The organism is Pseudoalteromonas phenolica, from assembly GCF_001444405.1.
Classification (GTDB): Bacteria; Pseudomonadota; Gammaproteobacteria; order Enterobacterales; family Alteromonadaceae; genus Pseudoalteromonas; species Pseudoalteromonas phenolica.
Genome location: NZ_CP013187.1, coordinates 115,344 through 230,686, shown reverse-complemented (window position 1 = coordinate 230,686; position 115,343 = coordinate 115,344). Strand labels below are relative to the sequence as shown.

General features: G+C 42.7%; 100 protein-coding genes, 5 tRNA genes and 2 rRNA genes (2 of these 107 cut by a window edge). 53 read left to right on the top strand and 54 right to left on the bottom strand.

Features of this window, described 5'->3' with window-relative positions; translation table 11 throughout:
- From PP2015_RS01065 to deoC, 17 genes are all read right to left on the bottom strand, one after another.
- Positions 1 to 1,125 (bottom strand): 23S ribosomal RNA (locus PP2015_RS01065); it reaches 1,756 nt to the left of the window's first position.
- A gap of 257 nt (positions 1,126 to 1,382) precedes the next feature.
- Positions 1,383 to 2,915 (bottom strand): 16S ribosomal RNA (locus PP2015_RS01060).
- The 16S and 23S rRNA genes sit together here, the layout of an rRNA operon.
- A gap of 1,087 nt (positions 2,916 to 4,002) precedes the next feature.
- A complete protein-coding gene (gene tuf, locus PP2015_RS01055) occupies positions 4,003 to 5,187 on the bottom strand; it encodes an elongation factor Tu (RefSeq protein ID WP_058028464.1) in 1,185 nt (394 codons plus the stop codon).
- A 62-nt stretch (positions 5,188 to 5,249) separates the two neighbouring features.
- A complete protein-coding gene (gene fusA / locus PP2015_RS01050) occupies positions 5,250 to 7,364 on the bottom strand; it encodes an elongation factor G (RefSeq protein WP_058028515.1) in 2,115 nt (704 codons plus the stop codon).
- Between the two features lie 27 nt (positions 7,365 to 7,391).
- A complete protein-coding gene (rpsG, locus tag PP2015_RS01045; RefSeq protein ID WP_058028514.1) occupies positions 7,392 to 7,862 on the bottom strand; it encodes a 30S ribosomal protein S7 in 471 nt (156 codons plus the stop codon).
- A gap of 102 nt (positions 7,863 to 7,964) precedes the next feature.
- Complete coding sequence (rpsL, locus tag PP2015_RS01040) at positions 7,965 to 8,339, bottom strand: 30S ribosomal protein S12 (protein WP_010387308.1); 375 nt, start codon at positions 8,337 to 8,339, stop codon at positions 7,965 to 7,967.
- A 189-nt stretch (positions 8,340 to 8,528) separates the two neighbouring features.
- The gene (rpoC, locus tag PP2015_RS01035) at positions 8,529 to 12,710 is read right to left on the bottom strand and encodes a DNA-directed RNA polymerase subunit beta' (protein ID WP_058028513.1); all 4,182 of its coding nucleotides are present in this window, start codon (positions 12,708 to 12,710) and stop codon (positions 8,529 to 8,531) included.
- Between the two features lie 96 nt (positions 12,711 to 12,806).
- Positions 12,807 to 16,832 carry a DNA-directed RNA polymerase subunit beta gene (gene rpoB / locus PP2015_RS01030; RefSeq protein WP_058028512.1) on the bottom strand — a complete coding sequence of 1,342 codons (4,026 nt, stop codon included), beginning with the start codon at positions 16,830 to 16,832 and terminating at the stop codon, positions 12,807 to 12,809.
- A 263-nt stretch (positions 16,833 to 17,095) separates the two neighbouring features.
- Complete coding sequence (gene rplL / locus PP2015_RS01025) at positions 17,096 to 17,458, bottom strand: 50S ribosomal protein L7/L12 (protein WP_058028511.1); 363 nt, start codon at positions 17,456 to 17,458, stop codon at positions 17,096 to 17,098.
- A gap of 77 nt (positions 17,459 to 17,535) precedes the next feature.
- Complete coding sequence (gene rplJ / locus PP2015_RS01020) at positions 17,536 to 18,030, bottom strand: 50S ribosomal protein L10 (RefSeq protein ID WP_058028510.1); 495 nt, start codon at positions 18,028 to 18,030, stop codon at positions 17,536 to 17,538.
- Between the two features lie 332 nt (positions 18,031 to 18,362).
- Positions 18,363 to 19,067, bottom strand: a complete 705-nt coding sequence (rplA, locus tag PP2015_RS01015; RefSeq protein ID WP_058028509.1) for a 50S ribosomal protein L1 — start codon at positions 19,065 to 19,067, stop codon at positions 18,363 to 18,365.
- A gap of 6 nt (positions 19,068 to 19,073) precedes the next feature.
- On the bottom strand, positions 19,074 to 19,502 hold the full coding sequence (gene rplK / locus PP2015_RS01010; RefSeq protein ID WP_010387320.1) for a 50S ribosomal protein L11: 429 nt from the start codon (positions 19,500 to 19,502) through the stop codon (positions 19,074 to 19,076).
- Positions 19,503 to 19,664: 162 nt separating this feature from the next.
- The gene (gene nusG, locus PP2015_RS01005; protein WP_058028508.1) at positions 19,665 to 20,222 is read right to left on the bottom strand and encodes a transcription termination/antitermination protein NusG; all 558 of its coding nucleotides are present in this window, start codon (positions 20,220 to 20,222) and stop codon (positions 19,665 to 19,667) included.
- Between the two features lie 4 nt (positions 20,223 to 20,226).
- Positions 20,227 to 20,604: a preprotein translocase subunit SecE gene (secE, locus tag PP2015_RS01000; protein WP_058028507.1), complete on the bottom strand. Its 378-nt coding sequence runs from the start codon at positions 20,602 to 20,604 to the stop codon at positions 20,227 to 20,229.
- 132 nt (positions 20,605 to 20,736) lie between these two features.
- Positions 20,737 to 20,813, bottom strand: a tRNA-Trp gene (locus PP2015_RS00995).
- A gap of 142 nt (positions 20,814 to 20,955) precedes the next feature.
- Positions 20,956 to 21,456 (bottom strand): hypothetical protein, encoded by a 501-nt coding sequence (locus PP2015_RS00990; RefSeq protein WP_058028506.1) that lies wholly within the window; start codon positions 21,454 to 21,456, stop codon positions 20,956 to 20,958.
- Positions 21,449 to 22,192 (bottom strand): deoxyribose-phosphate aldolase, encoded by a 744-nt coding sequence (gene deoC / locus PP2015_RS00985; protein WP_058028505.1) that lies wholly within the window; start codon positions 22,190 to 22,192, stop codon positions 21,449 to 21,451. The genes PP2015_RS00990 and deoC overlap by 8 nt, the downstream gene beginning before the upstream one ends.
- Before the next feature lie 338 nt (positions 22,193 to 22,530).
- Here deoC and cysG point away from each other — a divergent pair, with 338 nt between their 5' ends.
- The 6 genes from cysG to cysQ are packed head-to-tail and all read left to right on the top strand — an operon-like array spanning position 22,531 to position 29,446.
- Complete coding sequence (gene cysG / locus PP2015_RS00980; protein WP_058031503.1) at positions 22,531 to 23,952, top strand: siroheme synthase CysG; 1,422 nt, start codon at positions 22,531 to 22,533, stop codon at positions 23,950 to 23,952.
- A 37-nt stretch (positions 23,953 to 23,989) separates the two neighbouring features.
- On the top strand, positions 23,990 to 24,889 hold the full coding sequence (gene cysD / locus PP2015_RS00975; RefSeq protein ID WP_058028504.1) for a sulfate adenylyltransferase subunit CysD: 900 nt from the start codon (positions 23,990 to 23,992) through the stop codon (positions 24,887 to 24,889).
- Positions 24,889 to 26,304: a sulfate adenylyltransferase subunit CysN gene (cysN, locus tag PP2015_RS00970; protein ID WP_058028503.1), complete on the top strand. Its 1,416-nt coding sequence runs from the start codon at positions 24,889 to 24,891 to the stop codon at positions 26,302 to 26,304. Before cysD ends, cysN begins: the two co-directional genes overlap by 1 nt.
- A 34-nt stretch (positions 26,305 to 26,338) precedes the next feature.
- Positions 26,339 to 28,063 (top strand): SLC13 family permease, encoded by a 1,725-nt coding sequence (locus tag PP2015_RS00965; protein WP_058028502.1) that lies wholly within the window; start codon positions 26,339 to 26,341, stop codon positions 28,061 to 28,063.
- A 12-nt stretch (positions 28,064 to 28,075) separates the two neighbouring features.
- Positions 28,076 to 28,672, top strand: coding sequence for an adenylyl-sulfate kinase (gene cysC / locus PP2015_RS00960; protein ID WP_058028501.1), 597 nt, complete (start codon positions 28,076 to 28,078; stop codon positions 28,670 to 28,672).
- A 3-nt stretch (positions 28,673 to 28,675) separates the two neighbouring features.
- A complete protein-coding gene (cysQ, locus tag PP2015_RS00955) occupies positions 28,676 to 29,446 on the top strand; it encodes a 3'(2'),5'-bisphosphate nucleotidase CysQ (RefSeq protein ID WP_058028500.1) in 771 nt (256 codons plus the stop codon).
- 131 nt (positions 29,447 to 29,577) lie between these two features.
- Here the strand turns inward: cysQ and PP2015_RS00950 are convergent, their stop codons facing one another.
- Together PP2015_RS00950 and PP2015_RS00945 are read right to left on the bottom strand one after the other, a co-directional pair.
- Positions 29,578 to 30,912, bottom strand: coding sequence for a tetratricopeptide repeat protein (locus PP2015_RS00950; RefSeq protein WP_058028499.1), 1,335 nt, complete (start codon positions 30,910 to 30,912; stop codon positions 29,578 to 29,580).
- An 85-nt stretch (positions 30,913 to 30,997) separates the two neighbouring features.
- Positions 30,998 to 33,727, bottom strand: a complete 2,730-nt coding sequence (locus tag PP2015_RS00945; protein ID WP_227009212.1) for a putative bifunctional diguanylate cyclase/phosphodiesterase — start codon at positions 33,725 to 33,727, stop codon at positions 30,998 to 31,000.
- A 143-nt stretch (positions 33,728 to 33,870) separates the two neighbouring features.
- On the opposite strand from PP2015_RS00945, the gene PP2015_RS00940 reads away from it, so the two are divergent.
- Positions 33,871 to 34,752: an extracellular solute-binding protein gene (locus tag PP2015_RS00940; protein ID WP_237113196.1), complete on the top strand. Its 882-nt coding sequence runs from the start codon at positions 33,871 to 33,873 to the stop codon at positions 34,750 to 34,752.
- Here PP2015_RS00940 and PP2015_RS00935 read toward each other — a convergent pair.
- Both PP2015_RS00935 and PP2015_RS00930 read right to left on the bottom strand, forming a co-directional pair.
- Positions 34,749 to 35,435, bottom strand: coding sequence for a hypothetical protein (locus PP2015_RS00935; RefSeq protein ID WP_128724858.1), 687 nt, complete (start codon positions 35,433 to 35,435; stop codon positions 34,749 to 34,751). The two genes, PP2015_RS00940 and PP2015_RS00935, sit on opposite strands and share 4 nt — an antisense overlap.
- A gap of 96 nt (positions 35,436 to 35,531) precedes the next feature.
- Positions 35,532 to 35,807: a hypothetical protein gene (locus tag PP2015_RS00930; RefSeq protein WP_058028495.1), complete on the bottom strand. Its 276-nt coding sequence runs from the start codon at positions 35,805 to 35,807 to the stop codon at positions 35,532 to 35,534.
- Between the two features lie 170 nt (positions 35,808 to 35,977).
- On the opposite strand from PP2015_RS00930, the gene PP2015_RS00925 reads away from it, so the two are divergent.
- The 5 genes from PP2015_RS00925 to PP2015_RS00905 all read left to right on the top strand — a co-directional run bounded on the left by PP2015_RS00925 (position 35,978) and on the right by PP2015_RS00905 (position 39,186).
- A complete protein-coding gene (locus tag PP2015_RS00925; protein WP_058028494.1) occupies positions 35,978 to 36,343 on the top strand; it encodes an RNA-binding S4 domain-containing protein in 366 nt (121 codons plus the stop codon).
- A gap of 25 nt (positions 36,344 to 36,368) precedes the next feature.
- A complete protein-coding gene (locus PP2015_RS00920; protein ID WP_058028493.1) occupies positions 36,369 to 36,824 on the top strand; it encodes a PaaI family thioesterase in 456 nt (151 codons plus the stop codon).
- 153 nt (positions 36,825 to 36,977) lie between these two features.
- Positions 36,978 to 37,196: a hypothetical protein gene (locus tag PP2015_RS00915; RefSeq protein ID WP_058028492.1), complete on the top strand. Its 219-nt coding sequence runs from the start codon at positions 36,978 to 36,980 to the stop codon at positions 37,194 to 37,196.
- Between the two features lie 63 nt (positions 37,197 to 37,259).
- On the top strand, positions 37,260 to 38,357 hold the full coding sequence (locus PP2015_RS00910; protein WP_058028491.1) for an NAD(P)/FAD-dependent oxidoreductase: 1,098 nt from the start codon (positions 37,260 to 37,262) through the stop codon (positions 38,355 to 38,357).
- Positions 38,358 to 38,469: 112 nt separating this feature from the next.
- A complete protein-coding gene (locus tag PP2015_RS00905) occupies positions 38,470 to 39,186 on the top strand; it encodes a helix-turn-helix domain-containing protein (protein WP_058028490.1) in 717 nt (238 codons plus the stop codon).
- Positions 39,187 to 39,481: 295 nt separating this feature from the next.
- Here the strand turns inward: PP2015_RS00905 and PP2015_RS00900 are convergent, their stop codons facing one another.
- Positions 39,482 to 39,883 carry a hypothetical protein gene (locus PP2015_RS00900; protein ID WP_058028489.1) on the bottom strand — a complete coding sequence of 134 codons (402 nt, stop codon included), beginning with the start codon at positions 39,881 to 39,883 and terminating at the stop codon, positions 39,482 to 39,484.
- A gap of 190 nt (positions 39,884 to 40,073) precedes the next feature.
- Between PP2015_RS00900 and PP2015_RS00895 the strand changes: the two genes are divergently transcribed.
- Positions 40,074 to 40,547, top strand: coding sequence for a peroxiredoxin (locus PP2015_RS00895; protein WP_058028488.1), 474 nt, complete (start codon positions 40,074 to 40,076; stop codon positions 40,545 to 40,547).
- Positions 40,548 to 40,656: 109 nt separating this feature from the next.
- On the opposite strand, the gene PP2015_RS00890 is transcribed toward PP2015_RS00895, so the two are convergent.
- Entirely contained in the window at positions 40,657 to 41,445 is a 789-nt protein-coding gene (locus tag PP2015_RS00890; RefSeq protein ID WP_058028487.1) for an amidohydrolase, read from the bottom strand.
- Positions 41,433 to 42,527 (bottom strand): methionine aminotransferase, encoded by a 1,095-nt coding sequence (locus PP2015_RS00885; RefSeq protein ID WP_058031502.1) that lies wholly within the window; start codon positions 42,525 to 42,527, stop codon positions 41,433 to 41,435. The genes PP2015_RS00890 and PP2015_RS00885 overlap by 13 nt, the downstream gene beginning before the upstream one ends.
- 145 nt (positions 42,528 to 42,672) lie before the next feature.
- Between PP2015_RS00885 and PP2015_RS00880 the strand changes: the two genes are divergently transcribed.
- The 4 genes from PP2015_RS00880 to PP2015_RS00865 all read left to right on the top strand — a co-directional run bounded on the left by PP2015_RS00880 (position 42,673) and on the right by PP2015_RS00865 (position 46,829).
- Positions 42,673 to 43,287 carry a methylthioribulose 1-phosphate dehydratase gene (locus PP2015_RS00880; RefSeq protein WP_058028486.1) on the top strand — a complete coding sequence of 205 codons (615 nt, stop codon included), beginning with the start codon at positions 42,673 to 42,675 and terminating at the stop codon, positions 43,285 to 43,287.
- Positions 43,284 to 43,970, top strand: a complete 687-nt coding sequence (mtnC, locus tag PP2015_RS00875; RefSeq protein WP_058028485.1) for an acireductone synthase — start codon at positions 43,284 to 43,286, stop codon at positions 43,968 to 43,970. Before PP2015_RS00880 ends, mtnC begins: the two co-directional genes overlap by 4 nt.
- Positions 43,967 to 44,509 carry a 1,2-dihydroxy-3-keto-5-methylthiopentene dioxygenase gene (locus PP2015_RS00870; RefSeq protein ID WP_058028484.1) on the top strand — a complete coding sequence of 181 codons (543 nt, stop codon included), beginning with the start codon at positions 43,967 to 43,969 and terminating at the stop codon, positions 44,507 to 44,509. The genes mtnC and PP2015_RS00870 overlap by 4 nt, the downstream gene beginning before the upstream one ends.
- Before the next feature lie 151 nt (positions 44,510 to 44,660).
- Positions 44,661 to 46,829 carry a winged helix-turn-helix domain-containing protein gene (locus PP2015_RS00865; RefSeq protein ID WP_058028483.1) on the top strand — a complete coding sequence of 723 codons (2,169 nt, stop codon included), beginning with the start codon at positions 44,661 to 44,663 and terminating at the stop codon, positions 46,827 to 46,829.
- Between the two features lie 6 nt (positions 46,830 to 46,835).
- On the opposite strand, the gene PP2015_RS00860 is transcribed toward PP2015_RS00865, so the two are convergent.
- Positions 46,836 to 47,036, bottom strand: a complete 201-nt coding sequence (locus PP2015_RS00860) for a hypothetical protein (RefSeq protein ID WP_058028482.1) — start codon at positions 47,034 to 47,036, stop codon at positions 46,836 to 46,838.
- Between the two features lie 301 nt (positions 47,037 to 47,337).
- Positions 47,338 to 48,360: an S-methyl-5-thioribose-1-phosphate isomerase gene (mtnA, locus tag PP2015_RS00855; protein ID WP_058028481.1), complete on the bottom strand. Its 1,023-nt coding sequence runs from the start codon at positions 48,358 to 48,360 to the stop codon at positions 47,338 to 47,340.
- A gap of 119 nt (positions 48,361 to 48,479) precedes the next feature.
- Here mtnA and mtnK point away from each other — a divergent pair, with 119 nt between their 5' ends.
- Positions 48,480 to 49,682, top strand: coding sequence for an S-methyl-5-thioribose kinase (gene mtnK / locus PP2015_RS00850; RefSeq protein ID WP_058028480.1), 1,203 nt, complete (start codon positions 48,480 to 48,482; stop codon positions 49,680 to 49,682).
- Between the two features lie 101 nt (positions 49,683 to 49,783).
- On the opposite strand, the gene hemE is transcribed toward mtnK, so the two are convergent.
- Positions 49,784 to 50,848, bottom strand: coding sequence for a uroporphyrinogen decarboxylase (gene hemE / locus PP2015_RS00845; protein ID WP_058028479.1), 1,065 nt, complete (start codon positions 50,846 to 50,848; stop codon positions 49,784 to 49,786).
- A gap of 460 nt (positions 50,849 to 51,308) precedes the next feature.
- Between hemE and PP2015_RS00840 the strand changes: the two genes are divergently transcribed.
- Positions 51,309 to 51,779 (top strand): Rsd/AlgQ family anti-sigma factor, encoded by a 471-nt coding sequence (locus tag PP2015_RS00840; RefSeq protein ID WP_058028478.1) that lies wholly within the window; start codon positions 51,309 to 51,311, stop codon positions 51,777 to 51,779.
- Positions 51,780 to 51,874: 95 nt separating this feature from the next.
- Here PP2015_RS00840 and fkpA read toward each other — a convergent pair whose 3' ends face one another.
- A complete protein-coding gene (gene fkpA, locus PP2015_RS00835; protein ID WP_058028477.1) occupies positions 51,875 to 52,633 on the bottom strand; it encodes an FKBP-type peptidyl-prolyl cis-trans isomerase in 759 nt (252 codons plus the stop codon).
- A 238-nt stretch (positions 52,634 to 52,871) separates the two neighbouring features.
- On the opposite strand from fkpA, the gene PP2015_RS00830 reads away from it, so the two are divergent.
- Together PP2015_RS00830 and PP2015_RS00825 are read left to right on the top strand one after the other, a co-directional pair.
- Entirely contained in the window at positions 52,872 to 53,861 is a 990-nt protein-coding gene (locus PP2015_RS00830) for a WD40 repeat domain-containing protein (RefSeq protein WP_058028476.1), read from the top strand.
- On the top strand, positions 53,858 to 54,070 hold the full coding sequence (locus tag PP2015_RS00825; RefSeq protein ID WP_058028475.1) for a SlyX family protein: 213 nt from the start codon (positions 53,858 to 53,860) through the stop codon (positions 54,068 to 54,070). Before PP2015_RS00830 ends, PP2015_RS00825 begins: the two co-directional genes overlap by 4 nt.
- A 39-nt stretch (positions 54,071 to 54,109) precedes the next feature.
- On the opposite strand, the gene PP2015_RS00820 is transcribed toward PP2015_RS00825, so the two are convergent.
- Positions 54,110 to 54,310, bottom strand: a complete 201-nt coding sequence (locus PP2015_RS00820) for a YheV family putative zinc ribbon protein (protein ID WP_058028474.1) — start codon at positions 54,308 to 54,310, stop codon at positions 54,110 to 54,112.
- 175 nt (positions 54,311 to 54,485) lie between these two features.
- On the opposite strand from PP2015_RS00820, the gene PP2015_RS00815 reads away from it, so the two are divergent.
- The 5 genes from PP2015_RS00815 (at position 54,486) to PP2015_RS00800 (ending at position 58,665) form a co-directional block, all read left to right on the top strand.
- Positions 54,486 to 56,402, top strand: coding sequence for an ATP-binding cassette domain-containing protein (locus tag PP2015_RS00815; protein ID WP_058028473.1), 1,917 nt, complete (start codon positions 54,486 to 54,488; stop codon positions 56,400 to 56,402).
- Positions 56,402 to 56,848 carry a TIGR02444 family protein gene (locus tag PP2015_RS00810; RefSeq protein ID WP_058028472.1) on the top strand — a complete coding sequence of 149 codons (447 nt, stop codon included), beginning with the start codon at positions 56,402 to 56,404 and terminating at the stop codon, positions 56,846 to 56,848. The genes PP2015_RS00815 and PP2015_RS00810 overlap by 1 nt, the downstream gene beginning before the upstream one ends.
- 134 nt (positions 56,849 to 56,982) lie before the next feature.
- A complete protein-coding gene (locus PP2015_RS21555; RefSeq protein ID WP_083496476.1) occupies positions 56,983 to 57,123 on the top strand; it encodes a DUF3149 domain-containing protein in 141 nt (46 codons plus the stop codon).
- A 300-nt stretch (positions 57,124 to 57,423) separates the two neighbouring features.
- Positions 57,424 to 58,401 (top strand): hydrolase, encoded by a 978-nt coding sequence (locus tag PP2015_RS00805; protein WP_058028471.1) that lies wholly within the window; start codon positions 57,424 to 57,426, stop codon positions 58,399 to 58,401.
- The gene (locus tag PP2015_RS00800; RefSeq protein WP_058028470.1) at positions 58,402 to 58,665 is read left to right on the top strand and encodes a YheU family protein; all 264 of its coding nucleotides are present in this window, start codon (positions 58,402 to 58,404) and stop codon (positions 58,663 to 58,665) included.
- Between the two features lie 36 nt (positions 58,666 to 58,701).
- Here PP2015_RS00800 and PP2015_RS00795 read toward each other — a convergent pair whose 3' ends face one another.
- From PP2015_RS00795 to PP2015_RS00785, 3 genes are all read right to left on the bottom strand, one after another.
- Complete coding sequence (locus tag PP2015_RS00795) at positions 58,702 to 59,433, bottom strand: LytR/AlgR family response regulator transcription factor (RefSeq protein ID WP_058028469.1); 732 nt, start codon at positions 59,431 to 59,433, stop codon at positions 58,702 to 58,704.
- Positions 59,423 to 60,487 (bottom strand): sensor histidine kinase, encoded by a 1,065-nt coding sequence (locus tag PP2015_RS00790; protein WP_058028468.1) that lies wholly within the window; start codon positions 60,485 to 60,487, stop codon positions 59,423 to 59,425. The genes PP2015_RS00795 and PP2015_RS00790 overlap by 11 nt, the downstream gene beginning before the upstream one ends.
- Positions 60,488 to 60,548: 61 nt before the next feature.
- Positions 60,549 to 61,199, bottom strand: coding sequence for a hypothetical protein (locus tag PP2015_RS00785; protein WP_058028467.1), 651 nt, complete (start codon positions 61,197 to 61,199; stop codon positions 60,549 to 60,551).
- Between the two features lie 185 nt (positions 61,200 to 61,384).
- On the opposite strand from PP2015_RS00785, the gene PP2015_RS00780 reads away from it, so the two are divergent.
- Positions 61,385 to 62,593, top strand: a complete 1,209-nt coding sequence (locus PP2015_RS00780) for a dipeptidase (protein ID WP_058028466.1) — start codon at positions 61,385 to 61,387, stop codon at positions 62,591 to 62,593.
- An 87-nt stretch (positions 62,594 to 62,680) separates the two neighbouring features.
- On the opposite strand, the gene PP2015_RS00775 is transcribed toward PP2015_RS00780, so the two are convergent.
- The 10 genes from PP2015_RS00775 to murB form a co-directional block, all read right to left on the bottom strand.
- Positions 62,681 to 63,211 (bottom strand): hypothetical protein, encoded by a 531-nt coding sequence (locus tag PP2015_RS00775; protein WP_157599064.1) that lies wholly within the window; start codon positions 63,209 to 63,211, stop codon positions 62,681 to 62,683.
- Between the two features lie 73 nt (positions 63,212 to 63,284).
- The gene (locus PP2015_RS21840) at positions 63,285 to 63,449 is read right to left on the bottom strand and encodes a hypothetical protein (protein ID WP_157599063.1); all 165 of its coding nucleotides are present in this window, start codon (positions 63,447 to 63,449) and stop codon (positions 63,285 to 63,287) included.
- Positions 63,450 to 64,069: 620 nt separating this feature from the next.
- Complete coding sequence (gene tuf / locus PP2015_RS00770; RefSeq protein WP_058028464.1) at positions 64,070 to 65,254, bottom strand: elongation factor Tu; 1,185 nt, start codon at positions 65,252 to 65,254, stop codon at positions 64,070 to 64,072.
- 138 nt (positions 65,255 to 65,392) lie between these two features.
- Positions 65,393 to 65,468 (bottom strand) — tRNA-Thr (locus PP2015_RS00765).
- A gap of 12 nt (positions 65,469 to 65,480) precedes the next feature.
- Positions 65,481 to 65,555, bottom strand: a tRNA-Gly gene (locus PP2015_RS00760).
- A gap of 45 nt (positions 65,556 to 65,600) precedes the next feature.
- Positions 65,601 to 65,685, bottom strand: a tRNA-Tyr gene (locus tag PP2015_RS00755).
- A 47-nt stretch (positions 65,686 to 65,732) separates the two neighbouring features.
- Positions 65,733 to 65,808 (bottom strand) — tRNA-Thr (locus PP2015_RS00750).
- A gap of 121 nt (positions 65,809 to 65,929) precedes the next feature.
- Positions 65,930 to 66,634, bottom strand: a complete 705-nt coding sequence (locus PP2015_RS00745) for a type III pantothenate kinase (RefSeq protein WP_058028463.1) — start codon at positions 66,632 to 66,634, stop codon at positions 65,930 to 65,932.
- Entirely contained in the window at positions 66,631 to 67,632 is a 1,002-nt protein-coding gene (gene birA / locus PP2015_RS00740; RefSeq protein WP_058028462.1) for a bifunctional biotin--[acetyl-CoA-carboxylase] ligase/biotin operon repressor BirA, read from the bottom strand. Before birA ends, PP2015_RS00745 begins: the two co-directional genes overlap by 4 nt.
- Complete coding sequence (gene murB / locus PP2015_RS00735) at positions 67,629 to 68,639, bottom strand: UDP-N-acetylmuramate dehydrogenase (protein WP_058028461.1); 1,011 nt, start codon at positions 68,637 to 68,639, stop codon at positions 67,629 to 67,631. Before murB ends, birA begins: the two co-directional genes overlap by 4 nt.
- 130 nt (positions 68,640 to 68,769) lie before the next feature.
- Between murB and PP2015_RS00730 the strand changes: the two genes are divergently transcribed.
- Complete coding sequence (locus PP2015_RS00730) at positions 68,770 to 70,614, top strand: M1 family metallopeptidase (RefSeq protein WP_058028460.1); 1,845 nt, start codon at positions 68,770 to 68,772, stop codon at positions 70,612 to 70,614.
- Between the two features lie 89 nt (positions 70,615 to 70,703).
- On the opposite strand, the gene PP2015_RS00725 is transcribed toward PP2015_RS00730, so the two are convergent.
- Complete coding sequence (locus tag PP2015_RS00725) at positions 70,704 to 71,315, bottom strand: DUF2057 domain-containing protein (protein WP_058028459.1); 612 nt, start codon at positions 71,313 to 71,315, stop codon at positions 70,704 to 70,706.
- A gap of 127 nt (positions 71,316 to 71,442) precedes the next feature.
- Here PP2015_RS00725 and PP2015_RS00720 point away from each other — a divergent pair, with 127 nt between their 5' ends.
- The 5 genes from PP2015_RS00720 (at position 71,443) to PP2015_RS00700 (ending at position 81,941) form a co-directional block, all read left to right on the top strand.
- Positions 71,443 to 71,814: a histidine triad nucleotide-binding protein gene (locus PP2015_RS00720; RefSeq protein WP_058028458.1), complete on the top strand. Its 372-nt coding sequence runs from the start codon at positions 71,443 to 71,445 to the stop codon at positions 71,812 to 71,814.
- Positions 71,815 to 72,040: 226 nt separating this feature from the next.
- Positions 72,041 to 72,697 carry a helix-turn-helix transcriptional regulator gene (locus PP2015_RS00715; protein ID WP_058028457.1) on the top strand — a complete coding sequence of 219 codons (657 nt, stop codon included), beginning with the start codon at positions 72,041 to 72,043 and terminating at the stop codon, positions 72,695 to 72,697.
- 98 nt (positions 72,698 to 72,795) lie between these two features.
- On the top strand, positions 72,796 to 74,955 hold the full coding sequence (locus tag PP2015_RS00710; RefSeq protein WP_058028456.1) for an ATP-binding protein: 2,160 nt from the start codon (positions 72,796 to 72,798) through the stop codon (positions 74,953 to 74,955).
- 96 nt (positions 74,956 to 75,051) lie between these two features.
- Positions 75,052 to 78,405 carry an amidohydrolase family protein gene (locus PP2015_RS00705; RefSeq protein WP_058028455.1) on the top strand — a complete coding sequence of 1,118 codons (3,354 nt, stop codon included), beginning with the start codon at positions 75,052 to 75,054 and terminating at the stop codon, positions 78,403 to 78,405.
- Between the two features lie 245 nt (positions 78,406 to 78,650).
- The gene (locus PP2015_RS00700; RefSeq protein WP_058028454.1) at positions 78,651 to 81,941 is read left to right on the top strand and encodes a methyl-accepting chemotaxis protein; all 3,291 of its coding nucleotides are present in this window, start codon (positions 78,651 to 78,653) and stop codon (positions 81,939 to 81,941) included.
- Between the two features lie 56 nt (positions 81,942 to 81,997).
- On the opposite strand, the gene PP2015_RS00695 is transcribed toward PP2015_RS00700, so the two are convergent.
- Positions 81,998 to 82,600, bottom strand: coding sequence for a hypothetical protein (locus tag PP2015_RS00695; RefSeq protein WP_058028453.1), 603 nt, complete (start codon positions 82,598 to 82,600; stop codon positions 81,998 to 82,000).
- 323 nt (positions 82,601 to 82,923) lie between these two features.
- On the opposite strand from PP2015_RS00695, the gene PP2015_RS00690 reads away from it, so the two are divergent.
- The 11 genes from PP2015_RS00690 to PP2015_RS00640 all read left to right on the top strand — a co-directional run bounded on the left by PP2015_RS00690 (position 82,924) and on the right by PP2015_RS00640 (position 93,910).
- Positions 82,924 to 84,327 carry a sensor histidine kinase gene (locus tag PP2015_RS00690; protein WP_128724456.1) on the top strand — a complete coding sequence of 468 codons (1,404 nt, stop codon included), beginning with the start codon at positions 82,924 to 82,926 and terminating at the stop codon, positions 84,325 to 84,327.
- Entirely contained in the window at positions 84,320 to 85,675 is a 1,356-nt protein-coding gene (locus PP2015_RS00685; protein WP_058028451.1) for a sigma-54-dependent transcriptional regulator, read from the top strand. The genes PP2015_RS00690 and PP2015_RS00685 overlap by 8 nt, the downstream gene beginning before the upstream one ends.
- Positions 85,676 to 85,734: 59 nt before the next feature.
- Positions 85,735 to 86,754: a metal-dependent hydrolase gene (locus PP2015_RS00680; RefSeq protein ID WP_058028450.1), complete on the top strand. Its 1,020-nt coding sequence runs from the start codon at positions 85,735 to 85,737 to the stop codon at positions 86,752 to 86,754.
- A gap of 108 nt (positions 86,755 to 86,862) precedes the next feature.
- A complete protein-coding gene (locus PP2015_RS00675; protein ID WP_058028449.1) occupies positions 86,863 to 87,357 on the top strand; it encodes a hypothetical protein in 495 nt (164 codons plus the stop codon).
- A 2-nt stretch (positions 87,358 to 87,359) separates the two neighbouring features.
- Entirely contained in the window at positions 87,360 to 87,581 is a 222-nt protein-coding gene (locus tag PP2015_RS00670; protein ID WP_058028448.1) for a helix-turn-helix domain-containing protein, read from the top strand.
- A complete protein-coding gene (locus PP2015_RS00665) occupies positions 87,571 to 88,110 on the top strand; it encodes a hypothetical protein (protein ID WP_058028447.1) in 540 nt (179 codons plus the stop codon). Before PP2015_RS00670 ends, PP2015_RS00665 begins: the two co-directional genes overlap by 11 nt.
- Before the next feature lie 141 nt (positions 88,111 to 88,251).
- The gene (glf, locus tag PP2015_RS00660) at positions 88,252 to 89,370 is read left to right on the top strand and encodes a UDP-galactopyranose mutase (protein WP_058028446.1); all 1,119 of its coding nucleotides are present in this window, start codon (positions 88,252 to 88,254) and stop codon (positions 89,368 to 89,370) included.
- A gap of 4 nt (positions 89,371 to 89,374) precedes the next feature.
- On the top strand, positions 89,375 to 90,397 hold the full coding sequence (locus tag PP2015_RS00655; protein WP_058028445.1) for a glycosyltransferase: 1,023 nt from the start codon (positions 89,375 to 89,377) through the stop codon (positions 90,395 to 90,397).
- 244 nt (positions 90,398 to 90,641) lie between these two features.
- Complete coding sequence (ahpC, locus tag PP2015_RS00650) at positions 90,642 to 91,211, top strand: alkyl hydroperoxide reductase subunit C (RefSeq protein ID WP_058028444.1); 570 nt, start codon at positions 90,642 to 90,644, stop codon at positions 91,209 to 91,211.
- Positions 91,212 to 91,470: 259 nt separating this feature from the next.
- Entirely contained in the window at positions 91,471 to 93,048 is a 1,578-nt protein-coding gene (ahpF, locus tag PP2015_RS00645) for an alkyl hydroperoxide reductase subunit F (RefSeq protein WP_058028443.1), read from the top strand.
- A 208-nt stretch (positions 93,049 to 93,256) separates the two neighbouring features.
- Positions 93,257 to 93,910, top strand: a complete 654-nt coding sequence (locus PP2015_RS00640; protein ID WP_058028442.1) for an XRE family transcriptional regulator — start codon at positions 93,257 to 93,259, stop codon at positions 93,908 to 93,910.
- A 57-nt stretch (positions 93,911 to 93,967) separates the two neighbouring features.
- Here PP2015_RS00640 and PP2015_RS00635 read toward each other — a convergent pair whose 3' ends face one another.
- The 3 genes from PP2015_RS00635 to PP2015_RS00625 are packed head-to-tail and all read right to left on the bottom strand — an operon-like array spanning position 93,968 to position 97,223.
- Entirely contained in the window at positions 93,968 to 95,278 is a 1,311-nt protein-coding gene (locus PP2015_RS00635) for a sigma-54-dependent transcriptional regulator (RefSeq protein WP_058028441.1), read from the bottom strand.
- Between the two features lie 3 nt (positions 95,279 to 95,281).
- The gene (locus PP2015_RS00630; RefSeq protein ID WP_058028440.1) at positions 95,282 to 95,791 is read right to left on the bottom strand and encodes a hypothetical protein; all 510 of its coding nucleotides are present in this window, start codon (positions 95,789 to 95,791) and stop codon (positions 95,282 to 95,284) included.
- A 1-nt stretch (position 95,792) separates the two neighbouring features.
- Complete coding sequence (locus tag PP2015_RS00625) at positions 95,793 to 97,223, bottom strand: sensor histidine kinase (protein ID WP_058028439.1); 1,431 nt, start codon at positions 97,221 to 97,223, stop codon at positions 95,793 to 95,795.
- A gap of 265 nt (positions 97,224 to 97,488) precedes the next feature.
- Here PP2015_RS00625 and PP2015_RS00620 point away from each other — a divergent pair, with 265 nt between their 5' ends.
- The 5 genes from PP2015_RS00620 (at position 97,489) to PP2015_RS00600 (ending at position 100,142) form a co-directional block, all read left to right on the top strand.
- Entirely contained in the window at positions 97,489 to 97,719 is a 231-nt protein-coding gene (locus PP2015_RS00620) for an EF-hand domain-containing protein (RefSeq protein ID WP_058028438.1), read from the top strand.
- A gap of 53 nt (positions 97,720 to 97,772) precedes the next feature.
- Positions 97,773 to 97,994, top strand: coding sequence for an EF-hand domain-containing protein (locus PP2015_RS00615; protein ID WP_058028437.1), 222 nt, complete (start codon positions 97,773 to 97,775; stop codon positions 97,992 to 97,994).
- A gap of 20 nt (positions 97,995 to 98,014) precedes the next feature.
- On the top strand, positions 98,015 to 98,239 hold the full coding sequence (locus PP2015_RS00610) for an EF-hand domain-containing protein (protein ID WP_058028436.1): 225 nt from the start codon (positions 98,015 to 98,017) through the stop codon (positions 98,237 to 98,239).
- A gap of 278 nt (positions 98,240 to 98,517) precedes the next feature.
- Positions 98,518 to 99,837, top strand: coding sequence for a trypsin-like serine protease (locus PP2015_RS00605; protein ID WP_227009213.1), 1,320 nt, complete (start codon positions 98,518 to 98,520; stop codon positions 99,835 to 99,837).
- Between the two features lie 74 nt (positions 99,838 to 99,911).
- Positions 99,912 to 100,142: a hypothetical protein gene (locus PP2015_RS00600; protein WP_058028434.1), complete on the top strand. Its 231-nt coding sequence runs from the start codon at positions 99,912 to 99,914 to the stop codon at positions 100,140 to 100,142.
- Positions 100,143 to 100,192: 50 nt separating this feature from the next.
- Here PP2015_RS00600 and PP2015_RS00595 read toward each other — a convergent pair whose 3' ends face one another.
- A complete protein-coding gene (locus PP2015_RS00595; RefSeq protein WP_058028433.1) occupies positions 100,193 to 102,277 on the bottom strand; it encodes a winged helix-turn-helix domain-containing protein in 2,085 nt (694 codons plus the stop codon).
- A 329-nt stretch (positions 102,278 to 102,606) separates the two neighbouring features.
- Here PP2015_RS00595 and PP2015_RS00590 point away from each other — a divergent pair, with 329 nt between their 5' ends.
- From PP2015_RS00590 to PP2015_RS00580, 3 genes are all read left to right on the top strand, one after another.
- Positions 102,607 to 105,633: a TonB-dependent receptor plug domain-containing protein gene (locus PP2015_RS00590; RefSeq protein WP_058028432.1), complete on the top strand. Its 3,027-nt coding sequence runs from the start codon at positions 102,607 to 102,609 to the stop codon at positions 105,631 to 105,633.
- 108 nt (positions 105,634 to 105,741) lie between these two features.
- Complete coding sequence (locus PP2015_RS00585) at positions 105,742 to 106,830, top strand: metallophosphoesterase (RefSeq protein ID WP_058028431.1); 1,089 nt, start codon at positions 105,742 to 105,744, stop codon at positions 106,828 to 106,830.
- 220 nt (positions 106,831 to 107,050) lie between these two features.
- Positions 107,051 to 107,245: a hypothetical protein gene (locus tag PP2015_RS00580; RefSeq protein WP_058028430.1), complete on the top strand. Its 195-nt coding sequence runs from the start codon at positions 107,051 to 107,053 to the stop codon at positions 107,243 to 107,245.
- A 166-nt stretch (positions 107,246 to 107,411) separates the two neighbouring features.
- Here the strand turns inward: PP2015_RS00580 and PP2015_RS00575 are convergent, their stop codons facing one another.
- The 6 genes from PP2015_RS00575 to PP2015_RS00545 form a co-directional block, all read right to left on the bottom strand.
- Positions 107,412 to 108,047: a class I SAM-dependent methyltransferase gene (locus PP2015_RS00575; RefSeq protein WP_058028429.1), complete on the bottom strand. Its 636-nt coding sequence runs from the start codon at positions 108,045 to 108,047 to the stop codon at positions 107,412 to 107,414.
- Between the two features lie 175 nt (positions 108,048 to 108,222).
- On the bottom strand, positions 108,223 to 108,753 hold the full coding sequence (locus tag PP2015_RS00570) for a DUF4124 domain-containing protein (RefSeq protein ID WP_058028428.1): 531 nt from the start codon (positions 108,751 to 108,753) through the stop codon (positions 108,223 to 108,225).
- A 377-nt stretch (positions 108,754 to 109,130) separates the two neighbouring features.
- Positions 109,131 to 109,871, bottom strand: coding sequence for a phosphoadenylyl-sulfate reductase (locus PP2015_RS00565; protein ID WP_058028427.1), 741 nt, complete (start codon positions 109,869 to 109,871; stop codon positions 109,131 to 109,133).
- Between the two features lie 45 nt (positions 109,872 to 109,916).
- Positions 109,917 to 111,635, bottom strand: coding sequence for an assimilatory sulfite reductase (NADPH) hemoprotein subunit (gene cysI / locus PP2015_RS00560; RefSeq protein ID WP_058028426.1), 1,719 nt, complete (start codon positions 111,633 to 111,635; stop codon positions 109,917 to 109,919).
- 54 nt (positions 111,636 to 111,689) lie between these two features.
- Complete coding sequence (locus tag PP2015_RS00555) at positions 111,690 to 113,504, bottom strand: assimilatory sulfite reductase (NADPH) flavoprotein subunit (protein WP_058028425.1); 1,815 nt, start codon at positions 113,502 to 113,504, stop codon at positions 111,690 to 111,692.
- Between the two features lie 531 nt (positions 113,505 to 114,035).
- Complete coding sequence (locus PP2015_RS00545) at positions 114,036 to 114,416, bottom strand: hypothetical protein (RefSeq protein ID WP_058028423.1); 381 nt, start codon at positions 114,414 to 114,416, stop codon at positions 114,036 to 114,038.
- Positions 114,417 to 114,661: 245 nt separating this feature from the next.
- On the opposite strand from PP2015_RS00545, the gene PP2015_RS00540 reads away from it, so the two are divergent.
- Positions 114,662 to 115,343, top strand: the 5' portion of a protein-coding gene (locus tag PP2015_RS00540) for a hypothetical protein (protein WP_058028422.1). Its footprint extends 26 nt past the window's final position; only the first 682 of its 708 coding nucleotides appear in the window; it begins with the start codon at positions 114,662 to 114,664; the stop codon falls past the right edge of the window.

Below are 115,343 nucleotides of genomic sequence, written 5' to 3'. Positions count from 1 at the left end.
TAGCCCCGTTACATCTTCCGCGCAGGCCGACTCGACTAGTGAGCTATTACGCTTTCTTTAAAGGATGGCTGCTTCTAAGCCAACCTCCTAGCTGTTTTAGCCTTCCCACATCGTTTCCCACTTAACATACACTTTGGGACCTTAGCTGACGGTCTGGGTTGTTTCCCTCTCCACGATGGACGTTAGCACCCACCGTGTGTCTCCCGGATAGTACTTTACGGTATTCGGAGTTTGCAAAGGGTTGGTAAGTCGGGATGACCCCCTAGCCTTAACAGTGCTCTACCCCCGTAAGTATTCGTCCGAGGCTCTACCTAAATAGATTTCGGGGAGAACCAGCTATCTCCCGGTTTGATTAGCCTTTCACTCCAAGCCACAGGTCATCCCCTAACTTTTCAACGTTAGTGGGTTCGGTCCTCCAGTTGATGTTACTCAACCTTCAACCTGCCCATGGCTAGATCACCGGGTTTCGGGTCTATACCTTGCAACTCAACGCCCAGTTAAGACTCGCTTTCGCTACGGCTACCCTAAACGGTTAACCTCGCTACAAAATATAAGTCGCTGACCCATTATACAAAAGGTACGCAGTCACCCTCGAAGGGCTCCTACTGCTTGTACGTACACGGTTTCAGGTTCTATTTCACTCCCCTCACAGGGGTTCTTTTCGCCTTTCCCTCACGGTACTGGTTCACTATCGGTCAGTTGGGAGTATTTAGCCTTAGATGATGGTCCACCTATATTCAGTCAAAGTTTCACGTGCTCCGACCTACTCGATTTCACTTTAGATAAGTTTTTGTGTACGGGACTGTCACCCTGTATCGTCAAACTTTCCAGAATGTTCCACTAACTACACTAAAGCTTAAGGGCTAGTCCGATTTCGCTCGCCGCTACTTTCGGAATCTCGGTTGATTTCTTTTCCTACGGGTACTTAGATGTTTCAGTTCTCCGCGTTCGCCTCGTTAACCTATGTATTCAGTTAACGATACCTGCAAGCAGGTGGGTTTCCCCATTCGGAAATCCTAGTCTCAAGCGCCTCTTACTGGCTTGACTAGGCTTATCGCAAGTTAGTACGTCCTTCATCGCCTCCAACTGCCAAGGCATCCACCGTGTACGCTTAGTCACTTAACCATACAACCCAAAATGGTTTGTATCGTCAAAGACAGTTTTAACTTCGCCAGAAGTTAATATTGAATACTAAAGTAGACGCTAATAAACAAATGAATGTTTATCGGCATTGTTTTACTTTTGAAAACTCTTTTTAGAATTTCTTCTAAAAGAATTAATTATCAGCTTTTCCAAATTTTTAAAGAGCAATATTAATTAGCAACTTGTGCTAACTAACAATCATCTGTGTGGACACTTCGAACAAATCTGTTCTAAATCGTTAAGGAGGTGATCCAGCCCCAGGTTCCCCTAGGGCTACCTTGTTACGACTTCACCCCAGTCATGAATCACTCCGTGGTAAGCGCCCTCCCTAAGGTTAAGCTACCTACTTCTGGAGCAACCCACTCCCATGGTGTGACGGGCGGTGTGTACAAGGCCCGGGAACGTATTCACCGCGGCATTCTGATCCGCGATTACTAGCGATTCCGACTTCATGGAGTCGAGTTGCAGACTCCAATCCGGACTACGACGCACTTTAAGTGATTCGCTAACTCTCGCGAGCTTGCAGCACTCTGTATGCGCCATTGTAGCACGTGTGTAGCCCTACACGTAAGGGCCATGATGACTTGACGTCGTCCCCACCTTCCTCCGGTTTATCACCGGCAGTCTCCTTAGAGTTCCCGACCGAATCGCTGGCAACTAAGGATAGGGGTTGCGCTCGTTGCGGGACTTAACCCAACATCTCACAACACGAGCTGACGACAGCCATGCAGCACCTGTATCAGAGTTCCCGAAGGCACCAAACTATCTCTAGTAAGTTCTCTGTATGTCAAGTGTAGGTAAGGTTCTTCGCGTTGCATCGAATTAAACCACATGCTCCACCGCTTGTGCGGGCCCCCGTCAATTCATTTGAGTTTTAACCTTGCGGCCGTACTCCCCAGGCGGTCTACTTAATGCGTTAGCTTTGGAAAAGTTGTCCGAAGACCCCAGCTCCTAGTAGACATCGTTTACGGCGTGGACTACCGGGGTATCTAATCCCGTTTGCTCCCCACGCTTTCGTACATGAGCGTCAGTATTGACCCAGGTGGCTGCCTTCGCCATCGGTATTCCTTCAGATCTCTACGCATTTCACCGCTACACCTGAAATTCTACCACCCTCTATCATACTCTAGTTTGCCAGTTCGAAATGCAGTTCCCAGGTTGAGCCCGGGGCTTTCACATCTCGCTTAACAAACCGCCTGCGTACGCTTTACGCCCAGTAATTCCGATTAACGCTCGCACCCTCCGTATTACCGCGGCTGCTGGCACGGAGTTAGCCGGTGCTTCTTCTGTAAGTAACGTCACAGCTAGCAGGTATTAACTACTAACCTTTCCTCCTTACTGAAAGTGCTTTACAACCCTAAGGCCTTCTTCACACACGCGGCATGGCTGCATCAAGCTTGCGCCCATTGTGCAATATTCCCCACTGCTGCCTCCCGTAGGAGTCTGGACCGTGTCTCAGTTCCAGTGTGGCTGATCATCCTCTCAAACCAGCTAGGGATCGTCGCCTTGGTGAGCCATTACCTCACCAACTAGCTAATCCCACTTGGGCTAATCTAAGGGCGAGAGCCGAAGCCCCCTTTGGTCCGTAGACGTTATGCGGTATTAGCAGTCGTTTCCAACTGTTGTCCCCCACCCTAAGGCATATTCCCAAGCATTACTCACCCGTCCGCCGCTCGTCATCTTCTAGCAAGCTAGAAATGTTACCGCTCGACTTGCATGTGTTAGGCCTGCCGCCAGCGTTCAATCTGAGCCATGATCAAACTCTTCAATTAAAAGTTTTTTGAATCCGAAGATTCGTGCTCAATGAATTCTGTATAAATTGACTATATAGTCACTCATAAGAAATTGAGACTCTAATTTTTTTTGCTCCTGAATCAAGAGCTGTTAGAACTCAATCTGTACGAGTGCCCACACAGATGATTGCTTCATATTTTTAAAGAACAGTGTAACTCGATGAGTTACCGCAGACTCGCTGCGAAGTGGAGCGCCATGATAACGACTTCACTTTTTATGTCAACACTTAATTTTAAAAAGCTTTTAAAATTAAGTTTTATTTGACTCGACATCGTTTTGATTTGCTTTTCAGCGTCTCGCCCCGTGTCAGTGGGGTCGCATTATAGGGAGAGCAGAAAATTACGCAACCCCTTTTTTAAAGAAAAATGCAAAAAACTGACTGTTCGCGTGTATTTTAAACGAAACGTCTGTTTTTGATACTTTAACGCTGTTTTATTGCACTATTTTAAGCAATAAATCAGATTTATAGCCATATTAGGATTTAATACCTATTAAAAAAGAATTCTTACAACTCTATTTTGTTCATTCATGCTTATCTACTTTATGTTTGGGAACATTATTAAAGTGTCTAATTGCCACAAGTTTATATAAGGATTTCCGACTATTAATTTAGTGGTTGAAGTTTATGAATATGTCGATAGCAGTTCTTTATTCCTTTTACGCAAGTACGGTGTAAAAGGGTACCGACTGCGAACAAAGTGAGGGCGGTCTTTTTGCGAAAGAGTGGTGCAAAAGTTTAATGACAAAGTGCGCAGCACTCACATTCCTTTTGCGCAAGGGCGATGACTGACCGACAAAAATATCGGGAATATTTTTGAACAGCTATGCTGGCTCGAAGAGCGAAAGGCAGGGAGCGCCTGAAGTCACAGAAGCTTCACAGCAGGAAAAGGTGAGCGCATGGATGCGCGATGGAACCCAGCTTCATGGATGAATTACAACTGAGAACTAGCCTGAAGCAAGTTTCACAACTACTTAAACCTCTAAGGTTTCTAATCCCTGAAAACAAAAAACCCGAGCCTAAGCTCGGGTTTTTTTAATGCTTTGTGGCATTAACTAAAGTCGATATTACTCAACGATAGTTGCTACAACACCAGCACCTACTGTACGGCCACCTTCACGGATCGCGAAACGTAGACCTTCGTCCATCGCGATTGGAACGATTAGCTCAACAGTCATCTTGATGTTGTCACCTGGCATTACCATTTCTACGCCTTCTGGTAACTCAACGTTACCTGTTACGTCAGTTGTACGGAAGTAGAACTGTGGACGGTAGCCTTTGAAGAATGGAGTATGACGGCCACCTTCGTCTTTAGATAGTACGTATACTTCTGAAGTGAACTTAGTGTGTGGGTTGATTGAACCAGGCTTACATAGAACCTGACCACGCTCAACTTCGTCACGCTTAGTACCACGTAGAAGTGCACCAATGTTCTCACCAGCACGACCTTCGTCTAGAAGCTTACGGAACATTTCAACACCCGTACAAGTTGTCTTCGTAGTTTCTTTAATACCTACGATTTCAACTTCGTCGTTCACGTTGATGATACCAGCTTCAACACGGCCTGTTACAACAGTACCACGACCCTGGATTGAGAATACGTCTTCGATAGGCATGATGAATGGCTTATCGATGTCACGCTCTGGCTCTGGGATGTAAGAATCTAGTGCTTCTGCAAGCTCAACGATCTTGTCTTCCCACTCTTTCTCGCCTTCTAGTGCTTTAAGCGCTGAACCCTGGATTAGAGGTAGGTCGTCACCTGGGAAGTCGTACTCTGAAAGAAGTTCACGAACTTCCATCTCTACTAGCTCTAGTAGCTCTTCGTCGTCAACCATGTCACATTTGTTCATGAATACAACGATGTAAGGTACACCAACCTGACGTGAAAGTAGGATGTGCTCACGTGTCTGAGGCATAGGACCGTCAGTAGCTGCAACTACTAGGATCGCGCCGTCCATCTGTGCAGCACCAGTGATCATGTTTTTAACATAGTCAGCGTGTCCTGGACAGTCTACGTGTGCGTAGTGGCGAGTTGGTGTGTCATACTCAACGTGTGAAGTTGAGATTGTGATACCACGCTCACGCTCTTCTGGAGCGTTATCGATTGATGCGAAGTCTTTTGCGTCACCACCGTATACTTTTGCAAGTACGTTAGTGATTGCTGCAGTTAGAGTTGTTTTACCGTGGTCAACGTGGCCGATTGTACCTACGTTTACGTGCGGTTTCGAACGTTCAAACTTTTCTTTTGCCATCTTAAAAATTTCCTATAAAAGAAATTAAAGTCCGATCCAGTATGAATCGGACCGAACTAAAATTATCTTACAGCGCGAGCTGCAATTATTGCCTCTGTAACGTTTTTGGCTGCTTCAGCATACTTGGAGAATTCCATAGAGTATGATGCGCGACCCTGCGTTGCAGAGCGAAGATCAGTTGCATAACCGAACATTTCAGAAAGTGGTACTTGAGCATTAACTTGCTTCAAGCCGCCAAACGCTTCTTCCATACCTTCGATCATACCACGACGACGGTTTAAGTCGCCTACTACATCACCCATGTTCTCTTCAGGGGTGATTACTTCAACTTTCATAACCGGTTCTAGGATAACTGGATCTGCTTCCAGCGCACCATCACGGAAACCGATTGAACCTGCGATCTTAAAGGCCATTTCGTTAGAGTCAACATCGTGGAAAGAACCATCGAATAACGTTGCTTTAACACCTAGTAGCGGATAACCAGCCAAAACACCTTGGCGCATCTGCTCTTGAATACCTTTATCAACCGCTGGAATATATTCTTTAGGAACAGCGCCACCTACGATTTCGTTCACGAATTCGTAAGTAGGAGATTCGTCGTCCGTAATTTCCATTGGTTCAAGTTTAAGCCAAACATGACCGTATTGACCACGACCACCTGATTGACGTACAAATTTACCTTCAGCTTCCACTGAAGCACGAATTGTTTCGCGGTATGCAACTTGAGGTTTACCCACGTTACACACAACACCAAATTCGCGTTTCATACGGTCAACAATGATATCAAGGTGAAGCTCACCCATACCAGAGATGATGGTTTGGCCAGACTCTTCATCTGTTTCAACACGGAAAGATGGATCTTCTGCAGCTAGTTTACCTAGTGCAATACCCATTTTATCTTGGTCAGCTACAGTTTTCGGTTCAACCGCTACAGAAATTACCGGCTCAGGAAACTCCATGCGCTCTAAGGTAATTACTGAGTCACTCGAACAAAGCGTGTCACCCGTAGTCACATCTTTCAAACCGATTGCTGCTGCAATGTCACCCGCGCGAACTTCTTTAATTTCTTCGCGAGAGTTAGCATGCATTTGTACAATACGACCTAAACGCTCTTTTTTCGATTTAACAGGATTATAAGCTGCATCACCCTGTTTCACTGTACCTGAATAAACTCTAAAGAAAGTCAATGTACCAACAAACGGGTCAGTTGCAATTTTAAATGCTAATGCAGAAAAAGGTGCATTGTCGTCAGCTGGTCGAGTTCCTTCGGTTTCGTCTTCGAGGATACCTTGGATCTCTTTTACTTCTGTAGGCGAAGGCATGTATTCAACAACCGAGTCAAGCACTGCTTGAACACCTTTGTTCTTGAATGCACTTCCGCAAGTCATTGGCACGATTTCATTGGCCAGCGTGCGTTGACGTAGCGCAGCTTTAATCTCAGCTTCGCTTAAGTCACCTTCTTCAAGATATTTGTCCATTAGCTCTTCAGACGCTTCAGCAGCAGATTCAAGCATTTCTGCTCGCCATTCTTCTGCTAGGTCTTGAAGTTCTGCTGGGATCTCTTCATAAGTGAAAGTCGTCCCCTGGTCCGATTCGTTCCAGTTGATTGCTTTCATTTTGATTAGATCGATAACACCTTTAAATTCGTCTTCAGCACCAATTGGTAACTGAATTGGCACAGGTGTCGCACCTAAACGGTTCTTCACCTGATCCACAACTGCTAGGAAGTCTGCGCCTGTACGGTCCATTTTGTTTACGAAGATCATACGAGGAACTTCGTATTTATTAGCCTGACGCCAGACTGTTTCCGTTTGTGGTTGTACACCTGATGAAGCACATAAAACCACGACAGCACCATCAAGTACACGTAATGAACGCTCTACTTCGATAGTGAAATCTACGTGTCCTGGTGTATCGATGATGTTAATACGATGCTCATCAAACTGAGCATCCATCCCTTTCCAGAAACACGTTGTGGCAGCAGAAGTAATGGTAATACCACGCTCCTGCTCCTGCTCCATCCAGTCCATAGTTGCAGCACCATCATGAACTTCACCGATCTTATGAGAAAGACCCGTGTAGAACAGAACTCGTTCTGTTGTGGTGGTTTTGCCTGCATCTACGTGAGCACAAATACCGATGTTACGGTAACGCTCAATAGGAGTTGTACGTGCCATAATATCCTCTTAAAAGGTGTTAGCAGACTACCAACGGTAGTGAGCGAATGCTTTGTTCGCTTCAGCCATACGGTGAACGTCTTCACGTTTCTTAACCGCAGTGCCTTTGTTGTCAGCTGCATCAAGCATCTCTTGAGCTAGACGAAGGCCCATTGACTTTTCGCCACGCTTACGAGAAGCATCAACTAACCAACGCATACCTAATGCGTTACGACGTACTGGACGTACTTCAACTGGAACTTGGTATGTAGAACCACCAACACGGCGAGATTTAACCTCAACCGCTGGACGTACATTTTCAAGTGCAGCTTCAAAGATTTCTAGGTGCGACTTGCCTGATTTCTCAGCAGCCACGTCTAACGCACCGTAAACGATTTTTTCAGCAGTAGATTTCTTGCCGTCTAACATTACTACGTTAACGAATTTAGCAAGAAGTTCTGATCCGAACTTAGGATCTGGAAGAATTTTACGTTGACCTATAACGCGTCTTCTAGGCATTTTATTTCTCCGGTATCTTCAGGTTCGCTTTACTTCAGCGACTCCCAAAACAAAATATAAAAATTAAAAATTTAAGTGCTTGGCCTTACTAACGGAGAACCATTAGCCCTTAGGGCGTTTAGCACCGTACTTAGAACGACCTTGTTTACGGTCATTTACGCCTGCACAGTCAAGTGCACCACGAACAGTGTGGAAACGTACACCCGGTAAGTCTTTAACACGACCACCACGGATTAAGATAACACTGTGTTCTTGAAGGTTGTGACCTTCACCACCGATGTATGAAGTTACTTCGAAACCGTTAGTTAAACGTACACGCGCTACTTTACGTAATGCAGAGTTTGGTTTCTTAGGTGTTGTTGTATATACACGAGTACATACACCACGTTTCTGTGGACAAGCTTTAAGAGCAGCAGAGTTGCTCTTTGTAACCTTGCTACGACGTGGCTTACGCACTAGCTGGTTAATAGTTGCCATTAAATAGCTCCTGATTAATTACTACTGAAAAATGAAAAAATCCGCCCTATTTAAACATTCTTTTATTCGAACGAATAAATGGGTGGCGGAATTTTAATGAGCAAAGATTGAGCTGTCAACCAAAAAATAACGGGCAAGCCTGATTTCTCAGACTTGCCCGTATTATCTTTCGCTATTTAGTGGGAAGAATTACTCTTCACCACCTAATAGATCAGCATTCAGTGCATCAGTTAATGCTTGAGTTGCCTCTTCAGCACTTACTGTTTGCTCTTCAACTGGAAGCTCAGCTTGCTTACGACGATTCATACGATCTTGGTGATACGCAAAACCTGTACCGGCTGGGATCAGACGGCCCACGATTACGTTCTCTTTCAAGCCTCGTAGTTCATCGCTCTTACCATTTACTGCTGCTTCCGTAAGAACACGAGTTGTTTCTTGGAATGATGCTGCAGAAATGAAAGATTCTGTTGCAAGAGACGCTTTAGTAATACCCATCAGCTGAATTTCATACTTAGCTGGGATCTTACCTTGCTTCTCTAAGTCACGGTTTGCAATGCTAACGCGTGCCACTTCAACTTGTTCACCTGCTAAGAACTCAGTATCACCACCATCTAGGATGATGCACTTACGTAGCATTTGGCGAATGATCGTTTCGATGTGCTTATCGTTAATCTTTACACCCTGTAAGCGGTAAACTTCTTGTACTTCGTTAACGATGTAGTTAGATACATCAGTTACACCACGAAGACGAAGGATATCGTGCGGAGACTCTGGACCATCGGCGATAACTTCACCTTTAGAAACCATTTCACCTTCGAACACGTTAAGCTGACGCCATTTCGGGATCATCTCTTCGTATGCATCACCCTCTTCTGGTGTGATAACAAGACGTTTCTTGCCTTTTGTCTCTTTACCGAAGCTCACAACACCTGTGATTTCTGCAAGGATTGCAGGATCTTTTGGCTTACGCGCTTCGAATAAGTCAGCAACTCGAGGTAGACCACCCGTGATATCACGAGTCTTCGAACCTTCTTGCGGAATACGCGCTAGAACCTGACCAGGTGCCGCTGTTGCGCCATCTGTGATTTCAATCGTTGTGAATGAAGGTAGACGGATCTCTTGAAGACCACGTTCTTCGTTCTCAATAATTAGCTTAGGTTCTTTCGCATTAACCTTAGATAGGTCTTTAACAACAACACGTGTTAAACCTGTAAGGTCATCAGTCTGTGCTTCTGTGTTGCTATCATCAATGTCAGAGAACGACACTTTTGATTCATGCTCAAGAATGATTGGGTGACTGTGCGGATCCCATGTTGCAACGATATCGTTACCTTTAACTTCTGCACCATCTTGTACAGAAAGTACAGCACCGTAAGGTACCTTATAGCGCTCTTTCTCACGACCGTGATCATCAATGATTGTGATCTCAGTTGAACGTGAAGTGATAACAATCTTACCGTCAGTGTTTAATACATATTTTGCATTATGTAACTTCAGGCTACCGTTATTCTTAACTTGTACGCTGTTTTCTGCTGACGCTCTTGATGCAGCACCACCGATGTGGAATGTACGCATCGTAAGCTGTGTACCCGGCTCACCGATTGACTGAGCGGCGATAACACCTACTGATTCACCTGCGTTGATGATATGACCACGTGCTAGGTCACGACCATAACATTTAGCACATACACCGTAATCGTTATCACATGTGATAACTGAACGTACACGTACTTCGTCCACTGAGTGCTCTTCTAGAAGGTCACACAGTTTTTCGTCAAGCATGATGTTACGCTCAACAAGTACTTCTTCAGTACCTGGCTTTAAGATGTCTTCAGCAACAACACGACCTAATACACGCTCGCGAAGTGGCTCAACAACGTCACCACCTTCGATTAGCGGCTTCATTGTTAGACCGTCTAACGTGCCACAATCGTCGTTTGTGATAACTAAGTCTTGTGCAACGTCTACTAGACGACGAGTTAGGTAACCCGAGTTCGCTGTCTTAAGTGCCGTATCGGCTAGACCTTTACGCGCACCGTGCGTCGAGATGAAGTACTGTAGTACGTTCAGACCTTCACGGAAGTTCGCCGTGATTGGTGTTTCGATGATTGAACCATCTGGACGTGCCATTAGACCACGCATACCCGCTAACTGACGGATCTGAGCAGCACTACCACGTGCGCCTGAGTCGGCCATCATGAATACCGAGTTGAAAGAAGGTTGCTCTTCTTCTTCACCCTGTGCATTCACAACTGTATCTTTTGATAAGTTCGCCATCATTTCACGTGAAAGGTTTTCGTTAACACGTGACCAGATATCGATTACTTTGTTGTACTTTTCACCCGCAGTTACAAGACCTGATTGGAACTGTTGGTTAATTTCAGATACTTCCGCTTCAGCCGCTTCAATGATGCCTGCTTTCGTCGGTGGGATTACCATATCGTTAATACCGATAGATACACCTGACTTCATCGCGTAGTGGAAACCTGTGTACATCACTTGGTCAGCAAACACAACTGTGTCTTTAAGACCTAGGCGACGGTAACACTCATTTAGAAGTGCAGAAATTTGCTTCTTACCTAATGCACGGTTGATAAGCTCAAATGGTAAGCCTTCAGGTGTGCTTAGAGAAAGGATTGCACGACCAACAGTTGTGTCTATAACAGAAGTCTGTTGTGAACGCTCACCAGTCTCTTCGTCGATAACAGTTTCTGTAATACGAACTTTAACGCGAGCATGAAGTTCAGCAACACCTGTACGGTATGCTTTTTCAGCTTCTTTCGCATCTTTAAATACAATGCCTTCACCTTTGGCATTGATGCGATCACGCGTCATGTAGTAAAGACCTAATACAACGTCCTGTGATGGAACGATAATAGGCTCACCGTTCGCTGGTGATAAAATGTTGTTCGTTGACATCATTAGGGCACGTGCTTCTAGCTGTGCTTCTAATGTTAACGGTACGTGTACCGCCATTTGGTCACCATCGAAGTCAGCGTTATACGCCGCACACACTAGTGGGTGTAGGTGGATTGCTTTACCTTCGATTAGTACTGGTTCAAACGCTTGAATACCAAGACGGTGAAGTGTTGGTGCACGGTTAAGTAGAACTGGGTGCTCACGGATCACTTCGTCTAGTACGTCCCATACCTCTGGTACTTCACGCTCAACCATCTTCTTCGCAGCTTTGATGGTTGTTGCCATGCCACGGCGCTCTAGCTTACCGTAGATGAATGGCTTGAATAGCTCAAGTGCCATCTTCTTAGGAAGACCACACTGGTGAAGTTTAAGCGTAGGACCAACTGTGATTACAGAACGGCCTGAGTAGTCAACACGCTTACCTAGAAGGTTTTGACGGAAACGACCTTGCTTACCTTTGATCATGTCTGCAAGCGACTTAAGTGGACGCTTGTTAGAACCTGTGATCGCACGACCGCGACGACCATTATCAAGTAGCGCATCAACCGCTTCTTGTAACATACGCTTTTCGTTACGTACGATGATGTCTGGTGCAGCTAAGTCAAGAAGACGCTTAAGACGGTTGTTACGGTTAATAACACGACGATAAAGGTCGTTCAGATCAGACGTTGCAAAACGACCGCCATCTAGTGGTACTAGAGGACGAAGATCTGGTGGAAGAACCGGAAGCACGCTCATAATCATCCACTCAGGGTTGTTACCTGATTGGTGGAAAGATTCCATCAGCTTAAGACGCTTAGTGATCTTCTTACGCTTGGTTTCAGAGTTGATTGTTGGTAACTCTTCACGCATTTCTGCGATAAGCTGACCTAGGTCTAGTTCTTTAAGTAGATCAAGTACAGCTTCTGCACCCATCTTAGCTTCGAACTCATCACCGTGCTCTTCAAGTGCATCTAGGTACTCTTCTTCGCCTAATAGCTGACCGCGCTCTAGCGTAGTCATACCTGGCTCAGTTACTACGAATGATTCGAAGTAAAGTACGCGCTCGATGTCACGAAGTGTCATATCTAGCATTAGGCCGATACGAGACGGTAATGACTTAAGGAACCAAATGTGTGCAACTGGGCTAGCTAGCTCAATGTGACCCATACGGTCACGACGTACTTTAGTTAAAGTAACTTCTACGCCACACTTTTCACAAATAACACCACGGTGCTTTAAGCGCTTATATTTACCACATAAACACTCATAATCTTTTACTGGGCCGAAAATACGGGCACAGAATAAGCCGTCACGCTCAGGCTTGAACGTACGATAGTTAATTGTCTCAGGCTTTTTAACTTCACCGTAAGACCAAGAACGTACCATGTCTGGTGAAGCAAGACCGATGCGGATCGCATCAAATTCTTCGGTCTTATTTTGTTGCTTCAAAAACTTAAGTAAGTCTTTCACCTTAGCTCTCCTGTCGGAGTTAATCTCGAGGGCAAGCAATGCTTGCCCCTACATTCTTTCAGTCCGGGGAGCCGCAGCTTAGCTGCGGCTGTCGGATTAATTTTCTTCCAACTCGATGTTGATACCTAGTGAGCGGATTTCTTTCAACAATACGTTGAATGACTCTGGCATACCTGGTTCCATCTTGTGGTTACCATCAACGATGTTCTTATACATCTTAGTACGACCATTTACGTCATCTGACTTAACTGTCAGCATCTCTTGAAGTGTATAGGCAGCACCGTATGCTTCTAATGCCCATACCTCCATCTCACCGAATCTCTGACCACCGAACTGTGCCTTACCACCCAGCGGCTGCTGAGTTACTAGGCTGTAAGAACCAGTAGAACGCGCGTGCATCTTGTCGTCTACTAAGTGGTTTAGTTTCAGCATATACATGTAACCAACGGTTACTTGACGCTCAAACGCATCACCAGTACGACCATCATATAGCGTTACCTGACCGCTACGTGGGTAACCACCTAGCTCAAGAAGGTCTTTAATCTCTGATTCACGAGCACCATCGAATGCTGGAGTCGCGATAGGTAGACCACCTTTCAGGTTGTTCGCAAGACGACGAACTTCATCATCAGAGAAGCTAGCAATATCAACTTTCTGACGGCAATCACCTACTGCGTAAGCTTTTGCAATGAAATCGCGCATTTCGTGAATTTCACGCTGCTCTTTCATCATCTCTTCTAGCGTTTCACCGATACCACGTGCAGCCAGACCCATGTGTGTTTCTAAGATCTGACCGATGTTCATACGAGATGGTACACCCAGCGGGTTAAGTACGATATCTACTGTACGACCTTTATCATCGTATGGCATATCTTCTACTGGTACGATTGTCGAGATAACACCTTTGTTACCGTGACGACCAGCCATCTTATCACCCGGTTGGATACGACGTTTAACAGCTAGGTATACTTTAACAATCTTAAGTACGCCTGGTGCTAAGTCATCACCTTGAGTGATCTTGCGACGTTTGTTTTCAAACTTCTTGTCGTACTCAGCTTTAAGCTCATCGTACTGTGCAGCTAGTTGCTCAAGATCAGCTTGTTGCTGTTCATCAGCAAGGCTCTGAGTTAGTAGCTTGTCAGTGCTTAATTCAGCTACTTTCTCTTCACTTAGACCCGCTTGTACTAGTAATGTACGTACGCGTGTTAAGATACCGCCTTCAAGGATTCTGAACTCTTCGTTAAAGTCTTTCTTCGCTTCACGAAGCTGCATTTCTTCAACTTCTAACGCACGCTTGTCTTTTTCAACGCCGTCACGAGTGAATACTTGTACGTCAATGACAGTACCAGTTACAGAGTTTGGTACGCGTAGTGAGCTGTCTTTAACATCAGATGCTTTTTCACCGAAGATAGCACGTAGTAGCTTTTCTTCAGGAGTAAGTTGCGTTTCGCCTTTAGGTGTTACTTTACCTACAAGGATGTCGCCACCTTTTACTTCTGCACCGATGTAAACAACACCAGACTCATCCAGTTTACCAAGTGCAGACTCACCTACATTTGGAATATCAGCTGTGATCTCTTCAGGACCAAGCTTAGTATCACGTGCGATACACTGAAGTTCTTGGATGTGGATTGTTGTTAGACGATCTTCTTTTACAACGTTCTCAGATAGTAAGATTGAATCCTCGAAGTTATAACCATTCCATGGCATGAATGCCACGCGAAGGTTTTGACCTAGTGCTAAGTCACCTAAGTCAGTCGAAGGACCATCTGCTAATACGTCACCACGTACAACCGGCTCACCAACCATACAGGTAGGTTTCTGGTTGATACACGTGTTTTGGTTAGAACGTGTATATTTAGTTAAGTTGTAAATGTCGATACCCGCTTCACCTGGGATGCGCTCTTCTTCATTTACGTTAACTACGATACGGCTTGCGTCAGCATATTTAACAACACCGCCACGCTTAGCAACGATTGTTACACCAGAATCTTTTGCTAGTGTACGCTCGATACCTGTACCTACTAACGGCTTATCAGCGCGTAGTGTTGGTACTGCTTGACGTTGCATGTTCGATCCCATTAGTGCACGGTTAGCATCATCGTGTTCTAGGAATGGGATTAGTGCTGCTGCAACTGAGATAACCTGTTGAGGTGATACGTCCATATATTGGATGTCATCACGACCCATAAATGTCGATTCACCTTTGTGACGACATGGGATTAACTCATCAATAAATTCATTGCTGTCGTTCAGGTTCGTGTTCGCCTGTGCGATTACGAATTGGCCTTCTTCGATAGCTGATAGGTAATCAACTTCATCGCTTACTACACCATCAACAACTTTACGATATGGTGTTTCTAAGAAACCATAATCGTTAGTACGTGCGTATGTAGAAAGTGAGTTGATTAGACCGATGTTTGGACCTTCAGGTGTTTCGATAGGACAAACACGACCGTAGTGTGTTACGTGTACGTCTCGAACTTCGAAGCCTGCACGTTCACGTGTAAGACCACCCGGACCTAATGCAGAAATACGACGCTTGTGCGTTACTTCTGAAAGCGGGTTGTTTTGGTCCATGAACTGTGACAGCTGTGAAGAACCAAAGAATTCTTTAACTGCTGCTGAAATAGGTTTTGCGTTGATTAGGTCTTGAGGCATTACATTGTCAAGATCACCTAAGCTTAAACGCTCACGAACAGCACGTTCAACACGAACTAAACCAACACGGAATTGGTTTTCAGCCATTTCACCTACAGAACGGATACGACGGTTACCTAGGTGGTCGATATCGTCCACTTCGCCTTTACCGTTACGAATATCGATCAATACTTTCATTACTGAAACGATGTCTTCTTTGCTCAGTGTACCTGGGCCTGTATCTGAATCATAACCTACACGGCTATTGAACTTCATACGACCTACAGTTGATAGGTCATAACGCTCTTCAGTGAAGAATAAATTTTCGAATAAAGCTTCTGCAGCGTCTTTCGTTGGTGGCTCACCAGGGCGCATCATACGGTAGATTTCTACAAGCGCTTCTAAACGGTTTGTAGAAGAATCGATACGTAGTGTATCTGAAATGTATGCACCACTGTCTACATCATTGATGTAAAGTGTGTCGATTTGTGCGTGACCTGCTTTAACAAGCTCAGCCATTAGCTCTAGTGAAAGTTCAGCATTCGCTTCTGCGATGATTTCACCAGTCGACTCATCGATGTAGTTTTTAGCTACTACACGACCAATGATGTACTCGTGTGGTACTTCAAGTTGTGTAATTTCTTTCTTTTCAAGAGTCTTGATATGACGAGCAGTAACACGACGACCGGCTTCAACGATCACGTCACCGTCTTTGTCTTTAATATCAAATGCAGCTGTTTCACCACGGAGACGTGAAGGAACAAGCTCCATTAATACTTTACCGTTAGCAACTTCGAACGTTGTCGTTTCGAAGAACATTGCTAAGATCTCTTCAGATGTAAACTCTAAAGCACGTAGAATAATAGACGCCGGTAACTTACGACGGCGGTCGATACGTACATAAAGGTTATCTTTTACATCAAATTCAAAGTCTAACCATGAACCACGGTAAGGAATAACACGTGCGTTATAAAGTACTTTACCTGAAGAGTGTGACTTACCACGGTCGTTATCAAAGAATACACCAGGTGAACGGTGTAGCTGAGAAACGATAACACGCTCTGTACCATTGATTACAAAAGTACCGGTATCGGTCATGAGCGGGATTTCGCCCATGTAAACTTCTTGCTCTTTAATGTCTTTAACTGTGCCTGGTGCTTCTTTATCCATTAGCACAAGACGTAATTTCACGCGAAGTGGAGCAGAATAAGTCACGCCGCGAATTTGACATTCTTTTACATCGAATACTGGCTCGCCAATACGGTAACTTACGTATTGGAGCTCAGAATTACCCGAGTAGCTTTTAATAGGGAAAACAGAGCGGAATGCAGCTTCCAGTCCATAGTCGCCTACAGCGTCAGGATTCAAGAATTTTTTGAACGATTCTAACTGTGTAGACAGTAAGAAAGGTATATCCAAAACTTGTGGACGTTTACCAAAATCCTTACGGATACGTTTCTTTTCAGAATAAGAGTAAGCCATGGGGTTCCTCAGCTTGCTGATCTTTGACCCAACCTGTTCTTGTAAGAACAGCATTACTGGCATCTAAGCCATGATAACAACATCTCATTGTTGCACTAAATGCCACTGCTATTAGCAAAAACTTAAGTTATTGAAATAAAAGTGAAATTTAGAGTTTTTTGCGTCTAGTAAATATGATCATACTAGAGCGCAAAAGGGCCGGTGATTAAATAATCACCAGCCCTTGCCTGATTGCTCAGGCAGCGAACCTAGCCGTAGCTAGATTACTTGATCTCAACTTCAGCACCAGCTTCTTCAAGATCTTTCTTAAGTGCTTCAGCTTCTTCTTTAGAAACAGCTTCTTTGATTGGCGCAGGAGCAGACTCAACAAGAGCTTTTGCTTCTTTAAGGCCAAGACCAGTTGCACCACGTACAGCTTTGATAGCAGCAACTTTGTTACCGCCAGCAGCAGCTAGGATTACGTCGAACTCAGTCTTTTCTTCAGCAGCTTCAGCTGGACCAGCAGCAACAACAGCAGCAGCTGCAGTTACGCCGAACTTTTCTTCCATTGCTTCAACTAGTTCAACAACTTCCATTACTGACATTTCAGCAATCGCGTCAAGGATTTGGTCTTTAGTTACAGACATTGTAAATTTCCTAATTAATTACGAACCCATGAGGTTCAAAAAAATTTTTAAATGAGAAAGTGAATATAGGCTTAAAATTAAGCAGCTTCTTCTTCTTTCTTAACGCGAACTGCTTCAATTGTTTTACACAATTTGCCAGCAGACGCTTCTTTCATAGCGCTCATTAAGCGTGCAACAGCTTCGTCGTAAGTAGGTAGCTTAGCAAGCATATCTACGTCAACGATATTGCCTTCGAATGCAGCAGACTTAAGCTCGAATAGCTCATTCTTTTTCGCGAAATCTGAGAAGATACGCGCAGCAGCACCAGGGTGCTCTGAAGAGAAAGCGATTAGGCTTGGGCCTACTAGAGACTCGTTAAGACACTCATAATCAGTACCTTCAACAGCACGTTTAGCTAGGGTGTTACGAACAACCTTCATCCAAACGCCTGCTTCACGAGCTTCTTTACGAAGAGCAGTGATAGCATCAACTGTCACACCACGAGAATCTGCAACTACTGCAGATAGAGCACCTTTGGCAACTTCATTAACTTCAGCAACAATTGCTTTCTTGTCTTGAAGGTTTAAAGCCATGGGTGTTACTCCTGGTTAATTAAAAACCTAATGGTTTTCAGTTCTACTCTTACCTCAACAAAATTGCTGAGGTGCTTTTTACGGCGAGAGCCAGAAGATTAGGAAAATCTAGCTGGGATTCACACCGTCTACGTAGGAATTATTAAGGCTTTCACCACCTACGGTCTTGGACGGAAACGCAATTTATCGTTTGATTGTAGACCAACTGGTTAACAATACACGAAATTATGCGCTTCAACCCGAATTCTTTACTTCGTTAGAGAACACATTCTCAACGAAATGGCGCAAAATTATAGTTCAAATTTTACGCCATGTAAATGCTAATTTCTAAATTACGCTACTTGCGTGTTTAGAGTAGCTTGGTCAACAGCAACACCTGCGCCCATAGTTGTTGAGATGCTTACTTTCTTCAAGTAAGTACCTTTCGCTTGAGAAGGCTTAGCCTTCTTAAGTGCAACAAGTAGTGCTTCAAGGTTTTGTTGTAGCTGTTCAGCAGTGAAGTCAACTTTACCGATAGTCGTGTGAACGATACCGTTCTTGTCGTTACGGTAACGAACCTGACCAGCTTTAGCATTTTTAACTGCTTCTGCAACGTTAGGTGTTACAGTACCAGTTTTAGGGTTAGGCATAAGACCACGTGGACCTAGGATTTGACCTAGTTGACCAACAACGCGCATTGCATCTGGAGAAGCAACAACAACGTCAAAGTTCATTTCGCCTTTCTTAACTTGCTCAGCAAGCTCTTCCATACCTACTAAATCAGCACCCGCTTCTTTAGCAGCTTCAGCGTTTGCGCCAGCTGTGAATACAGCAACGCGAACTTCACGGCCAGTACCGTTTGGAAGTACAGTTGCACCACGAACGTTTTGGTCAGATTTACGTGCATCGATACCAAGGTTAACAGCAACGTCAACACTTTCAGTGAATTTAGCAGTAGCTAGTTCTTTAAGAAGAGCAACAGCTTCGTTGATTTCGTACTCTTTAGTTACGTCAACTTTTTCGCGGATTACGCGCATACGCTTAGTTAATTTAGCCATTCTCAATTACCCTTCTACATTCAAGCCCATTGCACGTGCAGAACCTGCAATCGTGCGTACAGCTGCATCCATATCAGCAGCAGTAAGATCAGGACGTTTAGTCTCAACGATCTCTTCTAGTTGAGCACGTGTTACTGTACCAACTTTTTCTGTGTTAGGACGGCCAGAACCAGACTTGATACCAGCTGCTTTCTTAAGAAGGTAAGAAGCAGGTGGAGTTTTCATGTCGAAAGTGAATGAACGGTCGTTGTAAACAGAGATGATTACAGGAACCGGAGCGCCTTTCTCGATAGACTCTGTACGTGCGTTGAACGCTTTACAGAATTCCATGATGTTTACACCGTGTTGACCTAGTGCAGGACCTACTGGAGGACTAGGATTAGCCATACCAGCAGCAACTTGTAGCTTGATTAGAGCTTCAACTTTCTTTGCCATTTTAAATAACCTCGTTAGTTGGGTCTTTGCCTTGTGCGCGCGAGGACGCGTACTCAAGCGGCTTCCCAAATTAAAAAAATCTGTGCTTTTGCTATACCAGATAACAAAAGGCCGCTGATTATAGATTAACCAGCGGCCTTTTTCAATCTCTTCGAAAAGAAATTATTTGTCTTTTTCTACTTGACCAAATTCTAGGTCAACAGGTGTAGAACGACCGAAGATAAGAACAGACACTTTTAAGCGGCTCTTCTCATAATCAACCTCTTCAACTACACCACTGAAGTATGCAAATGGACCATCGTTTACACGTACCACTTCACCCACTTCAAATAGTGTTGCTGGCTTAGGCGCTTCAGCATTTTCTTGAATACGGTTAAGAATACGATCAGCTTCTTTTTTGCTGATTGGTGCTGGACGATCAGACGTACCACCAATGAAGCCCATTACACGTGGCGTGCTGTTTACTAAGTGCCAGCTTGCATCGTTCATGTCCATTTCAACTAGAACATAACCTGGGAAGAACTTACGCTCAGATTTGCGCTTTTGACCAGCACGCATTTCAACTACTTCTTCAGTAGGGACTAGTACTTCACCAAAGCTATCTTCTAAGCCTTCGATCTTAATGTGCTCAATAATTGTTTGAGCAACGCGCTTTTCGAAACCCGAAAACGCTTGAATTACGTACCAGCGTAATTTCTTTTCTTTGTTCTCATCCGACATGGGATCAGATCTCCAATCCAGTTAAAAAGCCAACAATACGGAATAAAATGCCGTCTAAACCCCAAAGGATTAACGCCATTACCACTGTTGCTAGCATTACGATAAAAGTTGTATGCGTTGTTTCTTGACGCGTTGGCCAAACAACCTTGCGTACTTCAATTCTAGACTCTTTTGCAAAAGCAATAAAAGTACGACCTTTTTCAGTAGTTGCCAGTAGACCTAAAGCGGCTGCTACTGCAACAACAACACCTACCGCACGCACTAACACAGATAGGTCAGCGTACATGTAATTACCTACCACTGCACCTAATAGCAATGCAATTGATACTAGCCACTTAACCGTATCCATCGAGTTTGACGGAGTTTCTACATTCGTGCTCATAAAAAATTTACCTTAAATACAGACACAACGACCCTGCATATGGCAGGGTAAATCCATTAATCCAAATCTACAAATAAGCGAGAGGTTCATTGAACGGCCACATTATTTTAGGTTTAGACTAGCTGTATGAATTGGCAGGGGCGGCAGGACTCGAACCCGCAACCATCGGTTTTGGAGACCGCTGTTCTACCAATTGGAACTACGCCCCTGCAAAGTGGATGCCCATTATACTGACGAACAAAGCGAAAACAAGAGTAAAAGATGCGCAAATTTTAATTTTGTCAAATCTTGCGACAATCTCACGCCAACAATGGTTATAAATCAAGCAAAAATACTCGCGCATTTTAACGATTATGCCAACTGTAACAGCTCTCCATGATGAAAATCACACAATAACCAGATCTGCTCAAATGGATGGATATCAGGAAAGCTTAATTGTGCCTGCACGTTTTTAAAATCATTGTAGTGCCAAATCGGGCTGGCGTTACGGATCAACAACCATGTCCGCTCTGACTGATATTTTTTCTTGGCTTTTTGATTCAATAACCGTCCTAATGCCACTTTGAGTTGCTGTTCAGACGGTTCTTGCGACATCACAGCTAACTCCCGTTGCATAGATAACGAGAGTGGTCTACCAAGAACTGCCATGGCCTCGGTTTCACTGGCATACAAATGCGCAACTTCAATGTCGAGTTTTTGACCGCCTTGATAACAGCTGACATCAGGTTTTCGGGGTTCATTATGCCAAATATGGCGCATAGGGGTGCCATACGCCTTTTCGTAACATCTTAAAAATAACTTAGCAGCTTCATGCTCAAGTTCTATTTTTTCTTGCTCGCTATATCTATGCATCTAAAATGTTATGAATATCTTTTAATAAGCCTGATGCGCCGAATCTGAATTGCGATGGCGTCAAACTACTACATTCAAGTTTTTGTTCAGCAAGTCGTAAGTAAGCACTCGCATCATTCACTGTTCTTACTCCTCCAGCAGCTTTAAAGCCCACTTCTCGTCCTGACGCTTTAATTGCATCAAGCATAATTTCAGTTGTTTCTAAAGTGGCATTAACAGGCACTTTGCCGGTACTTGTTTTAATAAAGTCTGCACCCGCTTCTATCGCTAAGGTACTTGCTTTTCGAATAAGCTCAGGCGCTTTTAGCTCACCACTTTCTATGATCACTTTTAAACAAGCCCCATACTGAGCGCATAGCTGCTTGCTTTTTTGCACATACAACTTAGCATTCTTTAGCTCGCCCTGTATCACTTCTCTATATGGGATTACTAAATCAATTTCGTCAGCCCCGTCTAATAAAGCTTGTTTTGTTTCATTAAGCACCGAGTCTAATGACTGTTCGCCACCATAAAAATTTGTCACTGTTGCAACTTTTACAGACTGCCAGTTTCTTCGTCTCAGTTCTTTTTTTACTAAATCAACAAATCGAGAATAAACGCAAATGGCAGCTGGTAGACCTATCTCAGGACGTACACTATCAAGCAATGCTAATATAGATTGCTCTGTATCGTTTTCATTTAAGGATGTGAGGTCCATTAAGGACAATGCTTGTGCTGCATCTTGTTGTATTGTCATTGTGCTTTCCCGTGTATGTGTAAGTCATTCACCATAGTTAAGTGAATGTATTGCCTCAATCCTAGGGCATTTGTCCGCTAAAGACTCTGCTCAAAATCAAATTTATCTGTTTAGCATATCTCATAACCAAACATAATAAGCTAAATTATACAGCTAAAACTTAGCTCAAGGGCTTGTAAATAAAGCCTTAAACCAAATTAAACCACCTACTATAACTTTTAGTTATATAGACTAGGTTTTAATTATTTTTTCCTGTTTCAAAGCCGCTATATTCTGCTGCTCTGTGATGTTCTGCACGATAAAAATAGCAGAATGTGAATATAATTAAGGGGCAAATGGTGCAGTACTTACCAATCTTTACCAAACTTGATAACAAACCGGTGCTGGTTGTCGGCGGCGGTGATGTTGCTCTTCGTAAGGCGCGTGCGTTTTTAAAAGCACGTGCGGATGTAACGATTGTGGCCCCTGAATTCTGCCAAGAGTTACTCGAAGCCGAGCAAGATGGCGAAGTTACGTTAATTAAAGACTATTTTAATGAGTCACATCTTGCAGGCAAAATGCTTGTTATTGCGGCTACTGATGTTGAGTCTGTTAATAACACCGTATTTGAATTGGCAAACCAGCATAATATTTTCGTCAACGTGGTAGACGACCAGCCTAAGTGCTCATTTATTTTCCCGTCTATTGTTGACCGTGATCCAATCACCATCGCAATTTCAAGTGCAGGCACTGCACCAGTCTTAGCTAGACGTTTGCGAGAGAAGTTAGAAACCCTTATTCCTCAGCACATTGGCCCATTAGCAACCTTAGTAGGTAGCTTCAGAGATAAAGTGAAGGCACGCTTTAAACATTTTGCCGATCGCCGCCAGTTTTGGGAAAGCGTGTTCGATTCAAGTGTGGTGAGTAAAGTACAGGTAGGCGATACCGAGGCTGCGACCGAACAGCTACACGAAATGCTCGACGCTAAAGCTGAGCCAGAAGGCGAAGTATATGTGATTGGTGCAGGTCCTGGTGATCCTGAGCTACTAACACTTAAAGCGTTACAGCTTATGCAACAAGCTGATGTTGTGGTGTATGACTACCTCGTCTCTGATGAGATTATGGATTTAGTACGTCGCGATGCAGATTTAATTTGTGTCGGTAAACGCCTTAACTACCACAGTGTTAAGCAAGAAGACACCAATCAAATGTTGGTCGACCTTGCGAAACAAGGCAAAAAGGTTTGCCGTATTAAAGGTGGTGATCCATTTATTTACGGCCGTGGTGGGGAAGAAGTACAAGTACTGAAAGCCCATGATGTACGTTATCAAATCGTACCGGGCATTACTGCCGCAGCTGGCTGTAGTGCTTATGCAGGTATTCCTTTGACGCACAGAGATCATGCACAAGCGATTCAGTTTGTGACGGGTCACTGTAAAAAAGACGGCCAAGAACTAGATTGGCAAGGGCTTGCTAAGCCTAACCAAACATTGGCAATTTATATGGGTGTGATCAAATCACCGCATATTCAGGCTAAATTACTTGAACACGGCCGCAGTGCTAATACTCCAGTTGCAATCGTTGAAAATGGTACCCGTAAGAATCAACGCGTTGTTAGAACCGAATTAGGTCAATTGGCCGAACAAATTGAGGCACATGAGATTGTCTCACCAGCACTACTGATCATCGGAGAAGTAGCTGCTTTACATGAAGAGTTAGCTTGGTTTGGGCAAAGTGCACAGATCAGCAGTTTTGCTCAGCCACTGACCGATGTGGCGTAACGATTTTATTTTTTAATTTTTAAGTAGGACGACGACAATGGCTTTAACACACCTTCAGCAATTAGAAGCTGAAAGTATAAAGATTATTCGCGAAGTCGCAGCCGAGTTTGAAAACCCAGTGATGCTTTACTCTATCGGTAAAGACTCATCGGTACTTTTACACTTAGCGCGTAAAGCATTCTTCCCAGCGAAAATTCCTTTCCCTCTACTACACGTAGACACAGATTGGAAATTCCGCGAGATGATCGAATTCCGTGACCGCTTAGCAAAAGAATATAACTTTGACTTAATCGTCCACAAAAACCCAGAAGGCATCGCCATGGGTGTGGGTCCGTTTACGCACGGTTCAGCAAAGCACACTGACGTGATGAAAACACAAGGCTTAAAACAAGCACTAGACAAATACGGCTTTGATGCTGCTTTTGGTGGTGCGCGTCGTGACGAAGAAAAGTCGCGTGCAAAAGAGCGTGTGTATTCATTCCGTGACAAGCATCACCGCTGGGATCCTAAAAACCAACGTCCTGAGCTTTGGAACACCTACAACGGTCAGGTTAACCCAGGCGAATCAATCCGTGTATTCCCACTGTCTAACTGGACTGAGCTAGACATTTGGCAATACATCTACCAAGAAAATATCGAAATCGTACCATTGTACCTTTCTGAAAAGCGTCCAGTTGTTGAGCGCGACGGTACGTTAATCATGGTTGACGATGAGCGTATGCCATTAAACGAAGGCGAAGTGCCTGAGATGAAATCAGTGCGTTTCCGTACGTTAGGCTGTTACCCACTAACTGGTGCGGTTGAGTCAGAAGCAAACACTCTGACTGGCATCATCGAAGAAATGTTGCTTTCTACCTCTTCTGAGCGTGAAGGCCGAGTAATTGACCATGATTCATCAGGTTCAATGGAGAAGAAAAAACGTGAGGGGTATTTCTAATGTCTACGGCAAATGAAGTAAGAGAATTAGGTATCGACGCTTATCTAGCGCGCCAACAAGACAAAAGCCTTTTACGCATGATGACTTGTGGTAGCGTAGATGACGGTAAATCAACGCTTATCGGTCGTCTATTACACGACAGTCACCAAATTTATGAAGATCAGCTAGCAGCACTTCATAAAGACAACGAAAAAGTGGGTAACGCAGGTGAAGAGCTAGACTTAGCACTGCTGGTTGACGGTCTACAAGCAGAGCGTGAGCAAGGTATTACCATTGATGTTGCGTACCGTTATTTCTCGACGGCGAAGCGTAAATTCATCATTGCGGACACACCAGGACACGAGCAATACACACGTAACATGGTAACGGGTGCGTCTACGAGTGACTTGGCTATCATCTTAGTTGATGCGCGCTACGGTGTGCAAATTCAAACTAAGCGTCATAGCTTTATCTGTGATTCATTAGGTATCAAGCAGTTCGTTGTTGCCATCAACAAGATGGACATCGTGGACTTTGACGAAGCCGTATTTGAAAAAATCAAAGCTGACTACTTGAAGTTTGCTGAGCAGTTAAACGTATCTGACATCAAGTTTGTGCCTATGTCGGCGCTTAAAGGTGACAACGTCGTAACGCGTTCTGAGCACACACCGTATTACACAGATAAGCCATTGCTTGAACTACTTGAAGATTCTCCAGCAGCACAAGCAAACACAGACTTTGAAGCACGCTTCCCTGTCCAGTATGTTGTGCGTCCTAACCTTGATTTCCGTGGCTTCCAGGGCACGTTAACATCGGGCTCACTAACAGTTGGTCAAGCGGTAAAGGTATTACCATCTGGCAAGCAATCTAGCATCAAAGAGCTCGTGACCTTTGACGGTAACTTAGAGCAAGCGCAAACAGGTCAAGCATTCACAATTACATTAAACGATGAAGTTGATGTAAGCCGTGGTGATGTGATCGTGCCTGCTGACTCAACAGCTGCTGTAACAAACCAAGTACAAGCAAAACTTGTCTGGATGCACGAAGAGCCATTAGTACTAGGTAAGAGTTATAACTTCAAGCTAGGTAGCAAAAACACTGCTGCTATCGTGAAGAAGATTGACCATACCATTGATGTAAACACCTTAGAGCAAGGTCAAGCTGACAGCCTGCAGTTAAACGAAATTGCGATTGTGACGCTGGAGCTGACTGAAAGCATTGTGGCTGATGTATATCGCAACAACCACGAAACTGGCGCATTCATTCTGATCGACCGTCTATCAAACCTGACGATTGGTGCAGGCATGATTGAAGCATTACTTTCAGAGCAAGCAACACAAAACTCAGAGTTTAGCGACTTTGAAGTTGAGTTTAATGCCCTAGTTCGCAAGCACTTCCCGCACTGGCAAGCGCTTGATATTACCAAGCTTAAATAAGCTGTTTATGCCTGTTATGTGGAGCTAAAGCTAGATGTACGAACAGATCATATTAACAGGCATTATGCTGGCATTGGTGGGTTGCCTCTTTGGCACTCGCCTAAATCCAGCTTGGTTATTTGTCGGTGCCATTGGCACCGGCTATTTAACGGGTCTCATTGAGTTAGAAGAAATGTTAGCCAACTATGCTAACCCGTCTCTTATTACCCTTATTCTGTTGATCTTGGTGTCGATTGCCATCGAGAAAACAACCCTAGTGCAAGGCCTTGCACAATCGTTAGCAAAAGGCAGTCTTTCTAAATCGGTGATGAAGCTTGGCTTATCCACTGCGTTTTTATCGTCTTTTACTAATAATACCGCAGTGGTGGCGTCGTTAATTTCAGCGATAAAAGATAGCCCAACCCACTCGCCTTCCAAATTATTATTACCGCTGTCTTATACCGCCATTTTAGGCGGCACCTTAACCCTTATCGGCACCTCTACAAATTTAATCGTCAATGGTTTTGCCGTTGAAGCGGGCATGCAACCATTGGGCTTTTTTGATTTTACTTTAGTGGGCCTAGGCGCACTCAGTGTCGGCCTGATCACCATTATCGTGCTACTGAAGTATTTACCTGATCACGGTAAACAAGACCAAGAGGTGGTGCCTTTTTATCTTGAAGGCAAAGTCGAAGCTGGTTCAAAACTGATTGGCCGCACCGTAGAAGAAAACGGTCTGCGTGATTTAAAAGATTTATTCTTAGCTGAAATCATTCATGGTGACCGCCGTATTTGTGCCGTGACGCCTCAACAAGTCATTCAACAAGGCGACATCTTATTATTTGTTGGCGATATAAAATCAGTGCCTTTATTACAACGTTTTGATGGTTTGAAAATCGTCCATGACAAGCATGAAAAAGACGTTGAACATTTAGTTGAGGTGGTGATCAGCCAGTCATCTCGCTTTGTCGGTAAAACTGTCAAAGAGGTGCGTTTCCGTGAACAAGTTCACGCAGCCGTCATTGCTATCCGCCGTGGTCATGACCGATTACAAGGGGGTTTAGGGCAAGTGCGCTTACAGGCGGGTGACTCTCTTATTTTGGCACCGGGCTCAGAGTTCTATCAGTTGCCTAACTTGAAGCGTGAGTTCGTTTATATATCAGGCCTTGATTTACAAACCCATCTTAAGTCGAAAAAGTCTAATTTGGTATTAGCGGGTTTTGTGGCCGTTATCGGGTTAAGCATTTTTGATGTGGTACCATTGGTTAAAGGGTTACTGGTATTTTTAATCGCGCTATTTGCGATGGGCGCAGTAAAAGTGACAGAGCTAAAGCGTCGCTTCCCGATTGAACTGCTTGCCATTGTCGGTAGTGCCATTGGTTTGGCCAAACTCATGATAGACACCGGACTGGCATCACAAATTTCAGATGCGCTGTTTTATCTGCTTGGCGACTTCGGCCCTTATGGCGCTTTTATCGCTATTTTTGTGATGACCGTGATTTTCACGGAACTCATTACCAATAACGCAGCGGCAGCACTTTCTTTCCCTGTGGCCTTTGCACTCGCCATTGGTTTTGATGTGAGCCCATTACCTTTTGTGATGGCAGTGGCATTTGGCGCATCGGCGAGTTTTATTTCACCATTTGGCTATCAAACCAACCTCATGGTGTACAGTGCAGGTAACTACCGTATTAAAGACTATGTTACGGTCGGCTTACCGCTTTCAATTATTTATTCAATCACGGTGTTGACCTTAATACCGCTGGTTTTCCCTTTTTAAATAGGTGATGCAATGGATGAAAATATCGTTTGGCATAACTATGCCGTAAACAAGTCACAACGCAGCGAGCAAAAAGGTCACAAACCAGTGATTTTATGGTTCACCGGTTTTTCAGGCTCAGGTAAAAGTACCGTTGCAGGCGCATTAGAAAGTGCCCTTCACCAGCAAGGCGTGCACACTTACCTGCTTGATGGCGACAACGTGCGCCATGGTTTATGCAAAGACTTAGGCTTCAGCGATGAAGACCGCGTCGAAAATATTCGCCGTGTTGGTGAGCTAAGCAAGCTTATGGTAGACGCAGGACTTGTGGTACTCACCGCGTTTATCTCGCCATTCCAAGCTGAGCGCGACATGGTACGTAACCTTGTCGGTGACGGTGAATTCATCGAAGTCTTTTTAGATACGCCGTTAGATGTCTGTGAGCAACGCGACCCGAAAGGCTTATACAAGAAAGCGCGCGCAGGTGAAATTAAGCACTTCACGGGCATAGATTCTGATTACCAAGTGCCTGTTAATCCTGAGATCCGCATCGATACCAGCGCGAATAGCCTTGAACAATCAGTACAACAACTGGTAGCGTATCTGAAAGACAAGCAAGTAATTGGATAAGTAATGAATCAAACGGATCTGTTAGAAGAAATTTTACAACTGAGCGTTGAAGCAGGCGATGCCATTATGGGCATCTATGCTAAAGACTTTAATGTTGAATATAAAGAAGATGAAAGCCCTGTGACCGATGCGGATCTGGCTGCACACAAAGTCATTGCGGCTGGCTTGCAACAACTTACCCCCGATATTCCAGTATTAAGCGAAGAAAGTGCTGGTATTGATTGGACAACACGTCAAACTTGGAACCAATATTGGCTAGTTGATCCAATTGATGGCACCAAAGAATTCATTAAAAAGAATGGCGAGTTTACCGTTAATATCGCGCTTATCAAAGCTGGCAAACCTATTTTAGGCGTGGTGCACGCACCCGCTTTAAATGTCAGTTACCTTGCTGCAGAAGCCGTCGGTGCATTCAAGCAATGCGACGAAGCACGTATAGAACTCAAAGTCACTCAGAAAGCCAATACTGGTCTTATCAAAGTGGTGGGCTCTCGCTCACACCCATCACCTGATTTAGCCGCTTATCTTGAGCAGTTTGATGATGTAGAAATGGTACCGAAAGGCAGCTCACTAAAACTTTGCCTAGTCGCAGAGGGCGAAGCAGATATTTACCCGCGTTTAGGTCCTACGTCTGAATGGGATACAGGTGCAGGTCATGCTGTGGCAGAAATTGCAGGCGCGACCATTACCCAAGTTGATGGTTCAGCACTGACGTACAATCAAAAAGAAAGTTACCTCAATCCTTACTTTATCGTATCGAGATTAGAGGCTTAAACTTACTTGTTGGACTTATGGAACAAGTTACTCGTACGAATGATTCGCCCGAGTGACTCGTCCGATTAGCTTGGACAAGTTAAATAAAAAAGCGAAGCACTTTTGAGTAAGGCTTCGCTTTTTTAATTGTATTAAATTCCGTAAAGCACCTGCATCGCTTTATAGTCCACACCAAATGTTTGCTTAGCCCAACGATTCACAAAGTCATTATCAGGTTCAATCTGAGCACAGCGTAAAGCCTGCTCAGCGACAAATGACTGATTAACCATAGAGCAATACCTTTGCTGCCAAAGTTTATTCAGATCACTACTAAAGTCAGTACTTAATTGCGTTAAGTGCTGCTCAAACTTTTGCACCTGATTGATATAATCAGCACTGAGTGGAGCGACATCAGCTTCTGCAAACTCAATATTATGACTGCGGGTGAGATTATCATAAGAGCCTGATTCACTATTCGATAAGCGCAGTCCCAGCAAATTACCCGAATAACTTACATTCACTGAATAGGTTTCTTGATGCTCTTTTAGCTGATAGGCAAATGCCTTTTCAACATCCGTTGCCAGCTTATTATTTACATCTTTTGGATCCGGCTTAAGTTCAGTAATCACATATCGCTTTTCGACTTGTCGATGAGCTGTTTTTTTCCTGTATTGAACTTTACCTTCTAAGGTAAGAAGTAAAGTATCAGCTCCTGCATGACTAAACCATGGACTAGATTGAAAGGCTTGTTCCATATCAGCTTGTGCATTTCTTAACACATAGCGATGGCCCTGAGCATCTGGTGTATTAAAGCGTTCACGTTTACTTACTTTTAAACCAGTAAATCTTGATTTGTCAGACTTATCTAATGTGAGAGTTACGGGCTGTTGCCACAGAGCACAGTATCGCTGAGTCAACTCATGTAAATAAAAACGCTGGCCTTGAACCTGCTTTGCCAAAGCTAGGCATTGTTGTTTGCCAGCTTTATTTAAAGTGCTTCTGTATTGCTGTAATTCACCTTTAAGCTGCGCATTGGCAATTAAATTACGATATTCATGCTCGAACCACTTAAATGGATCTGGTTGTGATAAGCCTGCAAGTTGTTTAGCTTCGGTTTTTAACCAGCCCTCAACTGCTTGCACTTCTTCACGCTGTGTCGCTGCCTGCGCGCCCATCGTCTCAACATGCCATTGATTTTGACTAGCAAGTAAGGACTCTAGTTTACTGGCTGCACCTCTATAGTTTGCCCCCAAGCGCAACATACGCACTTCAATTAAACCCCGATCGATAATTTTACTGCGGGTTTCAGCAAGGCGTTGCTTTGCTTCTACGTCTTCAGGGTCCTCTAAAAGCGCTTTTTCGTAGAATTCTGCAGCCTGTTGGTACATGCCTTGACCATACAACTTGTCACCTTTTTCCACTAAGCTGGTGCAGGCTGAGAGCAGTAGCGCAGCCACCAGCCCGATAGATATCTGTGATACTTTCATTCTCTTCCCTTTATTCTAGCCAAACTGATCGCTAAAAATCGTTCTCTACAGCGCAATATATATCAGCCTATATTGAATGCCCAGTTTAACTGACTATGGCTAACCTTTGCTGAGCACACAATGAACTGGCGTCATCTATATTTAATGGGCGACTCATATAGTATCCTTGGGTTTGTTGACAGTGTAATTGCATGAGAACGTCTAACTGCTCTGGTTGCTCAATACCTTCGGCTGTGACAACCAAATTAAAGCTTTTTGCAATTGCACAAATAGCTTCTATTAATTGCCTTGGTTTTTCACCACTCTCTATTCCTTCTATGAATGCTCTATCTATTTTAAGACCGTCAACGGGTAAATGGTTTAAGCGCGCCAAGCTTGAGTAGCCTGTGCCAAAGTCGTCAATATAAATACCGAACCCTTGCTCATGTAGTACTTCGAGTGGCTCTATAAGATTATCTTCGGTTGCCATCATCGCAGACTCAGTTAATTCAATTTTGAACTGCTCAGGCTGCAATGCTGAGTGCGTAAATTGTTGGGTCAACCAAGCCATAAATTGCGGGCTCTGTAACTGCAAAGGCGAAACATTCACACTCATAAAAATAGCACTATCACTATGGCGTTTCATAAAGGACATCGCCTTTGCAAAAACCCACTGACCGAGCATAGTGATCTTGGCACATTCTTCTGCGATAGGAATAAATTCGGCAGGACTCACAAAGCCCAAATTTGGACTTTGCCACCTTAGCAAAGCTTCGAAACCTTTTAATACTTTGCCATGCTGACAAAAGATTGGCTGGAAATTTAAGGCCAGTTCTTGATCTAAGTTTATATCTTGAAGTGCGCGCTCAATCTCAATTTTGCGCGCAGCCTGACATGCAATGTCTCGGGTATAGATATGAAACGCATTTTTGCCGCGTTTCTTCGCCTCATACATCGCGATATCGGCATCATGTAACAGTTTTTCAGCTTTAACATTAGTACAAGGCGTTGTGAATGTGCGCACACCGATACTGCCACTTACGCTATGTGTATGTTGTTTATAAGTAAATGGTTTGCGGATCTCTGACAACATATCTTCAAGTATGCCTTCAAGTGGCCTATCTAAATTTTCTAAGTCAAATAACACAGCAAATTCATCACCACCTAGGCGTGCAATATCTGCAAAACTACCAAGTAATAATTGCATACGGCCTGCAAACTCCACCAGCAACTTATCACCAGCCAAATGCCCCAAAGTATCATTTATCAATTTAAATCTATCTAAATCGATATAGAGCAAAATAAAAGTCTTCCCTCTACTCTCTCTAGCCTCATCGACCAACTTCAAAAATGCCAAACGGTTAAGTAAGTCAGTTAAATTATCATGGCGTGCTTTATACTTAAGTTGTTCGTTGAATAACTTATCTTGGGTGATGTCTGTGATTCTGCCTTCATACAATACGGCATCTGGATGATGTAACCAATGTCCGCTCTGCCTCAACCATATCGTGCCATGTTGCTCACTGCGTGCTAACCAGTCTAACTCTTTGTGCTGCTGTTTATCAGAGACGACTTGCTGCCATAAAACTTTCACCTCTTCATCGAGTATAAAATCTTCAAGTAGAAGTTTATCAATCGGTGTAGCTTCACCCATTAATAGCTGTTTAAAAGCCGGGTTTGCTTCGATGATCTGTCCTCTATGATTTAAAACAAACAGACCTTCTCGACTATTCACAAACAAACTTTTATATTTTCGCTCTGCAACAACCTGTTGTTGTAAGGCCTGTAGACGTTTATCAGATTCTCTTAATATCTTTTGATTCGCTTGATCTAGACTGGCAGTTCGCTCTATGACTAAATTGTTGATGGTTTGATTTCGGTTGGCCAATGCTCTTAGCTGTAACCACACTAAGATTCCACAAATACTAGCAACAAAAACAAAACCAATAATGATAAGTTGCCGACTGGTCAACAAGTTAGGATTTAGTTGTTTCTTTGTATAAAGCTGCAATGTTAAAGTATGACCATAAAAATCTACTGCTCTAGATACTTTAGGTACTAGCTCAGCGAGCCGATAAGCATCTTGCCAATCACTATTAAACACAACACGCTTATCTGCTAATACCCTCAGATGCTGCTGAGTATTTTGATACACTTGTCCAAATAGGCCTTCTAGCAATAACGAAAGTTCAAAACTCAAGCCTATCGCAGTTTGTAAGCCAAACTCTTGTGGGCGAGGTAAAATTAAGCTCCATTTGTTCCCATCTTCCCAGCTAAGCGTCTGCAATGTTTGGCTATCAAAAAGCGTTTGGTTAAAAGTTGCTTTGGTTACACAGCTTTCACCTAAGGTGTGTCCATAGTCTGCTAAAGGGGCAGCATTGACGATAGTAAAAAAGCTATCTTCTGGTGAGTCTAACTCTGGTATCTGCACTCTAAAGTCAAATGAGCCACTTTCTTGATATAGCTTTTCAAGCTGTGCCACATCAGAAGTAGTAATGGCATGGTAAACCTCTAAACTAATCGGTAGTTCACTATTAGATAACTGAGAATGTGCAACTTGGTGAAACAGAGACTGTGTCGATGTCGCTGGTAAAAACGCATCTATGGCATAGATTAGGTGGCCTAACTGATCCAGTTTAGAGTTGAGCTGATACTCATATTGAACTAATTGCAAATCTGCGCTCTGCGCTTCTTGTTTGTGGTAATACTCGTTTACCACGGCACCTACATAGGCCATCAAACAAATAAAGAGTCCGCAATAAATCGTCCCTGATTGTAATGGTGAGCGCAAAAAAGAAATAACTCGGGTCACTATAGACATCGTATAAAAAAGCACTGTATCCTATATAGAACCGATAATAATTCTTATTTGCAATGAAGAAAAGCTTTCTTTTTATTTTATCCCTATTTGTGGGACAAACAACCGCTGTATACGCTCAATCACCGCAAATTAATATTTATTCCTTTCGTAAATATGAATTGATCAAACCGGTACTGACTCAATTTGAAGCCGAGTCTGGTATTAAAGTAAATCTAGTAAACGGTAAATCTAAGCGATTGCTGGCGCGTTTAAAGCAAGATGGGGAAGCATCTCAAGCAGATGTAATTCTAAGCTCTGATCTCGCTCAGCTTCATAATCATAAGGATTTGCTACAGCCTATTGAGCGTAGAGCAACGTGGCAAAATATAGCTAATGAACTCTATGATGAAAACGGATACTGGGTGAGTATTTCAATGCGAACCCGAGCGCTATTTAGCCTGACTGAAAAAGCATCATTAGCCATACCAAAAACATTTGCAAAGCTAGACCAAACAGAATACCAAAGCTCCCTATGCATTCGGGATTGGCAACATAACTACAATGCAACTTTAACCGCTGCATTACTAACTACAAATAATAGAAAAGACAGTGACTGGTTAAAGCTCGGTAATAAATTATTAGCCAAACGACCAAGTGGTGGAGATCGCGACCAATTACGAGCATTAGCAAAAGGGCACTGTAAACTCGCCTTTGCCAACCACTACTATTGGCATATGATGAAGCGCGCTGATAACAAACGTGACCAAATGCTAGCAAAAAAATTAAGCATTCATTTCTTACAAACTGAAGACGGCCTCACACCAGTTTCTACCACTACAGCCGCCATCGCAAAACACGCTCCGAACAAACAAAATGCGGAGAAATTTATCGCTTTCTTATTAACGCAAAAAGCCCAAGCAATTTATGCGCAAAGCTTACACGAATTTCCGGTACTGAATGACATGATGGCCAGCCATGTGCCTTTCAAACCCAATCTACCGGCCATAAAGCAGGGTCTACTGCGTTTGGCTGATGCAAATAAGTTATTGGCAGAACATTAATCAGCAAATATCGCCTGCAGGTCGCAATTGAATAAACTAAACGAGTAGGTGCGGTGTCCTAATACTTCATAGGTTACCGCTGGCTTGTAGCCCTGTAATGTTCTAACTTGATGTTGTTTAGCTTGATACGCTTGCTGTTGATATGTGCCATCATCAAAGTGCCTTCTTAGCGTCAAAAATGGTTCGCTAAACTCCCACTCTAATTTTAAGCCCTTTATATCAACTGGACTGTTCATCGCTGTCCATTGACCGTTAGTTTTAATATTAATTTGAAAGTCTTGATCACCACAGTTATGGGCAAACAGCAATTCAGGTAATACCCGCTCTGAGTAAGCACTCGGAAAATAGAGGCCTAGATTACCTCTCGTATAATAATGCCCTGTATGACTAAATACTTGGCTATCAAACCTATCGAAGCCCATACCTTTGACGATACGTTCAACATTTTGAATATAAGCCTCTGTCACATCGCCAGGAAAATAGAGTAAGTGTGGCGTACTATACTTGTCAGGCGTAGCTAGCTGAGTAAATTCATAGTGTATTTTATGCTGCTCAAACTGTTGCTTTAGTTGAAAACGCTGTGTATCGGATAACCCTTCATGATAAATATGCACAACGGGTTGCTGGCAGGCTGAAAGCATCAGCACACCAATAATAGATGTAGAAAGGTGTTTATAATTCAATTGACTGGCTCCGTGCCTATTTTTTAGGCCAGCCTACATAACATGCCTCTAGGCTGTCAATTACTGCGACTAAAACGCCCAGAAAATTACTTTCAATTAATGCGCCTTTGAAAGCCAACTCTGAACTGAATTACGTGGGTATAAAACTTCTTTAAACAATTTGTGTTGTTGATGCTCAAGGCCTTTTTCATGGCTTGGTAATCCTGCCAACACTTTATTATGATGGGCATTAAATCGTGCCACCAAACTGAGACCTGTCTGACGAAATAACTCTTTAGACTGCATTAAATACATTCTTACATCATCTGCGGTCATTAGCCCATTGGCTTCTAGGTTCATTAGTTCACGTCTTAACTGACTTCTTACACCCATATCTACCCTACTCCTAACTCTTTAAAAGCGACGCGCAAGTTACCCGTTATTTGCTGCAGAAAAATGACAAGCGCCATAAAATATATGACAGAATTGCTCGTGAAAAAGTTTCGTCATTCATCTCAACTAAGCGTTATACTGTCGCAAAGACGATTTTTAAGGTTAGCAATATGTCTGACTACGAACCTGAATACATTGAAATTGAACTAGAAGAAGAGCCTATAGAGCTATGTAACCTATTAAAAGTGCTAGATTTAGCCGAAACTGGCGGTCAAGCAAAACAGCTGATCGCCGATGGTTATGTAGGTGTAAATATGGAACTATGCACTGTTAAGCGTAAAAAAATGTACTCTGGTGACAGCCTACATTTTAATGGTGAAGATTTTTTACTGACTTTGGCTGAGGGCGTTACTCCTGCAGTAAAGGCAGAGCCTACGCCACCTATAGAAGAAGCCCCTACTAAACGCAAACGTAGCCGTAGCCGTAAGAACAAAAAAGACAGCGATACTGGTCGCCGACCTATCTCTTTTGGTTAACCCCCTAAATAAACAGGTATGTAAAATGTCTATTTGGTACCACCCCATTACACTTGAGTTATGCCAGAAACTAGATGCAGGTTTACATGGCAAAGGATCCCTAATGAAAACTTTAGGGATCGAAATTTCAGAAATTGGTGATGACTACCTAGTAGCAACCATGCCTGCAACAGCCGGTCATCATAACCCAATTGGTATGGTGCATGGCGGCGCAAATGTCGCCCTTGCAGAAACTGTCGCCAGCTACGCCGCAAATTTTGCTGTCGACTTTGAACAGTTTTATTGTGTTGGCCAAGAAATAAATGCCAATCATCTCAAGGCGTCTCGTAATGGTACTCTAACTGCCACAGCAAAACCGCTGCATTTAGGTAAGCGCACCTCTGTATGGGAAGTCAAAATCACCAATGCAAAAGGCGAATTGTGCTGTATTTCACGTATGACAGCTGCGGTTATTGAGCGCGCAAACAAGTTGCCGGTTTAAATCGCAACTTAGCCATCTCAACTACACATGACCTGTTTAATATGCTTTGTTTGATTTAGCACAACAATATCTAGTGTAGTTTATCGCGCACTACTGTTTTACAAGTTAGGCTCTAATTACCTCCTAAGTGGAGCATGTATTTGGAGCCTAGTTATGACCTCTCAAAAACAGATAAAATTGCTAAAAGTCTTCATCGTAATTGGTTTAATCCTGATCATGGCGGGCCACTTTATCATTAGCAAAGAATGGTTAATCCATTTAGGGCCACTTGGTTTTATCATAGGCGCGTCTTGTATTGCGATTGGCTTAATTTGCTCATTACCCACTAAGATTTACCTCACTATTTTGCTGATGAAAAATGAAGAGCACTAATCACTGACAACGGATCTCTCTGCTTGTTAAAATCATGGCATATTAGGTTAAGAGCATGATGTTTTGGATAAAGTAGAAACCTTAGTGATTGGCGCTGGCGTCGTCGGTTTAGCAATCGGTGCCGAGCTCAGTCAATCACAAAATGTATTAGTGATTGAACAAAACACCCACTTTGGCGAGCATACATCAAGCCGTAACAGCGAAGTCATCCACGCTGGTATTTATTACCCCAAAAATAGTTTAAAAGCGTCGCTCTGTGTGCAAGGTAAAGCACACCTTTACAAACACTGCCAAGCATTTCATGTGCCCGTCAAACCCATTGGTAAAGTATTAATTGCACAAAACCATGATGAAGCAGAAAAGCTCGAAGCCATACGCCTACAAGCACTTAACAATGGCGTTGATGACCTAGTCTGGCTTTCAAAGCAATCACAACCAAACTATGCACCCGATCTTAATCTATGCGCGGCGCTCTACTCTCCTTCAACTGGTATCATTGATAGTCACCAGCTGATGTGCTCTTTCATCACACAGATTCAGCAAAATCAGAGCCTATATGTTGCAAACACACGCTTTGTGAAAGCCGTACCGGATGAAAATGGGTTTGTGGTCTATTTAAGCTGTAATGGCGAAGAAATGCAGTTACATTGTAAGAACCTTATTAATACTGCGGGGCTATTTGCACAAGATATTGCGCACCACATTGAGGGAATTAATCACGCTTTAATTCCTGAGCTTCGTTACTGCCGAGGCCAATACTTTACCTACCAGGGTAAACACCCATTTAAACATCTTATTTACCCCGTACCTGAACAGCATGGCCTGGGGATCCATGCCACTTTGGATATGGCTAATCAACTCAAGTTTGGCCCTGATACCGAGTTTATCGATAGCCTGAATTATCAAACTGACGCAACACAAAAAGCCAAATTTGTGTCGGCTATAAAACGCTACTGGCCCTACTTAGACGAAACCAAGCTACATTGTGACTATGCGGGTATTCGCCCTAAGCTCACTTTAAGCGGTCAACAAGATTTCGTCATTCAAACCGAGCTGCAACATGGTATTACGGGTCTAGTAAACTTATTTGGTATTGAGTCTCCCGGACTCACAGCCAGCATGGCCATTGCAAAACATGTCAAAAACGCGATGCAAACATAGAATTAAAATAAAAAAGCTTAATATTCATAAACATTCTTAAATATTCATGTTGGTATTTATGGATGAATTACCAAGAATAAGGCGTCAATTACCACAACAACAGGAATCGGTTATGACACTCGGACAATATATCAAACAGCTACGTACAGATATGGCATTAAGCCAACCACAGTTTGCTGAACGTATGCAGGTAGAGCAAAGTTATTTATCAAAACTTGAGAATGATAAATCTACTCCCTCTAATGAGGTTTTTAGGCAATTGCTCAGTGCGCTATCAATGGATGTCGATGCATTTATGTCGGGTTTAAAAGACAAAGGCAATATGGCGTCGCTAAAACAAACCCCCGACTTAGATAACTGGTACGCCTCACAGCAAGTTACCTTTGAGCATAAGCAGCGCAGATTACTTTATAGCGCCATGCTTTTAATTGCCCTAGGTTCTGCAGTCTTTTATGTCGGTTTTCAAAAAGTACTCTTATCAGAACGTTTATATGAATATCGCTCTGAGGGTGTAGTATTAGCAGGCGAGCCTGAAGATATCTTTACAGTTTGGGCAAGGCTTACAAATACGCCAGAACAAAGAGAAATTAAAAAGCAAGAAATGCATAAAAGAAAGTCAGTAGAAATTGTATTAACTTACACTTACAAAGGAACAGAATTTACTACTGCCATCGGTGAAGATAAAAGATTATTCAGGCAAGTTGTTACATCTAATAGGCAACAATCTCGTCTCGCAAACGTACTGATGCAATTCTTCGGCTTATTAAGCACAGTTGCGGGCTTGGTGCTACTTATTATCGAGCCTAAGCTTTCGCGTCAAAGCCGTTAGTTTTTATACTGCTTTGAAGAAACGCTTACCCTATTGCTTTTGAAAGAACAGATGCTGCTTACCACTAAGAGTTTCCTTTTGAAATCGAAACACTCATAAAGCAAAGCGGTAGCGCATTTAAGTAGGGTGAACGCAATCAGTCTTATGTTGAAGTTGATGGAAGAATAATAACTGGTACTAATTTTCAATCATCGAAGGCTGTCGCAGAAGCGATGGTGCATGCTTTAAATAAATTGTAAATCTAATGCAAGTGCCATGATGATGGCACTTGATATTGTTTCAACTCAGAAACGTATTAGTTCCACATACCGTTTCGAGTATACATGTACTCAGCATCTGCACACCAGTTTACATCTGCCCATGTGTAATCTTTGTAGTAAATTTTATCTACACATGCAGTCATGTATCCTTCTGTTTGATAAACATCAACAATGCATGTTGTGCCTGTACAGTTTGCAACACTTGCTGATTGATACATACCGCTGAACTTCCACTCAACACGTGCAACTTCTTTTGAAGCATTCACTTTAAATACAACCTTTGGAGAGAAATTTGGATAAGTTTCACCACCAAAACATCTATTCTGCGTGTAGTTGTCATATTTCATTGTATCTACATAGCATGATACAGAATTAGCGAAGGTATTTGTTGAGAACAGGCCCACGACAAGTGCCATCAAAGCGATTAGTTTTTTCATCTTAATTTTCCTTATTAATATTTTAGTTTCACTCAATATTGAGCAAGAAATAACCTACCATCAAGAAAATCAAAAATAAACATTTTATTTACATTAATTAAACACAGAAGAAACCCTACTCTTTCTCGGTGTTTATCAATCAATTTTGAGGCTACACTCTGTAAAGTTAATTATATTGAGAGAAGAAATCATGATCGAACAAGGCCAAGCCCTACCAAATGTTGTGTTAACCGAACTGACTGCTGATGGCATGCAAAACCACCAAGTGACTGAATTATTTGCAGATAAAAAAGTTGTGTTATTTGCCGTGCCAGGCGCCTTCACACCAACTTGCTCTGCTGCTCACCTACCAGGCTATGTGGTACTTGCAGATCAAATCAAAGCAAAAGGCGTTGATATTATTGCTTGTGTGTCAGTTAACGATGCTTTTGTAATGAAAGCTTGGGGCGAAGCACATAATGCGAGCGAATTAATGATGTTAGGAGATGGCGATGCGGCATTCACAAAAGCCATTGGTCTAGATAAAGAAACAGGCAGCTTTGGCGGTGTGCGCTCACAGCGTTATGCCATGATCATTGAAAATGGCGTGGTTACTGAGCTTGCAGTAGAAGCAGCCGGTGAATTTGAAGTATCAAAAGCGGAATCTATCTTAGAAAAGCTTTAATACCAATCCTCAATAATACACTTTGGCATGAGTAACAAAAATGGGCACGTATTTACGCGCCCATTTTTATATAATTAATCAGAGCTTTGGTTAATTAGCCGATTAATATCTAAAAATTAATCGAGAAATCATCCGCATCTAAATGAGCAGGAAAGCTTTTTCTAAATTGCTCAAGTTTCTCTTTGCTAAGCTCAGTGATCACAACGCCAGACTTGTTATCTTCACCCAAAGCCAAAGCTTCACCAACAAAGTCATAGGCTGCTGTTCCGCCATTATGCGCAACGCCATTACCATCATCACCTACGCGATTACTGGCTAACACGTAACATTGGTTTTCAATGGCACGGGCTTGTAACAAGGTATCCCAAATGCGGCGACGCGCTGCTGGCCAGTTTGCCACATTAACCATCACATCATAGTCGTTACGGTTACGCTGAAACACTGGGAAGCGTAAGTCATAACAAATTTGCGGCAACAATCTGAAACCTTTAATTGTGAAAACTTTACGAGAATCGCCTGCTCGCACAAAGTCACCTTCTTTGCCTAAGCAAAATAAATGGCGCTTATCATAAAATTCAAAGCTGCCATCAGGCCAACACCAGTAAAAACGATTGGCTTTCTTGCCATGTTGCTCAACCAGTACAGAACCCGCAACCACCGCATTTTGCGCTGCCGCTTGCGTTTGCATCCAGTTAAAAACTGGCCCTTGCTCAGCTTCTGCAACATCTAGGTTAATCGCAAACCCTGTGGCAAAGGTTTCAGGTAAGAGAATTAAATCAACCGACTCAATGTGCTGCAATTTCATCGTTAGGTTGTCTAGATTTTGCTGCGGCTGTAACCAAACAATATCGCTTTGCACTAAGGCAACTTTTAAATTTTCTGAGTTTATAGCTGACATAACTTCTCCGCAGCAGCAATCAATGTTGAGTCTTCTTTAGCAAAACACAAACGGATCACTTTGTCGTTTGGTGCTTGGTTATAGAATACACTCAACGGAATTGCAGCAACGCCCTCGTCTTTAACAAGGTATTCGCAAAAAGCCATATCGTCTAATTCAGAAATATCACTGTAGTCGAGTAATAAGAAATAAGTGCCTTCGCTTGGCAAAATTTTAAAGCGACTCGGTGCAAGCGCTTCGATTAACAGGTCGCGCTTTTGCTGATAAAACGCGCTTAACTCGTCAATGTGCTCAGGCTGCTCGGCCATCGCATCGGCGATAGCCAACTGGGCTGGCGTGAAACTCGAGAAGTTGACATACTGGTGGATTTTACGAAATTCCGTCATCAATGCCGCAGGCGCAACACAGTATCCCATTTTCCAACCTGTACAGTGAAATGTTTTACCAAAACTCGACACCACAAAACTACGAGCAAATAAACTTTCATCACGTAAAGCACTTAGATGCGCTTGCCCGTCAAAGCAAATATGCTCGTACACTTCATCGCTGATCAAATATAAATCGTGCTGCTCTAGTAAAACCTTTAACGACTCAATGTCAGCTTGCTTTAACGTCTTAGTGCTTGGGTTATGTGGGGTGTTGATAATAATGGCTTTTGTTTTATCTGTAATTGCCTCAGCCACTTGCTGCCAATCAACTTTATAATCTGGTGCGGTTAGCGCGATATGCACGGTTTTACCACCCGCTAACTCAATCGCTGGCTTATAAGAGTCGTAAGCTGGGTCAAATACAATCACTTCATCTTCAGGACTGACTAATGCCTGAATAGCCACATATAAGGCTTCGGTTGCACCCGATGTCACCGTAACAGAGTGCTCTGCATTCACCGCCAGGCCATACTTGCGCTCAACCAATTCCGCGATTTGCTGTTGTAAAGCAGGTACACCACTCGATGGCGCATATTGGTTAAAACCACTTTGACTGTAATGCGCCAGTCGCTCTTTTAACAGTGTCGGTGCATCAAATTCAGGAAAACCCTGAGACAAATTAAGTGCTTGATACTGATTAGCCAAACCAGTCATTTGCGAGAATATACTCACGCCTAAATTAGGTAATTTACTTTGCACAAGGGCCCCTTTTTTGTTGATGGTGCTTTCGCACGAGCGATGCTATCATTGCCAAAAATAGATGTATAGCCGTCTAAAATTATTTTTGAGATTCTTTATTATGCAGAATAATGCCGCAAAAAGCGCACTGATAGAAGCGGGCCGTTGGGTAAGTCAAAAAGGCTGGGTACCCGCGACAGGTGGAAACTTCTCAATTAAAACAGAAACTGGCTTTGTTGTGACTGCCAGTGGTTACGATAAAGGCCACTTAGCATCTGAGCATTTCTTAGAACTTAATCAACAAGGCGAAATCACCGCAGGTAGTGGAAAGCCTTCAGCTGAAACAGCACTGCATTTAAAGCTGTATCAACTTCAGCCTGATACTGAATGTGTACTGCATACTCACTCAGTCGCCGCCACTGTGTTATCACGCTTTATTAAAGGTGACACCTTATCTATACAAGGTTATGAGATGCAAAAATCGTTACGGGGTGTTCGCAGCCATGAAGACGCATTGAAGATTGCTATTTTCGACAATGATCAAGACATAGACAGACTGGCAGAGCTTGTTGCACAGCGTCATCAATCGGAGCCTGTCGTGCATGGCGTGTTGATCCGCGGCCATGGTTTATATGCCATGGGTAATAGTGTGGCTGAAACCCGTCGCCATATTGAAGGGCTCGAATTTTTATTCGCCTGTGAATTAGAACGCATTAAATTGGAGTCAGCGTTATGATCAAAGCCATCATCACAGATATTGAAGGCACCATCACTCGTATCTCATTCGTGAAAGACATCCTGTTCCCCTACGCCGCTCAACACCTTGCGCAATTTGTCGAGCAAAATCAAGACAAACCAGAAGTCGCTGAGCAAATACTGGCGGTAAAAGCCGAAATCGCACAACCTAACGCGCCATTAAGCTCTGTCATTGATGCCCTACTTGGTTGGATAGCTGAAGATAAAAAAATCACGCCACTCAAACAACTACAAGGTTTGATCTGGCAAACAGGTTACCAACAAGGTGACTTTACCGGCCACATCTACCCAGACGCACAACAGTTTCTTGCTGAGCAAAAAGCCGATGGCCGTGAGTTGTATGTGTATTCTTCGGGCTCAGTAAAAGCACAACATTTGTTATTTGAATACTCTGATTTTGGCGATATTCGTCCGTTATTCGCTGACTATTTCGACACCAAAGTCGGTGGCAAAAAAGAGCAAGCCTCTTATGAAAATATCTTGGCGCAGGTCCCTTTTGCAGCCAATGAAGTGGTATTTTTAAGCGATGTGTTAGCCGAGTTAGACGCAGCGAAAGCGGCAGGTATGCATACCTTGCAGCTATGGCGCGATGACCAAGCTCGTAGTGATACACACCCATTTATCGAAGATTTTACACAATTTAATGAAGCGTTATTTGTATGAGTAATTTAACCATCTACCGCCATGATGAGCCTGCGCAAGCAATCTTCCAAAGCGCAGACTTTAAAACCATTCAAACCGAGCTAAACAAAGCTGGCGTGTTATTCGAGCAATGGCAAGCAAATGCCGAAATTGCAGTCGAAAGTACACAAGCAGATATTATTTCAGCCTACGCGGATGACATTGCCCGCGTACAACAAGATGGTGGCTACCAAACCGTAGACGTTATCTCGTTGGCCAAAGGCAACCCAAATGCCGCCGAATTAAGACAAAAGTTTTTATTCGAGCATACTCACAGCGAAGATGAAGTGCGCTTCTTTGTGAAAGGTCAAGGGCTATTTTGTTTGCATTTAAACGAGTGCGTTTATCAAGTGCTATGCCAGCAAGGTGATTTAATTTCTGTACCAGCAAACACTCAACATTGGTTTGATATGGGCAGCGACCCTGAGTTTACCGCCATTCGCTTTTTCAATAACGAAGCGGGTTGGGTTGCAAATAGTACTCACAGTGACATTGCCACACAATTTCCTATTTTAGATTAAGCTATAGCAAAATCTATCAAGCCTCTTCGCGAGGCTTATCCACTATTATTAACAGCATTACCCTTGAAATATCAGCTGTTTCAGTTTTTAATTGCGCCTGTCAACAAAGCACTATTAACAAAATTGCAAGGAAACGAACTTGAGTTCGAGAATGGCACGTTACAAGATTGGCGCCTGGATCTGTGACTTCGCAACACAATCCATCACGGATGGCGCACAAAAACGAGAACTTGACCCTCTATCATTTAAGTTACTCGAGTACTTTATTCTGAATAATGAACGCATCATCACGCGACAGGAGCTTATAGAGCAGGTTTGGCAAAAAGGGTTTGTTGATGATAATGCGATTAATCGCGCCATTTCTGAACTTAGAAAGACCTTAAAATCAGAGCTCGAACCAGGTCTATCGATAAAAACCCACTACCGAAAGGGCTATTCTCTGTTCTTACCTGTTGAGGCGCTTTCATGCACCACAGAGCAAACGCGTACTGCGTTAAAGCCTACAAAACCCAGTATTACCGATAAAGAGGTAGGCAAATCTAGTAATAACCGGCTTTATTTTTCTGCAGGGGCAGTGTTTTTTGCCACTATCATGGCTATCATTTTCCTTTTTCCAAAAGAATCAGAAAAAGAAGTACTGACAACTAGCAACACACAAAGTATCCAGCTAACACCCACCCCTTTATCATGGTATCAGGGAGGTCATAATAATCTCTATTTATCACCTGATCAGCACACCCTAGCTTATCAACTCTATACAGAGAGAGAAGAGCTATCAACGACTGAAATATATCTTTTCGACTTTGCGACTCAGACACATAAGAGAATTAATTTACCCTACTCTGAAGTAAGCTTAAAAGGCTGGTCTGCAGACAATCAAAAAATATTTTTCTCTATTTTTAAGCCAGTGCCTAATAGTGAAGCTACACAACAAACAACTTGTGGCGTTTGGTCAATCACTAACTTTCACTCAGACTCCCCACATATCAGTGAACTGCTGAGTTGTGATAAATTCACGAACCTTCCTAGACTTGGGAATATTTTCTCTCTTACACCAAACAACATTATTCATGAAAAGAGTATGCAAAACGAAAATGGTTATACCAACGCTCTTTTTAAGCATAACCTAAGGGATAATAGTAGCTTTAGGATCACAACGCCAAGCTCTATCGGGCAAGGCGATTATATTGTAGCAATCACAACCAAGCCGCAAAGAATCATCTTCGAAAGAGAAACAACTTCTGGGTATCAACTCTTTATGATCGGTGAAAATGGCCATAACTTAGAGAAAATCGCGGATCTCAGTGAGCGGATATGGTCAGCAAGTTTTAATGAAAAAACAGGAATATTAAGCTGGTTTACCCGCGGAGCTCAATTAATGCACCAGTTTGATATAAAAGGAAAAGAATTATTAGGCACGATTAGTATGCCTATGCCTCTAAAGCAATATACCATTCCAATTGGTAGTAAAACGTTACTAACTTCTACCTATCCATATCATCACGATAGCTTAGAATATAATATGACGAGTAAACGCTTCACGCATTTTGCTCGCCCTGGTGTATATGAAAGTACAACTCATTATATTGGAAGCAATACACATATTGCTGCAGTCGCAGGCGTCAATGCAAAAGACTACAAACTAGTTAAGATTAAGGATGGTAACTATCACCCCATTAAAACCGCAGAAGAAGTTGATTGGCCATATGATAGTGACACTGAGAGCAACACAGTCTTTGCTCGCTCTTTGCATAGTGGCAAGTATTTTTTATTGAATACACCTGAACTTTCGGTCGAAAAAGAGATAGCGCTTAACTATAGAGTTTTGTCTGCTAGGCTCAAAAATAACCTGATCGCAGCGATTGTTTCAGACCAAGAACTCGGACAAAGAAAAGTACTTGTTCACAACACCAAGCTAAGCACCACGCTTGAAGTGGATATCGCTCAACCGATCAGTATTGATTGGCTAAATAATGACACGCTTATTGTGCTAGATAAACAGCATACTATTCATTTTCTCGACCTTAACACCGAACACAAGGGTGAGTCACTTTCACTTAAAGAAATAAATACTGAATTCAACAGTGCTGAAAAAGTATATTTAGCAAGCAGCGAAAATGGCATTTTTCTAACCATAGATGATGGCAAGGTATTCAAGTTAAAACTGAATGGACATCCTTCTCTTGAGTTCATGTTAGATATTTCCAAAGAGCTTAAATCTAATGTATATGTCTCTAAATTTAATATTCAGAATGATCGTTTATTATTTTCAGTTTTAAATAACAAATACAACGAAATAATACTCTACTCAAGTTCATAACCTCACTTAGTGCTGCTCTAATCGCTCCATTGTGCCTAATAGCAAATCCGATGGAGCGGCTTCACTTTGATGTCTTTTATCTTCTGCTACCACTTGCGCTGTCTCTGCTGATGTTTGTCTTTGGTTCATTAATTCTTCGAATGCGTCTGAGCATGATTCCAGTGAACTTGATAACATTAATGTAAACACGATTGGACTGAACTTCATTATTACTTCCTAAGCATAAAATGCTCACTCTTATTGGAAGCACTTTTAGCTTTTAATTTGCTGCGATAGGGCTAATTTACTCAGGAATGTAAAAGAAGTCGCTTATCAAACTCATATAAAAGAAACAATAAGATATTATTAAAATATATCTATAAATAACAATACTTTAAATTTAAAAAACATCTTATTTTTGACAGACAAAGTCAATGGTTTGGGAAGGTTTAGGTGCTCAATTCAAAAGATTAAACACCTAAAAAGCTGAATTTAGGCTAATTAGAAAACATAATTATCAAATTTCAACTTACAAGGCTTTTAATGCACCCTCAGCCACTTGGCCTTGATCATATACACCAGTATTGAGCACCCAACCCGTTACGAGCTTTGCAGGGGTGACATCAAATGCAGGGTTGAATACTTGTGCATTGTTTGGCGCCCACTGACAATCTCCAAAGCTACCACTAACGCCTGTTACCTCTGTCGCTGCACGTTGCTCAATAGGAATATGCTGACCATCGGGACAATCAACATCTAACGTCGTTGTTGGTGCAACGACATAAAACTCAACGCCATGGAAATGCGCTAATACCGCCAAGTTGTAAGTCCCCACCTTATTGGCAAAGTCACCGTTTGCAGCAATACGATCGGCGCCAACAAAGATTTTATCTACTTTACCTGCCGCCATTAGGCTGGCCGCCATATTGTCACAAATTAAAGTATATGGAATGTGCCAGCTTTCAAGCTCAAACGCGGTTAAACGACCACCTTGCAATAATGGCCTGGTTTCATCTACCCAGACATGAATATCACCATGTTGTTGATGCGCGTGATAGATCACCCCAAGTGCTGTGCCGACACCTGCTGTCGCCAATGCACCTGTATTACAATGAGTTAAGATGTTCTCGCCGGGTTTCACAAGCTCAGCGCCCAGTTTCGCCATTGCATCACATAGCGCAACATCTTCATTGAATAAACGCTCAGCCGCTGTGACTAACGCATCGACAAAGGCTGTTTGTTTTAGCGCTTCACGCATCTGCTTCATACAATGCATTAAATTAACAGCAGTCGGTCGGGTGGCTTCTAACTCATCGATCGCTTGGGCCAATTCAGCTTGACTCCCACCTTGCTCGGCAAGATGTGCCACCAACAAAGTGGCTGCCAAGCCAATTAAAGGCGCCCCGCGCACTTTTAAAGACAAAATTAATGCTTGCATCTCAGACACACTATTACACAGGTGCCAATGTTGCTCATGCGGCAGAAGGTATTGATCTAGAACGTATAGTTTTCCATCTTGATATTTAAGGCTGCGCGCCAGCAAATTTTGCATGTAAGTCACTCCAAAATGATAACCGCTAGATTTTACATAAAGACACAAAGAAGTATAGACATCTAAACATTTAAAAATATAGAATGCCGCAATTATGTTCTTCACTGTGATAAAAGAGTATGGCTGACTATATTACTTTTGATAACGCACAAGCCCTGAGTTATATCGAGCAGCTTGGCGAGTTCTTTGAACCAAACGCGCAACTGACTTGTAACGAGTTTGGCGATGGTAATTTAAATTTGGTGTTTCGCATTGCGGATCAAAATGGCAACAGCATTATTCTTAAGCAAGCCTTACCCTATGCCCGCTGTGTGGGTGAGTCTTGGCCTTTAACCCTCGATAGAGCGCGTATTGAAGCATCCGTTCTAAAAAAGCACGGGTTAGTGTGTGAGCAACATACCGCCAAAGTACTACACACCAACGATGACCTTGCCATTACTGTACTTGAAGATTTAGGCCATATGGCCATTTTGCGCAGCGAATTAAATCTAGCAAAAACCTATCCGAAACTTGGTGCTGATGTGGCCACTTATTTGGCAACAAGCAGTTTTTATTACTCCGATTTCTATTTAAAGCCAGCAGAGAAAAAAGCATTAGTCCAAGAATTTACAAACCCTGAGCTATGTTCAATCACAGAAGACTTGTTCTTTGATGATCCATATAGAGCCTGCGAGCGAAATAATTACGCGCCAGAGCTAGAAGCTGATGTATTGCGCTTACAACAAAGCCCTCAATTGCTTCGCCAAGTAGCGCAGTTAAAGCATCTATTCTTCTCTGCGCCACAAAGCCTATTACATGGTGATGTGCACACGGGGAGTATTTTTGCTGATCAAAGCGATACTAAGCTCATCGATCCTGAGTTTGGCTTTTTTGGCCCAATTGGCTTCGACTTAGGCTCGTTCATTGGTAATTTATTACTTAACTACTGCGCGCAAAATGGTCGCATTAAAGAAACTCCAAAGCGTCGTCAAATGCAGTCTTATCTATTGACTCAAATACAGCAGTGTTTAAATGATTTTGAAAACATTTGGCTAGCATTAGCAGCGCAACATACCCGTGATTTATCTCTGCAAGCACCTGGTTATGCACAGCACTTTGTTGAGCAAATTATCAAAGATGCACTAGGTTATGCTGGCACAGAGTTAATCCGAAGAACTATTGGCCTTGCACACGTTGTAGATATTGATGGTATTGAAGATGACAGCGCTCGCCTTCAAGTACAAAAGCAAGCTTTATTACTTGGTGAACAACTTATTTTACATGCTGAAGAATGTGAAAACAAAGAGTCGGCTTATCAGTTGATTGTGAGCTTGATCCAGTAGAACCTTGCTCGCTATGGGATGCATTAAGACAAATAAAAAAGCCTTAACAATGAAGTTAAGGCTTTTTTATTACAAACTCTAACAGCTTATGCCATTAGCTATTACTTGTGGTATTGACCACTGAACTCGTGTACTGAGTTGATGAATACGCCTGCATTTTCAGGGTCTACGTCAGGAGTAATACCATGACCTAGGTTGAATACGTGACCAGAGCCTTCACCATAGCTTGCTAGAATATTTTGTACTTCTTCACGAATGCGCTCAGGTGTACCGTGTAGCATTGCTGGATCCATGTTGCCCTGAAGCGCCACTTTATCACCAACACGACGACGTGCATCACCAATATCAATCGTCCAATCTAGACCTACCGCATCACAGCCAGTTGCTGCAATTGCTTCAATCCATTGGCCACCATTCTTAGTGAATAACGTTACTGGCACTTTACGGCCGTCGTTTTCACGAATTAGACCATCAACAATCTTGTGCATGTATTGCAGTGAGAACTCTTTATAATCACGTGGGCTTAACACGCCACCCCAAGAGTCAAAAATCATAAGCGATTGTGCACCCGCTTTAACTTGCGCGTTCAGGTAATCAATTACTGAATCCGCCACTTTATCTAACAATAGGTGTAGCGTTTTTGGCTCAGCAAAAGCCATCTTTTTGATTTTGCCAAACGTCTTGCTCGAACCACCTTCAACCATATAAGTAGCTAGCGTCCAAGGAGAACCAGAGAAACCTATCAATGGTACTTCACCTTTCAGCTCGCGACGGATGGTGCTTACTGCATTCATTACATAGCCAAGCTCGTCAGTTGGGTCGATATTTGGGATCTTTTGAACATCAGCTAAAGAGCTGATTGGACGTTCAAATTTAGGGCCTTCTCCGGTTTCGAAGTACAGACCTAAGCCCATTGCATCTGGAATAGTTAAGATGTCGCTGAAAAGAATTGCCGCATCTAGCGGATAACGACGAAGTGGTTGTAAAGTAACTTCACATGCCAATTCTGCGTTTTTACACAAACTCATAAAGTCACCAGCTTGCGCACGTGTTGCGCGATACTCTGGTAAATAACGTCCAGCCTGACGCATCATCCATACTGGCGTTACATCAACAGGTTGTTTCATTAACGCACGTAAATAACGATCGTTTTTCAATTCGCTCATAGCGTATCTCGATTCCAAAGCCTAAAAAATTGCGCAAATTGTATCACTAATTATGCGCAGGCTCTATCTAAACGCCCAAGCAAAGTGAATTGTCATGATCTAGATTAAATCACTAATGCTTCAACCACTTATGGAAAGACAAGCAAAAAAATTAAAAAACATCTTGTTAAACTATTTGCAACAACAAAAAAAGCTTGGTATAACTTCCCCCGCGTTAAAAAAATAACAACAAAACACCTTTAATAATAAAAATAATTTTATATTTTAATAAAAATAAAAACTGCTAAACCAATTGATAAACCACCTTCGGGTGGTTTTTTTATATTTGCCTCCCAATCAAAACAAAGTCAATAAATTCATAACCTTACCAAATCAGACATATAAAAAACGAAAAAAATGGTTGACCTTTGAGCAAGATTTTCTTCTTATAGAGCTATAGGAAACGCGAAAGGAGGTTACTATGCTATCAAGATTTGAAGAAGCACAGCAGAAATGGGGTGGCAGTCACAGTGTCATCGATGCATGGTTAACTGAACGTCAAGAATTGTTATTACAGTTTTGTAAATTAGCAGGTTTTGCGCCATACGATAAAAAAGACCACGCGCTACCCGATCAAGTTCAAATTCAAGGATTTTGCCAAATCCTGATGGATTACTTATCGGCAGGCCATTTCGAAGTGTATGACAACATTGTCCAGGCTTGCAAAGAGAAAGGCCCGAAGAGTATGGCTCTTGCCAATGCTCTCTACCCTCGTATCTCTGAAACCACAGATGTCGCTCTTGATTTCAATGACAAATATGCAGAAGTAACCCAAGACAACATGCTATCTGATTTTGATACTGACTTATCTAAGCTAGGTGAAATATTAGAGTTACGCTTTGAACTAGAAGATGAGTTAATCGAAAACTTCTACGCGAATCATACTGATTAGAACAGAATTAAGATAAACTTTAGACACAAAAAAGGGTTCCATTGGAACCCTTTTTTATTTCAAGCCTTTCGCTTTAAAAGGCCTAATTAATCATATTACTCAGCTGCTGCCGCTTGTTTCTCTTGTTGGATCTCAAGTAACTCAACTTCAAATACTAGCGTTGAGTTTGCAGGGATCTTACCAAGGTCACGTTCACCATAAGCAAGTTCTGAAGGAATTGTGAATTTAAACTTAGCACCTTCATTCATTAACTGAAGACCTTCCGTCCAACCTTTAATTACTTGCTGTAGACCAAATGTCGCTGGCTCATTACGTGAGTATGAGCTATCAAACTCAGTACCATCAATTAAAGTACCTTTGTAATGTACTTTTACCACGTCAGTCGCTACTGGCTTTTTACCTTCACCTGCACTGATCACTTCGTATTGAAGACCAGATTCAGTTACTGTTACACCTTCTTTTTTCGCATTGTCAGCTAGGTATTGAATGCCTTTTTCTTTGCTTTCTTTTGCTAATGCTTCGGCTTTCTCTGCTTGCTTAGCACGTACCGTCGTATCAAGCGCTGTAAGCACTTCACGAATTTTCGCTTCATCTAATTTCGCTTCACCTGCTAATGCATCTTTAAAGCCGCGCATTAGAAGTTCTTGGTCAAGCTCTACACCGATCTCTTTTTTATCCGCAAGGTCTTTTTGTAAGAAGTTACCAACAGATGCACCAATGCCATAAGCTTGTTGTTGAAGTTCTGTTTCTAGTTTTACTTCTGCAGGCTTTTGCTCAGCTTCGGCTTTTTGATTACACGCAGTTAGCGCCAATACCGACGCTGCAATTAAAGACAGTTTAATCGTCTGTTTCATTCTATTTCTCCGGCTCACTTATTGTGGCCTTGTCTATTTACTCGAAAGGTTAAATTTATGTATCCACATTATCATTCATATGCTTCGATGCCAATCCTCATGCGGCTATCGTCATCCAAGCTTCACAACGCGACTTTCCGGCTTTGATGCGCTACTATCAATAAAAAGCGCCATCATATGGACATGAGCGCAAGTGTACCCTTTGTGAAACAGAGCGTTAAGGGAAAAAACCCAAACTATGCAAAGTATTCGACTCTTTCTTACTACTGTAATCTGTACCTTGCTGCTGGCATGTACTCCTTCAGCGAAACAAGCGTCACATACCGTGGAGCATGCTGTGCGAGGCTCATTTGCAGCCGCTATCTCTGCAGACGGTCGATATTCTTTAATCTCATCGGTCGAGCATGGCGTTAGCCTATGGGACAATCAAAGCCATGGCTTAAAATACCAATGGCAGCACTCAGCAGATCCCGAAAACCTAGTACATTCGCTTGCCATCGCCTATGACAATAGTTTTGCTGTGACCGCCGCCAACGATACATTTGCCGTTTGGAATATTCAAACCGGTAAAAACCAAGGCTATTATCAAATAAAAACAGCCACGATCCGCGATATTGCAATTAGTAATCAAGGCCGCTATGTCATGTATGGTCGCAGTGATAATGTCATCGTCCATCTCGACTTAGTCAACGGTAGACGCTTAGAGTTCCTCGGTCATCAAGAAAAAATCAATAGTATTGCGTTATCACCCAATGGTCATTTCGCGTTAAGTGGCGGTAATGATTACACCGCCTATTTTTGGGACACTAAAACTGGGCAAGTACTTCATCGCTTTAATCACCCTAGTCGCGTCACTAAAGTCGCCTTAGATGCCAGTGGTCAATACGCATTTACCGCCGATAGTTTAAAAAAAGCCAGTGTCTGGCAACTCACTTCAGGTGATCTCGTATCACAATTACAGTATATTGCTCGCCAGAAAATCTTTAGTGCCGTTCGCTTTAATGAAGATGCATCACTTATTGCCACGGGTTCACCTAACCGCGAATTATCGCTTTGGCGCGTGAATGACGGCCAACAACTAGATACCTTTTTAGTAAAACCGAGAGAAGGCAGCCGCCCTAAATCAGCGGTGGTATTTGATGTTGCCTTTACTGATAACGAGCGCAGTTTAACCACCGAGAGCTCAAGTGGTTTGCTAGAAATATTTACCGATTTGGATACACAATGACAGAATTAGAAAATCGCGTGATGGAGTTAGAAGCAAAAATTGCTTTTCAGGACGATACCATCGAAACCCTGAACGATGAACTTCGCACCCATCAAAAGCATTTAGCCAAAATGCAGCGCCAGTTAGAATTATTAGCGCAAAAAATTAAAGAAGGAGGTGACAGTGGGTTAATGCCTCAGCATCAAGAGCCACCACCGCCGCATTACTAACCGAGTACCTGGTTAATAATAAATACGTTTAAGCCAGTGTTACTCTGGCTTAAATACACCAATCACTTGTTCAAATTGGCGTGTTGATGCTTGTACCGCATCTTTTGGTTGTGTCATCTTATGACCACACTCAACACATTCTACTTTTTCTACATCATGCTCTTTATATAGCATCATGACATCTTGCTTATTACACTCAGGACATACTGCCCCAGCAATAAAGCGTTTCTTCTGTTTCATCTTCGACTCGACCCGCGATTAAGTTATGCCCTATTCTATCTCAATACCCGATTTATACGAAACACGTTCACTCTGTTTACAGAAATAATACCTGTCCTCAAATAGAAGATAGAGTTGAGCCCCACAAAGCACTTCATGCTATGATAACCCCATTATTTATTGTTGCTGTAACACTATGATCCAACTGTCAGATATCGAGCTACTTCGCGGTGGCAAAACCCTACTTAAAAACGCCAGTGCAACACTTTTTCCAGAGCACAAAGTCGGCCTTGTCGGCGCTAACGGCTGTGGTAAATCATCTTTGTTTGCATTGTTAAAGGGCGAACTGCAGTTAGATTCTGGCGAATTTCAATTTCCAAAAGATTGGTCAATTGCCTCAGTAAAACAAGAAACCCCAGCGCTTGAGATCAGTGCTCTTGATTATGTACTGCAAGGTCATCCTGAATATTACGCCTGCCGCATTGCACTGCGTGATGCAGAAGCGAGCGGTGACGGTGCAAAACAAGCGCAAATACACCAACAAATTGAACACCTAAAAGGCTACAGCATTGAGGCCAAAGCCGGTGAACTTTTACACGGTCTAGGGTTCAGCAACGAACAAATCGATAACCCAGTGAGTGCCTTTTCGGGTGGTTGGCGTATGCGCTTAAACCTTGCTCAAGCACTTATTCGCGATGCAGATTTACTACTACTCGATGAGCCTACCAACCACTTAGATTTAGATGCAGTTTACTGGTTAGAACGCTTTTTACGTGCGTACACCGGTACACTGGTGCTAATCTCTCACGACCGCGAGTTTTTAGATGCGGTGGTGGACCAAATTTGGCATATCGATCGCAGCCTTATTAATGTTTACAAAGGCCATTACTCTCAGTTCGAACGTCAAAAAGCAGAACGAATGGCCCAGCAACAAGCTTTGTTCGACAAGCAACAAGAGCAAATTGCTCACTTAGAAAAGTTCATTACCCGCTTTAAAGCCAAAGCCAGTAAAGCCAAGCAAGCGCAAAGCCGCGTTAAAGCCCTAGAGCGTATGGAAAAGCTTGCCCCGGCACATGCTGATTCACCATTCGATTTTGAATTTGCCGAGCCAAGTGCACTACCCAACCCATTGATGACGCTAGATAACGCACAAGCAGGCTATGGCGACATCACCATCTTGCATCAAATTAAGCTTAACCTAGTGCCAGGCAGTCGCATTGCGCTACTTGGTCGCAATGGTGCGGGTAAATCAACTCTGATCAAATTGCTTGCGGGCGAATTGCAACCACAATCTGGCGAGGTCTTTCAACATCAAGGGTTGAAAATTGGTTACTTCGCACAGCATCAACTTGAGTCACTAGATTTACAAGCGAGCGCTGTGACACATTTACAACGCCTTGCACCCGATGCACCTGAACAATCTCTACGTGACTTTTTAGGTGGCTTTGCGTTTAACGGTGACCGCGCTTTAGAGCCAGTAGCGCCCTTCTCAGGAGGCGAAAAAGCCCGTTTAGTTCTAGCCATGCTGGTATTCCAAAAGCCAAACTTACTGTTACTAGATGAGCCAACCAACCACTTAGACCTAGAAATGCGTCATGCCCTTGTTATGGCCCTACAAGGCTTTGAAGGCGCGATGGTGACGGTATCGCACGACAGACACATGCTAAAAAATACCGCCGATGAATTCTATTTGGTAGATAATGGCAGCGTATCGCAATTTGGCTATGATTTAGATGAGTATTACCAATGGTTACTGAATGCCAATAAAGCCGACAGCAAAAAAGAGCAAGCCGAAGTTAAAGCGCATTCAAGCAGTAACCGTAAAGAAGTGAAACGCCTTGAAGCCGAGTTTAGAAAATCAGTTCAACCTTTGAAGAAAGAAATCGATAAGCTTGAAAAGCAACTAGACAAGTTCTCAGAGCAGTTATCAGACGTTGAAAGCCAGCTTGGCGACAACGATTTATACAGTGATGAAAACAAAGCCAAGCTCACCGAGCTGCTTGGCAAACAAGCTGAGTTAACGCCAAAAGTGAACCAAATAGAAGAAGACCTATTAATGGCACTTGAAGAGATGGAAGAGAAACAAGCTGCATTTGAGGCAAGCCTCGCCTAATGTCTAAACTCACGGCTGATACATTTTGGCAATTTGCATGCGATATATATAGCAAAAATGGCGTGCAACCTTTGCTGCTCGAGCTACAAGACGAGCAGCAAAAAAACGTGAACCTATGTTTATTATTGATGTTCCTCAACAGCCTAAAGCTACAACTAACACCGACTCAGTTTTCAGCGCTCGACAGTGTCGCTGCGCTCAGTGATGCTCAATTATTGAACCCGCATCGCTTAACCCGACAAAATCTTAAAACACACCATTCGCACCGCACTGACTATGCAGTTATTCGCAAACAATTGCTCGAAAATGAGTTAGCCCTTGAAAAATTACAGCAAAGCTTAATATTAGACGCGCTACCGAGTTCAATCAGCGTTAACAGCGACGCTGACAACCTAGCTCTTTATTTATCTGAGCAAGATAAAAAACGCCTTTCTCAGTGCCTTTAGCGACGAAAAGCATGATCAAGATCAAGCTCTGACCCTAAGCCCAGCTGACCAGAAAACAAACTTGATCTCGATCATATCAAGCCCGCCATCCCTCACCTATGATTACTTCATCGAGTGATTAGGAGGCCAAGGCCATGAACGTATTCTTTAGAGATTTTTTTAGCGACCCAGTGTTGTTTCTTTCATTTGGTATCTTGGGCACAGTGATTGTGCTATGCGCTTACTACGTTTATTACTTCATGAAGAAGATTAACGAGTCAGAAGCTCCTGAATAACTAGTTTTTATATTAATCCTCTTAATTAAGTGATTTTTTTTGAGTATTAGTATTAGTGGTCTTGCCTTTGACCCACTTTAAACAAAGGCATTTGTTCCCCGATAGAGACGAATTAAGCACGACGCACAAAGCACCTTACTAACCTAGTTAGTCGGGTGCTTTTTATTTGTGAAGCAAAAAGGTTGTGTACACTATTCGGCTCTTTCTCACCCATTCTCTGCTTTATCTCGACAGTTCTGGTTATTTAACCCATCACGACTCTTTGCTACACTGCCTGCGAGTAAGTAAATAAGAAGAATTATGAGTTATCAGTTTGAAAGTGCTTGGTGGATGTCGAATCGTCATGCACAAACTATCTTGCCCCGTTTTTTTAGACCCTTTCAGCGCGTTGATGTGGAATATGAAGAACTGACTACACCTGACGGTGATTTTTTAGAGTTAGCCTGGAGTCGCACAGGCAAAAAAGATTCACCTCTTGCCATTGTGCTACACGGTCTAGAGGGCAACCTAGATAGCTTTTATGCTAAAGGTATGCTTAAAGCCTTGACCCAGCAAGGCTTTGATACTGTGCTCATGCACTTTAGAAACTGTTCACGCTTGCCTAATCGTTTGCCGCGCGCTTATCACAGCGGAGAAACCGGTGACTTACAGTTTTTAATTCAAACATTAAAAACACGCTTAAACCCAAGTTCTTTATTTGCTGTTGGCTTTTCTCTTGGTGGTAATGTACTTGCCAAATATTTAGGTGAACAAGGTAAGCAGAGTGATCTCAGCGGTGCTGCGGTTGTTTCAGCACCCCATCATCTTTCTTCTTCGTGTCAGGTGATCAGAAAAAGCTGTTTTGGTTTATATCAAAAATATCTATTGGACCGTTTAAAAAAGTCATCCGCAAGAAAATACCCGCAGATCGGTGAAGCGATAAAGCTAAACAAGCAAGAATTGGCCGATATTAACGACCTGTGGCAGTTTGATGATCAATTAACAGCGCCACTACATGGCTTTGAGGGTGCTGAAGATTATTATACACAAGCAAGTGCTCAGCCTTTCTTAAAACATATTGCGACACCCACTTTGCTGATCCATGCCGAAGATGATCCTATGCTCTCGCACGAAGCTGTGCCCAAGGCTGAACAAGTCAGCGACCAAGTCACTTTGGCGGTCTCTAAAAAAGGCGGTCATGTCGGCTTTATTGGTGGTAAGAATCCATTCAAACCCGAGTTTTGGCTTGAAAAAGCCGTCCCCCATTATTTTCAATCGCTCCTTAAAGGTCAGAAGTAGATGCTCATTCCATATCAGCAACTTGATCCAAATACACTTAATAACCTCATTGAACATTATGTACATCGCGAAGGCACTGACTACGGTGATGCTGAAGTAAACACTGAAACAAAAGTGGAGCAAGTAAAAGCCCAACTCAAATCAGGTGAAGCTCTAATTGTGTTCTCTGAACTGCATGAGTCGGTCAATATCGTTTCAAAAGCCCAATTCAACGCCATGCAGAGTGAAGAATATACCGAAGGCTATGACACTGATTACGCGTAATCAGTGTCAATCTAAGCGAGCTTTTTTAATCCGCTATTAAAACGCTGAAAAGCTCATTTGTTTTTTCAACGCAGAAGCTTGGCGGCGAGATATATCGACTTCTGAGCCATTACTCAGGGTCGCAGTTAACCCATAGTTGATACTCTCCTCTAGATGCACCACCGCATCCAAACGAATTATTTCGCTGCGACTTGCGCGCAAATACACACTAGGGTCAAGTTTTGCTTCTATTTTACTCAGCGAACTATGAATATAAGACTTGCCAAACTCGGTGTAAATTGCCGCATGGTTACCAACACTTTCAAAACGTAATATGTCTCTCAACAAGATGATTTTCATTTTGTCAGCAAATTTCACCATCAATTTAAAATCATCTTCAAGCTGTGTGCTTTCTGTTTCTGATAGCAGACTTGTGAGCTTTTCAATAGCTTTCTCTAACCGCGCCGGGGCTGCGGGTTTTAGTAAATAGTCTACGGCATTGAGCGAAAAAGCATCCACGGCAAACTCGTTATAAGCTGTACAAAAGACGATAGGAATTTCACCTTTTAATTGCTCAGCGAGCTCAAGCCCTGTCCCTCCCGGCATTTCTATATCTAAAAATATTGCGTCTGGCTCCAAGTCCTCAACTAAAGCTTTTCCCTCGATAATATTTTGCGCTTCACCCAGCACCTCTATTTGCTTATGCTTTTTTAATAAACGCTGTAACTCTGCACGCGCCAAAGGCTCATCATCAATGATGAGCACTTTAATTGTGGCTTTAGGCTGCATGGGGCACCTCCATAATGACTTTAAATTCCTGACGCTCTTGTGAAATCAACAGTTGTGCCTGTTGTCCAAACATAAGCTCTAACCGAGATTGAATGTTTGCCAGTCCCAACTGGGTACCACTTTTAACCCTGCTTTCATCAAAGGGATTAATGACTTGTATCTGCACTTTACCTTCACGCTCTGACACATGAATATTTAGCCCTCCTCCGTTAGGAAGATGTGCAATACCATGCTTCACTGCATTTTCAACGAGTGTAAGTAGAGACATGCTTGGCAAGGTTGCTTTAAGTAAATTCTGTGGGCAATCAAAGTGGACTTTGAGCCGCTCACCAAACCTCACTTGTTCAATAGCGAGGTAGTTTTCACAAATTTGCCACTCATCCTCAACGCTGACATGTGTTCGTAAGTCTGTTGTCAGGTTATACCTAAACAACTCTGAAAGCTGCGTGACGATCTCTGCGGCTTTATCTTGGTCTTGGTAGATCATGCCGCGAATAGTATTCAACGAATTAAATAGAAAATGTGGGTTTATCTGATTTTGTAAGCTGGCGAGTTGCTGCTCTTTTAACTGCGTTTTTAACATACGCTTTTCTCTTCTAGCAATCACGGCTAAATAACAGCCAGACCAAAGCCAATACATTGAACATTTAACAAAAATGGCTATCCACTCTACTCTTTTATTTTCGTGAAATTCAATTTTGCTACCTTGCACTTGCATGGACACTTCATCACTGGGTAAGCCAGAAGGAGCAACTGTCTGAACCACAAACTCATAAGAAAGGTGATAAAGTGCTGCTGCAACCACACTCACCACCAACAAGATTGGTAGTGTCGGCCTCTTCATACCGCGCTTTCGAGCAAACCATTGGCCGCCATTTCTAATAACCAAATGACTGAACAAAATAAAAAAGCTTGATGTAAGCAGTGCCCTTATAAAAAGGGAGCTTATCTGCTGGCTCGTAAACTCACTAAAATCTATGGTCGCTAAAATACTGCTATTCAAAGCCAGAATCGCGATGAAAGCGGCTAACTGGCACAGCCAATACTTCTTCATGGGTACAATGCTCCTTGTTTCGATGCGATGAATTGTACCCATGCGCGTTTTCATTACCAACTTAGAACTTTGAAAAAATGGAAATAAACAGTGAATCATTGTCACCCACACTGCTAAACCCCATACCCACTGAGTAAGCATCTTTCTTAGTTGATTCTACAGCGATGCGATAACCCAATTCGTTCTGCTCTCCATTTCTATGAATTGCTGCGCCATTAAGTATAAAGTTCTTTTTAAAGTTGTAACGTGCACCTAAACGCGTGACATCATAGCTGCGAGTAAAGCTTTGCGGTTGACCTGACACCTCTTGTTGTAACATCGCTGACTCTAAATAAACGTGCAACTTGTCAGAGTGAGCGAAATTCAAACCCAGTGTGATATCAGCCTGAGCAAGCTGAGCATCTTCATCACTGCGGTTGATTTGATAATGCATGCGGCCATAAAGATTTAAACGCTCATCATGCGCTTTTAGCAAGTTACCAAAGTTAGTCTGATAGCTTATACCTAGGCCACTGCCTTCAAAAACACTATCAATCTCATTACTTTGCATACTGATATTGAAGCCTTCCTTAAGCTCAAGCTTAGCCGCAGCTTCTACTTTTTCTGCTTGTTGTGTTTGGGTACCTTCCGTCGCAATGGCTGCACTTGATGCCGAACCTAAAATAGCTGCAATTAAAGTACGACGGATTGTTTTAGCATTGAATTTAGACATGTTGTTTTCCTTAAATTTTAATTTATTTAGACTGTGTGCCTCTGTTGGGTATAACTATATGGAAAACACCCCATGGCAATTTGCGAAATGTGACAAGTGGTCAGAAAAGAGGATAAGCGGAGAATATACAGGACGAAGAAATTGTTGTTACAATCAAAGCACTTAAAACAATAAAAGACTGAGCCATGAAAGCAACTTTTACTCTTGCCGCACTCGCGTTAGCAGTTGCCAGTGCAAACCTATCAGCAGCAGAAAAGCAATACACAGCATCAGAGCGTGCAGAGCGTATTGCCAAACAAAGCATTCTAGTCGATACCCATATTGATGTGCCTTACCGTATCGCCGACAAATGGGATGATGTCAGTAAGGCAACTGAAGGCGGTGACTTCGACTATCCTCGTGCGAAGAAAGGTGGCTTGAACGTACCATTTATGTCGATTTATATTCCTGCCAGCTTAGAGTTTGAAGGAAAGGGCAAAAGCTACCAATTAGCGAACCAATTAATTGATGGCATGGAAGCGCTGGTGTTCCGTGCGCCAGACAAATTTGCCATCGCCTACTCATATAAAGATGCCTATACACATTTTAAACTGGGTAAAATGTCAATTGCCATGGGTATGGAAAACGGCTCGCCGATGGAAGGCGACATGAAGAACCTAAAGCACTTCTATGACCGCGGTGTTCGCTATATCACTCTGGCTCATTCGCAGAGTAACCATATCTCAGACTCGTCTTATGACTTGCGACGCAAATGGAAAGGCTTAAGCCCATTCGGCAAAGATCTAGTAAAAGAGATGAATAATATCGGCATGCTGATCGATGTATCACACATTTCTGATGCTGCGTTTTATCAGGTTATGGAGCTATCAAAAGTGCCCGTGATTGCATCACACTCTTCATTACGTAAATACACGCCGGGCTTTGAGCGCAATATGGATGATGACATGCTATTAGCCCTGAAGAAAAATGGCGGCGTGATCCAGATTAACTTTGGTTCAAGCTTTGTGACTAGTGCATCACGTGGTTGGTACGACAAACGTAACGCAGCTAAAAAAGAAGCCGAAGACAGTGGTAAAGCAACGACTGATTTCGCCGCAGCTTACCGTGCTAAAAACCCATTCCCGTTTGCAACATTAGAGCAAGTACTTGATCACATTGACCATGTAGTCAAACTTATTGGCATTGATTATGTTGGTATTGGCTCTGACTATGATGGCGTGGGTGACTCACTGCCTATCGGCTTAAAAGACGTATCGACATACCCTAATCTAGTACAGGGGTTATTAGACCGAGGCTACAGCGAAGCGCAAATTAAGAAAATCTTAGGTGGCAACACCATGCGCGTATGGCGTCAAGCTGAAGAATACGCAGAGAAAGTCAGCGCGAAAGATTAGTGACAGAGCGCATAGAGAAATGAGCTTATTTAAAGCTCTTTCTAGTACTTATTCAAAAGCAAAACCGAACTTCTGAAGTTCGGTTTTTTAACTACTGTTCTTAGCTTTGCCTGAGATTAACCTTACCTTGACCCACTTATTCGATGCTAAAAGCCCAAGCCCAAGCGCTAGTCCATTCATATGATCAACAGCGCCGTTTAAACTCGTAGTTAAGAGCCCTGCGATTGGATAAAGAAGTAAAAACCCAATACCAACTCTTTGTAGAGGTCGCGTATTTTGCAAAAATAGCACCACACCGTTATTTTCTTTACTGCCTATTAGGCCCCAATACACAAGCAATAAACTAGATAACACATATGGCAAGTACCAGTAGTGCTCTAAACTGTGCTGAATAACGAAAATGATCAACCCAATTAAAGACATCGCTAAAATACTAAAAATAGTCAACCATAAAATATTCTCCTCTTTCTCAGGACCACTCATCAAGAATAAGATTGCAATTGAGGAAAACAATGTCGCTGTAATCAAGTCTTGTTTTAAGAAAGCAGATCCAAGTAACGCAAAAAAGAGGGTAAAAAATACTATTTTGAACTTATTGTTCATGGATAATTTAGTCACTATTTAGAAAACCCTAAACTTCCATTTAGGGTTAAAGTAATTGAAACATAGAGGTATAAAAAGGCTAAATTAATTAATCCATACCATATGGGTCAATACACTCAAAGTCCCATTCATCGCCTATCGGCATAGGAATGCATACCTTGCTTTGAGGTTCAATTACTGGCTCTTTTGGTAATTCATTTACAGGCGCTGTGCTTAAAAACAGTGCAGCAAAGAAGTTATAGATTGCTGTCATTTTAATTTTCCTTTTAATCAAATATCAATTTGCTAACAAATCATTAGCAAATTCTATGTTTGCATAATCGGTTCAAAAAAACAACAGTACCTAAGTTAATGCATAAATTGATGCAAAAGTTTCTTAATAAACACGCAGTGCTTCATTCTTTTGCGCAAGAGTAGTGCAAAAGTTTAATGACAGAGTGCGCAGCACTCACATTCCTTTTGCGCAAGTACGGTGCAAAAGGTTACCGACTGCGAACGAAGTGAGGGCGGCCTTTTTGCGCAAGGGCGATGACTGACCGAAGCAAAGCTTCGCAGCAGGAAGAGGTGAGCGCATGGATGCGCGATGGAACCCTGCTTCATGGATGAATTACAACTGAGAACTAGCCTGAAGCAAGTTTCACAGCTTCTAAACTTTCCTAGTTTTATACCCCTAAAAACAAAAAACCCGAGCCTAAGCTCGGGTTTTTTAAATGCTTTGTGGCATTAACTAAAGTCGATATTACTCAACGATAGTTGCTACAACACCAGCACCTACCTGGTAAAGTGCGCCACCTTCATAGGCTGCATTAAATTACAGGCATTAAAAAAGGCCACCGAAGTGACCTTTTTCACAGTGTTACTGCAATCTGTAGATTATTCTACGATTGTAGCTACAACACCAGCACCTACTGTACGGCCACCTTCACGGATCGCGAAACGTAGACCTTCGTCCATCGCGATTGGAACGATTAGCTCAACAGTCATCTTGATGTTGTCACCTGGCATTACCATTTCTACGCCTTCTGGTAACTCAACGTTACCTGTTACGTCAGTTGTACGGAAGTAGAACTGTGGACGGTAGCCTTTGAAGAATGGAGTATGACGGCCACCTTCGTCTTTAGATAGTACGTATACTTCTGAAGTGAACTTCGTGTGTGGGTTGATTGAACCAGGCTTACATAGAACCTGACCACGCTCAACTTCGTCACGCTTAGTACCACGTAGAAGTGCACCGATGTTCTCACCAGCACGACCTTCGTCTAGAAGCTTACGGAACATTTCAACACCCGTACAAGTTGTCTTCGTAGTTTCTTTGATACCTACGATTTCAACTTCGTCGTTCACGTTGATGATACCAGCTTCAACACGGCCAGTTACAACAGTACCACGACCTTGGATTGAGAATACGTCTTCGATAGGCATGATGAACGGCTTATCGATGTCACGCTCTGGCTCTGGGATGTAAGAATCTAGTGCTTCTGCAAGCTCAACGATCTTGTCTTCCCACTCTTTCTCGCCTTCTAGTGCTTTAAGCGCTGAACCCTGGATTAGAGGTAGGTCGTCACCTGGGAAGTCGTACTCAGAAAGAAGTTCACGAACTTCCATCTCTACTAGCTCTAGTAGCTCTTCGTCGTCAACCATGTCACATTTGTTCATGAATACAACGATGTAAGGTACACCAACCTGACGTGAAAGTAGGATGTGCTCACGTGTCTGAGGCATAGGACCGTCAGTAGCTGCAACTACTAGGATCGCGCCGTCCATCTGTGCAGCACCAGTGATCATGTTTTTAACATAGTCAGCGTGTCCTGGACAGTCTACGTGTGCGTAGTGGCGAGTTGGTGTGTCATACTCAACGTGTGAAGTTGAGATTGTGATACCACGCTCACGCTCTTCTGGAGCGTTATCGATTGATGCGAAGTCTTTTGCGTCACCACCGTATACTTTTGCAAGTACGTTAGTGATTGCTGCAGTTAGAGTTGTTTTACCGTGGTCAACGTGGCCGATTGTACCTACGTTTACGTGCGGTTTCGAACGTTCAAACTTTTCTTTTGCCATGACGGAACCTATAAGTAAGATTTATGTGTATCTAGATTACATATAAAAATAACCCGCAAAATGCAGATTAAAATTATTCTTCAATTATTAAGTATTTTTATGACAAGTCAAAGGAAGTATTTTGGAAGATTCTAGTACTGGTGCTGATAGGCAGATTTGAACTGCCGACCTCACCCTTACCAAGGGTGCGCTCTACCGACTGAGCTATATCAGCACACCAGAACTCTGGAGCGGGCAGCGGGAATCGAACCCGCATCATCAGCTTGGAAGGCTGAGGTAATAGCCATTATACGATGCCCGCTTTAGGAACCTGTTATTCAACTACCTCTAACCGTCAAGAATAAAGTGGTGGAGGGGGCTGGATTCGAACCAGCGAAGGCAGAGCCGTCAGATTTACAGTCTGATCCCTTTGGCCGCTCGGGAACCCCTCCACGTCAAAAATTCTTGCCTAAAGCGCCTCATAGTGAGGGTAAATAAATGGTGCCGACTATCCGAGTCGAACGGATGACCTACTGATTACAAGTCAGTTGCTCTACCAACTGAGCTAAGTCGGCACTGCTTTAGTACGGGGCAGGATTCTAGAGCAAGGTTTGGGGCGATGCAACAAGAATCTTAAAAAAAATCAAAGTTTCTTGTTCAAATGCTCATATTTACAACAAAAAGGCCTTAAAAAACCTATTTGTGTATGAATTCACACCAATTTCTCAGCCCTTTTAATACTAGGTCATCAATAAATACACTTGGCTTTTCAAAGTGAAGTTGTAATAACTCACCATAACCACCGGCAAAAACCACCTGAATATCTTCGAAATCACAATTTAATTGTGCAATACCTGCCTCAACAGCACCTAAGGTGGCGATCAAAGCACCATTCTTGACAGCGTTTGGCGTGTTTCTACCAAGCTCTGGCAAAAATAAACTCTCTGAGTCTGAGAATACCTTTTGCGTGTTACTCACTAAGCTCTCGATCATCATATCTAAACCGGGCAAAATCCACCCGCCTAAATGCTCACCCGCTTTGGTAACCACATCGACTTTACTCGCCGTGCCCGAATCCACTACCACGCAATGTTTATTTGGATACAAGTAATGACAGGCAACTACACCCAACCAACGGTCGATACCTAAGTTTTGAAACTGCGGATAGGCACATTTTACGGCGCCAAGCTGACATGTCACTTTTGCTTGTCTGACAGGAATAGAAAGTTGCTGTGCTTTCGTAGTTACATTTTCGAGTAATTTATTGGGACCAACTTGCGCAATCGCGATTTCTTTAACCACAGACCAATTAATGTCACCTTCTTCTATAATGGTGATGTTGTTATTGACTTCACTGGCAACTTTTAATGCGGTATTGCCCACATCGACTAACAGTCTCATTCTGTTACTTCCTTACGTAATGAAATCTCTCCGCCGTAATAGCTTTTCACTTCGCCATCTTGTCGCAATACGATGCCTCCTTGTGCATCAATGCCTTCACAAATACCGCGCCATTGCCTTTGTCCGGTAGAAAGGCAGACTACTTCTCCAGCGAATGCGTTTAATGCATTCCACTGCGTGACCATCTCGGTTAAGCCTGACACCTGGTATTGCGCTAATCTTTCATCAAGAGCATAAGTTAAATGTGCCACTAGTCTATCTTTATCTAGTTCATGGCTGTGTGATGCAATGTCTGTCCAAGGTTGATCGATTTGCTGCGATGCAGTTTCAGGCATTTGTAAATTAATACCAATACCAATCACTAAATGACATGGCCCTTCAACCTGACCATCCAATTCAACCAATACACCGGCTAGCTTTTTATTATTCAGATAAATATCATTGGGCCACTTAAGCGCAACTTCTAACCCATAAAGCGCCTTTAATGCATCATAGACCGCAAGGCCTACCGCAATAGACACCCCCATCGCCGCTTGTAGCCCATCATCCAAACGCCAGTAATAACTGTAATACAGGTTCGCACCAAAGGGGGATTGCCAAGTACGACCGCGACGGCCACGTCCTGCTTCTTGCATTTCAGCGACCAGCACTTGCCCTGAATGAATTGGCAATTTATTTTGCACACGACGCATTAATTCTGAGTTAGTTGAATCTATGATAGGCATTACTTCAAGCTGTTTTTCTTGCCCAGATAACGCTTGGTAATACTGATTCACCGCTGGCTCATCAAGCAAAGGAACACTATGGTTGAGTTTGTAACCTTTGCCACTGAGCTTAAAGATATCGATGCCCATTTCTTGTAGCGACTTTATGTGTTTCGATACCGCAGCGCGAGAAATATTCAAGCTTTCACCTAAATGCTGCCCAGATACAAACTCACCTTTATTAAGCGCTTTTAGAATCGCTAACTTATTCCCTTGTGGTCCTTTATAACTCATGCTTGCACACCTTGTAGTTGTACATTGCCATCTGCGGCTATCACACGCACTTCATGTTCTAGTTGCACATTGAACTTTTGCCACACGATTTGCTGAATATGTTGGATCATGGCTTTAAGCTCTGTGGCAGTGCCCGCACCTTGATTTACCAGTACTAAAGCTTGTTTGTGATACACAGCAATGCCACCTAACTCAAAGCCCTTGAGCCCAGCTTGTTCAATCAACCATCCTGCGGCTAATTTAGTATGTTTAGCATCGACTAGATAATTTGGCATATCTGGGTATTGCTTTAACAAAGATTGCACTTGCTCGCTTCCCACAATGGGGTTTTTGAAAAAACTACCAGCATTGGCTAGCTCTTTCGGATCAGGGAGTTTACTTTGTCGTATTTCAATCACCTTGTTAAATACCTGCTGCGCGGTGACTATATTCTTATCTAGTGACTGTAATGGCCCATAGTTCAGTACAGGCTGCCATTGCTTTGGTAGCTCAAACAGCACTTCAGTAATAATAAATCTATCTTTCAACGCATGCTTAAATACCGACTCTCGATAAGCAAACTCACACTCAGCTTGCGCTAGTTCTACAAATTGCGCTTTGGAAATATCATAACCTTTAACCGATTTAATATACTGTCCGACCTCAACCCCATAGGCACCAATGTTCTGCACCGGTGCTGCACCCACCGTCCCCGGAATTAATGCGAGGTTTTCAAAACCAAAGATTCCTTGCTCGAGCAAATGAATAACCAGTTGATGCCAGTTTTCACCTGCGGCTGCTTGTACATGCCACACATTTTGTTGCTCTGTCACTGCTACGCCTTTAGTGGCAATTTGCAATACCGTGCCAGCAAAGTCTTCAATAAAAACCGTGTTGCTACCCTCGCCCATTACATAGCAAGGTTTAGAAAAATCGAGCTCAGTGAGACTATCTGGATGTGTGATGGTTATGAGCGCTGCACAGTGGGCAGGTAAAGCAAAAGTATGGAGCGATTGGACTGATGGCACGTGCAACCTAACAAGTAATATAGTAATCGAGCTAGTTTACCCTATGCTCTGCCTGTACGCACCTATGTGATCTTATCCTTAAGCATGATATAAATGCCGCTCGTTTACTCAATCCGTGCAAGGATAAACAATGAAAAAAACTGCTTTAGCCGCAAGCTTAATGCTGGCAGGCTTCTCTCACAGCGCATTGGCAACACAGGCTTTCGACGAACATACCTATGCAAATTTAAAAGATGTAGTGAGTACCCACCTACATTTAGACCTAGACGTTGATTTTGCAGACAAGCAACTGGAAGGCTTCGTAGAACACACCCTTGATTGGCGCAACGCATCAGCACGCACTCTAGTTCTAGATACTCGCGACCTTGAAATAGATAAGGTGATGTACCAAGGTAAAAACGGCCAATGGCACAAAGCAGATTTCACCCTAGCACAACGCAATGGCGTAAAAGGCGCAAAGCTGACCATTCGCTTTAAAGAGCAAGCTAAAAAAGCCCGTATTTACTACAACAGCTTACCGCAAGCGTCAGGCCTTCAATGGTTAACGCCGGTACAAACTGCCAGTAAAACACACCCGTTTATGTACAGTCAGTCACAAGCAATCCATGCGCGTAGCTGGATCCCAGTGCAAGACACCCCAGCAATGCGTACTACTTACACAGCCCGCATTCAAACACCAAAAGATGTTCGTGCGGTCATGAGTGCAGATAACTCAGAAGCATTTGTCAAAGACGGTGACTATTGGTTTGATATGCCGCAGGCTATTCCACCTTACCTTATTGCTATTGGCGCGGGTAATCTTGAATATAAAGAGATGTCACATCAAACAGCTATTTTTGCTGAACCACAAATTCTTGATGCCTCGGTTGCTGAGTTTAATGACACGCAGGCGATGATCGACAAAACCAATGCGATGTACGGTGAATATGCATGGGGTCGTTACGACCTACTGATGCTGCCGCCAAGCTTCCCGTTTGGTGGCATGGAAAACCCTCGCCTATCATTCATCACCCCAACCGTTGTTGCAGGTGACAAAAGCCTAGTTAATCTAATTGCCCATGAACTTGCGCACTCTTGGTCAGGTAACCTAGTCACTAACGCGACGTGGGAAGACTTATGGCTAAATGAAGGTTTCACCTCTTATGTTGAAAACCGCATCATGGAAGAAGTGTTTGGCCGCGACCGTGCCGTCATGGAACAAGCACTAGACGCGGCAGGTCTTCGTGCGCAGCTTAAAAATATCCCAGCACCAGATACACGCCTAAATTTAAAGCTGAATGGACGCGATCCAGATGATGCGTTCAGCAAAGTACCCTATATCAAGGGTCAGCTATTCTTAATTTATTTAGAAGAAAAGTATGGTCGTGCACGTTTTGATGAGTTTGTAAAAGGTTACTTTGCAAAGTATTCGTTTAAGTCTCTAACGACCGCCGAGTTTGTTGAATACCTAAACACGCACCTACTAGAAAAACATCCCGGTATTGTGTCTCTAGAAAAGGCCAAAGAATGGATCTATGAGCCAGGCTTACCTGCAGATGCGCCAAACCCGACTTCAAATGCATTTAATAAAGTCGATGCTGCAACAGCAGCTTGGTTAAAAGGTGACAAAGACTTAGCAGACTTACCAACGGACGCATGGACAGTGCACGAGTGGTTACACTTTTTAAATAACCTACCGCGTGATTTAAGTCTAGATAAGATGGCGAAATTAGACGAAGCATTTAACCTAACTAATTCAACCAACGCTGAGCGCGCATTTGCTTGGTATATGTTGGCAGTGGGTAATGGTTATGAGGCCATTTATCCGGCGCTGGATAAGCATTTAACAAGCATTGGCCGTCGTAAGCTTATCGTGCCTTTGTATAAGTCTCTTGTGCAACACGGCAAACGCGATTGGGCACAAAAGGTATATAACAATGCACGTCCGGGTTATCACCCATTAGCGCAAGGTACTGTGGACGCGATTTTTAAATAAGCACACTATAAATATATAAACAAAAAGGGCCTGACTACGGCCCTTTTTGTTTTCTATAGCTCAATTTATCAAATGCACTTGAAGCGTGTTTAATTCACTTTAACCGCTTTCAAAAACGCCTCTCGCTGCTTTTCATCGGCCTGTTGCCACCAATAATGCAACATAAGCTCTGCACTTGGGTGCGTCATCCCTTCAATCTGTTTTCTACTCTTAGGCGCAACCTGTGTTGTTATCGCCATTGGCGCTGCTGCAGTTTGAACTGTTGCTGCAACGACAGCAGGAGCTACCTCTGCTTTCGGTTTTACTTTGACAGCCACTTGCTGGGACGTATTCGGTGCGACCACATATACACTCGGCGCTTTAGCAAACTGCTCGGCAGCATCCGCATCTTTTGCTCTATCAAAACCAATACGATATTGACCATCTTGCGTGATATTCACTTCAACCCAAAAAGGTGCTGATGACACAGTTTGATGCTCATCATAATCAAGCTCATATAAGTCACTATATTTTATCTGTACCTTGTGAGAACCAATTGGCAGGTCAAAATCGAGCTTTTTGCTAAATAAAGAATGCTCAACTTTTTCACCATTGACAGATAAAGGAATTAACTCTTCAGGAAAACTCAGCGTTGCCGCTTGCAAAGCAAAATTAAAACCACCTAAAAAAATCGCTAAAACCAACCCTTTTGTATGATTCATCGTACCTTCCTTCATTTAATTTTTATTATCTAACCGCTTGCAGTTTGACAGCTCACAGATTCTTTGTCATTAGTGTATAAATACTAGGGTCTAATACCAACTACAACAATTATTTTTAGGAAAAAACATGGCCGAAGCGACCATATTTGACAAAATCATCAATAAAGAAATCCCAGCAGATATCATTTATGAGGACGAACATACTCTGGCTTTTAGAGACATTAATCCTCAGGCGCCTTTCCATGTATTGGTGATCCCTAAAACGCCTATCGCTACAATTAATGATGTAGATGAAACTAACGCTCACTTAATTGGTCAATTATATGTAGTTGCAGCAAAGCTAGCGAAAGAGCATGGTTTTGCTGAAGATGGCTATCGCGTGGTAATGAACTGTAATGAACATGGTGGTCAAACTGTTTTTCATGTTCATCTTCACGTTTTAGCAGGTTTAGAAATGGGCTGGCCACCGTTCACAAATAAGAAAAAAGAATTACTTTAAAAAATTCTGCGTTAATAAATGTAAATAAATAAGATATTAGTGCGGCTAACAAAATAATAACATTATCAATCGCTTAAAATTGAAAATGGAAATTAGTCGCATTATTTAACAAAAACGCTTGTATATATAGCAAAATTTTCTATATTTTTAGTAACAAACTCATACAAAAGGTCTGAGTCGCGTGTTAGCATTAAAGCAATAATTTGAATGAGAGCGTCCATTTAAAATGAGCAGTACCGCCTTTTTACTTTTAGATAAAGATCCAATCAATACGATTGGCATTAATGTCCTTCAACCTTTACTTAAAACACAAGGGTTAGAAGTTACCACTGGCACAGACATTACAGAGGTGCCTGAAAACACCAGATTGTTATTCATCGAAACCGCACAAAACGATGCATGGAACAAACTAAAAGAACAATTAGTTAAGCTAAAAGTAAATTGCGATATCGTGCTATTTAATCTAGACGAGAACCCAGAACTTGCAAATCGTGCACTATTGAGTGGTATTCGTGGCGTGTTTTACACTACAGATAACGCTGATGTACTGATGAAAGGTATCCGTTTACTGATGGAGAACCAACTTTGGTATCGCCGTGACATTATGTGTAACGCCCTTAACCGCATGTTGCAATTCAATAAAGATGCTCTTCACAAGTTGACTGAAGGCGATATTGAACCGGTTAAACTAACCAAACGCGAAAAAGCCATTATCTCATTAATGAGTAAAGGTGCGAAAAACAAAGAGATCGCTGAAGACTTAAATATCAGCCCGCACACAGTTAAAACTCACCTTTACAGCGCATTTAGAAAAACAAAATGTCGTAACAGAATTGAATTACTTTCTTGGGCACAACAGAATATCCCAGACGAGATTCGCTAATAAAGCTATTTCAGAAAGAGGAAGCCTAGCTTCCTCTTTCTTTACCTGTCCCTAACTTCCCTCTATGCTAGAGCCATTACTTAATAAGTTCGACGCGTATGTTTGATCCCAAAACCCTCTATTTTACCAGTGGCGCCATGATGGCCATGATGACCTTGTTGTGCTATTTAACTTGGCGAACCAATAAAAACATACCCGGCACAGCAACTTATACACTCTACCCCCTTGTGCTGTTTCTTGCGACGATGAGTTTCTCATTACATGGTTATTTAGGACATTGGCAAACAATCGGGATCGGCAATGCGCTTTTATTTGGTGCATCAATTATCCATGTGTTGGCGATCAGCCAATTCTTAGAGCATAAAGGGTGGGAGTTAAAAAGCTTCTTAGCCTTTACTTGCTTATTGCTCATTGCTTTAGGCTACTTCAGCATAGTCGATGATAATTTAAGAGTAAGGATTTGGATTTCAGACTTGCAGCATATTGCTGAAATTGTACTGCTGCTATCAATGTTTTGGCGTTTTGCGCGCCCACGTTACCCCAATGGCACCATTGTATATACCATTGTTCTTGGTCTTTTGCTTATCGCTTTCATTGGTCGCTCAATTATGATGGGTGATGTCACACACCTAACCATTATGAAAGACACCTGGTTCACCACCACCGTATTCATTAATGGCGTGCTCTCGCCGATTTTCTACGCCACAGGTATGGCACTGTTATGTAACGAACGACGTGAATTACATTTAAATGCACTAACTGAAAAAGCACAAAAAGATTTAGAAATTCGCGGCCTATTTTTATCTACTGTCAGCCATGAAATTCGTACCCCACTTAACGGTATTCTTGGTAGTGCGCAATTGGTGTTGAGCCGAACAAAGAGCACCAAAAACAAAGCCTACTGCGAAGCCATCATTAATTCAGCAGAATCACTCAATTTACTCATAGATAAAGTACTCGATTACGCCAGTTTAGAGCAAAGTGATGAGTCACTCTATGAAGAAGATATCGAGCTCAAGACTTGGTTAAATAATCTCTGCTTGCTGCTCACGCCATTAGCAGAACAGAAACAATTAAAGTTTGAGCTCGACTACGACCTGCCTGAACAGGCTTGTTATTACTGTGACCAACAAAAACTTCGACAAATTATCATTAATCTCGTCGGCAATGCCATTAAGTTTACCGACTCAGGGTCAGTGAAAATCAAAGTCCACCTTGAACAAGATAGTGCTATGGCGCATACCGTCACATTCAGCGTGATCGACTCAGGCCCCGGCATTGAAGATGACGATATTGAAAAACTGACTCAGCCTTATGTGCAAAGTAGCGCTGGTAAAGTAAAGGGCGGTACTGGTTTAGGGCTGGCGATTACCGCTCGCTTACTAGAACGTTTAGGTTCGAAGCTCGAAATTGCCAGTCAGTTAAATAAAGGCAGTGTGTTTAGTTTTAGTTTAAACCTTGCTATTGGTGAGCTCAGCCTTGTCCCGCAACGTCTTCATGAAACGGACTGTGTGACTGGGCTTAACATTTTATTAGTCGAAGATTTAGAGTTAAACCAAAAAATTGCCATTGAATTTATGGCTGAAGACGAGCACAAAGTTAAGCTCGCAACCACAGGGCAGTCAGCACTCGATTTACTCCAGCATCATCAGTTTGATGCTGTGTTGCTCGATATGAATCTACCAGATTTGACCGGTCAAGAAGTACTGAAGTCATTGAAGAAAATAGAGCATAGAAATCAGCGTACCCCTTTCCTCGCGTTTACTGCAAGCTTAAGCCCAGATGAAATAAAAGAGTATATGATGCTGGGGATCAAAGACATTGTTGCCAAACCCATCAAACAAGAGAAGCTACGCCAAGCGCTCAGTGATTCACAAACATTGAAAGAACCCACCATCAGTGTAGAACTTGCCGATGTCCTTTACGATGAAACTGCAGCGAGTTCTTTGCAAAAAAACTTTAATGAAGATGAAGTGTCTTCGATTTATAACGAATTTGTACTCTCAGCGCGTAATAAGTTAATCAGCATTCAGCAGCAGCTAGATATAGACAACGAACAATGTATCAAAATGCTTCATCGTCAAGCGAGCACAGCCTTGCAACTAGGCTTTAATCGCTATGGACAGTTACTTAAAAATATTGAGCGTCGCCTGCTAGAACAAAAGTCAGCCCATGATGAACTCACTGAAGCAATGACCTTGTGGCAAGACAGTTTAACTGCATATCTGCAATTCGTTCGCTCGCAAACGCTGAATTAAGGCGTTTTATCGCGCAGAGTCGACACCTTAAATTAAATTCGTCATGCTAATGACAAGTGTGAGCATCACACATATAACAAAACAAAGGGAACCATTATGGCATTACTTAAAACACCACTGGCGCTGGCCGTCAGTTTAGCCGTATTCGGTGCAAGCGCTCCTGCACTTGCTGATGCTGATAATAAAGCAACCGATAAGGCCGCTGTAAAAACTGAAGCTAAAAAATCAGATAAGTGGGATGTACTAAACCCACCGGGCGAAAAACAAACTATCACCATCGACACCAACGAAACGACTTGGAGTAACCTAGACGTTAGTCCTGATGGCAAGAGCATTATTTTCGATATGTTAGGCGATATCTATGTGATGCCTATCTCGGGTGGTAAAGCAACAGCAATTACCAATGACAGAGCGTGGAACTTCCAACCGAAATTCTCTCCTGATGGGTCTAAAATTGCGTTTATCTCTGACCGAGAAGGCGCTGAGAACCTATGGGTTATGGATGTGAACGGCGAGAACATGCGTAAAGTGTCTGGAGAATCTCACAACTTACTACATAACCCAGCTTGGTCACCAGATGGACAATATATTGCGGTTAAGCAAGGTCAAGTCACCGGCCGTACTATTCCTGGCGGTTCAATTCGTATGTACCACATTTCAGGTGGTAAAGGCGTCATTGTACGTGAGCGTCTACATGGTGCGAAGTCACAGAAGAACGTTGCCGAGCCTGCTTTCTCAAAAGACGGTAAGAAGATTTACTACTCAGTTGATGCAACGGCGGGTGTACGCTGGCAGTATAATAAGAATGCACTTGAGTCAGTATTCGAGATCCGCTCTTGGGATTTAGCAACTGGTGAAGAAGAAACCGTGATCCGCGGCTCAGGCGGCGCTATTCGCCCAACGCCAAGCCCAGATGGTAAATCGATTGCGTTTGTAAAACGTATCGAGAACGGCAAAGAGATGCAAAGCGGCCTGTACATCAAAGATCTTAAATCAGGCATCGAAACTGAAATCTTTGCAGGCCTAGACCGCGACTTACAAGAAGCAAACGGTGCACAAGGTAATACCCCAGCATTCGCTTACACGCCAGATGGTAAAGCATTAGTGTTCTGGTCAGGCGGTGTATTCCACAAAGTAGACATCGCTAGCAAACAAGCACAAGTGATCCCAACCCGTGTTGTGGCTGAAAAACAAATCACGCCAGCACTGAAGTTTGCAGTAGACGTTGCCCCTGACACATTTAAAGTGAAATTAGCACGTTGGTCACAAATTTCTCCAGATGGTAAAACAGCATTATTCCAAGCACTTGGTCACCTTTACACCAAAGATATTGAATCTGGTAAAGTAAAGCGTGTGACTAAGCAAAACGATCATTTTGAGTTCTACCCTAGCTTCTCTCGTGACGGCAAATACATTGTTTATACTAGCTGGGATGACCAAGATTTAGGCGCGGTTCGCGTGGTATCTGCAAAAGGCGGTAAAGGCAAAGTGATCACCCAAGAGCCAGGTCACTACATCAACCCAAGCTTCTCACCAGATGGTAAAAAAGTACTTTATCGCAAAGTAACCGGTGGTTACTTACTCAGTGGTGATTGGTCAATGGAACCGGGCATTTACTTAACCAGCGTTAAGGGCGGTGAAGCAAAGCGCATCATCAAACGTGGTGACAACCCACACTTTGGCGCTGACAGCGAACGCATCTTCTTCAATGTTGCAAGCAGCGAAACTAGCCGTGAACTTAAGTCAGTCGATTTAAACGGTCAGCAAGAGCGTTCACACTTCAAGGGTGAGTACATCTTTGATTACCGCGTATCGCCAAACGGCAAATACGTGGCCTTCATTGAAAACTTCAATACCTTTGTTGCCCCATTCACAAGTACAGGTAAAACGCTATCAATTAACAAGGGCACTAAATCATTCCCTGTTAAGCAAGTGTCTAAGTACTCTGGTGACTTCTTAAACTGGAAAGCTGACAGCAGCGCATTAACTTGGGCGTTTGGTCCTAATCTGTATCAGCGCAAGCTAACTGATACATTCGCGTTCTTAGAAGGCGCAGCTGATGACGTCAGTGAGCTGACGGCTGAAGGCATCGACTTAAGCTTCGAGAAAAAAGCGGATAAGCCAGAGGGCCTATTAGCCCTAGTTGGTGGTAAAGTCGTGACGATGCGTAACGCAGAGCAAGAGCAAGAAATCATCGAAGACGGTGTGGTACTTATCGAAGACAACCGCATTATCGCAGTAGGTACACGCAGCGATGTGAACATTCCTAGCAAAGCAAAAGTCATGGATATCTCAGGTAAGACTGTGATCCCAGGCCTTGTTGATGCACACGCGCACGGCAGCTATGGTAGCCGCAACTTACAGCCAGAACAGAACTGGAACCAGTTCTCTAACGTAAGCTTTGGTGTCACAACCATTCACGATCCATCGAACGATTCAAACGAAGTGTTCTCAATGGCTGAGCTTCAGCGTGCTGGTCTAACAGTTGCACCTCGTATCTACTCTGTAGGTCGTATTTTATACGCAGGTAATGCACCGGGTTATAAAACGCCGATCAACAATCTTGAAGACGCACAGTTCCACGTTAAGCGCCTGAAAGATGCTGGTGCTATTTCTGTTAAGAGCTACAACCATCCTCGTCGTGACACGCGCCAACAAGTGCTAGAAGCGGCGAAAGAAATGGAAATCATGGTCGTGCCTGAAGGTGGTTCTAAGTTCCAACAGAACATGAACATGATCATCGATGGTCACACAGGTCTTGAGCACGCACTACCAATTCCAAGCATCTACTCAGACGTCGTACAAATGTGGAGCCAAACCAAGGCGGGCTTTACACCAACGTTTAACGTCGCTTACGGTGGTATTAAAGGTGAAGATTACTTCTACGACAAAACAGAAGTATGGAAGAACGAGCGCCTAAAAGCATTCGTACCTGACTACATTCTAAACCCACGCTCAATTCGTCGCCCTACAGCACCTGAGCACCACTATAACCACATCAATGCGGCTAAATCAGCCAAGCAGCTTCGTGATAAAGGTGTAACAGTTCACATTGGTGCGCATGGTCAACGTGAAGGCTTAGGTGCGCATTGGGAACTATGGTCAATGGCACAAGGTGGCTTCACAGCATGGGAAGCGCTACGTAGTGGTACAATTGACGGTGCTAAATACCTAGCGCTAGACAATGACATAGGTACCATTGAAAAAGGCAAACTGGCTGACTTAGTGATCATCGACGGTGACGTTTTAAACGATATTCGTCAGTCAGAAAAAGTCGCTTACACAGTACTTAATGGTCGTATCTATGATGCTGCAACTATGAACGAAGTAGGTAACTACAACCGTAAACGTCAGCCATTCTTCTTCGAAAACGGTAGCAAAGCTCCTATGCACTCAGCAACCGAAGCTTATATGGAAGAAAAGGCACACAAATATCACTGGAAGCATTAATTATTACAAAATAATTTAAAGCAAAAACTTTAAAAAGGTCGCAAATCAGCGACCTTTTTTACATTCATAAAAAAATAACCTAAATTCGCAACAATTCTGGACGATAACTGTAGACGCAATTAATAATTGTTCTAAACTTTGCATTTGTACCTAAACTACATGAAGCGTCATAGTTGTGTTGTGGCTTAGGCACTCGTTCGTGCTCTCATCTCATGCAAGATGAAAAGATTAAAAAGGAATGCGCTATGATTAGCCCCCTGAAGTATTTCAGCTCATTGAATTTGAGCCGAAAGCTCATCGCCGCGTTTTTAACTGTGGCCCTATTGCCTATCGTTGTGATTATTTCAATCGCACTATATAAGGCCTCTTCCGCATTAGAACAGCAAGCTTACTCGCAACTTGCTGCTGTTGGAGAAATTAAAAAAAGTGCTGTTACACGCCATTTCGAAAGTGTAAAAGATAATTTATATAGCCTCGCTATTAGCCAAAAAACGGCTGATGCCTCACAAGCATTTATTGCCAGTTTCAATGAGCTTGAAGGGCTAAATAGCAAGCCACAAAGCTTAACTAAATTCTACCAACAAGATTTTAGTAGCAAGTTCCGAGCAGAGAACCCCAACACGTCTGTACCCAGCTCTATACTAGATGGTTTAAGTGCCAGAGCATTAGAATTGCAAACTCGCTATATCGCAGAAAACCCAAATCCACTCGGCGACAAAGCAAAATTAATTACCACTGGTCATGGCGATTCATACGATCAAGCTCACCAAAAATTTCATAACTTTTTTAGTGAAGTTGCCAATATTTATGATTTCTACGACATCTTCATCGTCGATAATCAAAGTGGCTATGTTGTTTACTCCGTATATAAAGAATTAGATTATGGGACCTCGCTAGTTAGCGGGCCCTACGCTTCAAGTAACCTTGCAGCTGTTTTCAAAGAAGCAAAAGACTTATTTAGCCAGTCTGATTTCGCTTTTGTAGACTACAAGCAATATTTACCTTCCTATAATGCACCTGCTAGCTTTATTGCAGCCCCTATTATTTACGATGGCATGCCACAAGCAACGCTCGTTTTCCAACTGTCTATTGATGCATTAAATAACATCATGACTGAACGAGAAGGTCTTGGCGAAACAGGTGAAACTTACCTAGTTGGTCCTGACGGCTTAATGCGCTCAGATTCTTATTTAGACCCTGAAAATCATTCAGTCGTGAATTCATTTAAATATCCTACAAAAGGCAAAGTTAACACTGAAGCTTTTCAATTGGCAATGGATAACCAAGAGGGTGAGAAGGTCATTACTGATTACAATGGGCAACCTGTGCTTTCAGCTTATCGACATATTGATGTACTAGGAAACAAATGGGCACTTCTCGCTGAAATTGATGAAAACGAAGCCTTTTCAGCCGTCATCACCCTACGTAATTTGCTATTAGGTGTTCTTACCGCCGCGATTGCTTTTATCGTTTTCGTTGCAATTTTCTTCGCTCGTTCGCTGACCCAACCTGTTCACAGTTTAATGGCAACCATGCGCCGAGTAGAAAAAGAGGGAGACTTCTCATTACGAGCGCCTATCACTTCTAAAGACGAAATAGGCCGCTGTGCTGTCGCATTTAATTCATTGCTTGAAGCACTGCAAACTTCAATTAGTGCATCAAACCGAGTACTTAACGAAATGGCCGAAGGTAAGTTCCATGACCGCATTAAAGTGGAGTGTAAAGGTGAATTAGACACCCTAAAAAAAGCGACCAATAACTGCGCAAACAGTTTAGATATCGCCATTGGTGAAATAAACCATGTTATCAGTGCAATGTCTCAGGGTCAGTTTGATAAACAGCTTCAGGCGCCAATGTCAGGGGATCTTGCTCACCTCAAAGACAACATTAATAGCTCTTTAAACTCACTCGATAACACCATGAACGCCATTGTTGAAACCATGGCAAATGTGGCTAAAGGTAACTTTACAGACACCATTCAAGTAGAAGCTCAAGGCAAGCTAAACGAACTAAAGGTCAGCGTGAATGACTCAGTGAAGAGCATGAACGGTGCCGTTGCCGAGATAAATATGGTGATGGGTGCAATTCGACAAGGTGACTTTTCTAAACGCGTTAATTTACCGCTTCAAGGTCAACTTGAGGCATTAAAAGACGATATCAATTTCAGCGTTGCTAATCTTGCAGAAATCATAAAAGACATTGGTAATGTCATGGCTGCGGTCAGTCAAGGTGACTTTAAACATACCATAGAGTGCGAAGCACAAGGTCAATTAGGTCATCTCAAGCAAGATATAAATTCATCAATCACGAGCTTAGATAAAGCCATTGGCGAAATTTCTGCGGTCATGATGGCCATTAGTCATGGTCGCTTCGACCGCACGATAGACTCACCAATGACTGGGCAGCTCAACACTTTGAAACAAGACATAAATCGCTCGGTACTTACTTTAGATCAGGTGATCCAAGAGCTAGCAAGTGTCATGGCCGCGATGTCTGAGGGTGACTTCACTCAAAAAATTGAGTCTGACCTACAAGGTCAACTATTACAACTCAAAGAAGATATTAATGACTCAACCGATACCATTTCTGATGCCATTAATGAAGTGACTCAGGTGCTTAGCGCAGTAGCGCAAGGCAACTTAACACATAATATCCAAAGTGATTACCAAGGGGTATTTTTAACTCTGAAACATGATGTGAATAGTACCATTGCGAAACTAACTGAAGTGATACAGGGTATTCAAATTGCTGCTAACCAAGTTTCACAAAGTGCTGGCGAAATCGCTAACAGCAATACCGAAATAAGCTCACGTACTGAAGAGCAAGCTGCCAACCTTGAAGAAGCCAGTGCCAGTACCAGCAATATGCTGGATGAAATCGGCCAAGTTGCAGACCAGTCAGGAGTCGCAGTACAACTAGCTGAGAGCGCCGAAGCCATTGCCAAAGAAGGTGGCACGCTATCGCACGATACCGTACTTGCTATTGATGAAGTGAATACGGCGAGTAAGGATATCAATGAAATTGTATCTGTGATTGACGGTATTGCGTTCCAAACCAACTTGCTTGCTTTGAATGCTGCGGTAGAAGCGGCAAGAGCTGGTGATAATGGTCGCGGTTTTGCCGTCGTTGCCAACGAAGTTCGAGAACTCGCTGGTCGAAGTGCGTCTTCAGCTCGACAGATCAAAGACATTATTGCCAACTCAAATGATAAAGTTGAACAAGGTACTGAGCTTGCCAACAGTTCTGGTCAAAAGCTTGAACAAATTGTTGGTGCGGTTGCACAAGTGAATCACTCGATTGTGAAAATTAACCAATCGACTATGACTCAGCAGCAAGCAATTAGAGAAGTTGATACGGTTGTACAACGACTGACTCATCTAATTCAAGAAAACTCAGCCATTACTGAAGAAACTATGGCTGCTGCGAAGCAAATGGCAGACCAAGCCAACAATATGCGTCGCTCATTAGAGTATTTCAATTTGGGTGAAAGCGACTATGCTGAACCCACTTTGCTGGTACATCACTACAACCGATAGCTCTCGGAAATAAATGAAAACGGCCCATTTAGGGCCGTTTCTTTTATCAAACTCAGTTAATACTTTTCATTTAAGAGAGTTTGTAGCTCATCAATTTGCTCTGGTGTTAACTTGGTTTCTTTCAGTAATGACGTGATCAACTTAAACTCATGGTCGCCTTCACCGTCTGCACCAAACGAGAACTTAAATACTTTAGGCGCTTTAGTTGGCTTAACTGGTTTTGGTGCACCTGGCGGTAACGGTGGCTCTGGTGGTAGGTGAAGTGTAAAGTCTTCACTATTATGCTGTACAAATACCACTTTGTTTACTTCGCCATCTTTACCCAGCTTTTGGACCACCTTATCTGCAAAGATAGTTACTTTGTTATCATTTAAGTCGATTTGTTCGAGCACCTCTTCAACCTTCTGACGTGTTTCAACAGGTAAATCCGCCAGCTTTTCAGCTAGCACATCACTACCTAACTCCGCTTTATCAAGTTTAATGACTCGAACATCGTTGTTATGGCCTTCGTTCACCATCACTTTTACATCACCATCGATCTGTTTAACTTTAATCACATGATGTGTTTCTGTATCAGTTGCGTAACTGCTGGCAGCAAAAACTAAGCCTGCAGCAGCAAGTGCCTTGGCGACTTTTTTATACTTAATGGTTGAAAACATGGTCTTCTCCTTCTGATGCGATTTATACACGCTAAAATAAAATGTCGACCTAGTTATAGAAAAAGGCATGCCAAATAGTTTTTTATAATATTTTCAGAGTGTTACCAAAACTTATTTAAAAAGCCAATGAAAAATATCCTGATATCAGGATATGGAATGACTGATATCGGGAATACTTGGTAGACGAAGCCTAAGAACTACAAAAACCGCTAATTTATCATTTATATTTCATAAACTTACAAACCACTTGCGTTCTGAAATTTTGGAATGCATCTTGTAATAAGTAATTTAGAAGCGGTTTAAAGATCTAAGTGGGAGAAGGTGTGACGATTAAGCGTTATTTTATTTTAGGCATTTTGGCGATATTCCTTTTACTTGCCGTGAGCCAAACATTGCTGGTCTTGCATTTCAAATCACAAGTCAGTGCTGATATTACTGAGCAATCTAAAGTGATCACCAAGCAACTGATTGGTAAAGCTCGAGAAGATATAAACCAAATTATCCATAAATTAGATGGTGACGCTCCTAAAGTCGTGTTTTTATCTGACACAGTGACGATTTCGAACACCTTAGAGCGACCCCCTGCCCCACCTCTACCTCAGATGCCAACAGGAGCGCCGGAGCCAAATAAGCCACCCATACCGACTCAGCCGGTTAAACCTGTAGTTACGATAAAAGCTGAATCACTTAAAGATGAAGTTAACTCAATATTTTTTCATTTTGAAGATGACAAAAGTATCAGAAAGATTATTAGCACTGAACATAACAGCCATACCCAAAGTCATAGCTTCGAACGCTTCACGTCGCTCATCCTTTGGAGTATTGCTCTATCAACGCTCATTGCCGTTGGTTTAATGCTGTATTTTGTACACCGCCTTACCCAGCCAATTACCGCATTAAAACAAGGATTCAATGATTTATCACAAGGTAAACTAGGCACTCAACTACCAGCGCAAGGTGTCGGTGAAATTGCAACTTGTATTGACAGCTTTAATGCTACCAGCAGCAAACTCGAGCAACTCAATCAGGTAGAAAAACAATTACAACAACAAAAACAATTGGCCGAACTTGGTGAGCTCAGTCGTGCGATTGCCCACTCTTTGCGAAACCCATTACATACTTTAGGTCTTACGCTTGAGCAATTTTGGCAAAGCCAAGATAACCAATTAAAAGACAACTTAAAAACCATTGCCGATAATAAAATTGCCCACTTAAATAAGAGTATTAGCGCTTTATTGCAACTCAGTAATCAGCAATCTTCTAGATCGCAAAGCGTACCAATTGCTGCGGTACTTCAAGATATTCAGCTCGAAGTAGGCCAGCTCAATTTTGACCTTGATATTCAGGTGCCGCAAGATTTGTCTATACAAGGAGCTGAATCGGAGATCCGCGCTATGTTACATACGCTGCTGGTCAACGCCATTGAAGCTCAACAGGCCAACCAAAACACCCAAGCCATTAAGGTGAAAGCCAGTTCAGAACAAAACACGTTATGTGTGGAAGTTGAAGATCATGGCGGCGGTTTTGACGAACATATTCTGGCTCAGCTATTTGACCCCCATGTAAGTAGCAAAGCAGATGGCGCGGGCATGGGCTTGTATTTAGCCAAACGCTTAGCAGAACTTTACTATCAGGGTGATATCAAGGTTCAAAACACGCAAAATGGCGCACGAGTTACCTTGCAACTAACACAGTCATCGCTTGAAGAAGGAGCAGTTCATGATTAAGCCACAGCCTATCTTGTTAGTCGAAGACGACCAAGCGCAAAATACCCTGATCAGCGCCATGCTAAATGCCGCGAACTATCAGGTTTATAGCGCTTTTAGTGTTGAAGATGCCATCGTCACCCTCAAAAGCCACGCAGACATCGAGCTCATTTTTACCGATTGGAAGCTAGGTAACTTGTCGGGCATGGATTTAATCAAATACGTCAGAGCACAACAAAAGCATATTGGTATTGTGGTTGCGACTGCCTATGGCTCAATTGAACATGCCGTTGAAGCCATCGAGCTCGGTGCTGATGACTACTTGAGTAAACCGTTTCAGCGCCAAGAGTTACTGTTGGCACTGGCCAAAGCCAATAAGGCTAACCAGTTACGTCTTGCCAACCAGCAGCTCAGCTCGCAAATAAGCGAGCAAAACCAGTTGGTCGATATCATTGGTCATGCTCCGTGTATGCAAAAAGTCTTTCAGCGTATAGAGCGAGTCAGTGCCACCAGCGCCACGGTATTGATCAGTGGTGAAAGCGGTACAGGAAAAGAGCTTGCTGCGCGTGCGCTTCATCAACTTTCAAATCGCAGTAAACAACCCTTTATCGCCATTAACTGTGGGGCTATTCCTGAAAACCTAGCCGAATCAGAACTCTTTGGTGCACTCAAAGGTGCATACACAGGCGCAACGCAAGACAAACTTGGTAAATTCGCCGCAGCCAACAAGGGCACCATATTCTTAGATGAAGTGGCAGAGCTGAGCCTCAATGTACAAACCAAACTTCTGCGCTTGTTACAAGAAGGTGTTGTGACGCCGGTAGGTGATACCAAAGAACATAATATTGATGTCCGAGTGCTTGCTGCAAGCCATAAAAACCTGCAGCAAATGGTACGAGATGGCTTATTCAGAGAAGACTTATACTACCGCTTAAACGTAGTGCCGTTACATATGCCACCACTGCGAGAACGCCAAGAAGATATTCCGCGATTAATCGAACACTTCTTAAAACGATTTAGCCAGCAATATGGTATTGAAGCTCCTCAGCTAAGTAGCACACTACTAAAACACCTTCTCAATTTTAATTGGCCCGGCAATGTGCGACAACTCTCCAATACGCTGGAGCAGTTTGTGCTTCTGCAGGATGAAACTGAACTTAAAGAAAACCTCACTAATACTGCAAACAGCGCACAAACCAATGCACTGTTTACCTTGCCAAGTGAGGGATTAAATTGGGACGAGTTTGAAAAGGACTGCCTACAACAAGCCCTAAACCGAGAAGGCGGCAATAAAACCCAAGCTGCTAAACTATTGTGGATTAGCTACAAGCAGTTTTTATATCGTCTTGAAAAGCATAATTTAAATTAAAACAGATCGTATTGCGCACCACAGCACTATTAACAACAAAGTTCATTGGGAGTAACAACTTGGATTCAGTCACGCAAATTTTACTTGGCAGTGCCGTGGGCTACGCCACCTTAGGCAATAAACTTGGTCGAAAGTCTCTACTTGTCGGCGCTGCATTTGGCACTCTCCCCGACTTAGATGTGTTGATAAACTTCGGTGGTGATGTTGAAAACTTTGTTTATCACCGCAGCTTTAGTCACTCCTTAATTATTCAATTGCTGTTGAGTCCAATCATTGCATGGCTCATTGCAAAAATGTACTGGGCAAAATCTGTGTCGCTGACACGCTGGTCTGTTGCCATATTTTCAATCATGAGCACCCATGCCCTGCTCGATACCTTCACAGTGTACGGCACACAATTACTCTGGCCTTTGAGTCATTATCCGTTTGGTATTTCCAGTGTGTTTATTATCGACCCCATGTATAGCCTACCTTTGCTACTTGCGTTTGTTGCCCTGTGCTTTGCTCGTGCACAACCCTATGCAAGTAAAATTAACGCCACCGCACTTGTATTGAGTTCGCTCTATCTGACTTGGAGCCTGAGTGCCAAATGGTTTATAGACAGCAAAATACAGCAGGCTTTAGACAAGCAAGCCATTACTTTTAAACAATTCGAAAGTACCCCTTCACCATTTAATACTTTGCTATGGCGAGCCGTGGCTACCACAGAACAAGGCCATTATGAGATTTATGCATCAGTCTTTGATTCAGTTGATGAGGTGGATATTCGATTTTATAAAACAGCAAATCATGTCCTTGATACTTTAGGTGAAGACCAACGTATTGCCTTACTGCAAAATTTTACCAAGGGCCTATACGGGGTTTACCAGCAAGATCAGACTTATGTTTTTAGTGATTTAAGAATGGGCTTAGAAGGCTTTTATGTGTTTTCTTTTGAGATAGCCAAACAGGCTGAAAGTAGCATTAAACCAAGCGATTTCAGACAGCTAAAAAATCGCCCTCCACTTAGTCGAGCAAGCCTAGTATTCGATAGGATCACCAATCCAAATATCGATTTATCACAAATTAAAGCTGATTAATAAAACATAAAACAATAAAAAATTATCGTTTTTCGATAATTCTTTATTGTTTTTCAAGTTTTACACATTTATGCTTTACCTATAACAGTGACTTGTTAAGGATAAAACATGAACGCATTCAAAAAATATATGGCGCGAGAGCGCAAGCAATTAAAAAGCTCAATCTTCCTAGTGGCGGTTTGGAGTTTTCTCGGCCTGCTTTCAATTGTTTTTTTGATCACAGGGCTAGAGCCACAAGATAACCTGTATGTTGAAGTTAGAAACGCACTGCAATTAGGTGCTGATGGCTTGGTAGCACTTGGGCTACTACTTGTGTTTTCTAAATTACTCAAAAGTTATGAGCAGGGTCAGCAAGTATTTAATGCTATCAGCTTACAAACCAACCTACTGATCGCCAGAGTTATCTTGCTCTATGCACTTATCGCTAAACCCTTACTGAGCATCATACTTGAAATGATTTATTTCGATATTGAGATCAGCATGATGGATTACTTTGCCAATATAGAGATCGTACTCGCCACCGCCGGATACATACTGCATGTATTTTGTGCCAACAATAAGGTCGCCCAAGACCTCCAAGAAGAACAAGCGTTGACGATTTAATAATGGCTATCATCATCAATTTAGACGTTATGCTCGCAAAACGAAAAATGAAATCTAGCGAGCTTGCCGAACGAGTCGGCATTACGCCGCAGAACCTCAGCGTGCTAAAAAGTGGCAAAGCCAGAGCGATTCGCTTTAGTACCTTAGAGGCTATTTGTGATGCACTGGACTGTCAGCCTGGTGATTTGATTGAATTTCAAAAGGACAACACCCATGAAAATTGATACTGAGTTTAATTACCGCGTTCATTCTATTGTTATTGAAGCCAACTCATTTGGCAAAGAAGTCATTTACCTGGATGGTGACAAAGTATCAGAGCAAAGAAATATTGCATCAAATGGTCGCCACTTAATTCAAGTTGATGAAGAACAACTTGAGATAAAGTTCAAAGTTGTCTCCCAGCTAACTGGCCCATTAATTATTGAGTTAAGTAATGAACAGGGACTAATTGAATCGAAAACCGTTGACCTAATGTACGAGCTTGAACAGCAACAACTCAATGATGGCATTCGATTCACACCAGAAGAATATAACTGGAAAGATGAAATTGAGTTTCCTTCGCAATTGATGTTTTATACGCTCTTTATTGCCCCGGTTATCCTTTGCCAAATTCTAGAAAAGTCACCCATAGAGGCAACTTGGCCTGATCAGGTGACATTTTATGGGTGTATCGGTCTGGCAGTTGTCGTCTGCATAGAGATTGTTTATCGGCTTTCAAAACAATTTAAACACTTAAATGCTGCCGAGCAGTAATAAAATCAGTGATGCGAAAATTTGCTTCGCATCACTGCTTTGCTCATATCACTTTCCTATTTTATTACCATTCTTTTTGAACTTGTTTGTTGTTATAGTTTCGAAGTCACATCAAGCTAATAATAAACAAGGCCTACAAGAATGAACAACGCTCAATATGACTATCTTATTGTCGGTGCAGGACTATTCGGCGCAGTATTTGCGCGTGAAGCAACGGACAAAGGGAAGAAAGTTTTAGTAATTGATAAACGTGACCACACAGGTGGTAATATTTATTGTGAAAATGTTGAAGGGATAAATGTCCATAAATATGGCGCTCACATTTTTCATACCAGCAACCAAGAAGTCTGGGATTATGTTAACCGCTACGTGTCTTTCAATCACTATGTAAACTCACCTGTTGCTCGCTTCGAAGACAAGCTATATAACCTGCCTTTTAATATGAATACGTTTTATCAGCTATGGGGCGTGACGACACCACAACAAGCAAAAGATAGAATTGCGCAAGAGCGCGCACCTTATGCCGATTTAGATCCTAAAAACTTAGAAGAGCAAGCGTTGTTTTTAGGCGGTCGCGACCTATATGAAAAACTCATTAAAGGCTATACCGAAAAGCAATGGGGTCGACCTGCCACTGAGATACCGTCTTTCATCATTAAGCGTTTACCGTTCCGTTTTACTTTTGATAACAACTACTTCAACGACCTATACCAAGGCATTCCAATCGGTGGCTATAATGCGCTTACAGATGCACTACTTGAGGGTGTAGAAGTGCAAACGGGTGTTAACTATTTTGATAACAAAGATGCCTATAACCAGTTAGCCGACAAAGTACTATACACGGGTAAGATTGACGAATTCTTTGACTGTCAATTTGGTGCGCTTGAATATCGTAGTCTGCATTTCGAAACAGAAGTACTAGATGAAGAAAACTATCAAGGTAATGCCGTCGTTAACTACACGGAACGCGATGTGCCTTATACACGCATCCTTGAACATAAACATTTCGAGTTTGGCAACCAAGAAAAAACCGTGGTTACTAAAGAGTACCCGCATGAATTTAGTAAAGATAACGAACCTTACTACCCAATCAATGACGACACTAACAATGCCTTGTTAGCCCGTTATCAAGAACTTGCATTAACTGCACCATATGCTGACAAGTTTATCTTTGGTGGTCGCTTAGCGAACTACAAGTATTACGATATGGATGACACCATTGAAGCGGCGCTTGCATTAACGAGCAAGGAGCTTAGCTAGTCTTATGAGTAATAAAGTATATATCGCGCGTAATTACCGTTCTAAGTTTGACGCGGCAGGCAAAGCCAAAATGGACTGTGAAACCATTTTAGAAAACAATGGCTGGCAGAACATTGGTTTCAAACAAACTTGGATCTCAAATTCAATCCTAGGTACTTTGATCAGTGCTCTTGGTGTGACTTGGGCTATTTTGCGTTTGAAATCAGGCAGCACAGTATGCCTACAATACCCGTTTAACAAGTTTTACGGATATTGCTTATGGGGCGCCAAACTTAAAAACAGCAAAGTACTGACATTGGTGCATGACTTAAAAAGCCTAAAAGGCAAATATGGTCATTCAGACAAAGAAGTTGAGCTACTGAAGCAATCTGATCAGCTTATCGTTCACAATGATAAGATGGGTGCTTGGTTCAAAGAGCATAATTTCACTGCTGACATCACAAATATCGAAGCGTTCGATTACCTTCATACCGACAACCCAAATGCCAAACGCACGCCTACAAACTATGAGCAATTACGTATTGTGTTCGCAGGCAACATGGGGCCTTTCATTTTTGAGCTTGATGATCTCGAGCGTGGCAACTTCAAGTTTGATTTATACGGCGTCGGCTTTGACGAGAAAAAAGTAAAAAACGCCAACAACACCATCTTAGACTACAAGGGTTGCTTCCCTTCTAATGAAGTTATCGATCATATTGATGGAGATTTTGGCTTGGTTTGGTACGGCAACACCTTGGATTCATGTGATGGCGTAACAGGCCAGTACTTGAAGTACAACAACCCACACAAACTATCACTTTACCTATTGTGTGATATGCCAATCATCATTTGGGATAAAGCTGCGATGGCAGATCTGGTAGAGCAAGAAGGCATTGGCTTTAGAGTAAAATCTTTGCGTGACATCAAACAACGTCTTGCGGAACTGACACCAGAGCAAATCGATGAGATGAAGCAAAATGTGCAACGAGTTAAAGCCGATGTGCAGTCAGGTCAGTTCTTAACAAGCGCATTGCAGCGACTTTCTTAAATTATCTCACTTCGAAGCATCACCTTAAAAAAGCGCAGTTTTCTTTTAAAGCTGCGTTTTTTATATCAACTTCTCATCTCGCATAGAGCATTCCAAAGTTTAATCACAAAAAACGATTGAACTAATCAAAACAATCCATTTTATTTAACTACTCAAACCCACTATCTTAGTTACCAAGCAAAGGGGCAAAGCAACAGGTTGCCCTAAACGTAGTAATTACAAACTAACTAAGAGAGTAAACATTATGACTACTTCATTGATCAACACACAAATCAAACCATTCAATGCAACGGCTTACCACAATGGCGACTTCGTTGAAGTAAGTGAAAAAGACCTTCTAGGTAAATGGTCAATCGTATTCTTCTACCCAGCTGACTTCACATTTGTATGTCCGACTGAGCTAGGTGACCTTGCTGACCATTACGCAAAGCTTCAAGAAATGGGCGTTGAAGTTTACTCAGTATCAACTGACACGCACTTCACACACAAAGCTTGGCACGATGCGTCAGACACAATTAAGAAAATCCAATTCCCAATGATTGGTGACCCAACAGGTCGTATTACACGCAACTTCGGTGTAATGATTGAAGAAGAAGGTTTAGCACTTCGCGGTACTTTTGTAATCAACCCAGAAGGCGAAATCAAAGTAGTTGAAACACACGACCTAGGTATCGGCCGCGCTGCAAACGAATTAGTTCGTAAAGTACAAGCAGCTCAGTACATTGCAAACCACGACGGTGAAGTATGTCCAGCTTCTTGGCAGCCAGGCGAAGAAACATTAGCGCCTTCACTAGACTTAGTTGGCAAAATCTAACTATCCGTCATCTTTCGCACTGCACGGGTGTTGGCTACGCTTCTTCTTCCCAATCACATAGTAAAACTATGCTCATGGGATTCATAAGCTTGCCGCCTACGTGCAGCACGAAATCTATTGGATATTAATTTATTCAGTTAATGGCTGCTACAACAGCAGCCTTTATAACTCACTTTACTTTAAACACGTTAATAAGCTCTTTGGCTCCGCCAACACCCAAGCATATTAATAGGCGACGAGTAAAAATAGGACAATCACCATGCTAGACCAAAACATTAAAACGCAATTACAAAGCCACTTTGCTGCCATTACCGATCCTATCGAGCTAGTGCTTGCCCTAGATGACAGCAACAAATCAAACGAATTAAAAAGCTTAGCAAACGATTTAAGTTCATTAAGCACACACATCACAGTGTCAGAACAAAGTGATTCGACCCGTGCTCCGAACATGTCTGTGCGCTCTCCCAAGCGTAATACACACATCGATTTTGCGGGCATTCCTATGGGTCATGAGTTTACCTCATTGGTATTGGCACTGTTACAAACAGGTGGACACCCAAGCAAAGCCTCTGAAGAAGAGCTGAGCATCATTGATGGCATTACTGAGCCATTAAACTTTGAAATTTATATATCTCTGAGCTGCCAAACTTGTCCGCAAGTGGTTCAGGCGCTTAATACTATGGCGGCCAGAAACAGCAATATTAAAGCGACCATGATCGACGGCGCACTGTTCCAAGACGAAGTGAACGCACGCAATATCATGGCTGTACCAAGTGTATTTTTAAACGGTGAGCAATTCTCACAAGGCGCGGTATCGCTGAGCGATATTCTCAATAAGCTAGACACAGGCGCGGCGGCCAAACAAGCCGAGAAGCTCAATGAAAAAGACCCATTTGACGTACTGGTTGTCGGTGGTGGCCCTGCGGGTGCATCGGCAGCTATTTATGCGGCACGAAAAGGTTTAAACACCGGTGTTGTTGCCGAGCGTTTTGGTGGCCAAGTTGCTGATACCCTCGCCATTGAGAACTTTATTTCAGTCAAAGCCACTGAAGGGCCAAAGCTGGTTGCACAACTTGAAGAGCACGTTAAAGAATACGATGTCGATATTATGAAAGGCCAACGCGCTGCGGGTATTGCTCGTGGTGACTACATCGAAGTGCCCCTTGAGTCAGGCGCGACGTTAAAAGCCAAGTCAGTGATCATGGCAACCGGTGCACGCTGGAGAAACATGAATGTACCAGGCGAGCAAGAATACAAAGGCAAAGGTGTTGCTTACTGCCCACACTGTGACGGCCCATTATTTAAAGGCAAGCCAGTTGCGGTGATCGGCGGCGGTAACTCAGGTATTGAAGCGGCGATTGACCTTGCAAACATTACTTCGCACGTCACTGTATTAGAATTTGCCGACACATTACGTGCTGACGAGGTGCTTATTCGCAAAGCCAACAGCTTGCCAAATATCACCATCATCAAGAATGCACAAACCACCGAAGTGCTAGGCGATGGTCAACGTGTAACAGGATTAAGCTACACCGACCGCGTATCAGGTGAGCAACACCAAGTCGATTTAGCCGGTATTTTTGTACAGATTGGCTTAATCCCGAACAGTGAATTCTTAAAAGAGACCGACGTACAACTAAGCCGCTTTGGTGAAATTGAAGTTGATAAACACGGCGCCACCAGCATGAGCGGTGTGTATGCTGCGGGTGATGTGACTGACTCAGCGTTTAAGCAAATCATTATCGCCATGGGCTCAGGGGCAACCGCCAGCTTAGGGGCTTTTGATTACCTTATTCGCCACAGCGATGAATCACAAACCGAAGCAAGCGCAGCGTAATAAGCTAAATAAAGCACCGATTTACTCCTAATACTTGCTATTACACCCAGCAAGTCAAAGCGGCTTTTAACCTCGGTTTCAAGCCGCTTTCTTTATTTTTAACCCAAACCTGTCTACTTATTCCGCAGTTGCACTGCACTTGGCTATACAAGTGTCAGGTCAGAGATTATGCTGTGCGGCCAAATTAAAGAAGTTGAGGTGATGTATTATGAGCACGGCTTTTTCTCGTCGTTTTATGGAGCTAGTTGAACAATTTGCTGGCGGAAACAAACGCCAATTTGCCATTTTAACAGGCAAGTCACCTTCGCATATTTATCGTATTTGTCGTGGTTTAAGCCGCCCTTCAATGACCTACCTTGAACACCTGTATGGCCTATTTAGCATCGACTTAAACTGGCTATTAACTGGCGAGCAGCCCGTCGATAAACCGTTTTCATCAAGCCAAGATGAACTATTAATGGTGCCGCAACTCGACGTTGAGGCCAGTGCAGGTTTTGGTAGCATGGGCGGCAGTGAAGATGTCACCGAGCAATTTGCATTAAATAAACGCTGGTTAAGCTCACAACTTGGTGTACACAGTGACCGTTTGGCATTCGTGTCTATTCGCGGTGACAGTATGCTGCCAACCCTTGAGCATGGCGACATGGTGCTGGTTGATTTAAGCCAACAACAAGTCAGTCGTGAAGGCGTGTATGTGATCCAAACCCAAGATGGTTTAATGGCAAAGCGCTTAAAGCAAAAATCTGATCATATTGCTGTGGTATCAGATAACGATGCCTATCCAAGCTGGCAAATTGATAGCCAAAACGCCGAGCAACACGGCGTGGCGGGTCGTATTGTCTGGTGTGGCCGCAGCCTTTAGCTACTAAAAAGCCGCATTGCTCAGCAGCAATGCGGCTTGTTCTTATAAGCGACTTACTCAAACCGCACTTGGCTCTATATTGTGCTTTTTAAGTAATTTATAAAAATCGGAGCGATTGCGCTTAGCAATTTTCGCAGCCTCAGCGACATTGCCTCGGGTGATCGCGAGCGCTTTTTGCAAGTACTCGTACTCAAACTGCACTTTTGCTTCGTTTAAACCAATAAATGGTGCGCCGGTTTCTTCGGGTAACGCCTCATTGATCGTTTGCAGCGAAATAAGCTTGCCCGGTGTGAGCGCCACTGCGTATTCAACCACATTGTGTAATTGTCTAATATTGCCCGGCCAAGGGTATTGCACCAACTTGGCTATCGCATCGCGGCTAAATGACTTGTCGGCAAATTTTGCCAAAAAGTGATTAGCTAACAGAGGGATATCTTCAGGTCGCTCTTTTAAACTTGGTAAGGTAATAGAAATAACATTAAGGCGATAATATAAATCTTCACGAAATGTGCCTGCTTCTACCGCTTTTTTTAAATCTTTGTGGCTGGCACTTAAAATTCGCACATTAATGGGAATTTCGAACTCTGCACCAACCGGTCTGATCTTGCGCTCTTGTAATACGCGTAAAAGCTTCACTTGCAGATCCAATGGCATATCGGCAATTTCATCTAGAAATAAGGTGCCATTGTCGGCCAATTGCGCCAAACCCACTTTATCTTTGGTTGCGCCAGTGAAAGCCCCTTTTTGATGACCGAATAATTCTGACTCCAATAAATTAGCGGGCATCGCGCCACAGTTAATGGCGATAAACGGGCCCTCACTCACTGCACTGGCTTTATGAATTGCCTGAGCAGTAACTTCTTTACCCGTGCCACTTTCACCTTGAATTAATATATTGGCCTGACTGCGAGAAATCGCCTCTAACTTATAGGCTAGCGTGTGCATTAAATCACTTTCATAGAATAAACCATGAAACTCACCGACCTTTTTCTCAGCACTTGAACGCCGCTCTAATACCCCGTCTAATAAGCGCTCTAACGCTGCGATATCGATTGGCTTAGTTAAAAAACCCGACACGCCCGATTCGGTCGCTTTGATGGCTTCTTCAATTGAGCCATGGGCGGTCATGATGATCACAGGCAAGGCACTAAAGCGCTTATTGATTTCATTAAATAGTGCCAGTCCATCCATGTGCTCCATACGCAGATCGGTGAGCACTACATCAATGGCATGCTTTTGCAAAATAGACAGAGCAAGGGTGGCACGATGTGCTAAATACACTTGATATCCTAAGCTTTCTAAGCGTAATGACAGCAACTCTGCAAAGTGCACATCATCGTCAACAATCAATAAATTTGTATTCGCCATCCTCTACTCCTCATCGTTTAAGGGTTGTAGGCTTTGCTCCAAGCGCTTGCGTTGCAACTGAGCGAGCTGTGCTTTTAAAGTATCTAATTGAGTCGTTACTTCGTTCAATTCTGTGGTTAAGCGTTTTACGGCTTTTTGCTGAACTCGCAATGCGCCAGCAAGCCTTTGAGTGTGTTGGTTCTCTTTTTTCAGTAACGCAAAAAAGTGTTGATACGATTCTGGCCAAGGCGCTTGTTTTTGCACCTGCTTTAGCGCAGCTAAACGGCTCGTGCTACCTTTTGCTCGGCAATAGCGGTTAAAAAAGTCATGTAAATACGATTCATGCAAATAACTGTCGTTATGCTGTAAGGACTGCTTTTCACAAGCAGCTAAATACCAAGACATCAATACCGATACGGGTGCATAACTAGGCAGTTGCACCACTGGTACAGCAGGCTCAACGGGGCTTGGATCACTACTCAGCACACAACCGGTCAGTAACCAAGGACAAATAAACCAAACTAATCGTTTCATATTAAGCCGCTCCTAGGCCAAATTTAATGGTGACATGACCACCTTGTTGAGCACGAATGATCAATGCACCCGACATCGCTTTACAGCATTCATGCGCAATTGATAACCCTAAACCACTGTGCATATGTGCCTCGTTGTTGTGTTGCTGATCAGCGCCTTTATAAAATGGTTCTAGTGCTCGACTGGCCGCTTCTTCATTAAACCCCTGCCCGTCGTCGGTTATCACAAACTGATAACCGTCCGCAGCTTTACTAAAGCTTACTTCAACATGATGTTCAGCAAACCTCAGGGCATTGCTGATTACCTGTGTCAGTGCCAGTTTGCAAGGTAAAAGCGGCACACTTAACTGCTCTAAATCATCTAATTGCCAGCTCAGTTGCTTATGTTGTGCCATCGGTAAATCAGCAAAATACTGTTGCAGCTCAGTTTTTAACTCGCCACAGGGTTTGTTTTGTTCTAGTTGGGTCAGCTTTGCGGTGCCGCTAAATAACAACAAGTCTTCAATCAGCGCTTTAAGCTGCAAAGCGCTTTTATCCATAATTGATAACACCCTAGTTTGCTGCGCATTTAATGCCCCGAGCACTTGCTCGTTGAGTAAGGATGTACCTTCGACCATGGACGCAAGGGGGGTTTTAAGCTCATGACTGACATGGCGTAAAAAGGTATCTTGCTCTTCATGTTGGCTTTTTAAACTCAATCTTAACCAGTTTAAGCGCGCGCCTAATTTAGCCAACTCGGCGCTACCCGATAATGCGATAGGTTTTTCCCATTCACCGACACCTAACTGATCTGTGGCTTTTTCGATGGCCGATAACTTACTTCGCACTTTCACTAACAAACGAATACTCACCGCAGCCAACAAGGGTACCAGTACACTCAAGCCAATAAAAAACAACCATTGTTGCTGAACAATATGTGCATCGAGTTGCTGTTGAGCTTGCTCTAAATCGACCTTTAGCGTATCAGTCAGTTGATAATAATCTCGCCAAATTCTTGCAAAAGTATCGTCTGATTTAGTATGCAATTGCATGGTTTGTTGAAGTTGTTGCAAATCGGCAACAAAGCTCTTTGATCGGGCATATTTTTTTAATGCCACTGCCATATTTTCAACTTCAAACCACTTATTTTCGAGGGTTTGAGTCAACTGACTGTCTTGTAGTATTTGGTTATTTTGCTCGGCATCTTGCAACACTTTAAGGGCCTGTGAAACGGCCTTGAAATCTCGCTCAACCTGTTGAGAAAGCTTGTAAAAGTCACGCATTTCTGAAGATGACTGTTGTAAAGAAGAAGAGAACCACAAGGTCAATGCAATCAATGGTAAGGTCGACACAACAACCGCGAAAATAGCCTGGTGTACAAAAGAGCTCGAAATTTTTAGTTTTTTACAAATTACGCGCCACGCTCTGATCTTAGTTTTTACCCCTGAAGCCATTGTGCTCGCCCTTTAAAAACTGAATGTCGCTAAAATGCAACAAGCTAACCACATGATTTTAAATAAAAAGTTATATCTCAACTCATTTAACTGTTGCTATTTAGCAACACTGCAACTGAATCATTTCTGAATAAAAACTCACGGAACAGAATAAGCACCTGATAAATATGAATTTTTTATTTTTGGCACCGTTTTTGAGTTATCTACTTCGACATTGACGAACACCACACTCAATAACGAGGTGGTCCAAAAGAAGGAAATGAAGATGAAAAAACATATTAATTCAGCACTACTTGTAACGAGCATCGCATTAGTAGGTAGCAGCTTCAGTGCATTAGCGACAAACACTTTTGAACAGTTCGACAAAGATGGTAACGGCAGCATCAGCAAAACTGAAGCTAGTGCTGATCCGCGCCTTAACGACCAGTTCAAGAAATTAGATAGCGACGGTAACGGCGAGCTGAGTAAATCAGAGTTTGGTAAATTTGAAGGCTAATTCGCTTAGCTTTATCACCCTTTTCTTACATTTTTAAAAATTAGGAGCTCATTATGACGCTTTCAAAAACATTACTTATGACAACTTCACTTTTCATCAGTGCCTTTGCACTTGCAAGCGACGTGCAATTCTCAAGCGTCGACACCAACAAAGATGGGGTTATTTCGCAAACAGAAGCGAAGGCGGTTCCAAAAGTGGCTGCGCAATTCTATCAACTTGATGAGAATAAAAACGGCGAGCTTTCTGAATCTGAATTTAAAAACTTTAAGCAATAATCACATTAGGAGTCAAGGCTATGAAAAATATGATTAATTTATCTATTATCGCTGCTGCAACTTTCATAAGTGCACACGCTTTCGCCGCTTCTTTCAATGACTTTGACACAGATAGTGATGGCTATATCAGTCAAAAAGAAGCAAAAGCGTCAAACACCTTAACGCAACTTTTTGACCGCCTCGATGCTGATGGCGACGGTAAGATCTCGCTAAAAGAGTTTAAGGCGCTCGACTCCGAAAAGTAATTGGGTTCAGCCATTCCCATACGCAAAATAGCTCAAAGGATTCTCCCTCTACATGGATGTAGAAACAATGAAAAACCTTATACGTTACCAAACTGTAAACAAATACAAATCAGACCTCTTAAACTTCAGATCTTAGAAACCTTGAAAGCACCTAAAATTACTGAATAAAATTGTTTCTCCTCAGAAGTATGAAAAATTATCATTAACATTTTGTTTGCATTTACATTATTAGTACCCATAATCACCACTCGATTAAAAAAACAACAAGGACACCCGTTGTGAAAAAACTCAACCTATTAACAACAAGTTTAGCCATTGCGCTTTCAAGTGCTTTTGCAGCCCAAGCACAAAGCGAAGCGTTGCCATTTATTCCTGAACAAGCTAATGCTGAAATCACCCCACAAATTGTTGGTGGTGGTCCTGCAAATACTGCGAACTGGCAGTTCTACACACAAATATTGAATTCAAATGGCACGACCGCTTTTTGTGGCGGTAGTTACATTGGTGATGGCTATGTACTGACCGCTGCGCATTGTGTCAGCAGTAAAGCAGCCCGCTTTATCGATGTAAAAGTGGCAGGTTTTAGACTCGGCGGCACAGATGGCGACCGCATTGGCGTTGTTGAAAAGTACGTGCATCCGCAATATAACCGCAGCACGTTGAACTATGATATCGCGCTATTAAAACTTGAGCGCACGCCAACACAAGGGCAAGCCGTTCGTCTCGCTTCAGGCTCTTTAAGCCAATATGCACGCAGTGGCGACTTATTATCGGTTGCAGGATTAGGTCGTTTATCAGAAGGTGGCAGTCGCCCTTCATTCATTCAAGAAGTCGACGTACCACTAGTTTCTGACGCTGTATGTAACCAATCAGGTGGTAACTATGCCAATGTAGGCAGCGTCGCGTTTTGTGCTGGCTACCCACAAGGTCAAAAAGATTCATGTAGTGGCGACAGCGGCGGCCCTATCGTGATCAACCGTGGCGGTGAGATTGTACAGCTAGGTACTGTGAGTTGGGGGATCGGCTGTGCACGTCCTAGTAAATACGGTGTTTATGCCGATGTAGCAGCACTGAGTGGTTGGATCGACGACATTAAATATTCTGGCGGCGGCTCAAACCTAGTTTATAAGCAAAGCCAAACCTTGGCCGACTTCACATTATATGAAGTTGTTTCGCACCGCTTTAACATCAGTAATACAGGCACAGAAGCATCAGCACTTAATGCGGTTACAGTGCGCGGCAGTGGTGTAACAAGTGGTCTGGTTGTGACTTCTGATACGTGTAGCAATCGCACACTGAGCCAGAATGATAACTGTAGTGTTAATGTTGAATTTACAGCCACTCAGTCTGGTACCGCAGGCGTAACTTTTGAATTCACAGAAGCTGGTAGCAACACCAATCACGTAGGATCTATTTCTGCAAAAGCAGCTGACATTCCTGTATGTGCGGGCTCATGGGATGCCAATACTGTTTATCGTAAACCTGACCGTGTAACTTATAACGGCAAAGTGTACGAAGCGAAGTGGTGGACGCTAGATGAAAAACCGGGTTCTTCACAAGTTTGGCAACTAATCGGTAACGATCCGAGCTGTAAGTAATAGTAAGCCGAGGGGAGTGCGCTCCCCTTTTGATATAAAACCAAGTTAAACCTACTGACTAATAAGGAAATATCATGTCTAAAATCACCAAACTTATTGCCGCAGCAAGCTTAAGTTTTATCGCCACAGCGTCACTTGCAGTTGTTGCAGCAACGCTTTGTTCAAGTAATTGCAGTGCTTGGGCTAAACAACAACAACTGTCATTTTGTGCCCGTGTAGGTGGCGGCTCGGCTTGTGCATCAAGCCAAGGCCTATACAACTACCTGCTACAGCAATGCAAGCAAGGTCAGTGTCAAGGTGTTTAGTTAGAGCATCTTAAGCTGTCGATTAAGGCGTAAGTGCACACATTTACGCCTTAATTTTTTATAGTTAGACGATTAATGTCTGATTGTGGCGTTAAACTCTGAGTAAATAACAGCGCTTGTGCTTGCTTATCAAAGGCAAATGGCGCTGCTTTACTAAAGCTTGATTTAGGTAATCGCAATAACTTTTCGGTGGTTTTACTTTTTAAATCATAAGCATGTATGTAGTTATATTTATTACCTAAGTGCTTATAGAAAACCTTTTCTTGCGTCGCTAGCCAAGCATATCGGGTATTAAATTGCGCTTTTGCAATTAACAACGCCTGCTTCTCACCTTGCTTTATCCATAAACCTTTACCATTAACAAACAGCAGTTCATGCTCAGAAATATACTGCCCGGATCGGGCTGTTTTAGTTAACAGAGCTGAAAGTGCCATCGTTTCAACATTTAAGCGAAAAAGTTGCCACCCTTCATTCGTTGATTGGCGAATAACAATATCTTGTCCATTACCATGCCAGAATGGTCGGCCTATTTTGCCAAAAGATAGATCAAGGCGGCGTAATTGCCTCGAGCCATAATCGAACACATAGAGCTTATCGTGGCCATCGGCCTCATCTGAACTCACGACGAGTAGTTTATCACCTTGAAGCGACCAACTTGGGTAGCGTAAGTTACGATGTAGCTGGGTGATTTGTTCTCGACCTGTGCCATCTAAGTTCGCCAACCATAGCTCATAATGCCCAGACTCATTTGATAAAAATGCTAATTTTTCATGGGCACGCGATAAAGACGGGTACTGGTTTGAATAGTGAGATTCAATCAGCGGCGATGGCATTGACATCACTTCACTGTCTAACGCAAAACTGGCGATAAAATAATTCTCTCGACGTTTCTGGTAATACAAGTTCCCAGAGTCATCAAAATGGGGATAGCTAAAGCCTCTCGGAATCAACTTGGTTTGTACTTTAGTCTCTAAATCAACGATATAGCCACGGCGTTTATCCGCAGCTTGTGCTCCATATACCAAATATTGACCATTCGGATGAAAGCTCATACCAACAATGTCTGCATGACTTGAGTCCAATATTTGGAACTGCCTCTTGCCTAGATCATAAAGACTCAAGCGCTCTTCTGACGTACTTTTACGCTGTGTGATCGCTAAATACTGCCCATCAGGCGAAAAAGCCACATCTCGATCTCTCAAGTCACACTCTGTATCACAACTCAGCCGCTCAGGTGTTGCGTCGTCTTGGCTTAAATCGAGTAAGTAAATACCATCTTGCGACGCCAAAGGTGCTTTGCCATTAAACGCCAAGGTTTTACCGTCTGGGCTGATCGCAATATAGTTATAGCCAGAATCAGTCGGGCAACTGGTTAAAACCAACTGTTCTAAGTCAGCTAAAGAGAGTCGAACAATTTCGCACGCTTGGCTGTTTTTCTGGGCAAAATATAAATATTGCTGATCGGGGCTCCAGACTGCTTTCCAAGGTCTTTTATCTGAGAAGGTCAATTGCGTAATAGGTACATTAGGGTGGGTTAAATCTTTTAAATAAAGCTGACTGTCTTGCCCCTGCTGCCAAATAAAGGCTAACTGTTTACCGTCTGGTGAAGGACTCGGGCGCAATTCACTGCCCGGCATTTTAGTGATTTCGTCCATTTGAGAAACGGACTGTGCAGACGCTTCAATGGGAATCTTTAATAGAGACCAAGCCACAAAAACCATCATTATGCATGCTAAGCCAAAAACAACTTGATACATGTATGACGGTTTTACGACGAATGGCTCAGATTGAGTTGTTTTTGGGGATAAACTCAGGGGCTCAGGTGTTAAGGTTAGCTTGTAGCCCTTTTTACGGATCGTTTCCACAACATCAAGGGGTGCACTTGGATGAGCAAATAATTGTCTAAGCTGCCAAATAGTGTTGGTGAGGGCTTTTTCACCGATGATTTCATTGCCATGCCATACCCCTTCAATCAGCTCATTACGACTCACAACTTCAGGGTATCGTTGTACTAGAACTTGTAATAGCTCCATCACTTTCGGTTGAGACGCTACCTTTTCGCCATTCAGCACCACCAAGTGTTCATCAATAAACACCTGATAAGGACCCAACTGAAACGACTTTTCATACTGCATGCTATTCGCTCTACTTAACCACTTTACTTGCAACCAATACTTTTATTCATATTTATTCAGTGCGTATGAATAGTTTTATCTTACCTTATTTATAAAAAACAGGGAGTAGCAAGTGTTATTTAATTGCAACAAATAATTTTACTTAATAATTCACAACGTTATGAAAATTAATAAAAAGATATAAAAAAGAGATAAATCGGATGTTCCCGAGGTTGAGTTAAGCCGGCAATTTATCAAGTCTCAAGTGTCCTTGATTTTAAAGACATAAGAAATACAACACAAAAACAGACATCACTTTAACAAGTTAACTCATCAAAACGGGAACAACCATGAACAAGAAGCAACTTTGCGTTGCCGTGCAAGCCGCCCTATTTGGTGCCGTATTCAGCACCAATGCACAGCAAAATGATTTAGATGCCGTAAAAGTAAAACAAAACCAAACGACAATAGAACAAGAAGAAGAGAAAGTTGAGAAAATTGTCGTCACTGGTTCACGTATTAAACGAGATAGTTTTAGTGTCGCCACACCGCTGGTGACTATGAATAAAGATGCAATTTCAGATACTGGTTTAGGCTCTCTGTCTGAAATCCTCGTCGATAATATTCCTTCAATTGATGCCTCTATCAGTAACACCACCAGCCAATCGAGTGTTGCGTCGACAGGTATCTCATCTATCAGCCTACGAGGCTTAGGTTCTGACCGAACATTGACCTTAATCGATGGACGTCGTGTAGTATCGAACAGTTACAGCGGTAACGTGGTCAGCCTAAGTACTATTCCTAGTGGTATGGTGCAACGCATTGAGGTTATCAGTGGCGGTGCATCAGCAACCTACGGCGCCGATGCGGTTGCTGGTGTTGTAAATATCATCACACAAACTGACAAAGAAGGCGCAACTTTTAAGGCACGTACTGGTGAATCATTTGATGGCGGTGGCAAAGAGTTCACGCTAGATTTTGATTTTGGTAGTACTTTTGATGATGGCCGTGGTTATGCTTTCGTCAGTGCAAACTGGGATCGCCAATTTGGTATGAGCTTCTTCGACCGAGAACGCGCTCAAATTGAAGATGCATACCGCTACAGTGAAAGCGAAATGTGTAACCAGATGCAGACCGCAACAGGTTATCAATGTATGCGTGACATCACTCAGGCTGATTGGGTAAGTAAGAGTGACGGACTTCCTGGTGGCGTATTCTTAGAAAACTCGAAAAACGACAAACAATTTTGGTATGACGGTCAAACATTACGCGACGACTGGAAAGACAACGAAGAAATTTATGGCATAAACACACAGCAATATGTGATGTTAAAAGTACCAAATGACAGTTTTTCTATCGCAGGTAAAGTTGATTATGAGCTAACCGATGACGTGAGCTTTTATGGTCAGGTGCAACTCAGTATCGATGAATCATTTAACGACAAGTCACCAGAAGATGAGTATGAAGGTGCAAGCCAAACCGTTTATAACCCAGAAACAGGTGAGCGCTTAGGTCGAATTAAACCTGGTTATATCCCAATCGATAACCCTTTTGTTCCACAAGCTATTCTTGATAGCGAACCATACAAAGATCGTATCTATTGGGACCGACGCTTCAATGAAGTGGGTAATATTGCCACCGATAACACACGTACCACCATTCGCTCATGGGCAGGTTTGCAAGGCACTGCATTCGACGGAGAGTGGGATTGGGATATTTCAGTCGGTCTAGGTAAATTCCACCAAGAGCAATTGCGCTACAACGAACTCGATGTGCGTAAACTAAGTCATGCCCTAAATGCTGAAAAACTCGTCGATGGCACTATTCAATGTAAGGACGAAGCAGCACGTGCAGCAGGCTGTGTCCCAATCAATCTGTTTGGTGAAGGCTCTATCACCCCAGAAATGGCTGACTGGATACGCGTTAATCCTGAAATTAATACCTATATTGATCAAACCAACATTGTTGGTTACATGACCGGTGAGCTGTTCGAGCTACCAGCCGGTGCCGTGTCGGCGGTATTTGGTGGTGAATACCGTAAAGATAAGCAAGATTTACAAACCAGCATTGGAATGCGCGAAGGCGGTATTACCTTTAACGTTGTGCCACAATTCGAAGGTTCTATCGACGTCTATGAAAGCTTTGCTGAATTTGATGTGCCACTACTTAAAGACGCACCACTAGCGAAAAACCTTTCTCTCGAAACCTCGCTACGTTTAGCAAAATACAGCATAGATGCCGTAGGCACAGTGCCAAGCTATAAGTTAGGCGTTTTATGGCAACCTATTGATGATCTTACTATCCGTACTAACTTTGCCCGTGCGCAACGTGCTCCAACTATCACTGAACTGATGTCTCCTGCTCGCGGTGACTACGATAGCTTTACTGATATTTGTGAGGGCTTAACGGCAACTTCGACCAATGCGGGGCATGATAAATGTCGTCAAGATCCTGTGTTCGTGGCTTTACTGGCTGAAGATCCAGACTTTGAATTCGACCCAAGCTCAGGTAGTAAATATTCACCGAATGCGGGTAATGCTAATCTAAGAGAAGAAACGGCTGACACCTTTACATTTGGCTTTACTATGGCGCCAAGTGCCATTGAAGACTTGCAAATTGCCGTTGATTATTATGATATTGCCATTGAAGGTGCTATCTCAGTGATCTCTAATGAGCGCATCTTACAAGAGTGTTACGATTCAAGTGCCGCATTTGGCAGTAGCAATCCATTCTGTAATGAAATCAGCCGTGATGATGAGGGTAACATTACCGAAATTGTTCAACGTGAAGATAACTTAGACGAAGTCAGCAGCCGTGGTATCGATGTCGCTATCGAATACAAATACGACTTTGAAAGCTTAGGTCGCCTATCTTTTAAAGCAGACTATAACCACATTCTTGAAAGCTCAACCACTTACCTTGGTTTAGACGGCCTTGAGACCGATGATTATGCAGGCTATGGTAGTTCTAAAGACAAGTTATCAGCTTCTGTAGCTTGGCGTTTAGATGAGTGGCGTGTACGCTACGCGATTAAATACTTGGGCTCGTTCACTGATAGCCTAAGCCGTGAGCGAGAGTACACCGCAGCACTAGAGCGAAATGCTGAGCGCTGTGCATCAACTGATGAAGACAATGGCTGTATCGCTAGCCCTGAAGCGTTGGCATATCACAAGTATGGTAGCTATATGCGTCACGATGTATCTGTATCATATAATACAGACTTGGCAGCTGACGTTGAGTTACGCGTGTTTGGTGGTATTAACAACCTACTGGATGACAAGGGTGACTTTATACCGGGCGGTCGTGGTAACTTCTATAGCAGATATGGAACAGGTATGGGTCGCTTTGGCTACTTAGGCGCAGAAATTAAGTTTTAATTTTTAGCGTTAGAACAACAGCCTTGATCACCTAAAAGAGCCTGTGATCAAGGCACTTCTTCCTTAAAAAGAAAACTGACAACTCGCCAATTTGAACAGGATACAATAATGATAACAAGCCGCTTTCGCATCACACTGTGTGCCTCACTGATATTTGCTTCACAAATCAGCGCTGCAGAATCGACCAGCAAAGAGGTCATTTCTGACGGTCCATACATTGACGTGCATGCCAGTGCATTAACAGTCAATTGGATTTGTAATGACCAAGTTAAACGCAAACAGGTCAACCTTGAAGGGGTCTCCCTGCCCTATGGGTTTACTGATTGCGGCTTAACCGCAAACACTTCGCAGCTAACTTTTGATAAGCAGTTGATTGAGTTCCAAGGTGTTAAACGCGTAGCGGCCCTCAGTGATTTACACGGACAGTATGATCTGATGCTCACTCTACTTAAAAATAATGGCATCATTAACGCGCAAAACCAGTGGGCGTTCGGTGATGGCCATTTTGTTATCACAGGTGATATTTTTGACCGTGGCGACAAGGTAACTGAAATTCTTTGGTTTATTCATGACCTAGAAAAGCAAGCCGAGCAAGCTGGCGGTAAAATTCACTTACTGCTAGGTAACCATGAAGTCATGGTATTAAATGGCGACTTGCGTTATTTGCACCCTAAATACGTCAAAGCAGAAAAACTGCTAGAAACACCTTTCGACCAGTTATTTAATCAAGATACCATTTTAGGTCGTTGGCTGCGTAGTAAGCCTGTACTGGTAAAAATCAACGACCACTTATATGCCCATGGTGGTTTTCACCCGCAACTTGCTGAAGATAAAGTTACTTTAGACACCATAAACAAAACTTTTAAGTCACATCTTGTTGAAAAAGAACTGCCGAAAAAAAGGGAAGGCTTTGCTCGTTACCTACATAAAACCCATGGCCCCATTTGGTATCGTGGCTACTTTAAGGACGACGGCGCTACCGCTGAAGAGCTGGATTTATTATTAAAACATTTCGATGTGAACCACATCGTTGTTGGCCACACCTCTCAGAAAAAAATAGAAACCCGCTTTAAAGGTAAAGTGATTGCCATCGACAGCAGTATAAAACGCGGTAAATATGGTGAAGTACTATTTATTGAAAATGGCAAACATGAGCGTGGTACGCTGGAAGGTAAAAGAAAGCCTTTAATGAAATAGTTTTACTCACAAAACAAGGAGTGCTCGCGTCTACACAAATGAGCACTTGAACCTCTCTTAAGCTAAAAATTAGCATTCTGCTACTGTCACTGCATCCATAAAAAGCGGTGACTTTGAGCAAGCAGCTTATTAGTTATGAGCTAATGTAAAAAATTGACAAGTATAAAAAATCACAATAGTCTACCTAGTGAAGGTACAAAAAAACATTAAAGGAAATATTATGTTAAAACTAAAAAAACAAAAATTGAAAGAACTTTCAAATAAAACACTAGGTTTAAATGCTACTCGCAATATCGCCGCAGGCTTCGCGCTAGATGGCTCATCTGATGATGATGCATATATCTCTGGTGTGCCAAAAAAGTTTGTCGGTGAAAATGACCAGCCTTTCTTTTGTGCTTCAGGAAAAGGTTGCTAATTTATAACTTCTTGGGCTGAGGCCTTCTCAGCTCACTTTAAGGCTCCCCTACATATCCTTTTATCTTGAATATTGCATCGGTTCTCTTTTAACTTATTCCATCAGCTTTATGATATTGTTTATTTACGGTTCCTGCTATCAGATAAAAGCTACATTTTCTCTAAAATCAGAATGAGTAAACTTTCTTAATACCAGCTCCCTTTTCTGAGTACATCATATTTATAACAGGGTGCATCGCAAACTCTGCCTCATCAAAAACCTCGCCCAATGACTTACTTGCTTTAATAACAATATTTTTGAGATCATAAAACTCAACCACAGTGACTGAAATAAAGTCACGCTTCAAAAGCTTTAAAAGTTCTACCAAAGCAGCTTCTGAATATGGACAATAATTAAAAAGTAGCTCTCCCGACTCACTAAGTACGTTCGAAGCTTGCTTAAGGAAGTCACCTTGTAACAAAAAATCATCGTCTGCATTATCAAAACAGAAATCTAATAAGATCACATCATATTGCTGGGTAACTGTGTTGATATAACTAAGTGCATCAGCTATCTCGATGTCACTTAGTGGTAGATGAAAAAATCTTTGTACGCACTCTGTTACTGTCGGACTCAATTCGATACTTTTCATTACTGATAAGTTTATCAATTGCTTATCACACAAGTAATGAAACGCTCTTTCAATGGCGCCTATACCCAGCCCTAAATTTAATATCGAGTAACTAGGTTTCATCTGCAAAAAGCACATAAGAAAAGCTTGAGACACAGGCGAGAGGAGCAACTCAGGGCGAGAAACAGACATAACCCCTGAATCACGGTATCACCGAAGGTTAGCCATCGGAGATCTTCAGCCTCATACACACAAAGCTTGGAGTCACTATTTTCAATAACTGCAATACAATGCTTGGTGTCCGTACGCTTTTCTAACTCTAATATTAACAAAGCTAACTGCAATTAAATAAGTTATGCAACAAAGCCTAATTCCCTTTTTCTTTCTTACCCTCAGTAATGGCATCGAGTTGCTTTTGTCTATCATCCATTAGCTTTTGAATGTTCTTGGTATTCTTCATTAGCTCTTTGACATCTTGCGGATTCATCGAATTGGCTTTCAGTGATTCACTTTCAGCTGCTTGTTTATCTTTATATAAAATAGATGTGTCTTCAGCGGCCATAATGGTGACTTTACTAGGGTCAAGTTCGTGAGTTTGGCTATTGCCTTTTGGATTTGGCTGATCTGAATAAATCCAGTTACCGTTTTCGTCTTGCCATTTATAAATGGTTGGCTGCTTTATAGCTTGGCTTTCATCACTCGTTGCTTGTTTAGCGTAATCTACTGCTTCATTTAAATGGCGTTTAGATTCATCTAATAAGCTTTGCGTATCGTTTTCAACTTTATTGAAAATTGCATCAATAGACAGATATGGTTGACCGTCAGGACGCTTAATTACAAACAATGATGCCACACCAATCAGCATCACCATAATCATCATATATGCTTTATAACCCACGAGAACACTCCGTCGTACCGACTCTTTGTTATTTTAGTTTGGTTATAGATATTATACCAATTAGTGTAATTTAGTGAGCAATTTTGAGGCTGAGAAAATTTGGCGATTGCCAGGCAAAAGCTTCATGATTTAGTTGTTCTAAATGGGAAGCTTTTAACGCAGCAAGCATCAGTTATAGCACCTCAAATTGTTTAAGTATTACGACTGATTGGTGTCAACAGAAAATATGGAATAAAAAAGCACAGGCTTTGAGACCTGTGCTTTTTATTTACATCAAGGCAAAATTATTGATGGCTGTATGTTTAGACTAGTTTCTAACAATTCGCCATTTAAATAACCAGAACTTAGGTTAAATAAGAACTTTTCAATATGAGCTTTTAGATACCGTCACCGTCAATGTGTAGACCACACTCACGATTAAGGCCGAAGAAACGCGTTTCTTCTTCTGTCATACCTGGCTCTAACTTACGGGTAGTATGCACATCGCCCATAGATACATATCCTTCGTCCCAAAGTGGGTGATACGGCAGATCATGCTTGGTCAAATACATATACACGTCGCGATTGCTCCACTCGATGATCGGGTACACTTTTACGGTACCTCGGCTGATCTCAAGTACTTGCTTATCGGCACGGCTTGATGCCTGATCACGACGTAAACCACTGAACCACGTTTTTGCACCAATTTCTTCGATAGCGCGGGTCATTGGCTCCACCTTATTTAAGGTGTTGTATTGTTTAATGCCTTCTTGACCTTGCTCCCAAAGTTTACCGTACTTAGCTTCTTGCCAAGCTGGACTCATTGGTGAACGATATACTTTTAAATTTAAGTCTAAACGCTCTGTTAAGTAATCTACAAATTGGTACGTTTCTGGAAACAGGTAGCCAGTATCAGTTAATACCACTGGAATATCTGACTTTTCGGTTGAAACCAAGTGCAACATAACTGCCGCTTGAATACCAAAGCTTGAAGATAAAAATGCCGTATCAGGCAAGTTTTCAAGCGCCCATGCCACACGCTGTTGCGGTGTCATTGGCTCTAACAAAGCATTCGCTTCGGCAAGTAACGCTTTTTGCGCTTCGCCTTCTAACTCTAATAATTGTTTAAAATTACTCATGCTTGTTCCTAGGTTGGCAGGCTTGCCTGCCAACTCAATGATTTCTTAAGCGTGGAAGTCTGTTTTAGAAACTTTCACTTCGGCAACGATTTCCTTGCGGATAGCGAAGTCACCAAAACACTCGCCTTCGTTACGCTCTTTGGCCCACTGGCCAATTAATTCGTCTAATGCTGGTAGGTACACATCTTCACCTACGTTTTCTAGATATAGCTTAGGTACGCGCGTACCTTCACGGTTACCACCAAGGTAAACGTTGTACTTACCTGGGCCTTTACCTACAAAACCAATCTCAGCCAACATCGCACGACCACAACCATTCGGACAACCAACAACGCGCATAATAATGTCGTCATTCGGGATTTCATGCTTCGCTAAAATCGCTTCTGTTTTCTCGATAAGCTCTGGTAGGTAACGCTCTGCTTCAGCCATCGCAAGTGGACATGTCGGCAATGCCACGCATGCCATTGAATTTTTTTGCTGTTCAGAGTGTGAATCGTCAATTAAACCATGCTCACGAGCAATCTGCTCAATGATGTCTTTTTGATCAGCTGGCACGCCTGCAACAATTAAGTTTTGGTTAGCTGTCATGCGGAAGTCACCTTGGTGAATTTCAGCAATCTTACGGCAACCTGTTTTTAGTGGCTTACCCGGGTAATCTAAAATACGGCCACTTTGGATAAATAGCGTTAGGTGGTGCTTACCATCAATACCTTCTACCCAACCAATACGGTCGCCACGATATTTAAATTCATATGGGCGGCTGTCTTCAAATTTAACACCAGCGCGGTTTTCTACTTCTGCTTTAAATGCGTCACTACCAAATGTATCTAAGGTGTACTTAGTTTTTGCATTCTTACGGTTAACACGGTTACCCCAATCACGCTGTACAGATACGACGTGCTCAGCAATTTTTAGCGTGTGCTCAAGCGGTATAAAACCAAAATCATCTGCTTTACGAGGATATGTGTTTACATCACCGTGCGTCATCGCCAGACCACCACCAACTAGTACGTTAAAACCAACTAGCTTGCCGTCTTCTGCAATCGCAACAAAGTTGAGGTCATTCGCGTGAACGTCTACTTCGTTGTTTGGTGGAATCGTCACTGTCGTTTTGAACTTACGTGGTAAGTAAGTAGACCCTAAAATTGGCTCTTCAGTTGTTTCTGTCTTTTCACCGTTTAACCAAATTTCAGCATACGCCTTAGTGTGTGGTAGTAAGTGCTCAGAAATTTTCGCTGCCCACTCGTATGCTTCTTGGTGTAACTCAGACTCAACAGGGTTAGTCGTACATAGTACGTTACGGTTAACGTCACCGGCAGTTGCAATAGAGTCAATGCCAACGCTGTTTAGCATTTGGTGCATTTCTTTAATGCCCGGCTTTAACACACCGTGGAATTGGAATGTTTGACGCGTAGTTAAACGAATACTGCCGTAAATTGTTTTATCGCCCGCAAACTCATCAATCGCTAACCACTGCTTAGGCGTGATAATACCACCTGGCATACGTGCGCGAAGCATCACATTGTGCATTGGTTCAAGTTTTTGCTTAGTACGCTCTGGACGAATATCACGGTCGTCCTGCTGATACATGCCGTGGAAACGGATCAACTGGAAGTTATCCGCTGTAAAGCCACCTGTAAGCTGGTCTTTTAAATCCGTTGTGATGGTGCCGCGTAAAAAGTTACTTTGTGTTTTAAGTCTTTCGTTATCAGCAAACTTGGCATTTGGGTCTAGCTTGCTGTTAGGTTTGTAATCTGTGCTCATGGCTTATCCTAAAATTCTACTGTGACGGTCAGTGTGGTGTACTAGCACTTGCTACTAGTACACGTCTTTTTGATAACGGTTGTTGCTGCGAAGCGCTTTTAAGTAGCTTTCAGCTTGCTCGTCATCTTTGCCACCATGGGCTTTAATAATGTCGATAAGTGCTTGGTGAACGTCTTTCGCCATGCAGTTAGCGTCACCACAAATGTAGAAATGTGCACCTTTTTCTAACCATGCAAATACTTCTTCACCTTTCTCGCGAAGACGGTCTTGCACGTATACTTTTTCTGCTTGGTCGCGGCTAAATGCAAGATCTACTTTGTTTAGTAGGCCAGACTTCACATAACCTTGGATCTCTACTTGGTATAAGAAATCTTGGGTGAAGTGCGGGTTACCGAAGAACAACCAGTTTTCACCTTCAGCTTCACGTGCATCACGCTCTTGTAGGAATGCACGGAATGGTGCGATACCTGTACCTGGGCCTACCATGATAACTGGCGTGTTATCGTCACTTGGTAAACGGAAGTTGTCGTTATGCTCGCTAAATACTTTAACTTGTACACCTTCTTCTGCGCGGTGTGCAAGGTAACCAGAACAACCGCCAAAGTGTTTTTCACCAAAGGCATCAAACTCTACTAAACCAACAGTTAAGTGCACTTCTTCTTCCACTTCAGCTTGGCTAGAAGCAATTGAATATAAACGTGCTTGTAACTTACGTAAGCTGTTCGCTAGGTCTTGTGCGCTAATATCGCTTGGGTTTTGCTTGATGATATCGAAGATTTGACGCGCTTCGATGTACTCACGCATAGCCGCTTTGTCTTCAACTAGTTTTAATAGCTCAGCGTTGTTTGTCGCCTGTGCGTATTTTTCAACGAAACCTGGGTAAGACTGAGTTAGCTCTAGTTTTTCAATTAACGCTGTACGGATTGATAGCGTTTCTTCACCCAATGTGATTTCAGTTGCGCCATCAATGTTTAATAGTGCCAGTATTTCATCTACTAGTGCTTCGTCATTTAAGAAATAAACACCTAAAGAATCACCTGGAAGATACGTGATATCAGAGCCTTCTAGTGAAATCTCAATGTGACGAACATCTTTTGTAGAGTCGCGACCTGTGATCTTTTGCACCACACTTAGCTCTGCCGCAAATGGGTTTTGCTTAGTGTATTGACTCTGTGCTGGTGCTGCACCGAAGCCAGCCATCGGAATAACTTGTGCTGAACCTTGTGACTGTGCTTTTAGCTCAGGTTCGAATGCATCAACTGCACCACCGATCCAAGCTGTTGCTTGGTCTTCATAATCAACGTCTAAGTCAGCGCGAGCAACCACCGTTTCTGCGCCTAGTGCTTTAAAGCGCTCTTCAAAATCGATCGCCGTTTGGCAGAAGAATTCGTAGCTTGAATCACCTAGACCGATAACCGCAACTTTAACGCCATCTAGTTTTGGTGCTTTTTTCGAAGCTAAGAATGCGTGTAGGTTTTCAGCATCTTCAGGTGGCTCACCCTCACCATAAGTAGAAACAGCAACAGCAATAAACTTTTCTTTCTTAAGTTGAGCAGGTTTGTAGTCAGCCATGTTTACCAGCTTAACCGCCAGGCCTTTCGCCTCTGCAGCCGCTTTTAACTGGTTAGCAACGCCTTTGGCATTACCAGTTTGCGAACCATATAGAATGGTGAGTGCAGCCGCTTCGCCTGCAGCTGGCGCTTGACCGCCCACTACACCACTTAATGCAGCTGTATTTGCATTTGCAGCTAGGTAACCACTTACCCAAGCTTGCTGTATTGGGTTTAGCTCGGCCACTAAACCTTGTAATTTTTGCACTTGCTCTTGTGTCAGCGGGCTTGCCGCGGCACTAAGTTGACTTAACAACATGGAATCTATCCCCTAACCCTAAACCGTCTGCTTAGTTTGCTTGCTGAAATACTTCTACTCGAAGTAAGGTTTTCTAAGGCTGAAGCATACTGATTTGCGTTGCCAAGGATAAAGAATTAGATCTGCTTTGTTATTCCATTTGGTTATCAAAGAGCAAAAACACCATTAAAAACAGTTTTAAGAAAATTTTGCTCAAAAACAAAAAACGCGATCTTGGAAACCCAAGATCGCGTTTTTTGTTAAATTCAAGGGCGTGTTGACCTTTGCTGTTTGTTTTTGCAGCAGTGAGTTGGGTATTTAGGCCAGGCAGGGGCTGCCCCGCAGAGGCTGCGTAGCATAGTTGTTCTATGTAAGTCAGCCGATAACGCCGAATAAATGACCAACTCGCGCTGCTCGGAGAGTTCAACCAAAGGCTTCCACTACTTTGTCATTCGCCACTCACATAACCCATTATGCTTCGTAGCTCATTTCGTGTATTGAAAGCCTTTGATTTGAACAAAATTCATACCTCAAAGATAAACACGCCCTAGCTTAACTTTCAACTGGATAAATAGTGATTTCAATTCCTGCGCCAATCGCCGAAATTCTCAGTAGCGTATCGGCACTAATTGGCTGAGAGAAACACTTAGGTTCAGCACCTGAGTTAAAGCCAATATCAAAAGTGCGCTTAGAGCAAGATAACCATTGCTTAAGCGCGCTTTTAGAACAAGACTCTATTAGCTCGCATAAATGATTAATCGCTTTATCAGGGCTTACCACATCAGCGTCGGCCTCAATACGGGCTAAATGACGATAGTCGTCTTTATCATAGTGCAGCACCATAGCGTTCTTCTTTAAATCGTCTACCAAGGCACTAATATCCTGTTTTGATTCAAGCTCTAGGTCTACATTTAAGAATTGGATTTCTGACATTATGACTATTCTCTTTTTAAGCTGTATTTTTATGATGTTACTAAGCGATACTCAATATAGACAAGTGTAACTAACTCACCGAGTGGTTGCTACCGATAACGCATTATAAAACTGAACAAATCTTGTTCAATATCGAAAAAGCAGATTTAATACTACTTTTAGACTGAGACAATTTGTCGCAGTGACAGAACAACCTTTTTAGGTACACTGCGCTTTTACTTCTTCATCTGGCTTGGATAATAACAATGATAAAAGCAGCATTTAAACCCATTCGAAAAATACACAAGTGGCTTGGCTACCTTCTCGCTATTCAAATATTCGCGTGGTTATTAGGTGGGTTTGTCATGAGTGCTATTCCGTTAGAAAAAGTGCATGGTAAACACCTAGCACATCGACAACTTGATAATCCTTTCACACGAGATGATTATATCGCTGATTTGAATTCCATAACAAAAAGCCAAGATACGCTCACTAACATTGCTTTCAAACACCTATTAGATATTCCTATCATTAAAGTGCAAGGTGATAAAACGACTTGGTTTAATGGCGTCACTGGTAAAACACTTGTAGCACCAAGAGAAGCTTTGATCAAACAACAAGCCGACGCTCATTATTTAGGTAATGGCGAAATCAGTGATGTGCAATTATTAGCAAATGGCCCGAGAGAGATCGGCTACAAAGAAAACGTCTGGTCTGTTACTTACAATGACTGGTGTAGTACAACACTTTATCTAGAAGCTCAAAGCGGACAAATCATAACAGTAAGAAGCACCATTTGGCGTATTTTCGATTTTTTCTGGATGCTACACATTATGGATTATGACGAACGGGAAGACTTTAACAACCCACTGCTTATTAGCTTTTCTGTCGTCAGTGTGTTGTTTTGTCTATCTGGCATGTTCTTATTATTCCAAGCTCCCCCTTGGC

Coding starts and splice junctions, on each gene's coding strand:
- tuf (WP_058028464.1), bottom strand. CDS start 5,187: ATGGCAAAAGAAAAGTTTGAACGTTCGAAACCGCACGTAAACGTAGGT.
- fusA (WP_058028515.1), bottom strand. CDS start 7,364: ATGGCACGTACAACTCCTATTGAGCGTTACCGTAACATCGGTATTTGT.
- rpsG (WP_058028514.1), bottom strand. CDS start 7,862: ATGCCTAGAAGACGCGTTATAGGTCAACGTAAAATTCTTCCAGATCCT.
- rpsL (WP_010387308.1), bottom strand. CDS start 8,339: ATGGCAACTATTAACCAGCTAGTGCGTAAGCCACGTCGTAGCAAGGTT.
- rpoB (WP_058028512.1), bottom strand. CDS start 16,832: ATGGCTTACTCTTATTCTGAAAAGAAACGTATCCGTAAGGATTTTGGT.
- rplL (WP_058028511.1), bottom strand. CDS start 17,458: ATGTCTGTAACTAAAGACCAAATCCTTGACGCGATTGCTGAAATGTCA.
- rplJ (WP_058028510.1), bottom strand. CDS start 18,030: ATGGCTTTAAACCTTCAAGACAAGAAAGCAATTGTTGCTGAAGTTAAT.
- rplA (WP_058028509.1), bottom strand. CDS start 19,067: ATGGCTAAATTAACTAAGCGTATGCGCGTAATCCGCGAAAAAGTTGAC.
- rplK (WP_010387320.1), bottom strand. CDS start 19,502: ATGGCAAAGAAAGTTGAAGCTCTAATCAAGCTACAAGTTGCTGCTGGT.
- nusG (WP_058028508.1), bottom strand. CDS start 20,222: ATGTCGGATGAGAACAAAGAAAAGAAATTACGCTGGTACGTAATTCAA.
- secE (WP_058028507.1), bottom strand. CDS start 20,604: ATGAGCACGAATGTAGAAACTCCGTCAAACTCGATGGATACGGTTAAG.
- PP2015_RS00990 (WP_058028506.1), bottom strand. CDS start 21,456: ATGCATAGATATAGCGAGCAAGAAAAAATAGAACTTGAGCATGAAGCT.
- deoC (WP_058028505.1), bottom strand. CDS start 22,192: ATGACAATACAACAAGATGCAGCACAAGCATTGTCCTTAATGGACCTC.
- cysD (WP_058028504.1), top strand. CDS start 23,990: ATGGCTTTAACACACCTTCAGCAATTAGAAGCTGAAAGTATAAAGATT.
- cysN (WP_058028503.1), top strand. CDS start 24,889: ATGTCTACGGCAAATGAAGTAAGAGAATTAGGTATCGACGCTTATCTA.
- PP2015_RS00965 (WP_058028502.1), top strand. CDS start 26,339: ATGTACGAACAGATCATATTAACAGGCATTATGCTGGCATTGGTGGGT.
- cysC (WP_058028501.1), top strand. CDS start 28,076: ATGGATGAAAATATCGTTTGGCATAACTATGCCGTAAACAAGTCACAA.
- cysQ (WP_058028500.1), top strand. CDS start 28,676: ATGAATCAAACGGATCTGTTAGAAGAAATTTTACAACTGAGCGTTGAA.
- PP2015_RS00950 (WP_058028499.1), bottom strand. CDS start 30,912: ATGAAAGTATCACAGATATCTATCGGGCTGGTGGCTGCGCTACTGCTC.
- PP2015_RS00930 (WP_058028495.1), bottom strand. CDS start 35,807: ATGGGTGTAAGAAGTCAGTTAAGACGTGAACTAATGAACCTAGAAGCC.
- PP2015_RS00925 (WP_058028494.1), top strand. CDS start 35,978: ATGTCTGACTACGAACCTGAATACATTGAAATTGAACTAGAAGAAGAG.
- PP2015_RS00920 (WP_058028493.1), top strand. CDS start 36,369: ATGTCTATTTGGTACCACCCCATTACACTTGAGTTATGCCAGAAACTA.
- PP2015_RS00915 (WP_058028492.1), top strand. CDS start 36,978: ATGACCTCTCAAAAACAGATAAAATTGCTAAAAGTCTTCATCGTAATT.
- PP2015_RS00905 (WP_058028490.1), top strand. CDS start 38,470: ATGACACTCGGACAATATATCAAACAGCTACGTACAGATATGGCATTA.
- PP2015_RS00900 (WP_058028489.1), bottom strand. CDS start 39,883: ATGAAAAAACTAATCGCTTTGATGGCACTTGTCGTGGGCCTGTTCTCA.
- PP2015_RS00895 (WP_058028488.1), top strand. CDS start 40,074: ATGATCGAACAAGGCCAAGCCCTACCAAATGTTGTGTTAACCGAACTG.
- PP2015_RS00890 (WP_058028487.1), bottom strand. CDS start 41,445: ATGTCAGCTATAAACTCAGAAAATTTAAAAGTTGCCTTAGTGCAAAGC.
- PP2015_RS00885 (WP_058031502.1), bottom strand. CDS start 42,527: ATGACTGGTTTGGCTAATCAGTATCAAGCACTTAATTTGTCTCAGGGT.
- PP2015_RS00880 (WP_058028486.1), top strand. CDS start 42,673: ATGCAGAATAATGCCGCAAAAAGCGCACTGATAGAAGCGGGCCGTTGG.
- mtnC (WP_058028485.1), top strand. CDS start 43,284: ATGATCAAAGCCATCATCACAGATATTGAAGGCACCATCACTCGTATC.
- PP2015_RS00870 (WP_058028484.1), top strand. CDS start 43,967: ATGAGTAATTTAACCATCTACCGCCATGATGAGCCTGCGCAAGCAATC.
- PP2015_RS00865 (WP_058028483.1), top strand. CDS start 44,661: ATGGCACGTTACAAGATTGGCGCCTGGATCTGTGACTTCGCAACACAA.
- PP2015_RS00860 (WP_058028482.1), bottom strand. CDS start 47,036: ATGAAGTTCAGTCCAATCGTGTTTACATTAATGTTATCAAGTTCACTG.
- mtnA (WP_058028481.1), bottom strand. CDS start 48,360: ATGCAAAATTTGCTGGCGCGCAGCCTTAAATATCAAGATGGAAAACTA.
- mtnK (WP_058028480.1), top strand. CDS start 48,480: ATGGCTGACTATATTACTTTTGATAACGCACAAGCCCTGAGTTATATC.
- hemE (WP_058028479.1), bottom strand. CDS start 50,848: ATGAGCGAATTGAAAAACGATCGTTATTTACGTGCGTTAATGAAACAA.
- PP2015_RS00840 (WP_058028478.1), top strand. CDS start 51,309: ATGCTATCAAGATTTGAAGAAGCACAGCAGAAATGGGGTGGCAGTCAC.
- fkpA (WP_058028477.1), bottom strand. CDS start 52,633: ATGAAACAGACGATTAAACTGTCTTTAATTGCAGCGTCGGTATTGGCG.
- PP2015_RS00830 (WP_058028476.1), top strand. CDS start 52,872: ATGCAAAGTATTCGACTCTTTCTTACTACTGTAATCTGTACCTTGCTG.
- PP2015_RS00825 (WP_058028475.1), top strand. CDS start 53,858: ATGACAGAATTAGAAAATCGCGTGATGGAGTTAGAAGCAAAAATTGCT.
- PP2015_RS00820 (WP_058028474.1), bottom strand. CDS start 54,310: ATGAAACAGAAGAAACGCTTTATTGCTGGGGCAGTATGTCCTGAGTGT.
- PP2015_RS00815 (WP_058028473.1), top strand. CDS start 54,486: ATGATCCAACTGTCAGATATCGAGCTACTTCGCGGTGGCAAAACCCTA.
- PP2015_RS00810 (WP_058028472.1), top strand. CDS start 56,402: ATGTCTAAACTCACGGCTGATACATTTTGGCAATTTGCATGCGATATA.
- PP2015_RS21555 (WP_083496476.1), top strand. CDS start 56,983: ATGAACGTATTCTTTAGAGATTTTTTTAGCGACCCAGTGTTGTTTCTT.
- PP2015_RS00805 (WP_058028471.1), top strand. CDS start 57,424: ATGAGTTATCAGTTTGAAAGTGCTTGGTGGATGTCGAATCGTCATGCA.
- PP2015_RS00800 (WP_058028470.1), top strand. CDS start 58,402: ATGCTCATTCCATATCAGCAACTTGATCCAAATACACTTAATAACCTC.
- PP2015_RS00795 (WP_058028469.1), bottom strand. CDS start 59,433: ATGCAGCCTAAAGCCACAATTAAAGTGCTCATCATTGATGATGAGCCT.
- PP2015_RS00790 (WP_058028468.1), bottom strand. CDS start 60,487: ATGAAGAAGTATTGGCTGTGCCAGTTAGCCGCTTTCATCGCGATTCTG.
- PP2015_RS00785 (WP_058028467.1), bottom strand. CDS start 61,199: ATGTCTAAATTCAATGCTAAAACAATCCGTCGTACTTTAATTGCAGCT.
- PP2015_RS00780 (WP_058028466.1), top strand. CDS start 61,385: ATGAAAGCAACTTTTACTCTTGCCGCACTCGCGTTAGCAGTTGCCAGT.
- PP2015_RS21840 (WP_157599063.1), bottom strand. CDS start 63,449: ATGACAGCAATCTATAACTTCTTTGCTGCACTGTTTTTAAGCACAGCG.
- tuf (WP_058028464.1), bottom strand. CDS start 65,254: ATGGCAAAAGAAAAGTTTGAACGTTCGAAACCGCACGTAAACGTAGGT.
- PP2015_RS00745 (WP_058028463.1), bottom strand. CDS start 66,634: ATGAGACTGTTAGTCGATGTGGGCAATACCGCATTAAAAGTTGCCAGT.
- birA (WP_058028462.1), bottom strand. CDS start 67,632: ATGAGTTATAAAGGACCACAAGGGAATAAGTTAGCGATTCTAAAAGCG.
- PP2015_RS00730 (WP_058028460.1), top strand. CDS start 68,770: ATGAAAAAAACTGCTTTAGCCGCAAGCTTAATGCTGGCAGGCTTCTCT.
- PP2015_RS00725 (WP_058028459.1), bottom strand. CDS start 71,315: ATGAATCATACAAAAGGGTTGGTTTTAGCGATTTTTTTAGGTGGTTTT.
- PP2015_RS00720 (WP_058028458.1), top strand. CDS start 71,443: ATGGCCGAAGCGACCATATTTGACAAAATCATCAATAAAGAAATCCCA.
- PP2015_RS00715 (WP_058028457.1), top strand. CDS start 72,041: ATGAGCAGTACCGCCTTTTTACTTTTAGATAAAGATCCAATCAATACG.
- PP2015_RS00710 (WP_058028456.1), top strand. CDS start 72,796: ATGTTTGATCCCAAAACCCTCTATTTTACCAGTGGCGCCATGATGGCC.
- PP2015_RS00705 (WP_058028455.1), top strand. CDS start 75,052: ATGGCATTACTTAAAACACCACTGGCGCTGGCCGTCAGTTTAGCCGTA.
- PP2015_RS00700 (WP_058028454.1), top strand. CDS start 78,651: ATGATTAGCCCCCTGAAGTATTTCAGCTCATTGAATTTGAGCCGAAAG.
- PP2015_RS00695 (WP_058028453.1), bottom strand. CDS start 82,600: ATGTTTTCAACCATTAAGTATAAAAAAGTCGCCAAGGCACTTGCTGCT.
- PP2015_RS00685 (WP_058028451.1), top strand. CDS start 84,320: ATGATTAAGCCACAGCCTATCTTGTTAGTCGAAGACGACCAAGCGCAA.
- PP2015_RS00675 (WP_058028449.1), top strand. CDS start 86,863: ATGAACGCATTCAAAAAATATATGGCGCGAGAGCGCAAGCAATTAAAA.
- PP2015_RS00670 (WP_058028448.1), top strand. CDS start 87,360: ATGGCTATCATCATCAATTTAGACGTTATGCTCGCAAAACGAAAAATG.
- PP2015_RS00665 (WP_058028447.1), top strand. CDS start 87,571: ATGAAAATTGATACTGAGTTTAATTACCGCGTTCATTCTATTGTTATT.
- glf (WP_058028446.1), top strand. CDS start 88,252: ATGAACAACGCTCAATATGACTATCTTATTGTCGGTGCAGGACTATTC.
- PP2015_RS00655 (WP_058028445.1), top strand. CDS start 89,375: ATGAGTAATAAAGTATATATCGCGCGTAATTACCGTTCTAAGTTTGAC.
- ahpC (WP_058028444.1), top strand. CDS start 90,642: ATGACTACTTCATTGATCAACACACAAATCAAACCATTCAATGCAACG.
- ahpF (WP_058028443.1), top strand. CDS start 91,471: ATGCTAGACCAAAACATTAAAACGCAATTACAAAGCCACTTTGCTGCC.
- PP2015_RS00640 (WP_058028442.1), top strand. CDS start 93,257: ATGAGCACGGCTTTTTCTCGTCGTTTTATGGAGCTAGTTGAACAATTT.
- PP2015_RS00635 (WP_058028441.1), bottom strand. CDS start 95,278: ATGGCGAATACAAATTTATTGATTGTTGACGATGATGTGCACTTTGCA.
- PP2015_RS00630 (WP_058028440.1), bottom strand. CDS start 95,791: ATGAAACGATTAGTTTGGTTTATTTGTCCTTGGTTACTGACCGGTTGT.
- PP2015_RS00625 (WP_058028439.1), bottom strand. CDS start 97,223: ATGGCTTCAGGGGTAAAAACTAAGATCAGAGCGTGGCGCGTAATTTGT.
- PP2015_RS00620 (WP_058028438.1), top strand. CDS start 97,489: ATGAAAAAACATATTAATTCAGCACTACTTGTAACGAGCATCGCATTA.
- PP2015_RS00615 (WP_058028437.1), top strand. CDS start 97,773: ATGACGCTTTCAAAAACATTACTTATGACAACTTCACTTTTCATCAGT.
- PP2015_RS00610 (WP_058028436.1), top strand. CDS start 98,015: ATGAAAAATATGATTAATTTATCTATTATCGCTGCTGCAACTTTCATA.
- PP2015_RS00600 (WP_058028434.1), top strand. CDS start 99,912: ATGTCTAAAATCACCAAACTTATTGCCGCAGCAAGCTTAAGTTTTATC.
- PP2015_RS00595 (WP_058028433.1), bottom strand. CDS start 102,277: ATGCAGTATGAAAAGTCGTTTCAGTTGGGTCCTTATCAGGTGTTTATT.
- PP2015_RS00590 (WP_058028432.1), top strand. CDS start 102,607: ATGAACAAGAAGCAACTTTGCGTTGCCGTGCAAGCCGCCCTATTTGGT.
- PP2015_RS00585 (WP_058028431.1), top strand. CDS start 105,742: ATGATAACAAGCCGCTTTCGCATCACACTGTGTGCCTCACTGATATTT.
- PP2015_RS00580 (WP_058028430.1), top strand. CDS start 107,051: ATGTTAAAACTAAAAAAACAAAAATTGAAAGAACTTTCAAATAAAACA.
- PP2015_RS00575 (WP_058028429.1), bottom strand. CDS start 108,047: ATGTCTGTTTCTCGCCCTGAGTTGCTCCTCTCGCCTGTGTCTCAAGCT.
- PP2015_RS00565 (WP_058028427.1), bottom strand. CDS start 109,871: ATGAGTAATTTTAAACAATTATTAGAGTTAGAAGGCGAAGCGCAAAAA.
- cysI (WP_058028426.1), bottom strand. CDS start 111,635: ATGAGCACAGATTACAAACCTAACAGCAAGCTAGACCCAAATGCCAAG.
- PP2015_RS00555 (WP_058028425.1), bottom strand. CDS start 113,504: ATGTTGTTAAGTCAACTTAGTGCCGCGGCAAGCCCGCTGACACAAGAG.
- PP2015_RS00545 (WP_058028423.1), bottom strand. CDS start 114,416: ATGTCAGAAATCCAATTCTTAAATGTAGACCTAGAGCTTGAATCAAAA.